The following is a 99,772-nucleotide window of genomic DNA, read 5'->3' on the forward strand; positions in this document are numbered from 1 at the left end:
GAGACCCGGAAAATCATGGGCGATGCATCGCTCAGCATCTCCCCGACCACGGTGCGCATTCCGGTATACGGAGGGCATGGCGAGTCTCTCAATATCGAGCTCAAGAGCGACTTCGACATCGAAGAAGTCAAGGCTCTGCTCGGCCGTTCCCCCGGTGTCGTCCTTCAGGACGATCCCTCGGCCCGCGTCTACCCCATGCCGCTGACGTCGTATGAAAAGGATGAGGTGTTTGTGGGAAGGATCCGGCCCGACTACTGGCACCCGAAAACCCTCAACCTATGGATCGTCGCCGACAACCTCCGGAAGGGTGCGGCTACGAACGCCGTGCAGATCGCCGAGGTGGTGGCGGCCGGAAAGCCTTAGGTCACGCCAGTACGAGGAGTGCTGTCATGATGGCGTTCAGTGCCGAGGGGGAGTGAAGGGTTTTCTGCGCCATTCCGCTGATGGAGACCGTCTGGGGCAGCGCCTGCGGCTGCAGCAGGCCATCGCTTTCCCGGCTGATGAGCTCCACCATTGCCCGGTCCGCCAAAGCGCCTCTCACCTGCACCGGGGTGCCGGGTGGAAGCGCGGCTTCCGACAGCGCCCTCAGGGCGAAATATGCGGTTTCATCCTGATTGTGCGCCCGGCGGTAGCTGAAATGGTGTATGGCACCGCAGGAGGCCGCCACGAGGAATACATGGGAGCCGGACAGTTCAAGAAGGACCGTTGGTCCTTCCTTCATCTTCGATAGTCCTACTGCAGTTTTCAGCGGAGTGCTGTTGCTTGAGATTGTATGCCGGGCGCTGAATGCATCGGCAATGCCTCTTGCCGGGGCCTCCGGCCAGAACATGAGCAGCTTTTTACCCTGCGCTCCCTCCGCACCCTCTTCAGCAAATGGCAGGATGTCGCAGCCGTATTGGCCGGGTTCGTCAAGAAAGTATGATGCTTCAAGGCGGCTGTACCCCCGGCACTCTTCATCAGTTGCGTCCAAGGGGAAATATGCGGGAAGTGGATGGTAGGTGTCGTGTGCGATGCAGAGAGAAAGAGGCTCGCCGGACCATCTGGCGGCATGTGCCGCTAGTTTTTTCAGTACCCGCTGACCTTTCGGGGAGGTGATGAGGGCGAAGCCGGCTGGAACGGTCCTGCACTCAGTGAGGATGAATCCGTCACCTCCGCTTGTTTTAAGCCGGACGATGCTGCTTTCAGCAGCATCGACTGCGCAGGCTACGATGCTTCTCGTCATTGGTCGATGCTCAGATGCTTTTTGAGGATTTCAAGTTTTTTCTTGCCGATACCCTTTACCTCAAGGAGCGTATCATAGGACTCGATGTGTCCATGGTGCTCCGTTCTGAAGTCGATGAGCCGCCCCGCCATAACCGGTCCGACACCCGGGATCTGCTGCAGTTCAGTGCTCGTGGCGCTTCTGAATGAAACGGTTCCCGTGAAGGGTTTCTTTTTCGCCCGGCCGGGCGCTGGTTCGAAACCGCCGGGGCTTTTCTCGAGGGCGATGCTTTCCCTCACCGCCTCATCCACACGGTCTTCATCGAGCCTTGCGAGCATGATCAGGCTGTCGGCCTCCGTGTCGCTGAAAACCGCTGCATCAGCCTTCCGGACGGCATCTGATTCCAGTTCTACGGCGTCCATGGTCCGGAGGATGCCTCCGAACACCAGAAACGCCAGAAGAGTCGAGACTGCGACGACTTCCGCTCTGGTCAGGCTCAACTTTTCTGAAAGTCGTTCGAACGGATTCATGCAGGAGGGGGATCTTACTTTTTAATCAAGATAAGAAATTGACGCTACTATCCTTTTTATTGGCATCGTTCAGAAGTGAAGGAGATGTTTACTGTTTCGGAGCGAGGGGATTGCTCTCCCGGCTGTCTCGATGGACATGCCATGCGGGTATGGCGGTGCGTCTCCGGGTTCTCTTTAGACAAGAGAGCGCAGGACGCGCGATGAAACGGCCGATAGGAGCTCATAGCTGATGGTGCCTGCCCGTGAGGCAAGTTCCTCCGCCCTCATTCCATCCCATCCGAAGAGCACGGCACGGTCGCCGACCCTGACATCGCTTTCGGCTCCGAGGTCGATCATGATCTGGTCCATCGTGACGGTGCCGATCTGCGGGTACGCGGTGCCGTTGATGCTGACGGTGGCTTTCCCTGACAGCGAGCGGTGGTAGCCGTCGGCGTACCCGGCCGCTATGGTGGCGATTTTTCTTGTGCCCGGCGCCTTCCAGGTACGGTTGTAGCTGATGGTGGTGCCGGCCGTGACGGTTTTCAGGAAAACGACTCTGGCTTCCACCTGCATGACCGGCTGCACCTCCAGCCGCTCCCGGGTATCGCTTGAGGGGTGGCAGCCGTAGAGGAGGATGCCGGGGCGGACCATGTCGAGCATTGCATCCGGTTCAGAGAGGATGGCGCCGCTGTTGGCTGCGTGTTTCAGGACCCGGCGGCCTGTCGCATGCTCGTACTCTCCGCTGAAAGCTCTGAATGCCTCGAGCTGCTTTCGGGTGAATGCCCTGTCGCCCGAACTGTCGGCGAAGTGGGTGTATATGCCCTTCAGCTCGACATGCGGGCAGTGCGGGAGTTCCTGCAGGACTCTGAGGGCTTCGGCAGGAGGGAGGCCGAGCCGTCCCATGCCGGTGTCAACCTTGAGATGGATGCCGATGGTGGTGCCGGTTCCCGATGCCGCAGCCTCGGCCGCCCGGAGGGTTGCCGGGTCGCAGACGGTCATCTCTATGCCGTGCTGCAGGTAGGATGGTATCTGGGAGGGAAGGGGGGATGCAAAAGAGAGGATGGCGGCCGGCCTCGGCAGCGAGCCGCCGGCCCTGAGCTCGATTGCTTCGTGGATGTTGGCAACCCCGAAATGCTCTATGCCTTCAGCCAGAAGAGCACGGGAAACCTCCCGTGCGCCGTGCCCGTAAGCGTTCGCCTTCACGACGGCCATAAGCGGAACTCCGGCCTTTTTGCTGATGAGCCGGGCATTCTCTTGCAGGTGCTGAAGCGAGATGAGGGCTTCAGCCATGGGTTCGGGTGCGTCGGGGTGCATAGGCGGGGCGTGGCACTTCGGTTTACTGGATTTGTTGCAAAGTATTAAAAATAATGCTGATTTTCAGCAGCGTCTGAGCGGGGCTGTTGGCGCCGGCTGACTGAACAAAGGAATAATTTGAGTACCTTGGAGCATGCAGCGGTGCTTTGCCGCTGAATCAAGACTGTTCGTTCAGAGGTTTTGTATATTTTTATCTGACTACCGGGAAGGGGCCTCTTTCCCTCCTGCAACCACTACTCTCGACAGCATGCCGATGCCGAACAACGATATCCTCGGACTCAAGACAGAGACCCCGATGGTGCTCCTTCGCCAGATGCCGCGCCAGATGCAGGCGAAGGTCATGGCGAAGCTCGAGTACATGAACCCCGCCTGCTCACACTACTACCGGGTGGCGGCGGCGGTGGTGCGCGATGCAGAGGAAAAGAATCTCATCCACCCCGGCATGACGCTTGTTGACTGGACCTACGGCAACAGCGGCATCGCCCTGGCTATGGCCGGTGCGAGCCGCGGTTACAAGCTGCTGCTGATTGCTCCCGACAAGATCTCACGCGAAAAACAGGAGGTGCTGCGGGCCCTTGGCGCCGAACTGGTCATTACCCCGTCGGATGCCCTGCCGGGCGAGGCGCGAAGCTGCATGAACGTGGCCGAAAGCCTGGTCAGGAACCTCCCGAACGCCTTTTTTGCCGGCATGTACGACCACCCTCTCAACTTCGAGGTGCATCGTGACTCCACCGGCCCTGAGATCTTCAGCCAGACGGACGGTTCAATCACCCACGTGTTTGTTCCACTCAGCTCCGCGGCCATGGCTTCGGGAATCGGGTCGTTCCTTAAATCAAAGGACCCGGCGATCCGCGTAATCGGGGTTGAGCCCGTTGGTTCGGTATTTGCCGGTCTTCTCAAGAACGGGGTGCCGGGCCCGGCCGCATTTTCTGAACTTGAGGAAATCGGAGCAGCAACGCCGCCTGCGTTCTGGGATCCTTCGCTTATCGACGAGGTCGTGCAGGTATCGGACGCAGACGCAATGAACTGTGGGCGCGAACTGCTCCGCTCCGAGGCGGTATTTGCCGGGAGCGCTTCCGGCGCTGTCATGTTGGCGGCTCTCAATGCGGCCTCCGGCCTTGGTCCCGATGCCACGGTTGTGGCGCTGCTCAGCGACTTCGGCGGTTACAGCCTCAGCAAGATGTACCGCGACGAGTGGATGCGGCAGCACGGATTCTATCGCAGGGAAAAATCCTCTCTTGAGCAGATTACGGCAGAAGACATCCTCCGCCTCAAGGCGCAGCGCGACCTGATCGTGGCCTATCCCGAAAACACCCTTGCAGAAGTGTTCGAGATGATGAAGCAGAACGATGTGTCGCAGCTGCCGATCGTTTCATACAATGCACCCATCGGCAGCATCAGTGAGAACCGCATCCTATCCATCCTCATCGAGAACGATGAGGCGATGAATTCGAAGGTCGTGGGGTTCATGGAGCCCCCCTTCCCGGTGTGCCAGCCGGACGCTGCTATTTCGGAGCTGTCGGAAAAACTCCAGCAGAATGCCTCGGGCGTGCTTATCAGTATGCTTGATGGGAAATTACAACTCCTTACGAAATCAGATCTTATAGACGCCTTGACCCATAAATGAGGGCGCGGGAAATTATCGGGTTGTTTTTTTGGCAGTATTTCCTTAACTAGGCAGTCCTGCAAAGTCCGGTTTCAGTCCGGCCCTGTCCGGCGCCTGATGCCATGTCAGTGACAGTACCAGCTATGGCAGATACTTCCTGCAGTTCACCCGAGGAACGCAATAACCGAGCAATATGTTTATGCAATGAAGGTCGAGTCCAGAAAAAGACAGTTCATATTGGACGGGAAGATCAAGCCCTGTTATTGTGACGGGTGCGGTCAGGTGACCGAGAAAGCTTTTGTCGGGGAGTGGATGCCGAGCGACAAACCGAGAGAGGACGATCTCCTGCTTCCGCCGACGGTAAAAAAAGAGCGGAGCGGGAAGAAGAAGATTGCCGAAACGCCGGTTCCAGCAGCAGAGAACCAGTACTGGATCCGCTGCATGCAGTGCAATCAGGTGCATCTTCTGCAGGAGTGGCAGATACAGATCGACCGTGAACTGAGCCCCGAGGAACTCAGTGCTGAGGATTGCCAGATTTATTCGCCGCACGGCATTTATGCTACCGGCGACGCGCTCTACCACCAGTCGCTTGACGAGGTGGGTGTGGTGCGGGAAAAACAGGCTACCGGAAGCGGTGCCTATGTGATTATTGTTGAATTCTGTAAGAGCGGAAGGAAGCAGCTCCTTGAAAACGTGCAGCTGACCCCTGCCAAGGAAAAGAGCTCCGACAGCATTACGGATTTAATCAAAACGAAATTACGACGGTAAACCCGTCTCTTGCAAGGGGGTGAATTTCATTGGTCAGTGTGCAGATGAACGATAATGAATCTATCGACAAGATGCTGAAGCGCTTCAAGAAGAAGTACGAACGCGCAGGTGTTTTGAAGGAGTTTCGCCAGAACGCATACTTTGTCAAACCTTCGGTTGACGGTCGTTTGAAACGGTCTCGCAGCAAGCGCAGAGCGCAGCGTGCGAACGAAGAACGCAACTCGTAATCGAGGCTTGTTGAAGTCAGCAATGCTCGCAGCAGCTCCTTTCGGGGGCTGCTTTTTTTTCGCCACTTACTTACCCGTTTGACTCATGAGCGTTTTCAAGGGCGAGGTCACCTCGCTTCCTCCTGACAAGTCGATTTCCCACCGCGCGGCCCTGATTGCCTCCCTTTCGGACGGTGAGACCGAAATCATGAACTTCTCGGCAGGATTCGACAATCAGTCGACCCTCGGCGTGCTCCAGGCCTGCGGCATACCGGTACGACAGGAAGAGGTGCCGGGGCCCTGGGGGGCAGCCGTTCGCCGGGTGGTAATCCAGTCGAAAGGGCTTTGGAGTTTCACCCCGCCCTCTGCACCGCTCCAGTGCAACAACTCGGGAAGCACCATGCGCATGTTCTCGGGCATTCTTGCCGGCCAGCCGTTCCAAAGCGAGCTGGTCGGTGATGCTTCACTCTTGAAGCGCCCCATGCGCCGGATAGCAGATCCCCTTATGCAGATGGGTGCCGGGGTGTCGCTCTCGCCGGTCGGTACGGCGCCGGTCGTCATCACCGGTACGAAAGACCTCCGCGCAATATCGTACCGCCTTCCGGTCGCTTCGGCACAGGTGAAGTCGCTGGTGGCATTCGCCGGTCTGCATGCCGAGGGTGAGACTCGCATCTACGAACCGCTGCTGTCGCGTGACCACACTGAACTGATGCTCGGCCTTGAACCACGAATTGAAAACAATGAGAGGGTCATTGTGGTTCCGGGGCGTCGGCAGTTAGATGCCCGGCCCTTCCAGATCCCGGCCGATCCCTCTGCTGCGTGTTTCATCGTCGCGCTCGGCCTTCTCGGCAGGGGTTCTGAAATCATGATCCGCGACGTCTGCCTGAACCCGACACGGGCGGCATTTCTCGATATCCTCATCCGTTCGGGTGCTGCCGTTACAATCGAAAACCGCAGGACGGTCGGTGGTGAATCCATCGGCGATATTCTGGTCGATGGCAGTCGGGACATGGAGCCGCTTGTCATCAGCGACCCGCAGGAGGTGGCCATTGCGATTGATGAACTTCCGATGCTCGGTGTGCTTTCCTCTTTTGCAACCGAGCGCTTCGAGCTTACAAACGCAGCAGAGCTTCGGACGAAAGAGAGTGACCGCATCGAGGCGCTCGCCATGAACCTGGAGCGGCTCGGGTTCGAGTGCCATCAGGAACCCGCGGGGCTCAGCGTGACGGGGCGGAGGGAGCGTCCTGCAGGACCGGTCGAGGTGGAGTGCTATGATGATCACCGCATCGCAATGAGTTTCGCCGTGGCCTCGAAAGCGTGCGGTGAAGATATCGTGCTGTCCGACCGGGAAGTGGCCGGCGTGTCCTTTCCTAACTTCTTCTCCCTGATCGACTCTCTGGAGGTTTAGGAGTTCAGTGTCCCCGGCCTCAGGAGGGGAGGCCGGTGAGGTGGGCGAAGAGTGCTTTGTTGAAGGCTTCGGGCTGCTCAAGGTTCGAGATATGGCCCGCTGCGGCTATGATTTCAAGTGTTGCTCCGGGTATGGCCCGGGCCATCGCTTTGGCGGTTTCGGGCGGGGTGAGGGTGTCGTGTTCTCCGCAGATCACCATCGTCGGGCAGTTGATGCGGCTCTGCATCGCCGTGCTGTCGCTACGCTGCATGATTGCCCGCATGGCGGAGGTGATGGCACTTGCCGGCTGAACAGCAATCATCTCGGCCGCCTCTTTCAGCAGCCTTTCGGGTGCTCCTTTCGTAAAATAGTTCGGCACCATCCGTTTCACTGCTTCCCCGGCTCCGTGTTTTTCGACTCCGGCAATGAAGTCGGCGCGTGCCGCAGCCGCTTCCGGTGCGTCCGCCTCGGGACGGGTGTCGGCGAGGACAAGGGAGCGGACCCTCTTTGGGTGCCGTTTCTGGAGCGCAAACGCCTGATAGCCTCCCATCGAGAGACCGAGAACGGTGGCTTCGCTTATGCTGAGACTGTCCATAAGCAGGACGAGTTCGTCTGCGTACTCATCAAAAGTCCATCCGCTCCGCTCCGGGGAGCCTTCTATGCCCCATGCATTCGGGGCCACTGCGAGGTATCCTTCCTTTTCCAGGGCCCGCAGCTGAGGGTGCCACATCGCCCCGGAAAGTGGAAAAGCGTGCAGAAGGAGCACGCTTTTCCTGGTATTTCCGTCGTTTTCCGTATTGACGCCGATCCAGCTCAGCATGTCTCAGTTCTCCCCGACTTTTGGATGACCCTTGATCTCGCGGATGATGCTGTTTGCCTCATCAAGAATCTTGCGGGCTTCCTGGCGTGCGGTGTCGATGATCTCCTGCGAGCGTTTCTTTGCGTCATTGCTGTAGAGTTCGCCCTCTTCATCCCCTTCATAGAGTTCCGAGGCTTTTTCAAGCGCGTGTTTCAGCTTTCCTGAGAGGATCTGCTGGGTTTCACTGCCCTTGTTGGGTGCGAAGAGAAGCCCCATGATGGTTCCGCCTGCTGCACCGAGGACTGCTCCAAAAAACATCCCTTTGTAGAATTTATCCTGCTGCTGTACCATGGCCTGATGGGTTATGAGGTGAACGTGGCTCTGTGTGTTGTTATTTAACTTGCAACAATATAAGGATTTTTGCCGTTCCCCTTCAGCGTGGCATCATCGCCATGATCTCCTCGCGTGCGGCAACGATGTAGCGGGTGAGGTCGGGGCGGCAGAGGAGGCGGAACTTTTTCGTGTATCGCTCGAAAGCAAGGATGAAGTCTGAGCTGAAGACCGACTCGTTGAGATCGTCGAAGCGGATATACTCTCCTTCAAGCTCGAGCGAGTAATGCACGTGCTCGGAGCGGGTGGGGTAAACGCGCAGTTCTCGAAGGTCGGCGTAGTCGAAGATGTCTTTTTTCGAGGGCGGGTCTATGAGCACCTCGTGGCCGGCAAGCGAGAGGTTGTGGCGTTCGTTCAGGAACCTGCATATCTGCTGCTCCATCTGGCGGCGGACGTCGCTGTCGCCGTTGTAGGCGAACCACCGTTCATCTGCTTCCCCAGACTCCTTGATGTAGGGCTGCACGGTGATGGCGCGCTTGTAGACCCTGCGCATGATGATGTCCTGAAGCAGAGCCTGCAGCGGGTGGCTCTTTCTGCCAAGCAGCTCGCGGAGTTCATGCAGTACCCGGTCGTCGGCGTTGCCATAGAAGAGTTCGCGGAGTGTTTGCGGTGCCATGAGCCCCAGGGATGCGATGTCCTGGAGCAGGCGGCGGAGCATGGCCGAGAGCGCACGGCTGGTATGGTGCCAGTAGACGTTGCGCATCATCATGTATTTGGCGAACATGAGGCTCTCGAGCGGAGCTATGCCTTTTTCGGTGATGGCGAACCGTTCGCGCAGGGGGTCGGGAACGAACGATTCAATCAGCCGCTCAATGTCGATGCTGCCGTACGGGATGTTGCAGTGATGCGCATCGCGCATCAGATAGTCCATCTTGTCGGGATCAAGCGTGCCGCTGATGAGCTTGCCGAACCGGTTGCCGGCCCCATCTTTGATCAGGGTGATAACGGCCTCTGGCGATACCTTCCAGTCTTCAAGGAGGATCTCGGCGATCGTCGGCATGCCGGGGTGCTCTTCGTGGATGAAGTGGCCGCAGAGGTCCTCGTGATGAGAAAACACCGGCTCGCCGTCGGCCACGGGGATCTGGTCCTCGATGATGTGGGCGTGCGGGTAATGGCCGATGTCGTGCAGGAGGCTTGCGGCCAGCAGCAGTCGGCAGTTGTGGTCGTCGAAATGGAACGTTTCTCCCTGCAGGCTGAGGGCCAGGGGGTTGGTCAGCATGCGCTGCAGGATCAGCTTCATCAGGTGGTAGACCCCGATGGAGTGCTCGAAACGGGTATGGGTGGCTCCCGGATAGACCTGCTGGGAGAACGAGAGCTGGCGGATGCCCTTCAGGCGGAGAAACGAGGGGTGCGAGATGATCTTTTTCAGTGGTCCCGAAAGGGGGATGTGCCCCCATATGGGAATGCGGATGAACCCGCCGTCGGATTGGAAAAGGAGATGTTCGGCAATCATGGGGTGCGGGGATGTTTCAGTACCGCTCAAGACTGAATTTTTCGCCGAGGTACATTCGTCTCACTTCCGGATGGTTGGCGATCTCTTCCGGAGTGCCGTGCATGAAGAGGCTTCCATCGAAGAGCAGGTAGGCGTGGTTCGTGATGGAGAGCGTTTCGTGCACATTGTGGTCGGTGATGAGGACGCCGATGTTGCGTTTCACCAGGCCTTCTACGATCTGCTGGATGTCCTCGACCGCGATCGGATCGACGCCGGCAAAGGGCTCGTCGAAGAGGATGAACTTCGGATCAAGCGCCAGGGCGCGGGCGATTTCCGTCCTGCGCCTCTCACCGCCGGAGAGCGCGTAGCCCATGCTTTTGCGGATGGCGGAAATGCCGAGGTCCTCGAGCATCATGTCGGTTTTTTCCTGCCGCTGCGATTTCGGCATGTCGGTGAACTCCAGCACGGCGAGTATGTTCTCTTCGACGGTCATGTTCCGGAAGACGGATGCCTCCTGCGGGAGGTAGCCGATCCCGAGCCGTGCACGTTTGTACATCGGCTCTTTTGTGATGTTTCGGCTGTCGAGGAACACGTCGCCCCGGTCGGGACGGACGAGGCCGACAATCATGTAGAATGTGGTTGTCTTGCCTGCGCCGTTCGGTCCGAGCAGCCCCACGATCTCGCCCTGGCTGACTGCGATGTTCGAGTCCCTGACGACCAGGTGCTTGTTGTAGGCTTTCTGCAGTCCGGTGCAGCTGAGGGTTGCGCTCATGGAATGGGATGTGTTGCTGTTGCCGGGTTCCCCCCGGGAATCCGCGTCATGGATCAATGTACAAATAAATCCCGCCTTTGTTCCGCTCTGCGGCCGCTTCAGCTGCCGCCGTATTTCATGTTGAACGACTCTTCACTCATGATGAGCAGGAGGACTCCCTCAATGAATCCGGCGATGGTGGGTATGCCGGTCCAGCAGAAGAGGATGTACATGATGCCCCAGCCGATGCTGCCGAGATAGAACTTGTGGATGCCGAGGCTGCCGAGAAAGAGTGCGAAGAGGGCAGCGGCGAGCCGGCTCCTGCCGTTCGGTGCAATCGCTCCGAGGCTTGAGGTGAATGGGGCCGGGGTCTGTCGAACGCCGCATTTCGGGCATATTTCAGCTTTCCGGTTGATCTGCGCTCCGCATTCGGTGCAGTATTTTTCGTCAGGTTGTATTGCCATCGTTCAGTGTGTGGTTCAATGGTTCAAGGCGCGTCAGCTCAGCAGAGCATGTTTGAATGAAAATACGGACTCGGGCGGCAAGGGGCAAGACTTTTCCCCAGAAGATTGTGTACTTTGGTAGTGGGCGCAGTTGGACGAACGGGCGCCGGTATTTTTCCAACCAGCAAGTTCCAAGAGGTTTATTATGGGCAAGGTGATGCCGTACAAAGGGGTATGGCCGGAGGTGCATGAAACGGTTTTCATGACTGACGGTTCGTATGTGATCGGGGATGTGAAGATCGGGGCGGATTCGAGCCTCTGGTTCAATGCGGTGGTACGCGGGGACGTCTGCCCCATCCGTATCGGGGAGCGCACGAGCGTGCAGGACAACGTGACGCTGCACGTGACCCATGATACCGGACCGCTTGAGATCGGAAGCAACGTCACCATCGGTCACGGTGCGACCCTGCATGCCTGTACGGTCGAGGACTATGTGCTGATCGGCATGGGTGCCACCCTGCTTGACGACTGCGTTGTGGAGCCCTGGTCAATCGTTGCTGCCGGGGCGCTCGTGCGCCAGGGGTTCCGGGTGCCTTCAGGGATGCTGGTCGCCGGCGTGCCTGCCAAGGTGATGCGCCCGATCACCGAGGAGGAGAGGCGGAACATCGAGGAGTCGCCCGAGAACTATGTGCGATACTCGGCCCACTACCGTGAGGGCAACGTGCTCGGACAGGCGATTGAGCGTTAGCGCATCAGGGGGCGTCCGGACTGCCGGAATTAGGGTGGTGTTTTCTTGGCTGATTTCGCTAAATTGAGCGGGGTGGCGGGACCGTCCCTCCAGGCGGGAAAGGCCTTTCCTTTTCCCCGATGACTCTTTTTAAAATGGTTTTTCTGAAACTCCCTGGACAACCCATGATGGAATATGATGTAGTGATTGTTGGAGGCGGCATCAGCGGCCTGAGCATGGCGTTTTATTGTGCGGAGGCCGGCATGCAGCCTCTTCTGCTTGAGCAGGGTTCCGAAGCGGGCGGCTCATTCGCTTCCCCCCGGTACGAGATCGGCAGGAAGTCGTTCTGGCTTGAGATGGGCGCACACACCTGCTACAGCTCCTACCAGAACCTGCTCGGCATCGTAGAAGCCTGCGGCATGATGGGGGAGATCACCCCCAGGGCGAAGGTGCCGTTCTCGCTCTTCATTGACGGCAAGGTGAAGTCCCTCGTTTCTTCGCTCCATATCGGCGAACTACTGGTCTCGGCACCGAACCTCTTCAAACTCAAAAAAGATGATCAGAGCGTCCGCTCCTACTATGAGAAAATCGTCGGTAAAAGGAACTACGACGAAGTGATCCGCCATTTCTTCAATGCGGTTCCCTCGCAGCCCACCGACGACTTTCCAGCCGATATGATGTTCAAGAGCCGCCCGAAACGCAAAGACGTACTGAAGAACTATACTTTCCGCGATGGCCTCCAGAGTGTCGCCCGGGCGATTGCCGGCCGGAAGGGCATCACCGTTGCCACGGACAGCGAAGTCACCCTTGTTCGCAATGAGGGCGGACGCTACCGGGTCACTACCGCGAGTGGAGCGGAATATGCTGCCGCGAGCCTTGTGCTGGCTACGCCGTCGGCTGTCTCCTCGAAGCTGCTTGAAGGAGTGGCTCCGGAGCTGTCGGGGCACCTTTCGGTCCTCAAAGCTGCTGAAGTCGACTCCATCGGCGTCATTGTCCGCAAGGACGTGGTGGCCCTCAAGCCGGTAGCCGCGCTGATTTCCCCCGACGACGTGTTCTATTCGGTTGTTTCTCGCGATACCGTACCGGACGATCATTTCAGGGGTTTCTCGTTCCATTTCAGGCCGGGCCTTCCTGAGAAGCAGAAGAAGACCCGCATCATGGAGGTGCTCGGCATTCCGATGGCCAAAATGGAGCATATCAACGTAAAGACGAACACGGTGCCTTCGCTCCGCCTCGGCCACCGCCAGTGGCTCGAAAAAACTGACTCCATGCTCAAAGACGTCAAAGGTCTCGGCCTGTCGGGAAACTATTTCGGTGGCATGGCCATCGAAGACTGCGTCAGCCGCTCAAAGAGCGAATTCGACCGGATGAAAGGATAGGCCTATGGATGGTGCTCTGAAGAGTTGGTCGGTTCTGCAGGGAGGAGGCTACCTCATGCCGGCCTTGCTGGCCCTTTCCGCCATTCTTCTCTATTTCGGGGCGAACACGGTTTTCGGGCGCGTTGTCCGTAAGGTCCGCCGCTCGGTCAAGGGGACGGGGCTGCCGGTTGAGCTGGTCGCCCCTCCGTTCCGACTGCTTGTCGAACTTGCCGGCATATCGCTTCTTCTCAAGTACCTGCCGTTGCCCGACGGGCTGTTTCCGGTGCTCCGCCACCTGCTTCTCATTCTCGCCATCATCTCCTCGGCATGGTTCATGATGCGCATGTTCGTGGTTCTCGAACGGTTCGTCATGCTCCACTACGAGTCGAAAACCCTTGAAAACAGCGCGGCAAGACGCAGGGTGGCAACCCATGCCAGCCTGGCCCGCAAGATTCTCAACGTGGTTCTGGTCGTTCTTGCCCTTTCCTCCGTCCTCATGACCTTCGACACGGTCCGCCAGGTCGGGGTCAGCATCCTTGCTTCTGCCGGCATCGCCGGTGTCATCATGGGTTTTGCCGCCCAGAAAAGCCTTGCCACCCTCATTGCCGGCGTGCAGATCGCCATCACACAACCTATAAGCATCGATGATGTGGTCGTTGTGGAGAAAGAGTGGGGAAAGATTGAGGAAATCACCCTTACCTACGTGGTTGTGAACATATGGGACCAGCGTCGTCTCATTGTCCCCATAACCCGCTTCATTGATCAGCCGTTCGAGAACTGGTCGAGGGTTTCTGCTGAACTGCTCGGAACGGTATTCTTTTATGTCGATTATGCCATCCCCATCGAGGATCTGCGTCGCCAGCTGGAGCGTATCGTCTCTTCCTCCCCGCTCTGGGACAAAAGGGTGGTGAGGATGCATGTGACGAACACGACAGACCGTTCGCTTGAGGTCCGTGCACTCATGAGTGCCAGAAATTCTTCGGATGCCTGGGAACTGCGCTGCCTCGTCCGCGAAGAGATGATCGGCTTCATCAGGGAGAACTACCCTGGAGGGCTGCCGAGAGTCCGCATGGAGATGGACCAGGCAGGCTCGACTGCCTTCGGGGGATAAAAAAATGTGATGTTTGCGCTTTTTTGGCTAGCTTCGCTTTTTGTCAGGAGCAGTGCCGGTGATTCCAGATGCTGAAGGCCGCGTAAGGGTTCTGATCATATTTTCAACATGACCGCAAGCGGTACAAAAAGGAGGACGCGACTATGGCACAGGCCAAAACAGGAGATAAAGTAAAAGTACATTATACCGGCACCCTCAGCGACGGTTCGGTGTTCGATACCTCTGCGGACCGTGATCCGCTGGAATTCACCGTTGGCGGCGGGCAGGTCATTGCGGGATTCGACAGCGCGGTGATCAATATGGCGCCGGGTGAGGTGAAGGTGCAGGTCATTCCGGTCGAGGAGGCATACGGGCCGCATAGCGTGGAACTGGTGACTGACGTGCAGCGTGATCGCTTCCCGCCGGACATGGAGCTTGAAATCGGCCAGCAGCTGCAGGTAGGGCTTGCCGATGGTCAGCAGGCGATTGTGATGATCGTGGACCTGAAAGAGGATGCGGTGACGCTTGATGCCAACCACCCGCTTGCAGGCCAGGAGCTTACCTTCGAGATCGAACTGGTCGAGATCCTCTAAGCTTCCCCTCCCTCTGGAGTCTCAACGCCGTTCTTCCAGCAGGTAGACGGCGTCGTGTTTCCGGACTTTTCGGCATTGCAGGGTGATGGTGTCGCCCTTGGACGCAGTGGGTGAGCCTTCCACGTCATTGGTGCGGAAGCTTTCAGGAGTGAAGGTTTCCACGCCGGTGACGGGGCCCTGTATCGAGAGTTTTCCCCCCGCCGTAAGCTTGCCTGCCTGGATCAGGATTTCAGCTACTCCCGCCTTTGGATAGTATTTCACCACCTTGCCGAGATAGGTTTTTCGTTCAAGTGCCTGCGACCCGTAGGACTTCGCCCAGGCGTCAAGCGGCCGGCCGAAGTAGAACCCGTCGGAAAATCCCCGGTTGTAGACCGTTCTGAGTTCCTGTTTGAGTCCGGCCGTGAGTGTGCTGTAGCGTGCTCTGAAACCAGGGCTGCTGCGATCACTGATGCAGCAGTCGAGCGCCCTGCGGTAAGCAGACGTCACAGTCTGAACGTATTCGGGGCTGCGGCTTCTGCCCTCGATCTTGAACGCCCCGATGCCGGCATCCATCAGCCGGTCGAGAAACTCTACGGCCGAGAGGTCCTTCGGGCTCATGACGTAGTCGCTGCCGAGTTCGAGGCTGACACCCTCTTCCGGGTCGGTGACGATATAGCTTCTTCTGCAGGGCTGTACGCATTCCCCCCGGTTCGCCGACCTGCCGAACAGCTCCTGCGATAGGAAGCAGCGGCCTGAGACGGCGACGCACATCGCCCCGTGCACGAAGCACTCGATCTTCAGCGGAAGCTGTTCCTCTTCGACCATGGCGGTAAGCCGTTGTACCTGCTGCAGGGTGAGCTCGCGGGCGGGGACGATCATGGTTGCGCCAAGTGCGGCAAAGTGCCGGATGGCGTTGGTATTGCTGATTGAAGCCTGTGTCGAGAGATGGAACGGCATGCTTTCTTTCCGGCAGGCGTCAATGACCGCCATGTCCCAGCAGATGACGGCATCGAGCCCTGCCGATTTCGCGGCGGCGACGTAGCTGTTGATCATCGGCAGCTCGCTGTCGTAGACCGTGGTATTCAGCGTGAGGTAGGCTCTGGCTCCATAGCTGTCGGCCAGCTTGCGGATGGCGGGGAAGTCTGTGGGCAGGAAGCTTTCGCTGCCGGCACGCATGTTGCAGCCCTCGGTGCCGAAATACACTGCATCCGCCCCCGCCTTCAAGGCGGCCTGCATTGCGGTGTGGCTGCCTGCCGGGGCAATCAGTTCCGGGTGCTTTTTTGTTGTGGTGTGGTCTCGGGCCATACTCTCCAGTGTCCTTCAGGGGTTCCGATACGTCGCCCGGATGGCGGCGCAGTATGGGATAATAGCGAATAAGGCGTACATTTTCATTTCGTGTGTTATAGTACCTGGAATTCCTCCAGGGACTCTCCGCCATCTTTTTTTTGATGCTCTTATGAACGATCGTCTGTTTGCCTTGCTGCTTTTTTCCGTCTCCCTCGGTCTTGCTGCTGCGGAACTGGCGCTTCTTGCCTCCGCCTTCCCCCCGGATTTCTCTGTTCTTGTGCTTGCCGTCGCCATTTCACTTGCCGGAATGCTGTTCTCGGTTCGTCTGCTGCTTGGAGCCCGCCATGCGGTGGAGTCCGTTTCAGCCCGCCGGAAGAGGGCGATGCAGGATCCGGTGATGCGCGAGCGGTTCGAGGGCTATGCTTCTGACGAGGAGTTCCTGGGCGGCGCCTGCCGATGCACTCAGAGCACATCCCCGGCTTCCTCCCGTCTCAATCTTGAGTCCTTCTCGCTTGACAGGGAGGGCTTTCAGGAGTATATCGGCCGGTCCATGGGCGGTTCGGGTGAAAATGAAGAGTGCGGCTTTTCCGTTGACCTCGACTGCGACGCACTCTCCCGCGGGGGCGGCACCATGCCCTCTGACTTTTCCCACGATCCCGCCTCGGTGATGGCTGGGCTCCAGAGGGCAGGGAGAAAGCCGTGAAGAACCGCACTGTGCCGGAAGTGAGCCGCGCTCTTCTCAAACGCCTCGCCCGGCTCCAGCAACGCAAATACCGTGATCGGGAAGGACTGTTTCTTGCCGAAGGGCTTCGAACGGTGCGCGAGCTGCTCGGGCAGATGACCGATCCTGATACCCTCGACTGTCTTGTCTGCACTTCTGAAGGGCTTGCTCTCTTTCCTGAGTCATCCCTCTACAGTGGAGCCCTCTTTCTTGCCTCAGAGGACGATTTTACCCGGGTTGCCGGCACCAGTTCCCCCCAGGGCGTGCTCGGTGTGTTCCGTCAGCCGGTATTTCCTTTTCCGCATGAACGCTCGTATCCCGGTCAGGCGATTCTCGTGGCGCTCGACGAACTGCAGGATCCCGGCAATGTCGGTACGATTCTCCGTACAGCTGCGTGGCTCGGGGCGGACGGACTGCTTGCGGGACCGGGAACGGTCGACTTTTACAACACTAAAACCGTTCGCTCATCAGCCGGCAGCCTGCTCGGCATGCCCCATACCCGTACAGGGAATCTCCCGGAGGCGCTCGGTCAGCTGCAGAAAGCGGGGTTCGCGGTCATCTGTTCATCACTTGACGGAGTGGATTTCAGGAGCGGGGGGGCGTGGCCGGAAAGGATCGTGCTCGTCATCGGCAACGAGGCCAACGGCGTGGGGCCCGGCGTGATCGCTCTGGCGGACCGTCTGGTGAAGATCCCTCACGGCAGGGGAGCGGCGAAGGTCGAGTCGCTCAATGCAGCCGTATCAGCGGCCATTCTTATGGAACGTATCCTGCTCTAGCTTTTAGGATGCCGTTCAATCCTATACCAGGAGGATCGGATAGTCCAGCACGCTGACGAGTTCCCGAATATCTTCCTTTGCCATCCGCATCTCATCACAGAGGACCACGAGCCCCGAGTCGAGCATGCGGATGAATCGCGCAATCGTTTTGGCATCCTCTCCCGCCAGGTGATGGAACTCCATTGCGTCCGCTCTTTCGGGCTCCTGCTCCCGTATCGACGTCTCCATTCTCCATGCTTCTTCGGGATCATTCTCGAGGATGAGGACGTGCAGCAGTGCTTCGGGCGGTGTCAGGAAAAGAGCAGCCTGCAGCGCCTTTTCAGCTCCTTCAGACCCATCGTAGAGTGCCAGGCATGGCTCCTCTGTTGCTGAGATTCCATGACGCATGATGAGCAGCGGTTTTTTGCCTTCAACGAGTGCCTTTTGTGCGGTTGAGCCCAGGCCCCTGCGGCAGGTGGGCGACTTGCCGCTTCTGCCGAGTACCAACAGGTCACTCTCCAGAGCTGCCGCCACCACTTCTTCGGGTACAAGACCCCGCCGGGTTATGAATGAATGGCGGAGCGTCGAATTTTCGATAGCGGCCAGGAGGGCTGACTCGGCTTTTTGTGCCTGCCTTCGCACGGCCCGTTCAAGTTCTGCGGGCTCGATTACCCGGGGTTCCTGATTGTAGGGGCGGATCTCACAGCTGAACGGAAGTTCTGCGAGACGGAACAGGTTGGAATCTTCAACGAAGATGCCCTGGATGTCGGCCTGCAAGCGTTCGGCCAGTTCCCTTGCGGCCTTGAGTGAAGCCATGCTATGCGGTGAGCAGTCTATGGCGACTGCAATACGGCGGATGATCATTTCACGCTTCGGGGGTTTCGGAGTTTGCGGAATACTGCCTGATTTTTTCGGCCATTCCTGCCAGTCGTGCAGCGATTTTCCCGTTTATGCTCTCAGGGGGCCACTGATTGTTTTCATCCTGCTTTCCGGCTGCCACTCCCGTGAGCAGCTCGATGCCCTCATCGACATGGGCTGCGGCATAGATCGAGAACCTCTCCTCCCTTACCGCCTCGACCACGTCCCTGCGGAGCATGAGGTTCAGGATGTTTGACTCCGGTATCAGCACCCCCTGCCTGCCGGTAAGGCCCCGGGCGTTGCAGAGGTCGAAAAAACCTTCAATTTTTTCATTGACGCCACCGATCGCCTGCAGTTCGCCGTACTGGTTGACGGAGCCGGTAACGGCGATCCACTGCCGGATTGGAACGTCGGACAGCGCTGAGAGGAGGGCGTAGAGCTCGGCCGATGAAGCGCTGTCACCCTCAACCCCCCCATAGGACTGTTCGAATACCAGCGATGCCGAGAGTGAGAGCGGCTGGGCCATGCCGAAGCGGGCGCCGAGAAATCCGGAGAGGATCATGACTCCCTTAGAATGAATCGGCCCGCCGAGCTCTGCTTCCCGTTCAATGTCGATCACTTCTCCTTTGCCGAGCCGGATCCGTGCAGTGATCCGGCCAGGATGGCCGAACAGCTCGCGTCCTGCCGGGTAGACGGCAAGTCCGTTGATCTGTCCGGTTTTGGCCGTGTCCGTATCGATGAGGATGGCGTTTTTGAGGGTAGCTTCCCTGATCTTTTCACTGATGCGCGATGCCCGCATCACCCGTGCTTCTACGGTACGGTCTACATCGTCGGCGTCGACAGTGCTACGGCCAGCCGACTCGGCATGGAAATCGGCTTCATGTACCAGGTCGCTGATCTCCTGCAGGCGGGTGGTCAGCTTTCTGCTGTCTCCGGCCAGCCGGCCGCCGTATTCCACTGTCCGGGCTACAGCCTCACGGCTGAAGTGGCGGAGACGGTTCTCTTTGGCCACCCTTGCGATAATGCGGGCATAGGAATGTTTGCCTTCAGGGTCCGCTTCCAGCTCGTCTTCAAAATCAGCCGCCACCTTGAAGAGTTCGCTGAAGTCAGGATCATAGGCGTTGAGCAGGTAGTACAGTCTGCGTTCCCCGAACAGGATGACCTTCAGGTCGAGCGGGATCGGCTCAGGTTCGAGGGATACGGTGCTGATGAGGCTGTAGAGCTGGCCGAGCGATTCGATGCGGATCTGGCGGGTCCTGAGCGCGTTTTTCAGTGCGTCCCAGGCAAACGGTTCCATGAGAAGTCGGCGGGCGTCAAGCAGCAGGTACCCGCCGTTGGCCCTGTGCAGGGCACCGGGCTTGATGAGGGTGAAGTCAGTGACGAGGGTACCCATCTGCGAGAGGTGCTCGATGTCGCCGACCAGATTCCGGCAGGCCGGCTTGTCTTCGTAGACGATTGGTGCTCCGGTGGTGCCGCCGTTATCAACCGCTACGTTGACGCGGTAGCGGTTGAACGTGCGGCTTTTCTTCGCGGGCTCGCCCGGCTCCTGTCCCTTTTCAAGGAACTGATAGAAGTTTTCGACGATATCGTTTTCGACGGCATCAAGGTAGAGGCCTATGTCGGGGAGCGTTTCGTACCGGTTTTTGAGTTCGTCGACAAGCGGCCGGACGGCAAAGTCGGCAATGGTGCGGTTCAGGCTGTCGATTTTTTCCTGTGTCTCGCGCTGCCACTTCGGCATCTGGGACATGACCGACTGCAGATCGGTTTTCAGTTTCCCGATTTTTTCCTCGATCTCCTCCCGCTTTTGTTCATCAAGCCGCATGAACTCGTCCGGCTTGAGCACCTCACCTTTCCTGATAGGTGCAAACGCAAACCCGGCCGGAGTGCGTATGAGGGCGATGCCCTCATCTGCTGCTTTTTTCTCGAGTTCGCCAATCGCTTCGGCCTGCCGCTCCTGTAACTGTTCGTGGATGGATTTTTCCTCAGCCTGGTACTCTTCGCTGCTGAAGGCTGCCGGGATGACGGTGAGAAGGGCTTCGACAAGGCGGTCCATGCTTCCTGACAGTTCCGGGGCTTTTCCCGGCGGAAGGCGGAGGGCTTTCGGATGGCGCGGCTTTTCGAAGTTGTAGACGTGGCACCAGTCATCGGGAACCGGCGCTTTAGGAGCGACGGTTTCAAGGTGGTGCATGAGTGCGGTCTGTTTGCCGGTACCGCTGGGCCCCAGGGCGAAGAGGTTGAACCCGTCATGGCGGATAGCCATCGAGAAGGCTATCGCGTCGAGGGCCCGTTTCTGTCCTGCGGCTTCTGTTCGGCCGTCAAGTTCCGCGGTGGTCTTAAAGGTGAAGTCCAGCGGGTCGCATTTCCTGCGAAGCTGTTCCGGGGGGATTTTTCCCTGCTGCTGCGTCATTTCCACTCCTGTTCCTGCCATCGGCGTCCGATGGCTTTCCCGTTTCCGGGTCAAGTGCCGGAACCTGCAGCTGGGGATCTGGTCATTCCGGATGGGTTCTCTTATACCCTTGCAATGTACGAAACTCTCAGCGTTATGGGAACTCTGGATTTCAGCGTTCCTCTGTGTCTGTTGGAAGCGTTGGGCGCAGGTGTATGGGTTCGGCTGCTTTTGGCCTTAACCGGAGGTTGAGCATTTCGACTCCGACTGAGAAGGCCATGGCGAAATAGATGTACCCCTTGGGGATCTCATATCCGGCGCCTTCGGCAAGGAGTGTCACCCCGACAAGGATGAGGAAACTCAACGCAAGCATTTTGATGGTCGGGTGGCGTTCGACGAAATCGCTGATGCTTTTTGCCGAAAGCATCATGACAAGTACAGCGATGACGATCGCTATGACCATCACCGGGAGGTCGCGCGCAAGTCCTACTGCGGTGATGACGGAGTCGAGTGAGAAGACGATGTCGAGGACTGCAATCTGCAGGAGGGTGAAGAGAAAGCTGCCTGCCGCCTGGCGGGTTCCGCCCTCTTCGCCTCCTTCAAGGCTCTGGTGGATTTCGTGAGTGCTTTTTGCGAGGAGGAAAAGTCCTCCGGCAAAAAGGATCAGATCGCGGCCTGAAAAGCCATGTCCTGCAAGGCTGAACAGTTCGCCGGTAAGGCGCATGACCATGCTGATGGAGAGCAGGAGGAGGATGCGGGTCACCATGGCAATGCCCAGCCCCATAACGCGTCCCCGCTGCCGCTGGTGCTCGGGAAGCCGCCCTGCCAGAATGGAGATGAAGATGATGTTGTCGATGCCGAGAACGATCTCAAGTACGGTCAGGGTTGCCAGTGCGACCCATGCTTCAGGTTGCAGTATCCAGTCCATCTGTTGTCGGTGTGGGTGAAGGGTTGATGCAGTTTGTTTCAGAATGTAGACAACATTTGCTTTCCTGCAATGGGGTGTTTTTTCGTTACTTTTATGTCGTTACTTTCTTTTGACCCCGTTCCATCAGCCTTCTTTCTTATGGGTGAAGCATTTCAACAGCCGGTTGTGCAGGCCCTGCGAACCGCTTTCGATTCGGGGCTGACCCGTCCCCGTGCCTGGCGCATCCGACAATTGGAGGCGCTCGGGCGGTTTCTACGTGAGCGGGAAGAGGATCTTGCCGCTGCGGTGCAGGCGGATGTCGGCAAGCCTCCTCCGGAGGTCTTCTTTACCGAGATTGCTTTTCTTCAGGGTGAAATCCGTTACGCCCTCCGCCACCTCGGAGCGTGGATGCGCCCGAAACGTGCAGCACTGCCCCTCCTCTATCAGCCTGCGGCAGCTTCATATACCTATGAGCCCCTTGGTGTGGTGCTTATCATCGGTGCCTGGAACTACCCGCTCCAGCTCGTTCTCTCTCCGCTCGTCAGCGCGATTGCCGCCGGCAACTGCGCTGTTCTCAAGCCCTCAGAGCATGCGCCCCGTACCTCCGCCTGCATTGCCGATGGAATCGGGTGCTACCTTGATGCTCAGGCGTTCCGGGTGGTCGAGGGCGGGCCGCGGGAGGTCCGGCAGCTGCTCCGGGAGCGCTTCGACCATGTGTTTTTTACGGGAAGCCGGGCTGGAGGCCGGGAGGTGATGCAGGCGGCAGCCATTCATCCCGCGTCGGTGACACTCGAACTCGGCGGTCGGTGTCCCTGTATTGTAGATTCCGGCATGCATATAAGGACGGTTGCACGCCGCATCGCATGGGCGAAGTTCCTCAATGCCGGACAGACCTGCATCGCACCGGATTATGTCCTGGTTCGCCGTGGCCTTGAGGGCATGCTTGCCGATGCGCTCCGGGAGGCTTTGGTGGCATTTTACGGGCCATCACCCGGCCGGAGTCCCAGATATGCTCGTGTGGTCGGTGACGACCGGCTCCTCCGGCTTGAGGAACGGTTCCCGGGCATTGTGGAGAGGGAGCATAGCGGAGGGCGAACTATTCCGCCAACAATACTGGAGGATGCAGGAGAGGAGCATGCCGGTGCAGGAGAAGAGATTTTTGGCCCTGTCCTGCCGCTTGTCCCATACAAGGTGATCGGGGACGCCATCGCCATGATCAGGAGCGGTCAGGAGCCCTTGGCCATCTATCTTTTCAGCACTGACCGCGAAGTGCAGCAGAGGGTGCTCGGCGAAACCCGGTCCGGTGGAGTCTGCATCAACGATCTGCTGTTCCAGGCCGCCGTGCCTTCTCTTCCCTTCGGCGGGGTCGGACGGAGCGGGTTCGGCGCTTATCATGGGCGGGCAGGGTTCGAGGAGTTTTCCACCCGGAGGAGCGTCATGAAACGCCCGATTGTTGCCGACATATGGCTTCGCTACCCGCCATACGGGAGCAGGAAGTTCCGATTCCTGCGTTGGTTGATCGGCTTTTTCCAGTGAGGTGGCAACGCCATCCGGCAGTAACTTCAAAGAGGGTTGAGAGATGATGAAAACGGAATCGACGGGACTTGCTTTTGGCGGCGGCGCGGTGCTCGGCGCTGCGCATGTGGGTGTCTTGAGGGCGTGTGATGAACTGGGCATAAAGATTGCCATGGTCAGCGGCACGAGCATCGGCTCGTTCATCGCCTCACTCCATGCGTTCGGCAAAACCTGGCAGGAGATCCGCGACGTCACCCTTGAGCTCGACTGGTTCGACCTGTCCGGTCTCGTGCTCTCGCAGTTCGGGCTGCTCTCGAATAAAAAGTTCGGAGGGATCGTCAATGACCTCCTCGGACAGAAAAACATAGAAGATGCACTGATTCCGCTTGCCATGATCGCTGCCGATGTATCAACCGGGCAGAAGGTGGTGCTTCGAAGCGGGGACGTGGCTGCCGGTGTCATGGCCAGCAGCTGCATTCCCGGGCTCTTTCGACCTGTGGAACTGAACGGCTCCATGCTTGTCGATGGCGTGCTTCTCGAAAATGTGCCGGTCTCACCCCTGATTGATCTCGGCGCCCGGCCGCTTATCTGCGTTGACCTGTTAGCCTGCCACGCTTTTACGAAGCCCGAGAGTATCGTCGGACTCCTCCTGAACTCCTTTTATACCGCTGTCACCAATACTGCGGCAATGCAGACCGGCATGGCCGATCTGTGTATCGCCCCCGATCTTGCGGCCTTCAACCTCATCAATACCACCCAGATTCCCGAAATCATTGAAGCGGGCTACAGTGGCGCCATGAAAGCGCTTTCTGTGTTCAAGGAAAACTCTGCCTTTTTGGTTTGACTCCTTGCCGAATTTGCTTTAACTTTTAAAGTGAGTTGTGCTGTCCCGGAGGAAAGACTCTCCGGCGGCATGGATGCATATCGGGTTGAAACGATGAAAAAAGGAGTGTGTACCATGAAGAGATATGTTGCGGGAACCCTTTTTGCTCTGCTGGCACTCGCTGGCTCGGGGTCGGTGGCTTCGGCTGCTACGCCGTATGCCACCGGCTCTCTGGGTCTTGCCATGCTGCAGGATTCGGACGTGGAGTTCGCCGGCGACCGGTCTTACAACACCGGCTACAGCTTGTCGGGCGCTTTAGGCCTCCGGAGCGGGGAGTACAGGATTGAGGGTGAACTGGGCTATCAGCAGAACGGCATCGAGAGTTTAGGTGATGATGTGTCCATTCTCAGCTTCTTCGGCAACGGCTACCTGGATTTCGAGATGGCCTCGTCGCCGTTCACTCCCTATCTGACAGCAGGTTTCGGGTTGGCATCGATTGATGACAGCAGCGGGCCGGGTTCAGTAGATGATACGGTGTTTGCCTGGCAGCTTGGGGCTGGCGTAGGGTACCGGTTTGCTGACAATATGCTGGTCGATGTCAGGTATCGCTATCTGGGCACCGGGGATCCGGAACTTGCCGGTGGACGTGAGTACAGCATCGATACCCATAACCTCATGGTCGGCCTGCGGGTCGAGTTCTGAGGCGGAGGGGAGTACCGTTCCCCCTTTTCATGAACGCTCTGACAGGGAACCATGCCATGCCGATCAGAAAACTCAGGGAGTTTCTAGACAGCCACGGGGTACGGTATTTTGCGGTGAGCCATTCTCCGGCATATACGGCGCAGGAGGTTGCAGCTTCAGCACATGTGCCCGGAAGGGAAATGGCCAAAACGGTTATCGTGCGGCTTGAGGGCAAGATGGCGATGGCGGTGCTTCCGGCTTCCCGCCAGCTTGATTTCGACCGGCTTCGAGAGGCTTCGGGCGTCGCCGATGTGTGTCTTGCCGGTGAGGCGGAGTTCGCCGGCCGTTTTCCCGAGTGCGAGCCCGGCGCAATGCCGCCGTTCGGCAATCTGTACGGCATGGATGTGTTTATGGATGAGGAGCTCGAGGACGATGATGAAATTGCCTTCAATGCAGGTACGCACCGGGAGCTCCTGCGCCTTTCCTATAGCGATTTCAGCCGTCTTGTGCGTCCTAAGGTTGCGGCTCTCAGCGCTGGAGGTGGTTGATTCCGACCATCAATGATGGTTTTTCTTGGGGGAAATGTTACCTTTGGGGCACGTCTGCTGATACTTCGGGGGCCATCTGCTACCCCTATCGGGCAGGCATGCGGCCGGGTGTACTCAAGAACTGGTTTCCTGTCATGAAGATTGCCTTATATGCCGGTACCTTTGTCAAGGACAAGGACGGAGCCGTCAAATCCATCTACCAGCTGGTTGCTTCATTCAGGAAAAACGGCCATGAAGTTGTAGTCTGGTCTCCTGACGTATCCCGTTCTGATGATCACGGCGGGGTTACGGTGCACGCTATGCCTTCCGTGCCGATTCCACTCTATCCAGACTACCGGCTCGGGTTCTTTTCGGCTGAAACCCGCCTCCAGCTCGACCGGTTTGTGCCTGACATCATTCATATTTCGACCCCCGATATCATCGGGCGGAAGTTTCTGCTCTACGCCCTGAAGCACCGGCTGCCGGTCGCCTCGGCCTACCATACCGATTTCCCTTCCTATCTCAACTACTACCGGCTGGGCTTTGCCGAAGGTGCCCTATGGAAATACCTCGCATGGTTCTACAATACGTGCGAAACCGTTCTTGCTCCTAATGAGATCGTCCGCAGGAACCTTCTCTCGCACGGGATCCGGGATGTCGGCATCTGGTCGCGTGGCATTGATCGCGGGCTGTTTCATCCCGGAAGACGTTCGGACGCATTGCGACGCACATGGGACGCAGAGGGACGTAAGGTTCTTGTGTTTGCGGGCCGGTTTGTCTGGTATAAGGATATTCGGGTTGTGATGGACCTTTACCGACGCTTCCAGGAAAACGGAGAGGGTGGCCGGGTCCGGTTTGTCATGATTGGTTCCGGACCCGAAGAGGACGAACTCAAGCGGGCGATGCCCGAGGCGGTATTTACCGGATACCTGACAGGTACGGCCCTGCCGGAAGCCTATGCCAGCGGCGATATCTTTCTTTTTCCATCGACGACCGAAGCGTTCTGCAACGTGTCCCTTGAGGCAATCTCATGCGGTCTGCCGGCCATAGTCTCGGACGAAGGGGGATGCCGCGATATCGTCGAACTATCGGGAGGGGGGCTTGTGGCACGTGCTGGTGATGTCGACAGCTTTTATCAGCAGTGCCTCGCTCTTCTTGACGACACCCGGCGTTTCCATGTGCAGCGAGACGCCGGACTTGCTTATGCGGCATCCCAATCCTGGGACGCCGTCAACGGAGCATTGATCGAACGATACCTGCAAATGACCTCCTGAGCACCTCGTGCCCTCACATGTTCCTTCTCCATTGGATTTTTTCTCCCCGTATAAACGCATATATTTCATATATAGATTGCGTACCTTTCAATAAAGGAAATTTCCCATCCCCTCTCCCTCATGGCTACAGGCAGGCCGTCATACAGTGACCTTGAGCGTCGGGTGGCGGAGCTTGAGCGCCATGCCGTAGAAAGCCGTGTTTTCGAGCAGGCTTCGCTTGACCGTCAGGCCCTGTTGAGGGACCAGAACATCAAGCTGGTCAGAAAATCGATCGAGCTATCCGATGTCAAGCGGCAACTGGAGCTGAAGAACCGGGAACTCGAGCTCTCCCGAAGCCAGGTCGAGGAGACAATGGCTTCTCTCCGCAGGAATGAAAACATCCTGAACTCCATTCTCGGTAACAGTCCGGATACCATTGTTTCAGTTGACAGTGCTCACCGCATCATCTACATGAACCGGCCTGTGCCCGGGTTCGATGCCGCTTTTCAGATGGGCGATTCGCTTTGCCTTCACCTGCATGGCCCAGGACAGGATGTTTTCTGCATGACGGTCGACCGGGTGTTTGCATCCGAACGGCCGCCCTCGATCGAATCCGAGTTCACCCTGCCCGATGGGGGAACGGCTGAGGTCGAGTGCCGGTTCGGACCCTGTCTCCAGGGCGGCGAGGTCGCGTCCGTGGTCATCATCATGTCGGATATTTCGCCGCGCAAACGTATGGAGCGTGACCTGAAACGCTCGTTTGGTGATCTTGAGCGTTTCAACCGGCTTATGGTCGGCCGTGAAATGCACGCCATAGAGTTGCAGAAGGAGCTTAAGAGGCTGAGCGGCAGGGTGGCCGATCTTTCTGGGGACGGGGTGCGGGTTGACGCCGGCCCCCCGCCCTCGCTCTTGAGCGCGGGTGAGGATACGGGATCGGACCGGAACTTCCAGCGCACCGTGCTGCTGAACCTCATCGATGAAGCCAACCAGACCCGGAACGAACTGCTCGAGGCGAACCGGCGGCTGGAGGAGTCGGTGCTTAGGACCCAGCTCATGGCCGAGGAGGCGCGTGAGGCGAATGCCGCAAAGGGGCAGTTTCTTGCCAATATGAGCCATGAAATCCGGACCCCCATGAACGGCGTCATCGGCATGGCCGATCTCCTGCTTGAAACCGATCTTGACCAGGAGCAGCAGAAGTATGTGCAGACTATCATTTCGAGCGGCCGGAACCTTCTGAAGATCATCAACGACATTCTGGACTTTTCCAAGATCGAGGCAGGGCGTCTTGAGCTGGAGCATGAGGAGTTCGAGCTTGCCGAACTGCTTGAAGATGTCGGCTGTATGCTGGGGCCCGAAGCGCAGGCAGCCGGACTGGAATTGACCCTCTCTATCGCCCCCGGTAGCACCTTGCGGCTGAAAGGTGATCCGCAACGGCTCCGCCAGGTGCTTGTGAACCTGCTCGGCAACGCCGTGAAGTTCACCAATGAGGGTGGAGAAGTGGTCCTGGAGTCGACCTTGCAGCAGGAGACCGAACGGTATGCGGTGGTACGCTTCTCGGTCCGGGATACCGGGATCGGCATCCCGCAGGAGCGGATTGATTCGATTTTCGAACCTTTTTCCCAGGTGGACGGTTCTTCTGTCCGCCGCTACGGGGGCACCGGTCTCGGCCTGTCCATATCCAACCATCTCGTTGGCCGGATGGGCGGACGCATCAATGTGCAGAGCGTTCTGGACCAAGGCTCGACCTTCTGGTTCGACATCGTTCTGGAAAAGCAGCCGGAGCAGCCCTCATCCGATCACGCGGTCGGCCACGGAGCATCGCCCGTCATTATTGCTGCGCACTCGAGCATTCTCGGGGATGCACTTTCTGCTTTCATCGAGTCCATCGGCCATCCATGCCTGCGGGCGGACGGGCCGGAGGATGTGCCCGGGATGCTCTCCCGGGAGACCGCCGGATCGATGCCGCTGGTTATGCTCGACATGCGCTGTTTCGGTCCAGAGGCGGAAGGGTTCAGTGATTTCCTGCCGGCACTTAAGGCATATGAAGGACTGCATGTGGTGCTGCTCGTTCCGATGGGGTGTAACGAAGAGATGAAAACCCTTGCCGGAGGGCTCTCCGCTGTTTTTCTGGAGAAGCCGGTCCGCCGGGTTGATCTTGCCGGAATCCTCAGGGACCATGTCCGGGTGGACGGGGATGCCGGTGCTCCGAAAGCCGAGCAGAAGGCAGTCCGCTCTGGTGCCTCCCAGCCCCGGTCTTCTCTATCGCCTCTCAACGTTCTTGTCGTTGAGGACAGCATGGTCAACCGCAATGTGGCGGTGTCCATGCTCAAAAAACTCGGCTATTCGCCGGACGTGGCGGTGAGCGGAACGGCAGCCCTCGAAGCCATGCGGCGCAAGGCATACGATCTCGTGTTCATGGACTGCCAGATGCCGGAGATGGATGGCTATGAGGCAACGCGGCATATCCGCGAAGATGACGGCCTGAAAGGGTCAAGGAGCGTGCCCGTTGTAGCGATGACTGCCAATGCGATGAAGGGGGACCGGGAAAAATGCATCAATGCGGGCATGGACGACTACATTGCCAAGCCTCTTCGCAAGTCTGATTTCCAGACCATCATGGATCGCTATTTCCCCGGCATGGACCGCCCTCTTTCGGAAGATGGTCGGGAGCAGCCCATGCCGGTTGAACAGGCGGCTGCCGACAGCGTGTTCATGGTCGACGAAGTTCTGCAGCGGCTTCAGCAGGACCGGGAGATCGTCCGCATCATCCTCAGTCAGTTCATCTCTTCTGCCGAAGAGGAACTGGCGGCAATCGCCGATGCGGCAGAGCGCAACGATATGGCGCGTTTCCGTCTCCTCCTCCATACACTGAAAGGCGCTGCGGCAACGGTTGGTGCTGTTGAGCTGAGCCGGAATGCCGCCGAACTCGAGGCGGCCGAGCGCTCAAAGGACCTTGAGACATTCGGGCGGCTGCTCGGGAATTTAAACGGGTGCTTCCAGCGTTTCAGGCAAAGGGCTTCGGTCTCCGGTTGGTATGATGCATGAACATGTTAAATGACTTTGTATGAAAATCGGGTTCATCGGTCTTGGTAAAATGGGATTCAACATGGCCTCACAGCTCCTCGAGCGAGGCCATGAACTGGTCGTGTTCGACCTGCTTCCCTCCGCAATGGCGCGCATCGGAGATGCGGGTGCGGAAGTTGCTGCTTCTCCTGCCGAACTCTGCGGGAGCCTGCCCTCTCCCCGCATTATCTGGATGATGGTTCCGGCAGGGGATCCTGTCGACAGCACCCTTGAGATGCTCGAGCCTTCGCTAGCGCCGGGCGACATACTCATCGACGGTGGCAACTCCCGGTATCTGGATTCAGAGGAACGGGCCTGCCGGCTTGCCATGAAGGGGATTCGTTTCCTTGATGCGGGAACCAGCGGCGGACTGGATGGTGCGCGCCACGGTGCCTGTTTGATGGTGGGAGGTGAGAAATCGGCATATGAGGCCGTCGAACCGATTCTCAAGGACCTTACGGTCGAGGGTGGCTATGGATATATGGGCCCTTCGGGTTCCGGGCACTTCGTGAAGATGGTGCACAACGGCATCGAGTACGGCATGATGCAGGCGATGGGGGAAGGGTTCGGGCTTCTTGATGCGAGCCGATATGGACTTGACCTCGAGGATGTGGCGCGGGTCTGGTCGCATGGATCGGTGATTCGCGGCTGGCTGATGGAGCTCGCCCGTGATGCGTTTTCAAGGGACGGATCCCTCAGTTACCTTGAGGGGAAGGTGGCGGATTCGGGAGAGGGCCGTTGGACGGTGGAGTCCGCCCTCCAGCATGAGGTATCCATTCCCGTCATTGCAGCATCGCTCTTCAGCCGCTACCGTTCCCGTAGCGACAACACGTTTTCAGACCGCGTTGTTGCTGCTCTCCGCCATGAATTCGGCGGGCACGGCTTCACTCCTCCACCTACCGCCGGGCAGTAATGGACAATTTTACCATAGTTATTTTCGGCGCAACCGGCGATTTGGCCCACAGAAAGCTCTTTCCGTCGGTGTTCGACCTCGCCCTGCACCGCCATCTCCCGGACGAGTACCGGGTGATAGGGTGTGGCCGCAGGGCGTTTTCTCATCAGGAGTTTCGCGATATGGTGCTTCGTGCGCTTCAGGACGCATCGGGAAGCGCCGGTTTCGATGACGAGGCTCTTTATCTGTTTCTCCGCCGCCTGTTTTATGTCCAGCTCGATATAGCTGAAAGTGATGGTTACCACCGGCTCTACCGGGAAATCATGGATGCGGCAGGCGAGAGCGGGGTATGCACCCATCTGCTCTACTATCTTGCCGTTTCACCGGGCCTGCTGCCTGTCATCGTCGGGAACCTTGCCGCTGCGGGCCTCGGAGGAAAGGACCTGCCGTGCCCCGGATGGCGGAAAATAGTTGTCGAAAAACCCTTCGGCAGCGATCTTCAAAGTGCCCGCCTGCTGAACGCTGCCGTCGGCGGGGTGTTCAATGAAGATCAGATATTCAGGATCGACCACTATCTCGGCAAGGAGACGGTGCAGAACATTCTGGTCTTCCGGTTCTCAAACGGCATTTTCGAGCCACTTTGGAACCGGCATTACATCGCCAGCGTCAGCATCACCATTGCCGAGGATTTCGGCATCCGCGGACGTGGCGCATTTTACGAGGAGGTCGGTCTCCTTCGCGACATCATCCAGAACCATGCACTGCAGCTGCTGGCAGCCGTTGCCATGGAGCCCCCTGTCGACCTCCAGTCCGACTCGGTGCGCGATGAGAAGAGTAAGGTGCTGCGTTCGATCCGTCGCCACACCCCTCTAGACGCCGGAAGTGCCATTGTACTCGGGCAGTATGATGGGTACCGGAACGAAAAAGACGTCAACCCGCACTCCACCGTTGAAACCTTTGCCGCACTCAGGTTTTTTGTCGACAACTGGCGGTGGCAGGGCGTTCCGTTTTATGTGAAAGCGGGCAAGAACCTGTCGGAAACGCGTACCCAGATTGTCATCACCTTCAAGTGCCCCCCGCAGAACTTTTTTGGTCCTGCCGACAGCTGCAGCTACACGGCCAATCAGGTCATCATGACCATCCAGCCGGAGGAGACGATCGCCCTTCGCTTCGGAACCAAGCGGCCGGGCGAGGCGGTGCTGACCGATCCGGTCTACATGAAGTTCGATTACCGCGATGCGTTTCCGGGCGAGGGGCTTACCGCATACCACCGGTTGCTGCTTGATGCCATTACCGGCGAGCGGATGAACTTCATCCGACAGGATAGCGTGGAGCACGCCTGGGAGGTGGTCGACGCCATCCGCCATTCGGTTGACGGCACTCCGCCTGCGCCCTACCCGGTCCATTCGGACGGCCCTGCCGATGCCTCCCGGATTTACGGCTGAGCCTTGAACCAGATGGCCTTTCCGTTTACCGGTCGGACCATCGAGGCCGGCAGCTCCGGCCGGCTGCCGCTGATGATTGATTCGGCAAGTTCCTCACGCTCGTCTGAAGGAACGAAAAAAAGCACTGTCCGGGCCTGGTTGAGCACCGGGAGCGTTAGGGTAAGGCGCGGGACCCTCGGCTCGAGAGCGGGCGGGGGGACCGCAATGACCCAATGGCTCTTTTCTTCAAGTGCCTCCGTATTGCCCGGAAAGAGCGATGCGATGTGCCCGTCGGGTCCCAGTCCGAGGAGCACCAGGTCGAACGTGGGCATCCCGCCATGGAGACCCCCCCCGGAGCCGGCAGGGGTCTTTCTGATACGTGCTTCATATGCCGCCGCCGCTTCATGGGCCACTTTTTCACCCTCCATCCTATACACCCTTAGCCCGCCGTTTTCCATCCCCCGGAAAAGGGTTTCCTCTGCCATCCGGTAATTGCTCCGGGGATCGTCGGGTGGTACAGAGCGCTCATCACCCCAGAAAAACAGGCACTCATGCCACGGCATGCCGATCGTGCCGTTTTCTTCGGTCGTGACCTTTGGGGGGGTAATGCCCTGGCGCAGGAAGATGTCGGCACCAATGCCTGTTCTCAAGAGGCGGTAGAGCGGCCGGGGGGAATTTCCGCCTGACAGGGCCATGGCAAAGAAACCGTGTTCCCTGACACATTGCCACGCTTCAAGAATGATGCATGCTGCGGCCTGTTCTGTCAGTTCCGGTAGAGTACCGGTGAAAATCTCCATTTGTTTATCCATAGGGCTCCGGGCGTTCATGTTGCTGTTTCCTTGAGCTCGCGGACCGTTTGGGCGATGTGGTTTGCAGTGAAGCCCAGCGCTTCCATAACAGCCTCCCCCGGTCCGGAAGCTCCGAACCGGTCAATGGCGATGATGCGTCCCCGGGGGCCGCTGAAGCGGTCCCACCCGAACGGGGAGGCCGCTTCGACGACGACACGGGTGGTGACCTTCGGCGGCAGCACCTGCTTCTGCCACGCTTCCGTCTGGCGGAGAAACAGCCCGCTTGAGGGCATGGAGACCACCCTGGTCGGGATGCTCTCTTTATCCAGCATTGCCTTTGCCTGAAGGGCGATGTGGACTTCGGATCCGGTTGCTATGATGATTGCCGCTTTTTGCGGGGACGGCTCATTCTTCCAGTCGGAAATGATGTAGCCTCCCTTTGCCACACGCTCCATGCAGTCGTCGTTATCCCTTTCCAGCAAGGGGAGTTTCTGACGGCTGAGGACCAGGGCGACGGGGCCTTTGCTCCGAAGCGCGAGAGCCCATGCCGCTTTCGTCTCGTTTGCGTCGGCAGGCCGGATGAGGGTGAGGTGCGGCATAGCCCTGAGCATGGCCAGCTGTTCGACCGGCTGGTGCGTCGGCCCGTCCTCTCCGAGGGCTATGCTGTCATGGGTGAAGATGAATACCACAGGGAGGCGCATGAGTGCCGCCAGACGGATGGCCGGCTTCATGTAATCGGCGAAGATGAGGAACGTTGCGCCGTAAGGACGGAGGATTCTTGAGAGCGCGATGCCGTTGAGGATTGCTCCCATGGCGTGTTCCCGGACTCCGAAATGGATGGTGGATCCGCCGGGGTTTTCGGCAGTGAAGCTCGCTGCTCCCTTGAGGAGTGTGCCGCAGGAGGGGCCGAGATCAGCTGAACCGCCGATGAGGAATGGAATTCTTTCCGTTATTGATTCCAGGCAGGCCTGCGATGCCTGACGGGTTGCCCTCTCCAGCGGGGGCGTGAATGAGGGAAGAGCACTCTGCCAGTCATCGGGGAGCTTCCCATTGAGCTGTTCACGGAGGCTATGGGCGTTTTCGGGGAATTGGAGGGCATAGCGGTCGAGCATGCTGTTCCATGTTTCTTCGAGGGCTTCGCCCCGTTCCCGAACAGGGCGGAAGTGTTCGCGGACTTCGGGGGGGACGTGGAACCGGGCTTCCGGCGGAAAGCCGAAGGCTGCTTTCAGAAGCATAGTCTCTTCCGGACCGAGCGGTTCGCCGTGCGCTTTTGCCGTGTCCTGCCGGTTGGGACTGCCGTAGCCGATGTGGGTCCGGACCCTGATGAAGCTGGGCTGACGGGTCTCTTTTCTGGCAAGCATCACCGCATCATGTATGGCGTTGGTGTCGTTGCCGTCCTCAACCTCCAGAACCTGCCAGCCGTAGGCCCGGTACCTGGATACGGTGTCCTCGGTGAAGGAGAGGGAGGTTGGTCCCTCTATCGATATTCCGTTGCTGTCGTACAGGCAGATCAGTTTGCCGAGCTGCAGGTGGGCGGCAACCGAAGCCGCTTCGCTGCCGATGCCTTCCATCATGTCCCCGTCGCTGCAGATGACGTAGGTATAGTGGTTGATGATCTCAAACCTGCCCCGGTTCAGGATGGCTGCAGCATGCCGTTCCGCAATGGCCATGCCGACGGCGGTTGCAATACCCTGCCCGAGTGGCCCCGTGGTGGTTTCCACTCCCGGCGTCAGGCCGTATTCGGGATGTCCCGGCGTGCGGCTTCCAAGCTGGCGGAATTGCTGCAGGTCCTCCATGGTGAGGTCATATCCCGATAGATGGAGCATTGCATAGAGGATTGCGGAGGCGTGCCCTGCGGAGAGGACGAACCGGTCCCGGTTAAGCCACGAGGGGTTCCGGGGATTGTGGTTCATGATGTGCCGGAAGAGTACGAAGAGCATCGGGGCTGCACCAAGCGGCATGCCGGGGTGGCCGGACTGCGCCCGCTCAACCATGTCGACGGCAAGTAATCGGGCGGTGTTGATTGACAGCTGGTCTGAAGGATCTCTTGCCATCACGGGTTCCGGCGGTTTGGGTATCTCCTCTTCATCGGCAATATACCAACCCGTCCGGCCAGCCGAAAGGTTTCATTGAGACGCGCCTGACTTTGCGGGCGGCGGAAGTGTTGCGTACCTTTCTGTACGGGTCCTCGAACGAAAGTACATGCATATGCCCCTCAACGACGGCTACGGCGTTCTTGCCGGAACGCTCGGCAACTGGTACTGCGACCACACAAGGGAGTCGGGGCAGTACTATCACTGCAACCTCAGGGTAAGGGCGAGGGGCCGGTATTTCCGCTGCCCGGTCGACCTTGACAGCAAGCACCTTCCGGACGGGCTGGAGTGGCGGGTCGTTGATCCCGTTCCCTCGTTTCCTGTTCCGCTGGAGCGACTGGCCGACGGGTGGCATGCGCTTGAATCCCGTCCCGGCACCGGGGCCGTTGATTACTACCGCAGCCCCGAGCTTCAGCCTCCTGCATCGGATGCTTCTTCGCCAGCCTGGATGTCGGGAACCGGTGCCAGGGCATTCAGGGACCTTGAGCCCCTGCTCCAGCAGTGCCGGAGGATTTTTGTATTTGGCGAGCCGTTCCGTCATGGCAGTGGAGTGCACAACATCCACCAGAACCAGGGCGACCCGCCGCATTCACGGTGGCGGAGGGAGAACGGCACCTGGCAGGACGGCGCCATATTCATCTTGCGCCATGATGGCACCTTCGCGGCATTTTTATGTAAATTCAAGACGCAGAAAGTTTTTTCTCCTTCAGAGCAGGATCTTTCTCATGGCGCAAGTGAAAACAGGAATACTCGACCGTTACGCAAGGACTGAAGAGGGACGCGTGGTGATAGACGTTTCGGCCCCGCGCGTGGAGGATCTCTATGCGGATTTCGACAAAAAAGCTCCGTATCACCGCAAGGATCTTGACGACGACCTTGTCGAATACCTTGCGGGCTGCGTGCAGGAAATCGGTCGCGCTGATTTCGTCATCCGGTTCGCCTTCGACCAGCAGCCTGAAGACGTTCTGATGGAAGAGGTGCGTTCGGGCGTCAACTTTTTTTTCATCTATCAGCGCGAACTTGAGCTGGCGGCCATACGAAAGATGCTGCAGGTATCCTTCATGCTGCTGTTGTCGGGTCTTGTGATGCTCGCTGCATCACTCTGGCTGCCCGGTCAGTTCGAGATTCCCGATGCGGGCGCCGCACCCTCGAGAATTCTTGTCGAAGGCCTCACGATTGCCGCATGGGTTGCTATATGGGAGGCATTGGTCCGCTTCCTGATGGACTGGACTCCGAAAATCCGTCGCGCCCGGCGATTCCGACGGATTGCCTCCGCACCGGTCGTCTTCACCCCTGCAAGGGATCCGGTGGACATCGCCGCCACCTCCCGGAGTCAGAGATAGATGTAAATTTTATATATATTGAATGTTTATTGTCATGCTTGAGCCCTTTCGGCATTGATGCCTTAGGGTTTTCCTCAATGTATAAGTGATGCGTATGGCCACGATGAGAACGGGCGCGTCCGGCGCCCTGCTTCTGGTATACATGCTTACCCTCTCTCTTGCGGCACCGGCTCTGGCGGCCGGCCCACCGCCGTCGCGCGCAGCCGATATCGCCGCCTTTGCCGCGGCTCCGGCCCTTCGCGCCGAGCTCAGCCCTGATCTTCTCGCAGCAGCGCTTTCCGGGTATTACCGCATGCTCGGGCAGGGGAAGATCCTTCGGGAGGGAGTCATGACTGTGATTGATTTCAACCGCCCGTCTGCTGAAAAACGACTGTTCGTTATCGACATACGGAACAGAAGCATCATCTATTCCTCCCTTGTGGCACATGGCAGCGGGAGCGGTGGCGCTACGGCCGACCGCTTTTCCAATGAGCCGGGATCATATCAGAGCAGTCTGGGATTTTTTACAACGGGTGATACCTATGCAGGCCGGCACGGTTATTCTCTCCGGCTTGAGGGTATGGAACAGGGCGTCAACGATAATGCCACGATGCGGAGCATTGTCATCCACGGAGCCGACTACGCCACCAGAGGATTTATATCGAAGTATGGGCGGCTCGGCCGGAGCCAGGGGTGTCCGGCGCTGCCTCCCGATAGTTCAAGGCCGGTGATTGATCTTATCAAAGGCGGAAGCTGCCTGTTCATTTATCACGACAGTGCGGGGTATGCTTTCTCGGCTCACCTGCCGGGTCCCGACAGCACGTCCTGAGGACACCTCAGTGACCAACCGGAGGGTTGCACATGCTTCTCTTGCTCCTGATCCTCTTCGCATTCAGTCCGGCCCCGCCGGCACCGGAGGCCGCACGGCCTCAGGATGATGTGCCGGCAGCCATCAGTCTCTGCATCGCAGGCCTTCAAAGAGCGCATCCCGCCCCGGATCCTCACCATACCTGCATCCGCCAGCTGTACGACCTGTATGCCCCAAGACAGTTTCGGCCTCTCTGGACGCAGCGCCGTTTCGTTGATGCCCTGCTTCGTGAAATTGACTCCGCCGGCGCCGACGGCCTTGATCCGGATGACTATCACCGCGAAGCCGTTTTCCGCCTGACGCATTCTCCGCCCTCGACTATGGAGGAACGGGTGCAGGCGGAGCTCCTTCTCTCTGACGCATTCCTCACCCTCGCCGCCCATCTCCGTTACGGCAAGGTCGATCCCCTGCGCCTTGATCCGAACTGGAACTTTCCTGGTTCAGGCGTCCGCTCAGCCATTGGCCTCAGGATGCCTCGTGCACCCGGCGAGGATGGACCTGCAGTACTCTTGCAGGATTTCCGTCCCCGTCATCCCAAGTATCATATGCTCCGCCGCGCGCTTGGCCGTTACCGCGCCATCGAGGCTTCGGGCGGCTGGCCGGTTGTACCGCCGGGCCCCGCCCTCACGCTCGGCATGAGAAGCCCGCGGGTACAGGCTCTTCGCCGTCGCCTTGCCATTGTCGGTGACCTTGAAAGCACCGCCACGGACACTTCGACGGTCTTTGACAGGGAACTCTCTCTCGGGGTACGCCGCTTCCAGAAGCGCCACGGCCTCAATGATGACGGGGTGCCGGGCACCGCGACCCTGAGCGCAATGAATGTGCCGGCTTCGGTGAGGGTCGAGGCGCTTCGCGTGAATCTTGAGCGCTACCGCTGGTTCCTCAACGACCTGGATTCGACCTATGTTCTGGTCAACATCGCCGGATTCAGTCTCCAGTATGTGGAAAAGGGAGACTTTCGCTGGGCCACGAGGGTGATTGTCGGCAGGCCATACCGGAAAACGCCTGTGTTCAAGGCCGATATGGTGTCTGTCGTGTTCAACCCCCGGTGGGTTGTTCCTCCAACCATCCTCGTCAAGGATGCGCTTCCCGCCATCCGGAAGGATCCCGGCTGGCTGAAGGCTAACAACATGTCGGTCATCGACAGCAAAGGCAGGACCGTTGATCCTGCATCGGTCGACTGGCACGCCCTTAAGGGGGCATCTTTCCCCTACCGCCTGCAGCAGGCCGCCGGGGATGAGGGCGCGCTTGGCAGGCTCAAGTTCCTTCTTCCGAACCCGCATATCGTCTACCTGCACGACACCCCCAAAAGAGAGCTCTTCAAGCAAAGCGCCAGGACATTCAGCTCCGGCTGCATCAGGGTGGAAAACCCGCGCCACCTGGCCCAACTGGTTCTCGCCGACAGCGTGAAGTGGAGTTCACGACAAATAGATTCACTTATCGACGCCGGCAGGACCCGGACCATAAGCCTCCCGAGACCCGTACCCGTCCTCATCCTTTACCTTACCGCGATGTCGGAGGGTGAGGTGGTGATGTTCCGTAATGATGTATACCGGCGGGACGCCGCCGTCCTCCAAGCCCTTCAGGCACCTCTTCCCCACTATAAAACGGAAAGCTGCGGCTTTTGATGCCATGTCATTCACTGTCGAAATCACCGTGCGGCGCGAGTTTTGCACCGCATCCAGCCCGGAAGATGTTTTCCGGCTTCTTGCCGATGTACCCCGTTCGGCATCCTATTTCCCCCAGGTCCTGCAGCTGGTTGATATCGGCGATAATGCATACCGGTGGGAAATGGAGAAAATCGGTGTTGGCGGCTACACGCTCCAGCAGACCATCTATGCTTCCCGGTACGCTTCCGACCCGGCGGCCCTCAGTGTTTTCTGGACTCCGGTGCCAGACGTCGGCAACGCTCTTGTGGAAGGACACTGGACCCTTACGCCTGCAGGCGGCGGAACTTCGGTCGCGCTGTACTCCAAAGGGCTCCTTACGGTCGAGCTGCCAGGTTTTCTCCAGCTTCTGCTCTCCCCGCTCGTTGCGATGGAGTTTGAGAGCCTCATCGGCCGCTACATCCAGAACCTTTCGGCAGCCCTCGGCCCGGAATGAAGAAACCGGATATGGGCTCCGGTTTCTTCATTGGTGTTCTCTTGGGCGGTCCCTGTGTCTATGGTTCGTAGGCGAGGTTGGGCGCAAGCCACTTCTCGGCGTCCTGCAGGCTGAGGCCTTTGCGCCCTGCATAGTCCTCCACCTGGTCCTTCTGGATTTTGCCGAGTACGAAGTAGCGGGCTTCGGGGTTGGCGAAGTAGAGTCCACTGACCGAAGCTGCGGGGTTCATCGCATAGGTCTCGGTGAGGGTGATGCCGGTGTTTGCTTCGGCATTCAGCAGCGCAAAGAGCTCTGCTTTTTCCGTGTGGTCGGGGCATGCGGGGTAGCCGGGTGCAGGGCGGATACCCTGATAGTTCTCGCTGATGAGGGATTCAGAGCCGAGGATCTCAGCGGGGGCGTAGCCCCAGAGTTCCCGGCGCACTTTTTCATGCAGCATTTCGGCGAAGGCTTCTGCGAGCCGGTCGGCGAGTGCCTGCAGGAGGATTGCGCTGTAGTCGTCATGTACCTCGCGGAATTGCTCGAGAATGGGTTTGATGCCGAGGCCGGTGGTTACGGCAAACCCTCCGATGTGATCTTTAAGGCCGCTCTCTTTGGGTGCCAGGAAATCTGCCAGGGCAAGGTTGGGTTCTCCTTCGGGTTTTTCCTGCTGCTGGCGCAGGGTGTGGATGGTGCCAAGGAGTGCCGTATGCGTTTCGTCGGTGTAGACTTCGATGTCGTCGCCGTTGCTTGAGGCAGGGAACAGCCCGGCAACTCCCCGTATTCCGAGCAGTTTTTCCTTTTCGATGCGCTCAAGCATGGCATTGGCGTCTGCAAAAAGCTTGGTTGCTTCAGTCCCGACCTTGGGATCGGAAAGGATTTCAGGGTAACGGCCGTGGAGCTCCCAGGTCTGGAAGAACGGCGTCCAGTCGATATAGGGACGGAGCGTTCCGGCAGTGACGTTTTCAAGTACGGTGATGCCGGGTTTTTGCGGCAGAGGCGGGATTGTTGCGTTCCAGTCGGTACGGAAGCTGTTCCGACGGGCATCCTCAATACCGAGGTACCGCTTTGCCGCGCCTCTCTCTATGTGCCCGCGGCGCATGGCTTCCTGTTCTTCCTTCAGTTTGGCAACATAGGCGTCTTTCAGCTGCGGGTTGAGGAGGCTGCCTGCGACGGGCACGCTGCGCGAGGCGTCGAGCACCTGGACAACGGGGCCGGAGTAGACCGGGGCGATTTTCACCGCAGTGTGGATTTTCGAGGTGGTGGCGCCGCCGAGGATAAGCGGGATTTTCATGCCGAGACGTTCCATTTCCCGTGCGACATGCACCATTTCGTCGAGAGACGGGGTGATGAGTCCGCTGAGGCCAATGATGTCAGCCTTTTCGCGCTCTGCAGCCTCGAGGATCTTTTCACAGGGCATCATGACCCCGATGTCGATAACCTCGTAGTTGTTGCAGGAGAGAACGACGGAGACGATGTTCTTGCCGATGTCGTGCACGTCGCCCTTGACAGTGGCGAGCAGGATCTTCGCTGCGGCTTTGGTGTCTTTGTTCCGGGCCTTCTCCTCTTCGATGAAGGGGATGAGCCATGCGACCGAGCGTTTCATGACGCGGGCGCTCTTGACTACCTGCGGGAGGAACATCTTGCCTTCTGCAAAGAGGTCGCCGATGGCGTTCATGCCGTCCATGAGCGGGCCTTCTATGACCTGCAGGGGGCTCAGGTAGAGCTTGCGCGCCTCTTCTGTATCCTCGTCGATGTACTCGACGATGCCTTTGATGAGGGCGTGACGGAGGCGTTCCACAACAGGCAGCGAACGCCACTCTGCGGCTTTTGCCTCAATTTTTTCTCCACCGTCCCGGATGGTTTCTGCAAAGCTTACGAGACGCTCGGTGGCCTCAGTGCGCCGGTTGAGGAGCACGTCTTCCACGCGGACCAGGAGTTCGGGGTCGATGTCTTCGTAGATGGCAAGCTGGCCGGCGTTGACGATGCCCATGTCGAGCCCTGCCTGGATGGCGTGGTAGAGAAATGCAGCGTGCATGGCTTCCCGCACCGGCTCGTTTCCACGGAAGGAGAATGAGACGTTGCTGATGCCGCCAGACACTTTTGCGTGCGGGAGGTTCTCCTTGATCCAGCGAACGCTTTCGATGAAGTCGAGGGCGTAGCTGTCGTGTTCTTCGATGCCGGTGGCGACGGTGAGTACGTTGGGGTCGAAAATGATGTCTTCGGGAGGGAACCCGACCTCCTCGGTGAGGATGCGGTAGGCACGCCCGCAGATCTCTTTCCTGCGTTCCAGGCTGTCGGCCTGACCTGCTTCGTCGAAGGCCATGACCACGGTTGCAGCACCGTATTCAAGGATTTTCGCGGCTCTTTGGCGGAAGGGTTCTTCACCCTCCTTGAGGCTGATGGAGTTGACGATGCTCTTTCCCTGGACGCACTGCAGTCCTTTTTCAATGACGGACCACTTCGAGCTGTCGATCATGACGGGAACCTTGGCGATTTCAGGTTCCGAAGCGATGAGGTTCAGGAACTCCTCCATCACGCGTTCGCTGTCGAGCATGCCTTCGTCGACATTGACGTCAATCACCTGCGCGCCGCTTTCGACCTGCTGGCGGGCTATCGAGAGGGCTTCGTCATAATTGCCCTCACGGATGAGGCGGGCGAATTTCTTCGAGCCGGTGACGTTGGTCCGCTCTCCGACATTTATGAATCCGGTGGTGGCGTTGACCCGGAGTGGCTCGAGGCCTGAGAGCTGGAGTTCATGCGACGCCGTCGGCCGTTTTCTCGGCTGGAGTTCATTCACGGCTTCGGCGATGGCCTTGATGTGGTCTGGCGTGGTGCCGCAGCAGCCGCCAACAATGTTTACGAAGCCGGACTCGGCGAAATCGGCGATCTGGGCAGCCATGTATTCGGGGGAGTCATCATACTCACCGAACTCATTCGGCAGGCCGGCGTTCGGATAGACGCTGACGAAGCTTTCAGCAACGGTGGAGATCGCCTCGATGAACGGGCGCATCTGTTTGGAGCCGAGTGCGCAGTTCAGTCCGACCGAGAGCAAGTCCGGCATGTGGGCGATGGAGATCCAGAAGGCTTCGGTGGTCTGGCCGGAAAGGGTTCGGCCGCTCTGGTCGACGACGGTGCCGGAGACCATGACGGGGACACGCTTATTGGTCCGGCTGAAGAACTCTTCTATGGCAAAGAGCGCAGCCTTGCAGTTGAGGGTATCGAAGACGGTTTCGACGAGCAGCACGTCCACTCCGCCTTCCATCAGCCCTTCAATCTGCTGGAGGTAGTTGTCGACCACGTCGCGGAAGCTGACGGCCCTGTAGCCGGGGTTGTTGACGTCGGGGGAAAGAGAGAGGGTCTTGTTAGTCGGGCCGATTGATCCGGCAACGAATCGCGGCTTTTCGGGGTCTCTTGCGGTGTAGGCGTCGGCTGCTTTCCTTGCCAGTCTCGATGCTTCAAGGTTGAGTTCCCTGATGAGGTCTTCGGTTCCGTAGTCGCCCTGCGAAATAGGGTTGGCGTTGAACGTGTTGGTTTCAATGATGTCGGAACCCGCTTCGAGAAAGTCGCAGTGGATCTCGTAAATGATATCGGGACGGGTCAGCACCAGAATGTCGTTGTTGCCGAGGAGCGGGTGGGTGTGACTCCTGAAGCGTTCCCCCCGGTAGTCGTTCTCGGTTAATTTATGGCGCTGGATCATAGTGCCCATGGCGCCGTCGAGGACGAGGATGCGCTCGTTGAGGAGATCTCTGAGTGTTGCCTTCATGCTGTATGCTGGATCCGGTTTTAAAAATGGGAATATACGGATAAGTCGGCAATTCCCTGTGCATGCCTGTGGCCTATGGAGGGTTTAAATCGTATATTGTTGATGACGGTAACCCCAAGCAACCTGCAAACATGCAACGCCCCATGCGTACCCTCACATTCAAGGCCATTGTGCCGATGCTTTTCATCCTGCAGCTGATGCTGCCTTTTTCCGCCCGCGCAGGCTTGCCCCTCGGCGGCTTCGGCTTTGAGGCGGGACCCCATATGTCGTGGTTTTCTTATGATGAGCCCGGAGTAATGGAAGAGTCGGGACTGATGTACGGCGTTTCGGGGGCCTGCTCTTACCGGGCCGACAATCTGCCGGCAGGCATAGACATGCTTCGCCTTGAGGCGATGATTGCCAGAGGTGAGGTGGACTACTCCTCTTCTGGTTCGGGGGATTTGAGCGGAATCGATGAGCGGATGTATGAGATCAGGCTGCTTGCCTCCAGGGATATTTTCAAAGGGCTGCGCTCAACCCTGTCCTGGTACACCGGCATCGCCTACCGCAGGCTGGATGACAGCAGCGGAGGAATGGTCTCTACGAGGGGTTACTGCGGCTACGACCGCCACAGCAACTACTGGTACAGCCCCATCGGCATGGAACTGGTTGCCAGGCAGGGTGCCGGCTGGTCGATCGGCGGCACCCTTGAGTATGATGCCTTCTGGGGCGGGAAGCAGGTGAGCGACTTGACCGATGCCAACAACGCTTCCTATACGTACTCCGCTGATCTTGAAAACAGCCAGTCGAGCGGGTACGGTTGGCGCGCGGCACTGATGTTCCGTCAGGAGCTCGGCTTCGGCGCCATGTCGTTCGGTCCGTTTTTCCGGTACTGGAACATCGACCGCTCCGACGTTGATACCATTGTCGTCACCGAGAACGGGGTACAACGGGTCACAGGGTTCGTGGAACCCGACAACAACTCATCCGAATACGGGATGGCGGTCTCTATCAGCTTTTAGCCGCCGTCCGCTTCTCGATCCATGAGCGTATGGTGGCGACCCCTTCACCCGATATCTGGTGCGCCACCGGGTATTCGTGGTAGCTGAGGTCGCTGACCCGCTCTTTGAGCCAGCGCTCGGATGCGCGTCCTTTTTCAATCGGCAGCACATCGTCATAAATGCCGTGCATCACCAGAAACGGCAGATCCCTGAGCCCTTCGGGGCCGCTTGCTTCAGGGAGGTTCGATTCGGGGAGCTGCCCCGAGAGGGCTATGACGCCGTGCAGGAGTTCCGGGCTCCTGAATGCTGTGAGATAGCTCATCACCGCCCCCTGGCTGAACCCCATCAACAACACTTTCCCTCCCGCCGGGCTGAACGTCTCGATCAGTTCCCGGGTGAATAAAATGAACCGGTCCAGTGCGAGCGCTGCGGCTGCATAGTCCACCGTGATGCCTGTCGGCGTGAACTCAATCGGAAACCAGCCGAACATGTCCATGTCGAGCATCACCGGCGCTCTCGGGCTGACATAGCGGCACGTTGCCGGGAGATCCGGGGCAAGCTGGATAAGGTCTTTTTCGTTGCTGCCGTAGCCGTGCAGCATGATGACGAGGGGGGCTGGTTCAGGGCCTCTGGGGTCGAGTTCAAGGGTGGTGAGTGAGCGTTGCTGTCGCTGGAGCATGGCTATTGAGGGTCGTGTTGCGGTTATGGGTGTAGTTCCATGGGCAGGGTGCCCTCTATGATGCCGCCGCCGAGCACTTCATCGCCGCGGTAGAAGACGGCTGCCTGGCCGGGGGTGAGGGCGCTTTTTGGTTCCTTGAACATTATTCTGGCTGTGACTCCGGCCGGACCCGGCTCCAGCGGGATTATGGTGCAGGGGGAGGCGGAGTCTCGGTACCTGATCTTTGCTGTGGCTTCCATCGGCATAGAGGGCGGATCAACCCCGATCCAGTTGAGGTGCCTGACTTCAACCGCAGTTGAGAGAAGTGCGCTTTTCGGACCGGTATGGACGATGTTGCCGATGGGGTCGATGGCTGTTACGTAGAGAGGCTCCCCGGTGGCGGTGCCGAGTCCCCTTCGCTGGCCGATGGTGTAGAACGGGTAGCCTTTGTGGTGGCCGATGACCCGCCCTGAAGGGTCGAGGATCTCCCCGCCCTCGACTCGCCGGCGAAGCCCCGGCACAGCGTTTTCCAGAAAACTGCAGTAGTCGTCGTCAGGTACGAAGCAGATCTCCTGGCTTTCTTTTTTTTCTGCAGCGGTGAGGCCGAAGGAACGGGCCATGTCGCGTACTTCCGGCTTTGTAAGGGCGCCGAGCGGCAGGAGCGTCCGTGAGAGCTCTTCCTGTGTAAGCATCCAGAGGAAGTAGCTCTGGTCTTTCTTCCGGTCAATGCCGGCAAAAAGCCTGTGCCGGCCGTCGATGAACGCTGTGCGGGCGTAATGGCCTGTGGCGACCATGTCCGCACCGAGCTGGGCGGCTCCTTCCAGAAGGCCTCTCCACTTGATGGTTTTGTTGCAGACCATGCAGGGGTTCGGGGTCCTTGCGGCAAGGTACTCGCGCTTGAAATAGTCGATCACCTTTTCCTGGAATCTCGCCGACAGGTTGAGGGTGAAGACGGGGATATGGAACTCCTCCCTGTTGGAAATCCTCATCGGTGAGGGCTCGAGAACAGGTGATTCATCCCCCTCATTCAGCACCTTGAGATGCAGTCCCAGAACCTCGTATCCCTCGCGGACGAGAAGGCATGCCGCGACCGAAGAGTCCACGCCACCGGAGAGGCCGACAATGACTTTTTTCTTCTTGCGTTCCATCGCTTCAGCTGATTTTGTAGCCGGGCCCGCCAACGCCTTCGGGAGGTGTCCAGGTGATGATCCCGTATGGGTCCGCTGCTTCGCAGGTCTTGCAGTGCAGGCAGTTGGATGCGTTGATCCGCAGTGCGCCTCCCCCATCGGTGAGTTCATAGACGCCGGCGGGACAGAACCTGGTGCAGGGGTTGCCGTACTCGTGGCGGCAGCGATCGAGGCAGATTGCGGCCATGTCTTCGGGGGATATCCTGAGGTGGCAGGGCTGGTTTTCCTCGTGCACGGTACCTGAACGGTAGATGGCATCGGCCTTGGTGAAGGTGAGTATGCCGTCGGCCGGATGCGCCTTTTCTGCCTTCTCAAGGGCGGCCATCTCTTTCCTCGATTCCAGGGCGGAATCTTGTGCTTTTTTTGTGCTTTCCCCTTTGCCTTCTAAGAGGGTTGCTCCGGGGAACTGCAGGCTGATGCCGGTCTGCAGCAGGCCATGGTAGAGTCCCCGATCGAAAGCCTGGCGGTAGTTTCGGGCAAGAACGAGTTCGTCATGTGCCCACGATGCACGGAACCGCTCCTCGTATCCGGCGAGTCGCCCGGCCGAGAAGTCATCTTGGCAGAGTGCTTCAAAGAGGGTTTCTGCTGCGAGCATTCCGGACTTCATGGCAAGGTGGATTCCCTTCAGACGGCGCATGTCGAGCATGCCGGCGGATTCGCCGACGAGGAGAAACCCCTCTCCGGATATCCTGCCCATGGCATCGTACCCGCCGGAGGTGATTGTCCGCGCCCCCGCTTCCAGGATGGTGCCGCCCTCGAGGAGGCTCCGGACAAACGGATGTTCCTTGAATCGCTGCAGGTTCAGGTGTGGGTCGGCGGCCGGGGCATGCCGTTCGACAGAGGTGACGAACCCGACCGAAAGTTCAGTATCGGAGAGGGCATAGATCCATCCGCCGCCGTAACGGCTGGACGGAAGGGGGTAGCCGAAGGTGTGACGCACCGTTCCCGCGCTTATTCTGCCGGAAGGGATCCGCCAGCACTCCTTCACGCCGGTCTCCTGGTTGCCTGCGGTACCCGGCGGGCGGAGGTTGAATATCCGGTCCAGTTCTGCCGTGAGAGATCCGCCGGCACCTTCGCCGATCACCGTGGCCCGGGCTTTGAGGACAAGGCCCGGTTCGTATGCGGGGCCGGGGGTTCCATTCTTATCGATCCCCTTGTCATCCGTCAACACCCCTATAAGGCGCCCATCTTCAACCACGGTGCCGACTGCCGCCGTGCCCTCAAACAGGTCGATGCCCTCTTCCTCTGCCAGTCCGGCCATCCACGCCCCGACACGGGAGAGCGAGCAGAGGGTGTTTGCATGGTTGCTGAGTGCATCGGGGATGCTTGGGAACCTTAGTTTCCGGTTTTTCGTGAGGTACCAGATGCCCTCTTCTGAAACGGCCGGGCCCGAAGGGAATCCGCGTTCCAGATAATCCGGCATGAACTCCCGGAGAGCTCTTGGGTCGAGGATAGCTCCTGACAGGAGGTGAGCTCCAGGGTAACGCCCCTTGTCGATGACGGCAATCGATGGCTCGAGCGGGTCAGGAGCCGTTGCATTGTGCTGTCGGAGCAGACGGCGAAGGTGGATTGCCGCAGTGAGGGTTGCCGGCCCGGCGCCGATGAAAAGGATGTCGAATTCGACTGTTTCAGGTTCGGTGTTCACGGGCGGAAGGGTTATGGAAGAGACTCAGAGGAGGATGCCTCCGAGGAGCAGCGATGCCACGCTGAAGTAGATGACGATGCCGGTCACGTCGACCAGAGTGGCGACGAACGGTGCAGAGGAGGTCGCAGGGTCGAGACCCCAGTGCTGCAGGAGCAGCGGAAGCATGGAGCCTGCAAGCGTGCCGAAGAGGACGATGCCGACGAGCGAGATGCCGACGGTCAGCGAGAGGAATACCCATTGCAGGGTCAGCTGGCCGAAGACCATGGCCCATACGATGACCCGGAATACTCCTATGAGTCCGAGCAGGCCGCCGAGCGCCATGCCGGAGATTATTTCTCGGCGCATAACGTTCCACCAGTCCCGGATGGTGATTTCGCCGAGCGCAAGGGAGCGGATGATCAGGGTTGCAGCCTGGGAGCCGGAGTTGCCGCCGCTGGAGATGATGAGCGGGATGAAGGTGGCAAGGACAATGGCTTTGGCCAGTTCCTCCTCGAAGAATGCCATTGCCGAAGCGGTAAGCATTTCACCGATGAAGAGGACGACGAGCCAGACCGCCCGCTTCTTGATGAGCTGCGGAATGGGAAGATCGATGTAGGGCTCTTCGAGGGCTTCGATACCGCCGAATTTCTGGATGTCTTCGGTCTCTTCCTCTTCTGCGACGTCAAGCATGTCATCGACCGTCACGATACCGATAAGGTAGCCGTTCGAGTCGACGACCGGAAGGGCGACGGTGTCGTACTTCTTGAAGGCGTCGAGTGCGTCCTTCTGGTCCTGGGTTGCCGTCAAGGTGACGATCTTGTCTTCGGAGACGATATCGCGGATCTTTTTCTCCGGGCTCGAGAGCAGGAGCTCACGGGCCATCAGTTCGCCTTTAAGCTTGCCGTGGTCATCGACGACATAGATGACGTTGAGGGTTTCGCTGTCGTGGCCGTACGTGCGGATGTATTCGAGGACCTGGTTGATGTTCCAGTCCTTCTTGACGGAGAGGTAGTCAGGCGACATGAGCCTGCCGACGCTGTCTTCGGCGTATGCAAGCAGGGTCTTTGCGATCTTGAACTCTTTGAATGAGAGCAGGCGGAGCAGCTCCTGCGTCACGTTGCCGGGCAGTTCCTCGAGCAGGGCCGTACGGTCATCGGCCGACATGCTGTTGAGGATGTGGGTGACATCCTTCTGGGTAAGGGCTTCGAGGAGGTTCTGCTGGGAGTCGAGATCGAGGTATTCGAATGTCTCGGTGGCGACATCCTTCGGAAGCAGGCGGAAGAGTATGGCCTGTTCGTTTTCGGGCAGGTCGCTGATCAGTTCGGCAAGGTCGACCGGCAGCCAGTCGTTGAATATCCGCTGCAGGGCGCTGAAGTTTCTGCGCTCGATCAGTTCCCTGATTTCTGGAAGGAGTGGGGTGCCGAGCATTCCGGAAGTCGTTTAGGGTGGATCCTGCCTTGCCAGCCGTCCCCTAATAAAGGACATTTTTTTACAACTTTCCAACATCGTCGTGCCATTTTGTCCCCCCTCAGGAGGGGCGCCCTTTCGAGACATGGGGATTGTCGGCAAGGTATTTTCTCCAGGGAAGTTCGCGACTCCTCGTAATCCCGACCCGGGTTGAAGTGCAAATCATCGAGGGTGGCGGCAACGGTGCGTCCAGCAAAAAGAACTCGTTGCCGAACAGGTCCCTGCCGCTGGAGCTCCTGTCGATGCCAAGGGCGCTGGTGAGCTTGGCCGGTCCGCTCATGAGGGCGGTCTCGACCGTCGTATTGCGGCGTTCCTGCATAGAGGGTATTCCTTCGAGCGGTTCCATTGCCCTGATGAGTACTGCTCCGGCAATGCCTTCGGGCTCGGTGACGATGTTCAGAAGATGGTGGCAACCGTAGGAAAAATAGACATACAGGGTACCGGGCGCCTCGAACATGACCCGGTTCCGCTCAGTCTTTTTCCTCCACGCATGGCAGGCTTCATCGTTATTGCCGAGATAGGCTTCGGTTTCGACGATCCGCCCCTTCAGGACGGTGCCTGAGGGCGTTATGCGCATGAAAACCTTCCCGAGCAGGCGCTCGGTGAGCACCAGGGTAGGAGCCGTAAAGAATTGTGTCCCGAGCCTCTCCATCACCAGCGAATAGAGTTTGTAAAAGATGTACTAAGTAGTATAATGTAGTATGTCACTCTTGAACTTCAACAGCAGCAGATTCCCCTTTCCAGATACATGGGCCGAGTAATTGCGATTGCAAACCAGAAGGGCGGGGTCGGTAAAACGACCACGGCCGTCAATATTGCGGCTTCCATTGCGATTTCCGAGTTCAGGACGCTGCTCATCGACATCGATCCTCAGGCCAATGCGACCTCGGGATTTGGTATCGACAATGGTGAGGAGATAGACAACACCTTCTATCAGGTGATGGTGAAGGGGGGGGAGATCAGGGATGCCGTCATGCGCTCCAGTCTGGAGTATCTCGATGTTCTGCCCTCGAACGTGAACCTCGTCGGCATGGAGGTGGAACTGGTGAATATGCGTGACCGCGAGTATGTGATGCAGAAGGCCTTGAAGGAGGTCAAGAACGACTACGACTACATCATCATCGACTGCCCTCCCTCACTCGGTCTCATCACCCTCAATGCCCTCACCGCGGCAGATTCAGTGCTCATCCCTGTCCAGGCGGAATATTACGCGCTTGAAGGCCTCGGCAAACTGCTCAACACGATCAGCATCGTGCGCAAGCATCTGAACCCGAAGCTCGACATCGAGGGTGTGCTTGTGACCATGTACGATGCCCGCCTCCGTCTTGCGACCCAGGTGGCTGAAGAGGTGAAGAAGTTTTTCAAGGACAAGGTATACCGTACCCACATCCGAAGAAACGTAAGGCTGTCCGAGGCTCCGAGCCATGGCATGCCGGCTCTCCTCTACGATGCCCAGAGCATAGGGTCGAAAGACTACCTGGACCTTGTCCGGGAGATGTTCGAACGGGACGGCAACATCAAAAAATTTAAAGTCCGGCAGCAGTAGCCGCCGGCGGACGGGTCAGGGGATATGGCGAAAAACGCATTGGGAAAGGGCCTGAAGGCGCTGATCCCGGAAGAGGGGTTCTCCAGGGCAGGACGGGACGAGGTCGATGTTCCCGTGCAGGAGGGGGTGATTGGCAGTCTGCCGGTCGAGAGCATCCACGCCAACCCGTTCCAGCCCCGCAAGGAGTTCGACGAGACGGCACTTGAGGAGCTCATGAACTCCATTCTGGAGAATGGCATCATCCAGCCGGTGACGGTGCAGCGGGACGGAGAGGGGTACCAGCTCATCAGCGGCGAACGGCGCCTGCGCGCAGTGCGCAAGGCCGGATACAAATTCATTCCCGCCTATATCATTGAGGCCCGAAGCGACTCCAGCAAGCTTGAGCTCGCCCTCATCGAGAACATCCAGCGTGAAGATCTCAACGCCATCGAAGTGGCGCTGGCACTTAAAAGTCTGACGACGAAGTGCAGCCTCACCCAGGACGAAGTAGCCAAGAAGGTCGGTAAGAACCGCTCTTCGGTCAGCAACTTCCTCCGCCTCCTGAAACTGCCGCTGCAGGTGCAGGACAGCATCCGTAACCGTGAAATTTCCTTCGGTCACGCCCGGGCCCTCATCAACCTGCCGGGTGAACAGCAGCAGCTGAGGGTATGGAAGCAGGTGATCGCCCACCAGCTCTCTGTCCGCCAGACTGAGGCCCTTGTGGCCCGGATGTTCCGCGAAGATGGCAGTGCCGATAAAAAGACGAAGCCGGAGCGCGAGCCGCATGTCGCGGAGCTCGAATCGCTCCTTCGCAACAAGCTGGCCACAAAGGTCCGCATCATTGAGAAAAAGGGCGGCAAGGGGGAGATCCACATCCAGTATTTTTCCGGCGACGATCTCGACCGGATTCTTGAAATCATGGGTGACGACTAAGCCTTCGGCAGTCATCACGAAACGCATAGATCAGTACGACAGCGTATGAAGTTCACTTTGGTAGGGAATGGACGGATGGGCAGGGAAGTTGCCGCCGTCATCAGCCGTTCAGGCGTTCATGAAACCGCGGCAGTCCTTGATGTTGACGCCCGGATCACCCCCGACTCTTTCCTTGGCAGTGATGCCATCATCGACTTCACCGTCCGCGGTGCATTTCTTCAGAACCTTGATGCCATGCTCGCCTCGGGTGTGCCGGTCGTGGCCGGAACCACCGGCTGGGACGATGTCCGTGCCGAGGTCGCTGCCCGGGTAAAGGCCGCCGGCGGCTCACTGCTATACTCCGCGAACTTCTCCCTCGGCGTAAACATTTTCCTTCGTACCGTTCGTGAGGCGGCACGCCTCATCGCCCCGTTCGCTCAGTTCGACATTGCTTTCAGCGAACAGCACCACACCGCCAAGGCTGATTTTCCGAGCGGAACGGCCATTGCCGCTGCAGAGCACATCCTTGCAGCAAACAGCCGGAAGAAAAGCATTGTGCGCCAGCTGTCCGATGGCAGGCCGATCCAGCCCGACGAGCTGCAGGTCGCAGCAATCCGGCTCGGCGGGGTCTTTGGCAAGCATACAGCCTTCATTGATTCAGAGGCGGACGAAATCACCATTTCCCACACCGCCAAGAGCCGCTCCGGCTTTGCATCCGGTGCCGTAGAGACCGCCGCCTGGCTGGCCGTGCGACATAGGACTGCTCCGGGTTTCTATACCATGGACGACTTCCTGAACGAAAGACTCGCATAAGCCACATGGTATTTCGTGAAAAACTTTTCGCCGTCATGCTTACGGCCTCCATCGTCGTCCTGACGACCACGGTTCCCTATCTGACGCTCGTCAACGTATTCCTGTTTGCGGGAATATTCATTGCCGGATCGGTTGCCCTCAACCGCAGCATCCTGCGTTTCCAGGTGCGTCTTCCCTATAATGAAGCCTTCATTCTCGCCTTCTTCGGTGGCGCGGTTGGCGGCATCCTCTCCGAAGCGGTATCATGGGTACTGATGGAGACACTTTCCTATCGCCCAGGGACTGAAAGCCTGTCGCTCGTCATCAGCTGGGTACTGGAAATGGCCCGTGACCGCCCGGAACTCAATCAGCAGGTGCAGGCGCTGCTTGAGGCCGAAAAGCTCGCCCTCGCTCCCCTTACGCTCTCCCTTACCGACATCCTTCAGAGCATGCTTTTCTCTGCAGCTTTCTATGCGCCGATTGCCGGATTCGGGGGGATGTGGGCCGTGTTTCGCCTCAAGCGCAAGGCAGCCCGCCGTTAGTGTCTTTTCCGCGGTACTCCGCAGCCATCAGCCTGTACCAGGCCCGATCCGTTTTTTCCGATCCCGGAAGCGTTGCCCACTGGCAAACCCTGAAAAACACCACCGGCGTTTTCAGCCGGCCGACCCGCTGATGCATTTCGCGGCGGAGGGTTTCGTCGTCAGGGGTGTTTCCGCCGGCTGTGCGTATGAATGCCGCAGGGCGCTCTCCGTATTCGGGGTCCCGCACGGGCGCGACTACGGCTTCAAGCACGCCACGTATCTCTGTCAGCGCCCTTTCCACCTCTTCGGGATGGATGTTTTCCCCGCCTGAGATGAACATACCGTCTTTTCTTCCAAGCACCCTTACCGTTCCGTCGGCGGCCAGACTGCCGATGTCGCCGGTATGGAACCATCCGTCCGGCTCCCCGACGGGGTCTATGGCGCCGTTTCTGAGGTAGCCTGTGCAGAGGCACTTTCCGCGGACCAGAAGTTCGCCGTCCGGTGCCTCGCAGACCTCCCTCCATTGAAGCACCCTTCCGCTGTCGGCTCGGTGCCCCGTCACCGGAGCGTCGGTGGTGGCAATCTGCGAGGCCATCTCAGTTGAGCCGTAGCTCAGGTAAATGGGGAGGCCTGCGGCTGCGGCTTCGTCGACGAGGCGGTCGGAAGAAGCGCTTCCTCCGAGGAGTACGGCCTTGATTCCGGCCGTCAGCTCCACACCGTTCTTCGGGTAGAGGAGCCGGTAAAGCTGCGTCGGAACAAGCGAGAGGTGCGAGATCGGGAACCGTTCGAGGGAGTCGGTGATGGATGCTCCCGGTCGGTCGATGGCAATGGAGCCGCCCGAGGCGAGTGAACGGAAGATGAGGGCGTAGCCGCCGACATGGAAGAGGGGGAGCGACAGGAGCCATGTGTCTCCGGGCTCGAACGGCAGGTTGCTGTTGGAACCGAGCGCATTGTACCAATGGTTCTTTAGCGAGTGTACCACGGCTTTTGCCCTGCCGGTGCTGGCAGAAGTGTGGATGATGGTGACGGGTCGGCCGGTCATGTCGTCGTCATTCAGCATCGCATTCCTGCGCTCCGGGATGAGGGCTGATGCTTCAGCGAGAAGTTCCAGGGAGTCGATCGCAGCGGTATCCGTGTCCGGAGGCAGGCAGCCCGGACCTGTGATGCATATGACCGGCTGCAGGTCCTGAAGCATCTGGCGGAGGCGTGCTTCAGGCAGCCGGTAGTTAAGAGGGGCTGCCACCATACCTCTTCGCAGGAGGGCAAGCAGGATGATGACCATCTCGGGTGTGTTCGGTGAGATGATTGCGACCCGCTGACCCTCCCGGATGCCCCTTTTCAGAAGCGCGGCGGCTATCCGTCCTGCGATGTCGCTGCACTCCCTGAATGAGCGGCTGCCTTCAGGCGTGAGAAGCATAGGCAGCGGGCCGAACCGGGTTGCGGCATCGGCCACCGGGTCCTGTGCAGGAGACCTCAGAGGGTCCATACCGAAGCGAGGCTGAGGTTCGTGGTCAGGACTTCCTGGGTGTCAAGGTACAGGCCTGCTGCGTCAAGCGATCCCCCTTCAGCGTGGAAGGGGATGGCCGGGAGGTCTCCCTGTAAATGGCGGAAGGTGTCCAGACCACAGGCTGCAGGCCTCGGGGAGGTTGCTGCGGCAAGCAGGGCATAGAAGCCGAGACTGATGCCGCTTTCAAAGGCAGAGCTGAAGACTGCCTGCATGTTGTGATCTGCCGCATAGCGAACCATGTTAAGAACGGCTGCGACGCCTCCGAGGCAGTTGGGCTTGAGCACCAGGGCTCCGATGCTCTCCGGGGGTAGTGCTCCGAGGAGTCCGGGGTTTTGCCAGAGGGTTTCATCAAGAGCGGCGCGGATGCCGGTTTTTGCATGGAATTCCGGAATATCGCGTGGCTGCTGGAGCGGTTCCTCGATGTAGGTGACGCTGTCTTTCGGCAGTGTGCGGGCGAAAGAGATTGCGTCGTCAAGCGGCATTGACTGGTTGGCGTCGAGCCGGAGTTCAATGTCCCCCCCGAACAGCCGGTGCAGGGCATGGACAGATGCGGCAGCTTCCTCGGCGTTCGCTTTTCCGACCTTGAGTTTGAACGCACGGTACCCTTCCCGGTAGCTGGCCTGTGCCCTCAGGAGGACGGCATCCGTCGATCCCATGAGGAGGGCGTTCAGCGGTACCCGGGGGAGCGCACTCTCCCTCGGTGCAGAAAACGGGTGCCGGCCGGTGATTGAAGCCTCAAGGTTCATGACAGCCATTTCCAGCCCCATGCGTACCGATGGAAACAGTCCTTCCGTCATGAGTGATGCGCCGTTTTCCCGGTGCATGGCGAGGGTTTCGATGATCTGGCGTTCTGCAGATTCCGTTGTCTCGCGGTGCAGCCCCGCGAGTGGGGCGATTTCGCCCCAGGCGCAGTGCTTCCCGTCTCCGGTCTTCAGGGCGAGCAGAACGCCATCGCGCTGCCGGAGGCATCGGCCTCTGAGGGTTACCGGCTCAGTGAAAGGAAGGGAGTACCGGTAGAGATAGGCATATGAGGCCGTCAAGGTCGTTTCGGGAAACGGCTGAAGTCGGGCTTGCGCTTTTCGACAAATGCGTTGCGTCCCTCCTGGCCTTCTTCGCTCATGTAGTAGAGGAGGGTGGCGTTGCCGGCCAGTTCCTGCAGGCCTGCCTGTCCGTCGCAGTCGGCGTTCAGCGAGGCCTTCAGGCAACGGATGGCCAGAGGCGAGTTCTGAAGGATCTCGCGGCACCACTGCACGGTTTCTTCTTCGAGTTTCTCAAGCGGGACCACTGTGTTGACGAGTCCCATGTCGAGCGCTTCCTGAGCAGTGTACTGACGGCAGAGGTACCAGATTTCACGGGCCTTTTTCTGCCCGACGAGGCGAGCCATGTAGCTGGCTCCCCAGCCGCCGTCGAAGGACCCTACACGCGGGCCGGTCTGACCGAACCGGGCGTTTTCTGCTGCAATGGTCAGGTCGCAGAGCATGTGCAGGACATGGCCGCCGCCGATTGCGTAGCCGGCGACCATGGCGATGACCGGTTTCGGGCAGGTGCGGATGTCACGCTGGAAATCAAGGACGTTCAGTTTGTTGACCCCTTTAGCATCGGCATAGCCGGCATTGCCGCGGATTTTCTGGTCACCTCCGGAGCAGAATGCAAGCTCACCCGCTCCAGTCAGGATGACTACGCCGACTGCTTCGTCGTTGCGCGCATCCTGAAGCGCTTCGATCATCTGCTCCACGGTCTGGGGGCGGAACGCATTGCGCCGTTCCGGGCGGTTTATGGTGATTTTGGCGATGCCTTCGGCTTTATGGTAGAGGATGTCGGAGAACTCCCCGCATTGGCTCCATGCTATGCTGCTCATTACGGCTCTCTGTCTTGCTGGTTGAAGAAATGCTGCAGGCGCTCAAGGAACCGTTCCCGTGCTTCGATGTGCAGCGTGTGGCCGCAACCGGGGAATGTTTCAAGGCGCGAGTGAGGGAACAAATTAACCATTTGACGGCCAATCTCAAGGTATTTGGGGTCTTTTTCCCCTGCCATGAACTGCACTGGCACGGGGCTTGCAGCCAGCTGATCCCAGAACGATGGCTGGTTGCCGGTGCCGAGCAGACGGAGTGAGCGGGCCAGGCTCCGGGGCGAACCTTTCCGGCGCAGTGTTTCCACCTCATGGAAGAGGGGATGGTTTTTCAGAGTGGAGAAAAGTGGCTGGCTGTACCAGAATTCCAGAAACCCCTCGAAGTTCCGCTCGATTTTGCGGGCGATTCCCCGGTCGCTTTTCCGCCTGGCCGCTCGTTCTTCTGCCGTCCGTAGCCCCGGTGAGGATGAGACGATCACTGCTCTTTTGAAGAGTTCTGGATGGCGAAGCAGGAGGGCGATGGCGATTCTTCCTCCCATCGAATAGCCTACGAGCAGGCCCGGCCGGGCGAGCAACGTTCGAAGGCCTTCGGCGAGGGTGTCGACAGTATGGAGAAAATATCCGTTTACGGTATCGTCTTCCGGATTCAGCTCATCCGGACCGTTGTCCCCAAATGCAGCCTCCCCGTGGCCCGGAAGGTCGACAAGGATGCAATGGAATCTCCCGGAGATGCCGGATGTGAAGGGCATCCAGTCGCTGCCGGAGCCGAGGAAGCCATGCAGGAAGACAATGGCGGGAAGCGACGGGTCGCCGATGGTGTTGAACCGGAGCGGAACGGGAATCGTGGTGGTGGTGGTGTCCATCGTGCAATATAATGATCCTCTGCCCCCCTCCATGATCCACTTGCGGGCTGAAGTGCCGGACGTTCAGCCTGCGGGTGTGACGGCATGCGCAGCCCGCCGCTGCCAGGGTCGGGGAGCATGACGTACGATGGCCGGGTCGAATACCCTGAAGTCCCGATCCACATGCAGGTCCGCAAGGGGTTTGAGGGAACGCACATGCTGGTGTTCGCGCTCGAGTACGCTCCAGCGATAGCCGTCTGTCGGCTCCTTGCAGCGCAGCATCTGGCTGAGTTTCGTGTCGTGATAGGTGAGGTCGATGAATACCCTGAGGTCCACTCCTTCCGTACGGATTGCGTACAGGCCGTCAATGATGAGCAGCTGGATTTTGCTGAAGTCGGTGAAGAGCTGGTCGACCTCTTCGGTGATGATGTCGATGCAGGGGATGGATACGCTTTTCCCTTTACGGAAGTCCTCGATGTTTCGGTGCAGCTGCTCCCAGTCGTATTCCTGAACCCCTACCAGTTCGAAGTTGCTTTGTATGCGGTGCTCCCGCCGCAGGAGCGGATGGACGTGGTAGTAGTTGTCGGTATGGAGGATCTTGACCCGTATGCCCCTGCCTTTGAGGAGGAGAGCAAGGGAGTGCGAGAGTTCGGACTTGCCTGCACCCGATTCTCCCGATATGGCTACAACGAACTTCTCTTCGGGCTGTTTTTTCCGGAGCAGTTCACTATCCAGCAACACCCGCTCAAGAATGGCGCCTGCCGCCGATTTGTGCTGATCGTTGATCAGCAGTACATCTCCCAACATGGCTAAAACTTCTTGGTTGCGCCGAGTTAGTGGGCATCCGTTTATGCCTGCATGAAAAGTTAACGCTTTTCTCCGGGAAGACACAAGAAAAACCGATTCAGGGGGCGGTGAAGGCAGCTTCAGCAAATGCGTTGAACCGGGCCTGCAGGGTACGGTGCTGTTCGACGTTTTCGCTGCGGGAAGAGGCAATCTCGATGATGGTGCTCCGGGGGGCTTCGCCGGCAGCGAGGAAACACTCCTCGAATTCGCGGTTGGTCCGGGGAGCGGCGTACAGGAGCCCGAACATCGCGGCGGCCGGCTGTGCCTGGAAGTGCTGCGGGGTGGCGAAGTGATCCTCGAAAATGTCATTGCAGGAGGCAACCGGGAGGAATGAGAATATGCCGCCTCCGTTGTTGTTGAGGAGCACGATACGCATCGGCCGGGATAGGGATCGAAGGAGCGAGAGGGCGTTGAGGTCGTGGAGGAAGGCGATGTCGCCGATAAGGAGCGTGACTTTCCTTCCGAGGCCTTCTGCGTACCCCGCTGCCGTTGAGATGATCCCGTCGATACCGCTTGCTCCACGGTTGAGCCCGCACGGCGGCCCGTCCGGCTGCAAAGCTGCGGCAAACGAGTCCAGTTCCCTGACCGACATGCTGTTGGATGTGAAGAGCGCCTCCCCGGGGGTAATGAGCTGCGAGATTTGTCGAGCGACCGAGATTTCGCTGAGCGGCAGGCTCGCTTCCGTGAGGGAGTCAAGCGCTCCGCTGCACTTCCGGAAGAACCCTTCGGCCGCTTCCTTGATCGGGGAGGGTTCGCTCCTGCAGCCCATGAGGCTTTCAGCGGCAGTTTGGAGAGAGGACTCAAGAGAGAGGTTCACCGGGAGATCGGGAGCGTATCGTTCCGGGTGCTCCCTGACGACTACATAATGCGCGGGCTTCCATGCTTTAAGGGCTGTCGATGGATGGCGGGCGATAAGCCGTCCCCCGAAATGCACGACGAGATCGGGACGGAACCGGTCGAGGAATGCCGGCGCAGCGAATGCCTGCTGCCATGCCCGGATGCCCTCCGTGAGGCGGAGGCCCGAGGAGAGGTCTGCGTAGAGTGGGATGCGGAGGTCGTCGGCAAGAGATGCGACAGCACGGGCGTCATCTGGAGAGGGCATGCTGCCTGCAATGAGGAGCGGCCTCCTGGCCGTGGAGAGCAGGTTGCGGATGGCCGAAATGGCGCGGGCGTCGGGCCGGCGTTCAGGATGAGCTGATGAAGTCCGGGGGCGTCCGTCGAGTTTCCATGCCTGGAGGGGCTCAAGCCAGGGGTGATGGCCTTCGAACGGTTCGGGTTCGAAGGGTTCCCTGAACGGCTGGTTCAGGTGGACGGGGCCCCGGGGTGCGCCGAGGCTTTTGGCGACGGCGTGTTCGACAGTCGAGAGCAGCGACTGAAGGGGTATTTCAGTTGATGGCTGCGGCAGCTGCATATGCCAGCGCGCGTAGCGTCCGAAGATGCCGTCCTGACGGATGGTCTGATTGGCTCCGCACTCCTGCAGGTCGAAAGGTCTGTCGGCCGATATCACGATCATCGGCATGAAATCTGCCGAAGCTTCGACAACGGCAGGGAAGTAGTTGGCCACTGCCGTGCCGGAGGTGCAGATGAGAACGGCAGGGCGGCCGGTCGCACGGGCGTGGCCAAGTGCGAAAAAGCCTGCGGAGCGCTCGTCCGGGAACATTTTCCAGCTCGCACGGGGGTTCCTCGCGACGGCGGCGGTGAGCGGGGTGGAGCGTGAGCCGGGTGAGATACAGAACATTGAGGCATTCTGGCGGATGAGCTCCTCGACGAGGACCGTGCTCCAGATCGTGGTGACCTGAGGATTGTTCATGCCTTCCCCTCTGTGATGGCCAGAAGGTCTCCGATCTTCTGCTCGACCTCGTTCCATTCCAGTTCGGGGTCGGATCCCCGGACGAGCCCTGCGCCTGAATAGAGCGAGGCGGTTGTGCCGTTGACAAGCGCCGAGCGGATGCCGACAGCGAACTCCGCCGCGTCCCTCATGATCCATCCGACCGGCCCGGCATACCAGCCGCGGCTGAAGGGTTCAAGCTCCATGATATGGCGCATGGCGTCTTCTTTCGGCACGCCGCCGACGGCCGGCGTCGGGTGCAGAATGGAGAGGACGTTCCCGTCATCCTTGCACTCGGGTTTCAGGACTGCCGAGCAGCGGGTGTAGAGGTGTGCGAGGCGGTTCAGCTGAAGCACCTGCACGTCATCCTCCATCTCGATCTGGCTGCATGCGGGGAGAAGCTCATTGTAGATCATGTCTTTGACGAACCGGTGCTCTCTGATGTCTTTTTCGGAGCCGAGGAGGGTCCGTGATGCGTACTCGTCGGTCATGGCAGCACTCTCTTTTGAACAGGTGCCGGCAAGGGCCTCGGTAAGAAGTCGGGATCCGTCCCGACGATAGAGGCGTTCAGGGGTGAAACTCAGGAATGCGCATCCCTCTTCAGGTTCGAAATAGAACCGGTATGTAGTGTTTCGCGGATAGGGGTGGCGGAGCAGGAAGAGCATCGGGTTGCAGGCTGAAGCGAACTCCAGCGTGGTTTTGCGGGCGAGCATGATTTTCTCGGTGCTGCCTTCTGCGAAAGTCGCAATGGCTTTTCTGCAGTTCCGTATCCATCCCTCCCGATCGGGGCTGCATGTACGGCCGGTCAGGGCAGGGAAACGCTCTTCGGTGTCGCCGGACTCGTTCTGGAGCGAGGCGATGAGGGCCCGGGCCTCATCTATTCTGGCGAGGGTTTCCGGGGGTGCGCCTGAATGGATGTGGCAGGTGAGTCTGCACTCGCCGTTTTCCAGGGAAAGCTCAAGTATCGGGAGAATGAAGGAAAACGCAGGAAAGTTCTTCCAGTCATGGTCCTGTTGTTCACGGCTGTTGAACGAGATTCCTCCGAAATACCTCGCGGCGCGGCTCTTTTCGGCCAATGCTTCACCGAGACGATTGAAGACGGAACTGTTCTGTTCTCTGCCGCTGAAGGTGAGGGCGTCGGCGATACCGATGCCGGCGGCGGCATAGTCCTGTTCCCGGTTTCTCCAGAAGATTCTGGGGCGGATGCTCTGGGCTGCGAGCCACCCGGCGGGGTCTAAGGGCTGCACCGGCTGGCGGAACATAAGAAGTGTACCAGGCGGATGGAGGGTGGCGGAGCCTTCGCCGCCATGCTGCTGGAGTGCTGTCTGGATGGCTTCGGCCGCCTGTGCTATGGGTAGGGGTGTCTCTCTCGGCGTGATGATGATATGGTGGTCACTCATAAGTATCAGTCGGCATTGTAGTGCCTGTTCACGGCTTTTGGCCGTCCGGCTTTCCCCCTTTCAGATGGCTTTGCAGAGAAACGGCAAGATAATTGTTTTTATCCAGAAGCCAGTCATAAATCTGACGGGCTTCTGCCATCCTGTCGAGATGTGTGAAGCATACGGCAAGGTTGTAGTGGGCTTCGGTGAAGGAGTGGCTGTTTGCAATCGCCGCCTCATAGGCCTCTGCAGCACGGCCGTAGTCTTTCAGCTGCATGAGTGCGTTGCCGAGGTCGTAGTTCCGCAACGAGTCCGTTGGCGCGCGATCAAGATGCTTCCGGAACCAGTCGCGAGCCTCACTGTAACGTTCCTGGTTGAAGCGGACCGCTCCGAGGGAGTGGTATGCCGCATCAAGCTCCGGATTGATCTTCAGGGCTCCGCTGTATGCCTCTGCTGCCTCGTCATAGCGCTTTGCGCGCGCAAAGGCGTTGGCAAGGTTCATGAGGGCTCCGGTGTCACCCGGATGCTGCCACACTTCCTGCTGGAGCGAGCGGATGTCATCATGCGGTTTCGTGCAGGATGAGAGGACGGGAAGCGCCAGAAGGCCGATGAAGATAAGGACCCTCTTGAACAGGGTGCGCGGCTGCGGCGTGGTTCGTTTCATGGGCCCTCTGGCTTGGTCGAAATGAGCCGGACCCCATTCTGTTTCAATCAACGTGCGGGGGAACGGTAAATAGCAAAATATACACACACGGCTGATCTTCTGCCAAGGAAAGATTTCGTGATGGTCCGCCGCCATTGTACCTTACCGGTAAAGGCAGAAACGAATTCACAGCGGTGCGGCATGAAGAAGGACGTGAGGGTAGAGGGTAGTTGGTTGCGGTGGTTGTGATCGGTTCGGTGAAGGATGCACTGATGGAGCTTGATGGCGTATCAGGTGCCGGGGCTACCTATCTGGAGAACGTGGTCCGGGTGGACTTCGATCCTGACATGATCAGCATTCAGGCCAATATGCCGGTCATCGGCAAACCGGGGCTCAGGGTCGTGCAGTGAGACCGCTTGCCGGCAGGGAAACAGGAACACATTTGACAGGGGAGAACAATCCAATGGCAGAGGAGAGATCGGACCGGCTGGCGGTGCTCATTGACGCCGACAATACCCAGCCTTCCATCATCGAAGGGCTTCTGGCTGAAATAGCCAAATTCGGCACTTCGAACGTCAAGCGCATCTATGGAGACTGGACTTCAACGGCCCTGAAAAGCTGGAAGGAGGTACTGCTCGAGTACTCGATCCAGCCCATCCAGCAGTTCGGCTATACGAAAGGCAAGAACTCGACCGACAGCGCCATGATCATCGACGCCATGGACCTGCTCTATACGGGGCGTTTCAACGGGTTCTGCATCGTTTCGAGCGACAGCGACTTCACCAAGCTTGCTGTCCGCATACGGGAAGCCGGCCTGACCGTCTATGGCTTCGGCGAGCAGAAGACCCCGGGACCCTTCGTTTCAGCCTGCGATAAGTTCATCTATACCGAGGTGCTTCGCGCCAAAATAAACGAGAACGAGCCGATAAAACGGAAGTCGGCGGCTGACCTCAAGCAGGACACCCGTCTCGTCCGCCTCCTGCGCAACGCAGTAGAGGCATCATCGGACGAGGCGGGCTGGGCCCATCTGGCGGCCACCGGAAGCAACATTGCCAAGCAGTCTCCGGAGTTCGATCCGCGCAACTACGGCTACGGAAAACTTGGAGAACTTATTGCCGCAACCCAACTGTTCGAGGTGGATGAACGCATCGGCGGGGACGGGCAGTCGAAATCAATCTATCTGCGCGATAGGCGGAAACGAAGCTGATGGAGGATGTCGGGGCGGAAATGAAAAAGGCCCCTCGGGTGGGGACCTTGTTTCCTTGCGGAGCTGACGGGGCTCGAACCCGCGACCTCCTGCGTGACAGGCAGGCGCTCTAACCAGACTGAGCTACAGCTCCGTGAAAGAGTTGTAAATGTAGGCAGTGGCCCTCTGAAATCCAAAAAGTATTTTCCTTTTTTTTCTGAGTATATTAACCGCCCGGGGACGGCCTCCTCCGGCTACTTTCAAGGACGTAACCAATCACGCAATGACCACTGTAAACCCTTCGGGCTCGCTGACAGTAACCGACAACCGTACGGGAAAAACCTATGACATCCCGGTGGAAAACGGTGCATTCAAGACGATGGATTTCCGTCAGATCAAGCTATCTGATGATGATTTCGGCCTTCTCGGCTACGATCCCGGATTCCTGAACACCGCGTCCTGCAAAAGTGCCATCACCTACATCGACGGCGATCGCGGCATCCTCCGATACCGGGGGTATCCGATCGAGCAGCTTGCCCAGCACAGCACGTTCCTCGAAACGGCCTATCTTCTCATCAAGGGGGAGCTGCCGGACAAGGAGCGCCTGGCTGTCTGGTCCTACAATATCCACCATCACACCATGACCCACGCCAACATCGTGAAGTTCATGGACGGGTTCCGCTACGATGCACATCCGATGGGTATCATGGTCGGTACCGTGGGTGCGCTATCCACATTCTACCCGGACGCCAAGAATATCATGAATGAGGACTCCCGCAAGCTTCAGGTGCGGCGTCTTATCGGCAAGATTCCGACGCTTGCAGCCATGAGCTTCCGCCACAGCATGGGCTTCCCCTATGTTCTGCCGGACAACGACTTGAGCTACCCCGGGAACTTCCTCTCTATGATGTTCAAGATGACGGAGCATAACTACAGACCGAATCCGGTGCTTGAGCGTGCGCTCGACGTGCTCTTCATCCTCCATGCCGACCATGAACAGAACTGCTCGACCAATGCGGTGCGGGCCGTCGGCAGCTCCGGCGTCGATCCCTACACAGCCGTTGCCGCCGGGTGCGCCGCCCTGTACGGCCCCAAGCACGGTGGCGCCAATGAGGCGGTTATCCGTATGCTGATGGAGATCGGTTCCATCGATAAGGTGCCTGAGTTCATCAAGTCGGTGAAGGCGGGTTCCGGACGGCTGATGGGGTTCGGTCACCGCGTTTACAAGAACTACGACCCAAGGGCGAAAATCATCAAGAAGATTGCCTTCGAGGTATTCGAGGAGACCGGCCGCAGCCCGCTGCTCGACATCGCGCTCGAGCTTGAGCGGATTGCACTCGAGGATGACTACTTCATTGCACGCAAGCTCTATCCGAACGTGGATTTCTATTCCGGCCTGATATACAAGGCGATGGGTTTCCCGCTCGACATGTTCCCCGTACTCTTTGCCATCGGCAGGATTCCCGGTTGGCTGTCGCAGTGGACCGAGCACGTCCAGGACAGCGACCAGAAGATTGCCCGTCCCCGTCAGCTCTATCTCGGTGAGGAAGTGCGCGACTGGATGCCGATAGAATCGCGTCCGAGGAACCGGATGGATGAAAAGAAGCTGGATATCTGCCGGCTGTAGGACCGGCGGGAAGTTTTTTTATTTATTACGAACGAGACTATACCCTTTTAATTATGTCGGTTAACAGAAAAGACGTCGATTACATTGCTGAACTTGCACGCCTCAGCTTCACTGATGAGGAGGCTTCAAGAATGACGGACGAGCTCAACAGCATCCTTCACTATGTCGAGAAGCTCGGCGAACTCGACACCGAAGGTGTGCTGCCGCTCAGCAATATCCATGACCAGAAGAACGTACTGCGCGACGATGTGGAGCGGCCCTCAATATCGAACGCCGAAGCGCTGCAGAACGCGCCCGATCGTCAGGACCGGTTCTTCAAGGTCCCGAAGGTGATCGGATAGGACGGCTGTGGTCGAGTTCCATGAAAAGAAGGGCAATGCGGTCTTCGGCGTGCGGGTGCAGCCCCGTTCCTCGAAGACCGCTGTTTCCGGTCCATATGGCAACGCCCTGAAGGTTACCCTGAAAGCAGCCCCTGTCGATGACGCTGCCAACCGCGAGTGCTGCCGCCTTTTCTCGAAACTATTCTCCATACCCGACTGCCGGGTATCGATTGTTTCCGGAGCTACGTCCCGAACGAAAAGCGTGATGCTTGAAGGGCTCTCGGCAGAAGAGGCCCGCAGCATCCTTCGAAACTCCTCCATCCCCGGACTATGAACGCCGTCATCCTCATTCCCGCCCGCCTCGATTCCAGCCGTCTTTCCCGCAAAATGCTCGCCGACCTTGAAGGTGAGCCGCTCATCGTGCGTACCTGGAGACAGGCCCTCCGCTCACGCCTCGCCTCACGGGTGGTCGTGGCTGCCGACAGCCCTGAAATCGCTGCGGTGCTTGAGCCCCTCGGAGCCGAAGTGGTGCTGACATCGCCAACGGCCTCCTGCGGCACCGAGCGGATCGCCGAGGCGGCCCGCAGCATTCAGGCCGATGTCTTCCTGAACCTTCAGGGTGATGAGCCGCTTATCAGCCCGGAGAACATCGACCTCGCCCTTCAGCCGTTTTTCGATGCTCCCATGGGCTCCGTCCTTCCTGACTGCACCACGCTGGTGTTCGCGCTCGGCCCCGATGACCGGGCCCAGATTGATGACCCGCATGTTGTGAAGGTGGTGATGGATAGTGAAGGCCACGCGCTGTACTTCTCCCGGAGCCCTATCCCGTATGTCCGGAACAGTTCCTCTTCCTTGAGGTTCTACCGTCATGTGGGGCTGTATGCATTCAAGGCCGATGTCCTTCAGCGCTTTGCTGCGATGCCGGTGTCGATGCTCGAGGCGGCCGAGTCGCTGGAGCAGCTGCGTCTGCTGGAAAACGGGTTCCGGATCCGTTGCGTAAACACAACCGTCGACAACCCCGGAGTGAACACTCTGGAAGATCTGGAGCTTGTGCGGAGCATCCTTCGCCGCGGCTCAAGGGCGTGAGCGCAGCTTTCCGGTAAGCGATGCCGGAATCGTACCGTCATGGAACCATATCTCCACGGCCTCGCCCTCTTTGAGCGAATGGCCGTCCGTAACCACTTTTCCCTCTTTCTGTACAAGGGCATAGCCACGCTTTAGGGTTTTGCGGTAATCAAGCAGGTTGAGGTGGCAGATGGCTGCCTCGTTGCGCTGCAGGGTATCGCGGTAGGTGCCCTGCAGGCTCCTTGCCATCCGTTCGCGCATTCCTTCTACCCGTTCTTCAAACTGCTGCAGCATGCTCAGCGGGCGGTTGAACGCGTAGCTGCCGCGGATGGAGTCGACCTCCCGTTCCGCCCCCTGGACTTTGGCCATGACCAGGCCTGCCTGGGTGGCTGAATGCGATGCAATATGGCGCAGCAGTTCAAGGCTGTCGGGGACGGCCAGTTCCGCAGCGATCGAAGGGGTGCCGGCTCGCAGGTCGGCCACCATGTCGGCGATGGTGATGTCGGTTTCATGGCCGATGGCGCTGATGACCGGGATGGCGGAGCAGTGGATTGCTTCGGCCACGCTCTCCTCGTTGAACGCCTGCAGGTCCTCCATGGATCCCCCGCCCCGGGCGATGATGATGACATCGGGCCGGTTCCGGGTCTCTCTATTGAACCATCCGATGGCTTCCCGGACCGACAGGGCGGCCTCCCGTCCCTGCACCTTGACCGGGTAGAGACGGAGTTTTGCCGAAGGGTACCGGCGTGAGAGCACGTTCTGCATGTCTTCAATCACGGCGCCGGTCGGCGAGGTGATGAGGCCGATGGTCTCGGGAAAACGGGGGGGCATCTTCTTGATTTCATCACTGAACCACCCGAGCCCGGCGAGTTTCCGGAGGAGTGCTGCAAATGCCAGCTGCAGGGCTCCCTCGCCCTCCTCGGTGAGTGAAGAACAGATGAGCTGGTAGCGGCCTGCCGGAGGGTAAAGCTCAAGCCGGCCTTCGGCAATGACGCTCATTCCATCCTCTATCGTGGTCTGTATGCGGGCAGCGGTATGTTTCCAGATGACGGCGGGAATCTGGGCCCCTTCGTCCTTGAGGGTGAAATAGATGTGCCCCGAACTGTGCTTCTTGCAGTTGGAGACCTCCCCCTTGACCCTTACGGCCGGGAATATGGATTCGAGTTCGCCTTTGATCCGCTTGGTCAGTTCGCTGACTGAAAGTGTTGTTTCCGCCATTGATTCCCCGGGGTGGATGGGTTCTGAAAATCGCTGTACAGGTAAGTAAGGAAAAAAAATGCATCGTGCGCGCTCTTTTCCTGCCTGCCATGCCTTCGGAAGGATTTGCTGTGTCTGCGGGGGGGCATTACGATGAATTCTGCCGGATACGCCTTTGAGGCTGTTGCCGGGACCAGATCCCCCGGACCATATCATTCGGACCTTTTTGAGGATAGAGCACCAACCGGTGCATGTGCATGTTTGTCGGGCAATGCCGAGCAGTGCGAATGTCGTTGTTTTTTCTCCTGAGGCCAAGTATATAGGTTGGTAGGCTGCGCCAGAGGGTCGGGGGCACCATCAGCTCCAGACTTGAGTGCAGTGGCGGGCTCTCTCATCGTGGCAGGAATCTTCAGTCTTCTGGCCGGAGTGGATGTCAAACGGGTATGTGTTATATTGGGTTTCATTTACGGCAATCACCCCATTTTCCCTATGGCTGCAACTGACTGCATAGAGCGCATCGCCGGCCTTCTCGCCCTTGACGAGGGCGCTGCAGGAAGCCTCCTCGCCCGTTTTTCCGCGGCGATGTCGGCCGAGCTTCTTGAGCGTGGCTCGGTGGCCATCAGGGGACTCGGCTCCTTCAGGATCAGCTACTCTCCTCCGCTCAGGGAGGCTTCAGAGAGCGGATGGGTCTACACCGCACCCTCGAACGCCGTTCTTCACAGCCGCCGGGCCGGTCGCGATCAGACCCGGGACCTGCTCCGGACCCGTCTGCAGATGGACGAGAGCAATCTGAAGCGGACGTCGAGGGCGATGCATAAGGCATTTTCGGGGGCGCTTGACCGCAATGAAGCCATCATCCTTCCGGGGTTCGGCCGCTTTACGGCAGAGGCTCATGGGCACGCTGTCTTCCGTCTTGAGCCCGGCCTTCTTCAAATCATCAACAGTGACTATCAGGATCTGCCTTCCATCGGGATGGCTACCCCGTTGAAGCAGAGGCGTTTTGCTTCCCTTGCCGGTGTCGCCGCTCTCGCTCTGGTCTGTTTTGCGGCGGGTTTTTTCACAGTCCGTTCCGCCATGGTTCCGGACCTGCCCCGTCTGCCGGCGGGCGTGTTCCCTCCTCAGGAGCAACAGCTGCCCGTGCCGCAGCCGGCTCCGGTTTCCGCAGTCGTTCCGGATGAAGTACTGCTTGATGAGGGGGAGTTCACCATTGTACTGGCCACCTTCACGCGGCGAATGACCGCCGAAAGGGAGCAGGTCCGGTTTGATTCGGCGGGTGTCAAGGCGGTGGTGTGGCCTGCACGCCAGGACGGTCGTGACTACTGGCGTCTCCGGACCGGCCGTTACCGGTTCCGGAGTGAAGCGGTCGAAGCAATGCGCGGCTTGCCGCAGCGGATTGCCGGTGGAGCATATATACAAAAGGTCATTAAACGGGTTGTCTCCCATGGAGAAAAAGAGCTGTAAGGCACTGCATCCGCAGTCGATGTGTCCCGCATTCGGGGGGCTGAGGGTCCTGACGAGGATCGATGGTTCCCAGGTCTGTCTTGCTGCCGACCAGGGGTGTTTGTACGGACTGACCTTCGTGTCGCAGTTTTACGCGGCCCGCAAGTCCATAATCTCCCCCGGGCTGATGAATGCAGAGATTTCCGGCGGCACGATGATTGATGACCTGCGCAGAACGGTCGAGGAGATCGCCCTGGACCCTTCGGTCCGGCTGATCCCTGTGGTCAGCACCTGCGTTGCAGAAACGGCCGGCATCGCCGAGGAGCTGCTGCCGCGTCGGGCGGGCAACGCAGAGGTGGTGCTTGTGCGGCTGCCGGCCTTCCAGATCCGTACCCATCCCGAAGCGAAGGACGTGACGGTTGCAACCCTGCTTGAGCGGTTCGGTGATTTCAAGGCCCCTAAGAAACCCCGTTCCGTCGCCCTCATCGGTGAAATATTCCCGCTTGACGCCATGACGGTCGGAAGCATCCTGCAGAAGATCGGGGTCAGTTCCGTCGTCACCCTGCCGGGCACGTCGATTGAGGATTACCGGGAGGCGGGCCAGGCCGAGGTTTTTGCCGTGCTTCATCCGTTTTATGAAAAGACGGCAGCCCTCACCCGTTCGAATGGCGGCAAGATTGTCGAGGGAAACCCGATCGGTGCCAATGCTACAGCGGGATGGATTACCCGCATCGGGCTTGCCCTCGGTCTCGACCCCGAAACCGTTGCCGCCGTTGCAGAGGAGGAGGCGGCTAAGGTTCGTGAGGTGATGGAGCGCTTCAAGGCACTTGAGGGGAGGGTAATCGTTGCCGGATACGAGGGTAATGAGCTTCCGGTCGTGCGCCTGCTGCTTGAGGCGGGGCTTGAGGTTCCCTACGCTTCGACCTCCATCGCCAAAACTCCGCTCTGTTTGGAGGACGACAGGGTGCTCTCGATGCTCGGCACCGAAATCAGGTACCGGAAGTTCCTTGAGGATGACATGCAGGCGGTGGAGGAATATGCTCCCGATCTTGTCATCGGCACCACCTCGCTCGACAGCTTTGCCAAAGAACGTGGAATTCCTGCCATCTACTATACCAACAACATCTCTGCCCGTCCTCTCTTTTTTGCTGCCGGAGCCGCCACGGTGCTCGGCATGTTGGACGGTCTGCTGAAGCGTAAAGACGCATGGCAGGTTATGCGGGAATACTTCGAGGGGACCCGGCAGGGGCTTGCATGAGACGGATAGATCCGTCCAGGAAACACCTGCTCCTTCTCCATCCGGCCTATCTCGGGGGCATCTTTTCCTTTCTTATCATCGTCTTTCTCGGCTCGACCATTTTCGAATACCGATACCGGCGGGCCGAGATTGAGCACATGATGCAGGAGGAGGCATCTCTCCTCATTCATGCACTGACGGTCGGTGCTGAAAACGCCGTTGAGGGCTACAATGGGAACCGTACGATTTTGACCGGCAGCCTCCTCGGAAGGCTTAGGCTGCTTGACCGGATTGACCGCCTGAAACCGCTCACATCCCGTACCCTTGCCGACATTGCAGGAACCGGCGGTATGTACCGGATCAACGTGTTCGACAGTACGGGCCGGCGCATTGCATGGAACGTCCCGCCAGACCATGCGCCCTCGCTTCATCACCGGGATCCGAAGCGGGAACTGGAGCCGATTCTGTCCGGCAGGGTCGACTCGCTCGTGCTTGGCATCAGGGAGAGTGTATCGGACCGGGGTCCCCGGCTCATCGCCGCCATCGCCAGAAGCCGGGGCGGCGCCATTGTCGGTAATGTCGATGCATCCGGGTTGCTTGAGCTTCGCCGAAGTATCGGGGCCGGGAGCCTGATACGGAAAATCGGTGCCGGCGAGGCGGGTATCGACTACATCATCTGGCAGGATACTACAGCGATTCTGGCAGCGACCCCAAACGTGTCGGGCGCCGATCCGCTGCTTGCCGATCCGGTGCTTGCTCTTGCCTTGAGGGCCCGGAAGCCGACAACTCGTATGACCGAATTTGACGGAAGAACGGTGTTCGAGGTCGTCAACCCTTTCTATTATCACGGCAAAAATGTGGGCCTGCTTCGCGTCGGGCTCAAAACCGACCATTTCAGCGCGGCCTTCGCCAAGCTCCGCAACCGGTTTTTCATGATGCTCGGGCTGCTCTTTTTCGGGGGACTTGCCCTGTTCAATCTGGTGATCACGAGGCGAGACAGGGCCCTTGCCGCCGGGGCCTATCAACGGGTAAGTACTTTTTCCTCGTCGATGCTCTCAAGCATGGCTGATGCGGTGCTGTCGGTTGACGGTGCGGGGATCCTCACCCTTCTGAACGCTGCTGGTGAGCGTCTGTTCGGGGTTAGGGCGGATGAGGTTCTGGGCAGACCTGCCGCATTGCTCTCGTTGGAGCTTGCATCGCTTTTTGCCGAGGCTGCTTCAGGTGAGTCTCTTTCGATGAAACGGGAGTTCCGCTACCGGGTCGGAGGGCGTGAGCATGTTCTTGAGGGAAGCTTCAGCAGACTCTCCGGGGGAGAGGGTTCTGCGGTTGGAGAGGGCATTGTTGTTGTGCTGCGTGACCTTACGGAGCACCATGCCATGCAGGAGCGTCTTGAGCGCCACGGGAAGCTTACCGCGATGGGGGAGCTGGCTTCAGGGGTCGCCCATGAAATCCGTAATCCGCTGAACGCCATCGGTCTCATCGCCCAGCGCCTTGACATTGAGTTCACCCCGAAGGAGGACGAAGCGGAGTTTCGTCACCTGCTCCGGACGGTTGTGTCCGAAGTGCATCGCCTTAACGCAATCATCCAACGGTTCCTTGGCTTCGCACGACCGCCTGCGCTTGAGTTGGTCCCGGCTGATCTGGCCGCATTTGTTGCCGACTATCGGGCGGTGCTCGAGGGGGAGGCATCGGACAAAGGGGTTGCCTTCAACCTTTACGGCGAGCCGGGGACCATTGCCATGATCGACAGGGAGCAGATGCGGCAGGTACTGCTCAACATCGTCCGCAACGCCGTGGAGGCCACACCCCGCGATGGCGCTGTGTCGGTTGCGGTGTCAAGAGATGCCGGGATGGCCGTAATTGATGTTGCCGATACCGGCAAAGGTACAACTCCGGACGAGCGCAAACAGATGTTCAACCTCTACTTTACGACGAAGGACGAAGGGACCGGCATGGGGCTGAGCATCGCGAGCCAGATTGTGCAGTCACACGGAGGGACGATCGTGGTGGAGGATCGCCCCGGGGGCGGAACCCTGTTCAGGATTCTCGTTCCGACGGCCCCTTTCTCGGCCGAAGTTTCCTGAAACTGCTACCCTTAATGCATAGAGAGAACAGCATGGGATATACGATTCTTGTCGTTGAAGACGAACGGGTGCAACTTGAAAGCGTTGCAGGATTTCTTCTGAAGCAGGGCTACAGGGTCCTGACTGCGGACCGTCCGGACAAGGCGCTGGTCATTGCAGGTGAAGAGGCGGTGGACCTTGTGCTGAGTGATTTCAGAATGCCGGGCATGAGCGGTGTGGAGCTGCTTGCCGGACTGAAGCAGCTTAATCCCGACATTCAGGTCATCATCATGACCGCATTCGGCAGTGTCGAATCGGCGACGGAGGCAATGAAGCTCGGCGCGATCGACTACATCACCAAGCCTGTCGACCTGCATCGGCTGATGGTTATGATCCGCAACACGCTCGAGCGGAGGCAGCTTGCCAGCGAGAACAGGCAGCTCCGGCGTGAACTGGCGGGAAGAACGGGGATGGCGGGCATCGTGTCGCAGTCGGCGGCCATGAACCGGGTGATGAGTATTGCTTCAAGGGCGGCATCAAGCAGCGCCGCGGTTCTCATTACCGGTGAAACGGGAACCGGCAAGGAGCTGGTTGCCCGGGCTCTTCACTACGGGGGAGAGCGGAGAGACGGACCGTTCATTGCCGTCAACTGCGCAGCTCTGCCCGAAACCCTTCTCGAAAGTGAACTGTTCGGCCATGAAAAAGGCGCTTTCAGCGGTGCTGACAGGCAGAGGAAAGGCCGGTTCGAAGCTGCTGAGGGAGGGACCCTTTTCATCGACGAGGTTGGCGACATACCCCAGCCGCTGCAGGTAAAGCTGCTCCGGGTGCTGCAGGAGAAGACTTATGAGCGGGTTGGCAGCTCGTTGTCCCGCAAGGCTGACGTGCGCATTGTGGCAGCCACCAACCGCGATCTCGAGGCGATGGCTGCAGACGGGACCTTTCGCAGCGACCTGTACTACCGCCTGAATGTGGTTCCCGTCAGGATCCCGCCGCTGAGGGAACGGCGGGAAGATATCGGTCCGCTCATAGATGTTTTTCTCGAACGCTTTTCGGCAGAAAACAGCAAGCCTTTATGCGGGTTATCGCGCGAGGCGCTGGACCTGCTCATGAAATACCCGTGGCCGGGCAATGTCCGTGAACTTGAAAACGTTATCCAGCAGGCTGTCGTGCTCTCCCGTGGAGATACCATATACATGGAGGAGTTGCCGATGAGGGTCCATGAGCCGAAGGCTGATGTCGCCTCCGCAGCTGATGGCGGGTTCACCCAGCGGGTCGAGGCGTTCGAGCGTGCGCTCATCCGCGAGGCGTTGAGGGATGGCGGCGAAGTACAGACCAAGGCGGCGGAGCTGCTCGGAATAAGCGAACGCCACCTTCGCTATAAACTGAAAAAGTACGGTATGAAACCCGGCTGACTCAGACCATGGTTCGACCATGCGGTCGAACGGGCGACGGCATGGTCGCTGCAGGCGGGGGACAGAGCAGCTCGGGGTTGGTGTGGTCTCCTTATTCCGCGTGCTTTTGCGGGCGAATGATGGCGAATGACGGCGAATGACGGCGCTGGCACGGATATTGATGGAATATGGGCGGACAGGGGGATTTCTTCTCCCTGCACGTGAACCAAAAAACATATGCTCCCATGAACAAAATCATCCGTTTTTCGCTCGTTGCCCTTGCCCTTGCGGCATTCCTGCCCTCCGGAAGCCTGCAGGCAAAGCAGTGGTTCGGAGAGAACCCCCTGAAGCAGGTGCTCGGAATCGGCTTCACCGATGCCGATCTTGACGGCTATAACGACAACGCTCCCGATGCCGACGGCGACGGCATCCCGAACGGTCAGGATCCGGATTATGTGGCTGTTCCCACCGGAACCCCGACGGCAGAGTGTGACGGTACCGGCAGGCTTCGCTGAACCATCCATCCGGAGCGGCAGCAACCCTGCTGCTCCGGTTTTTATTCCATTGCAGATGACTCTGCCACCATGAACGCACCGACAAAACATCTTCTGATTTTCATTCCGGCTCTCTGCTTGCTGCTTCTGCTCCCGGGTGCCTCTCCCTCCGGTTCCGCCGTGGCTGTACCTCCATTGCTCGCTGAAAGCAGCGGGGGTGGTGTCCGTCATGAGGGGCGCCTGCGCTTCAAGGACGAGGACGGGGACGGTATCAACGACCTCATCAGGGACAGCGACGGAGATGGCATTCCCGACGGTCGTGACGGGGATGGCAGCGGACCCGGAGACTGGCGGTTTCGGGAAGGGGGCCTGCAGGGGGATGGCCGCAGCATTGAGCGCCAGGGCAACGCGATGAGGACGGCTCCTTCGTCCGGTCGGCCGGCCGGAAGCGGCGGCGGCAGCAGAAAATGACCCGGTGATGATCATCTACCCCCTTTCGGCAACAGCAGCCCTGCTGTTTCTTGCGCTTTGTCCTTCAGGTGTTTTCGCTCTTGACCGGTGGGATGTTTCCGCATCCGTTTCAAGTAGTGTTGAAGAAAACATATCCCACACCGCTGGCGGTGAAGATGATATGGTCCAGACATTCTCGGCCGGCATCGCTCCGCACTGGAAGTGGCCGGGTTGGGAGAGTGAGCTTTTCTACGATGGCACGATGGTGGACTTTTCCCGTCACAGCGAAAGCTCCTATGCCGTCCACAAAGCCGGTGCTACCCTCTACTATTCTCCGACGTCCGCCATCCGGGTTCGTGGCGGCATGAATCTCGCTGTTCGGGAAGCCGGCGGTTCGACGGACATGTATGATTATACGGGGAGTGGTCTTTATTGTGACATGCAGTTTCCGCTCTCCCTTGACTGGACGGCCCGGGGCGGCCTCAGCCGCCAAACGAGGGACTACCGGATGATCAGCGATCTTGATAATAGGGAATCGCTTGCTTTCTTTGGTTTAGAGCACCGTTTTCAGGGCGGGGCTTCTCTCGGATTGAGTGCTGAGGCGGGTGCAAAGGACTATCTGGGCAGAGAGGGCCCCGAAGCATGTCAGCTCCGGACCTTCATACGCGTGTCTCTGCCGTTGGCTGAAGCGACCGGTCTTCGGCTGAGGCTGGTTGATCGGCTCAATTTCGGCGGTGATGCACTTGTTGCTGCAGGTATTGCCGAGGATGGCTACATGATCGAGGATCTTTATGATGATCCCTACAGCTACGAAAGTCTGGAGGCGGACGCCATGGTTTCGCAACTGTTGTCGGGCGGAGTGATGCTGCGCATCGGTTGCGCTGCGAAATGGAAATCTTATGATCGGGCTGTGCTGGATGCAGCGGGTGCTCCGCTTGCGGACCTGCGTGAGGATGCATGCCTGGAGGTGTCTATGGGGGCTGAGAAGACCCTCCGCCTCAACAGGCAGGGTACGCTTTTAAAGCTTTCTGCGGGGTGGTATGTGAACTGGAATGATTCGAATGACGCACTCTACCGATACCGGGCCTCATCGGCCGGAGTGGGGGCGGAGCTGGAGTTCTGACGGGGAGGGGGGAGTGGAGGTCTCAGACCTCCATGATCTCCTTTTCTTTCTGTGCAATCAGTTCGCTGATCTGTTTCTCGAAGCGGTGCAGAAGATCATCGGCTTCTTTCTTCCCGCGGTTGCGGTCATCTTCACTGATGGCCTTCTCTTTTTCGAGCTTTTCGATCTCCTGGATCATGTCGCGGCGATGGTTGCGCAGGGAGACTTTCGAATCCTCGCCGAACTTCCTTGTGAGCTTGACGAACTCTTTGCGGCGCTCTTCGGTGAGCGGGGGAATTGATACCCTGATGCTCTGCCCTTCAGCGGCGGGGTTCAGGCCGAGGTTGGCGTCGCGGATTGCTTTTTCTGCGGCAGAAACCATCGATTTGTCCCAGACCTGCACAAGGAGGGTGTGGATATCGGACACTCCGATGTTTCCGACCTGACGGAGCGGCATTGTCTGGCCGTAGGCTTCCACCTTCACCCTGTCGAGCAGGGCTGTTGTGGCCTTTCCGGTCCGGATCGAAGCGATTTCATGCTGAAACGCCTCGATGGTCTTTTTCATTTTCTGCTCGCTCTTCTGGCTTACCTCTTTGACGCTCATGGCTGCTGGGATGAGTTGGTGCGGGTTTGCTCAATAGCCGGGACCCGATTATTTTGCCTGTGCCTGGGCTGCTGTTGATTTGGCGAAACGCTTGTTGAAGCGGTCGACGCGTCCGGCGGTGTCGACGAGGGTCTGCTTGCCGGTGTAGAACGGGTGGCAGTTGCTGCAGATGTCGACCTTGATGGATGGCCGGGTGGAGCGGGTCTCGAACGAGTTGCCGCAGTTGGCGCACACAACGGTGACTTCAGTGTACTTCGGATGGATATCAGATTTCATGTCGGTCGTTGACTTTGTTTGTACTATACAATAAGGGTGCTAATATACAAGAATTCCATTCCAGTTCCAACCAAATTGCCATGGCGGAAAGTTCTCCCTTCTCTTCCCTGAAAGGGATGGGTCCGAAAAAAGTCGCAATCCTCCAGGACGCGGGTCTCAACTCGTTCGAGGACCTGTTCGAGCTGTTTCCCCGGAGATACCTTGACCGTCGGGCGATGACGCCCGTCAGGGCGCTCAGGGCGGGGGAGACAGCCACGGTGGTCGGAACCATTACTGCGGCCTCGGTTGATACAGGCCAGCGGGGGCGCTCCCGGTTCCGGGCGACCCTCTCCGATGGTTCGGGGACGCTGGAGTTGACCTGGTTCAGGGGCGTGCGTTATTTTGCACGTGCCGTTATCCCCGGCTCGGCGCTCGCGGTGCATGGCAAGGTCAGTTATTTCGGTGCGAAGCCGCAGATGCAGCATCCCGACTTTGACCGGCTCGGCAGCGACCGTCATGATGAGGGGGGGAGCGATTTTTCTCTCTATAATACCGGCCGTATCATTCCTCTCTATCCGACCACTGAGGCCATGAAGCTGTCGGGGCTCGGGTCCCGCCAGCTACGCTCCCTCATAGCCCAGGCGTTTGAGCTCCGTCCACCGGGCGCGAGGGAGAATCTCAGCCGGGCGCTGCTTGATTCGAACGGACTCATGCCGCTTTCCGAAGCGTATCGGGAGATCCATTTCCCATCCTCTCCGGAGCGCCTCGAGCTGGCAAAGCGTCGGATGAAATGGACCGAACTTTTCTACGCGCAGCTGCTCTTCGCACTCCGCCGCCATACGGCCCGCCATCTCCGCCAGGCACCTGTATTCACCCACTCCGGGGAGCATACCTCGCGGCTTTATGCATCCCTTCCCTACGAACTGACCGATGCGCAGAAAGCAGCAATACGGGAGATCTACCGGGACCTGCGGAGCGGAAGCCCAATGCAGCGCCTCCTGCAGGGTGACGTGGGCTCCGGGAAGACTGCCGTTGCCATGTTCGCCATGGCGCTGGCCGCCGACAACGGGCTTCAGTCGGTCTTTATGGCTCCGACTGAGATTCTCGCAGTGCAGCACTGGCTCGGCATGCGGCGTTTTTTCGAGCCGCTCGGCCTTGAGGTTGCGCTTTTCAGCGGCCGTCAGCCTAAAGGGTTGCGTGAGGAACTGCTCCTGCGGCTCCGCGAAGGGGAGGTGCATGTTGCTGTCGGGACCCATGCGCTCATTGAAGATTCGGTCCGATACCGCGAGCTCGGTCTTGTCATCATCGATGAACAGCACCGGTTCGGGGTTCTCCAGCGCAAGGCCCTGCAGGAAAAGGCCCGGAACCCCCATGTCCTGTTGATGACGGCTACACCCATTCCGAGAACCCTCACCATGGGCGTCTTCGGTGATCTCGACGTGTCGGTGATCCGCCAGATGCCGGCCGGCCGTCAGCCAGTGAAGACCATCGTCCGCCCCGATTCCGAGCAGGCGAAGGCCCACCAGTTCCTCCGCCGGGAAATCGCGGCCGGCCGTCAGGGCTACATTGTCTACCCGCTTGTGGAGGAGTCGGAGAAAATCGACCTGCAGGCTGCCGTGGAGAGTTTCGGGGAGCTTTCGGGCGCGGTATTCCCGGATCTCAGGCTCGGCCTCATCCACGGACAGATGAGCCCCGAGGAGAAAGATGGGGTCATGCAGCGATTCCGTTCCGGGGAACTTCATATCCTTGTCGGCACGACGGTCATCGAGGTCGGTCTCGACGTTCCGAACGCGACCGTCATGCTGGTCGAGCATGCTGAGCGCTTCGGGCTTGCCCAGCTCCATCAGCTCAGGGGCAGGGTCGGGCGTGGAGAACATCCTTCACACTGCATCCTTCTTTACCGGAAGCTCACCGAGGATGCCCGGGAGCGGCTTCAGGCAATGGAGTCGACCAACGACGGGTTTGTTATTTCCGAAATGGACGCACGGATCCGCGGTGCCGGCAACGTGCTCGGCAAAGAGCAGTCGGGGAGTCTCAGTGGATTAAAGATTGCGGACCTCAGCCTTGATTTTGATATCATGCAGTCTGCCCGCAGTGCGGCCTTCGCTCTTGTCGAAGCGGACAGCCGGCTTGAACGGCAGGAAAACGAGCCGATCCGGCGGTGGTATATGCAGCACTTCGCCGGTCGCCAGACCCTTGCCGATATCGGATAGGGCGAGGATACGGGATGGAATGCCATATTGAACGATACAACGCAACAGCGAGATGAACCCTGAAGAGACCGGCGGTACCCTTTCGGCAGCACTCCCGGCCTGCATGGTCGTCGAAGCGGCAGGCGCCTTCTATATGGCCGAAGCGCCGGACGGGACCCTCTACCGCTGCCGCACCATTCCCCTGACGAAAACCGAAAACGAAGGAACCTCCCTTGTCGCCGTCGGCGACATGGTGCTGCTCCGGCTCTCTCCGGGAGAGGGCGAAGTGCCGGAGGCCGTCATCGTCATGGTACTCCGGCGTCACAGTGCCCTCTGCAGGAAGCGGGATATCAGGAGGAACCGGAGCAAGGAGAAGGTGCAGGTCATTGCGGCCAACATTGATCAGCTCGTGGTTGTATCCTCCTCCTTTGATCCGCCGCCGAATCTCCGGCTCATCGACCGCTATCTTGCATTTGCAGAGTCCGAACAGCTCGAGCCGCTGATTGTCGTCAACAAGGCCGACCTTGATCCGATGGGCGATGCCGTCCGAAACATGGAGCTATACCGGGATCTCGGGTTCCGGGTTCTGCATCTGAGTGCGAAGAAGGGCGCCGGCATGGACCGGTTCCTCGCCGCCCTCGAGGGCAGGGTCTCGGCGTTCAGCGGCCATTCCGGAGTAGGGAAGTCGAGCCTCATAAACCGCATCCTCGGCCAGCAGCTGCTCACCACCTCGCGCACCAGCATCAGGACCGGCAAGGGGGTGCACACCACCAGCCGCTCAGTGATGCTGCGCATCCCCGGAGGAGGTCACGTCATCGATACGCCTGGCATCAGGGAGTTCAGTCTGTCGGGCATCAGCCGGGAAAACCTCCGGTTCTTATTCCGGGAGTTCCTTCCGCTCATGCCATCCTGCGCCTTTTCCTCCTGCTCCCACACCGTCGAGCCGGGATGCGCGGTTCGCAGTGCCGCTATGGCGGGGCTCCTGCACCTCTCCCGATACGAAAGCTACCTCGCCCTTTATGAAGGCCTTGAAGAAGGGGAGTGAAGAGAGGGGCTCTCAAGGGTTTCCCGATACCGCTGAAATCCTTACCTTTACAGTTCAACCAGTTTTTTGAGCCCTTGAATCGACAGCTACCCATGATCACCACCATCAATCCCGCTACGGAAGAACAGCTTGCATCCTATCCCGTAATGGATGCCCGGGAACTCTCGGCCCTCATCGCACTTGCCGATATCGATTACCGCAAGTGGCGGACTGTGGCGCCTCTGGAGCGCAGGGCAGCCATGTACCGTCTTGCCGCACTGCTTGAAGCTGAAAAGGAACAGCATGCGGAGATGATCAGCCGGGAGATGGGCAAGCCCCTTTCTCAGGCTGTGGCCGAAGTGAAGAAGTCGGCACTGGTCTGCAGCTACTATGCCGAGCATGCCGAACGGTTCCTGCAGCCGGAAGAGAGCGATCTTGACGGCATGCGGGGCATCGTGCGGTTTGATCCCATCGGTCTGGTGCTCGGTGTCATGCCCTGGAACTTTCCCTTCTGGCAGGTGTTCCGGTTTGCGGTGCCGGCCATCATGGCGGGCAACGGCATTCTCGTCAAGCATGCTCCCAACGTGACCGGCTCTTCGGTCGCCATGGAGTCATTGTTCCGGAGGGCTGGTTTCCCCGAGCATCTCTACCGCGCGGTACATATCGACCTCGAGGATGTCGACCGACTGACGGGTTTCATCATCGATCATCCGGCGGTGAGCGCAGTTTCGGTGACCGGCAGCACGGGTGCGGGGCGCGCCGTTGCCACCAAAGCAGGCCATGCACTGAAACGGAGCGTGCTGGAGCTTGGCGGAAGCGATCCCTACATCGTGCTCGACGATGCCGATGTCAGTGCGGCCGTCAACCACTGCGCCGCGGCCCGCTTGCTCAACAGCGGTCAGAGCTGCATTGCCGCAAAACGTTTCATCGTGCATGCTTCGGTAATGGGAGCGTTCGAGGATCAGCTTCTTGGGCGGATGCGTTCGGCTGTGATGGGTGATCCCTTTGATCCTGCAGTCGAAGTGGGGCCGATTGCCCGTCTGGATCTGCGCGATCAGCTGCACCTTCAGGTGGTGAGGAGTGTTGAGGGAGGAGCAAAACTGCTTTGTGGGGGTTCCGTCCCCGATCGGACAGGCTACTATTATCCTCCCACGGTGCTTTCAGGCGTCAAGGCCGGCATGGCCTGCTACAGCGAGGAGCTGTTCGGGCCGGTTGCAACCCTCATCGAGGCCAGCGACGACGACGAGGCTGTGCATATTGCCAATGATACACCCTTCGGTCTGGGCTCTGCGGTCTTCTCCCGGAACATCGAACGGGCCACGGCTATAGCTGCACGCCTGGATACGGGTAATTGTTTCATCAACGGGATGGTGAAGTCCGATCCCCGCCTTCCATTCGGCGGCGTGAAGCAGTCGGGGTACGGGCGCGAACTTGCCCGCTATGGCATCAGGGAATTCGTCAACGTCAAAAGCCTCTGCATCGCCTGAAGGTGCGGCTATGCCGCGGGCCTTCTTTCCGGCAGAAACCTGCCGTACGTCTGGAAAGAAGGCCCGCGGTACTCTTTTTTTCTCTTCCTGACTCCCTTACATGGTGATGGCGAGGTCTGACAGGTAGGTTTTGATCGACTGATGTTTGCCGAGGCCGAGTTTCTTGTGCATACGGTAGCGGATGCTCTCCATTCCTCTGGTCGAGATGCCGACCGAACGGGCGATTTCGCGCGTATCGTAGTTCAGCTTCACGAGCAGGCTGATGCGCAGTTCTCGCTGGTTCAGGTTCGCGTGCTTTTTCTGCAGCTTCGAGAGGAACACTGAATCGGCTTCGGTGAGCTCGATGTTCAGGCGCTTCTCAATGGTCTCGGTTTCAATCAGGCTCAGGCATGAGTCCGTCATCTGCCGTTTCTGCGTCGGGTCGATGTCCAGCGCATAAATCTGGTCGAGAAGATTGCGCAGTGAAGAGGTCTTTTCGGCTATTGCCGTCGACACCCTGGTCAGCTCCATGTCCTGGGTCGCAATCCTCGACTTCAGCTCGGCAATCTCCTTTTCGAAATCCCGGCTGGACTTCCTGTTCAGTTCCGTCTGTGCATTCATTTTGATAACCATGTGTGTGAGTCGTTGTTCCAGGTCTTGTTTAAGTTGATTCAGTTCCATCTCCTTTTCATTTTCCTTGGCTCGAAGGTCCGACTGCATTGCCTCCACCGCCTTGAAAAATGAATGGAACCGGTTGTCGGGTTGAGGTATGGGGATATGCTGATCAAGCATATTCATCCATGATATTCTTGCAATCGCTGCAAGAAATTCGTTTTTGGTCCGGGTGTGGATTTCAGTCGGTTCCGCTCCGTTCTTTTCGGGTTCCTTTGCTGTGGCTTTTGCTTCGGCCTCCAGGTAACTGCCGGCCGTCATGACGGAAATTCCTTCGGGTACTACGGCCGCAAACGACTCCACGATGATCCGGACGGCTTCGGGAATGTTGAAGAATACGATGCGGCTGAAACCGGGACTCCAGTTGAAAATGATGTCGGCAATCGACTGCTTGTAGTTGAGGGTGATGGATCCGACATGGCTGAGATCCCAGATCAGGCTGATTGGACTGTTTTCAAGGCCGCACTCCTCAACAGCTTCCTCAAGCATCCGGTTGTCCATGGTGTTCAGCGCGATATCGCCTTCTGCCTCAACCCATGTGTGCAGGACACTGCCCTTCACCCGGCGGATTTTCTTGACGTACCCTTCCTCTCGGTGGCGGCTCTCCCAGTGCTGTCGTCTTGTTGTTTTTTCGTCGCCTGCGGTCATGGTACTGCCTTGAGGGGTAAAATACTTCCCACGTTACTGCGGGTTGCTTGGTGTAATATTGGTCTTTTTTGAGATGATATACAACTTTTTTTGACGTTTTCTGATAAAAATACTGTTATTTGATGATCAATACGGCGTTGGAGTAAGTGTTTCTGCGTAATCGTTATGTGCGCCGGAATACGGCGCTTTTTTTCATGCAACCCCTTTCCCCATGTCCCTCGAGACGGGTTACACTTTCATTGTCAATCCTCATGCCGGCAGGCGGCGGGCTGCCGGTCGGGTTTCGGACCTCCGCCGGGCGGTAGGCGGACGGGCCGATACGGAAGTATTGTCGACGGCCTGTGCGGGCCACGCGGCCGAGCTTGCAGCAGAAGCGGCAAGTGGCGGTCGTGCTGTCATTTCCTGCGGTGGCGACGGTACGCTTCACGAGGTTCTGAACGCCGTTATGGGCACCGGCTCAGCGGTCGGGGTGCTGCCCTTCGGATCGGCCAACGATTTCCTCAAGACGTTCGGCCCCGATGTGGCCGGGGATCGAAGTCCCGAGTCACAGTTCGGTGCTGTGCGCACCCGGGTGGATGTCGGCAGGGTCGAGTTCAGCGGGGGGGAGATGCGTCATTTTCTAAACTCTCTCGGCATCGGCTTCACCGGCCGGATTGCCAGTGCCGTCAAGAGGGCTCCCTGGCTGAAGGGTGAGCTGGCGTATGCCTATGCGCTTTTTCGGGTGCTTATAGGTTATGCGCCGGTAAAAATGCATATTGAAATTACACTTCCGGACCGTCTGGTGGTGCTTGACGAGCGGGTGTTCGCCTTCTCGGTCGGCAACGGGAAAGTAGAGGGAGGGAAGTTCCAGATCGCCCCCGCAGCGGATCTTCGGGACGGTCTTCTTGATGTCTGCATCCTCCGGGCTGTCCCGAAATGGGAAATCCCCGGTCTCGTTCTGCAGTATCTCCGCGGCGTCCAGTCACAGGACCATCGTGTCCGCAGTTACCAGGCAGAGCGTATTGACGTGTCTCTCGACGGACCTGACGTGATGCACATGGATGGCGAGGTATACGAAGGCATCGACGGAAAGATTACGGTTGCAGTGGTTCCCGAAGGTCTGGAGATGCTTGCTCCAGGGAGGCATGGGTGAATGATGAGGAGAGTCCGGTGAAGCCAACAGTATCGATCGAGCTATCATGCAGGTCCTAGTATTTGAAGATGCGCTGGCCGAACGGCTGATGCCCCTTGCCGGGCTCAAGCCTGTTTACGGCCTTACGACAGGCTTTCGAACCCTGCGCGAAAAATTTGAACATTACGCTCCCGGGATCTCTTTCACCTTCCATATGCGCCGCCGACTGGCTCCATGGTACGCCATGGCGTATCCTTCAGCCCCGGTGAATCTCCTCATGGAGGACGACATCCTCCTTGTCAACGGCAGACTCGTCTGTGACGCTGTGACCGGCACCCTCATTGAAGCAGGTGCATTCACCCCCGGAACCGCCTCGATGCAGGACGACGAGCTGCTTTTTGCCCGCATCAGGCCGGGCCTCATCATGGAAACTGATGGATCCCTCCCGGACCTTATCGACACCAACCGGCTGGTTGAGGGGCTGAGGGTTGAGCGGGCAGGAGGGTTCAGACTTCTCTCGAACCTCTGGGATCCGGTCGCGTTGCACCCGGCCGAACTGCTCCGTGATGCCGAGTCACTGCCGCTTGGCCGCCTGGAAGGCGAGGTGCATCCTTCTGCAGTCATTACGGATTCTTCTGCAACCTGGGTCGCCCCGGGGGCAGTTGTCAGAGCTGGCGCAGTGCTTGATGCCGACGGAGGGTTTGTGGCCATAGGGCCGGGCGCCGTCGTGGAGCCGCTGGCGCTCGTTAGTCTGAACGTATACGCCGGTGCCGGATGTCGGGTGAAGGCTGCCGCGAGGGTATACAGCAACGTCTCCATTGGCACCGAATCGAAAGTCGGCGGCGAGGTCGAGGACTCCATTATCGAGCCGTTCGCCAACAAGCAGCATGACGGGTTCCTCGGCCACTCCTACATTTCCTCCTGGTGCAACCTCGGGGCCGGTACGATTACCTCGGACCTTAAAAACAACTATAGCTCTGTCCGGATCCTCTGCGGCGGGCGGGAAGAGTCGACCGGGCTCCGGTTTCTCGGCCTCTTGATGGCAGAGCACTGCCGCTCGTCAATCGGTACCCTCTTCAACACGGGGACCGTTGCGGGTTATGGCTGCAACATCTTCGGCGCCGGCTTTCCCCCGAAGGAGATCCCATCCTTCTCGTGGGGCGGAAGCGGCGGATTCATCCCCCATGAGGTCGATCGGGCCTTCGAGACAGCCAGAACGGCCATGGCGCGCCGGGCAGTTGCGGCAGGCCCCGAGTATGAGGCCATGTTCCGTTCCGCCGCCTCAGCGACGGGTCTCCATTCAGTATCCGTTTAACATCATAAGCACTGTTCTGCATGATCCTTGTCATTGACAACTACGATTCGTTCACCTACAATCTGGTACAGTACATCGGGGAAGCCGGTGCGGAAGTCTCTGTCTTCCGCAATGACGAGATCTCGGTGGAGGAGGCACTCGCCATGGCTCCCCGGGGAATTGTCATCTCTCCCGGCCCCGGCACGCCTGACGACGCAGGCATATCGGTTCCGCTCATCCACGCCGTGAAGGGCCGGATTCCGCTTTTCGGGGTCTGCCTCGGCCACCAGTCCATCGGCGCCGCCCTCGGCGGCAGGGTGGTCAGGGCCCGCGAGATAATGCACGGCAAGACCTCCGAGGTTTACCACGATGGCGAAGGGGTGTTCCGCAACGTCAGGAACCCCTTTACGGCCACCCGCTACCACTCGCTTATCGTCGAAAAGGAGAGTCTGGCGAAGGAACTGACCATTCGCGCATGGACTGAAGACGGTGTCATCATGGGGATGGACAGTACAGCCCTTCGTCTCTACGGTGTCCAGTTTCATCCCGAGTCGATCATGACCGGAGAGGGGATGAAGATCATCGGTAACTTCCTGGAACTTTCCCGCTGACACCATGGACCCGAACCAGCATCAGCCGCCTTCCGGCGGCAGAACCCCGTCTCCACTGCCTCCGCCGCTGCCCGCAAACGGCCACGAGGGGGATTTTATGGTCGATGGTTGGCGGGTATTCAAAATCATGGCGGAATTTGTAAGCGGCTTCGAGGTGATGGCGGATGCCGGGCCGGCCGTCAGCGTGTTCGGCTCAACCCGTGTTGCAGAGGGGAGCGGGGAGTACCTGCAGGCCCGCCGGATCGGCGGGCTGCTTGCCGAGGAGGGGTTGGCGGTGGTGACCGGCGGAGGGCCCGGCGTGATGGAGGCGGCCAATCGCGGGGCACAGGAAGCTGGCGGCAGTTCAATCGGTTTCAACATCAAGCTGCCGAACCAGCAGACCCCCAATTCTTACATCGATCCCGGTCGCCTCGTCGGGTTCCAGTACTTTTTTGTTCGCAAAGTCATGTTCCTGAAATACTCCCAGGCTTTTATCGCCCTGCCCGGGGGATTCGGGACGCTTGACGAGGTATCCGAAGCCATTACCTTGATTCAGACAGGAAAAAGTGCGAGATTTCCTGTTATATTGGTTGGGAAATCCTACTGGGATGGGCTCTATCGCTGGATATGCGATACGATGCTCCGTGATCACGGCTTCATTTCTCCGTCGGACCTCGGCTTCATATATCTCGTCGACACCCCGGAAGAGGTGCTTCCCATCATCAGGACCTTCTACCCGGAAGGCTATTCGCTGAATTTTTAGAGAGCCGCAGGCATTCCTTCAGTGTTGCATGCCGGCTGCTTTCAGCCATGTGACGAGGGCAGCCTCTTCGCTGGCGGTGAGCCTTGCCTCAGGGTTGAGTATGTAGTACATTTGCTGGTGCCCGCTACCTTTTCCGATCACCATAAGGATGGTGTTCTTCAGCGAGTCGCTCTGCAGAATCCGGGATTGGTCCCAGTCGGAAAAGTTCAGTGCATCGCGGCCGTTTCTGACGCTGTGAGCGATGAACCATGACAGAGGCGCCACATAGGCAGCCCTCGGCCAGCGGGTCCGGTAGGAGTGGCAGTCGTAACAGGCCTTTCCGAGAGCTTGAAGGATCGGGGCCGGGGCTCTTAGCGGCGAGGGTGGATCGGGGTTCAGCCGACCCAGCGGAATGAACTGCATCAGCATGAGGGCGAGCACAGCCCAGCCTGCGGCGGAACGGAGTGTTGGTCTCATGGTGGTGCGTTTTGCTGTTAGTTTTTGCATTCAACTCTTAGACTATCGTCATCGTGATATTTCCCTGTGAAAAAGCGGTCTGGTACAACCTGCCGCAGATCCGGGCCGATCTTGCAATAGAACTGGTAAAAACCGGTATGACCCAGTCGCAGGCCGCCAAGCTGCTTGGTGTGACTCCTGCGGCTGTGTCGCAGTACATCCATAGGAAACGCGGCCTGCAGGTGGTGAAAACCAAGGTTTATCGCCAGGAGATCAAGATTGCGGCCAAAAAGCTCCAGGAAGAGGTTGCGCCTGAAGAACTCCGATTCATGGTCTGCAAGTGCTGCCAGATTTTGAGCCGCGAGTCGGGTGAAGGCCAAGCCGCCTGCGGGCCCGAGTAGGGGCGCGGAGTTCTATAGCTCCAGAATGATGTGCGACTCGCTCGAGTGCCCCTGCAGCTGCTCTTTAAGGGTGCCGATGAGGCCCGTTCCATACTTGTTCAGGAAGTAACAGATGTTCACGAGACGCTCCTGCGGTCCGCCTTCGGGAAAGAGCGCTGTTTCCGCCTTCAGGATCTGCTCAAGGAGCTCCTCGTGTTTTCTCCGCCCCGCCTTCCATGTCTTCTGTTCGATGTTTTCCACAATCTTTTCCGCCTGCGCCTTCGAAGCTCCGAGCATCGGCTCGAGGGTTGAATCAATTTTCGACAGTGTCGGCAGGAGCTTGTCGAGTGTGCGCTGGATCTCCTCTCTTGCCTCCTGGAACATGGGTTCCAGCGACCGGTTTTCGGCGGTTGCGATCGCCTTCTTTTTTATTTCATCAAGATCACTGAACACCGCGGCATAAATCTGTTTGCGTGAAAACCCAGGCCTGCCCGTAACCTGCAGCATGCGGTCCATGATGCGGCTGATCCTAGGCTCAACGAGTGTGAAGCTACCTCTCGGGACAATAAACGGCATGGTGATGCCGAAGTGTTCGTAGTTCCTGCGGTACTGTGCCAGGTAGCTGATTTCTCCCGGGCCTGCCACGTAGGCGAAGGTCGGCAGCACCGTGTCCTGCACGATTGGACGGAGCACTACGTTGGGGCTGAACCGTTCGGGGTGATCGCTTACAAGCTCAAGCATCTGGTGCCGGGAGTATTGCTGGTTCTCTCCGGTGAGGGTGAAGATGTCGGGGGATGGATGCTCAATTTTCTGGCGCTGACCGTGCTGGTTCAGGTGGAAGAGGTTGACCGCCCGTGGTTTGGTCTGCGCCCCGTAGCCGAGCTCTTCGAGCGTCGAGCTCTGGGCGACCACGTTGTAGGAGCTGGCCGGCGCAGTTTCGAGCTCTCTTGTGAACACCCCTGCAGCCATGCGCTTGAAGGCAGGGTCGAAGCTTGAGAGCAGAATGAGGGGCTCCTCGGGCATGAGGCGCAACAGCATCGAAGCAAAGGCCCCTTCGAAGGTGTTGCCGGGGAAGTAGCACTCCCTGAGGATTGAGGCCACCTCCTCACGGTAGTCGGAGGGCGGGAGCATTTCGAGGAATTGTTCGACGGTATTCCGGATCGAAGGGTCGAGCGCGGTGCTGCCGACCATCTGGTCCGGAAGACGCCGGTTTGTCTCCGGCCGGAAATGGGTCAGCCCCCCACCCGGGGAGAAGATTGCCGTGTGGGCCGGCTCGTCATAGTCGTGATCTTCGCCTTCGAGCCAGAATACCGGCACGAAGTCATACTCGGGGAAGAGGGCTTTCTGGCGCAGGGCGAAGACCACGGCGCTGAGGGCTTTGTAGATGGTGTAAAGCGGTCCCGTGAAAAGGCCGAGCTGCTGACCGGTCACCACCGCCATGCAGCGCGGGGAACGTAGTTTTTCGATCTCGCGCTCCCGCACTTCACCACCACCGAACCGGCGGTTCTGTGTCTGCAGCATATCGACAAGACTGTCGCGCTGGAACCGGCGTGATGCGAGCAGCCCGAGCTGGCGGTAGTAGTCCGCTTCTTTTCTGTCGTCGAGGTGGAAGCAGCGTCCGAGCAGGCTGTCGCGCTGTGCCCCTTCCGAGGTATAGTCCCTGAAAAGCTTCGGAAACCCCTTTTTCGGGGTCAGTATGGTGTTGTAATCAAGAAGAAAGGTGTTCACCGGCCTATTTTTGCAGTTTCCATTGTTCAAGGGTACTTCTGAACCCGTGCCGGGTCAGGTCGCATGAGAGCGGGGTGAGGGTGACGAAGTTCCTGCGTACGGCGAACTCATCGCTTTCCATCCCTTCGTCGAGCAGCATGAGGGTGCCGTTGAGCCAGTAGTAGGGGTTGCCGTACATGTCGTTGCGTTCTATTGCGTCTTCCGACCATCGCGACCGTCCCTGTCCCGTAACACAGACGCCCTGAATGTCTGCTTCGGGGACGTTGGGGATGTTGACCGACAGGATGGTATCATCCGGCAGCCCCTCCTGCAGCACTTTGCGCGCCAGTTTCCGGGCGAACTTTCCTGCGTAGGTGAAGTCGGCGTGTTCGTAGGTTGTCAGCGAGAACGCAAGCGAGGTGACCCCCTGTATCGCCCCCTCAAGCGCCGCAGCAACGGTGCCGGAGTAGAGGGTACTCATGGCAGTGTTGCTGCCGTAGTTGATGCCCGATACAATCAGGTCCGGCTTTACTTTCATGATGTGGCTCAGGGCCACCTTGATGCAGTCGACCGGAGTGCCGGAGACGGTGTGACCGAAAAACCGGTTGTTGCGCCGGAACTCCCGGATGCGGAGCGGTACGCCGAGGGTCATGGCGTGGCTCATGCCGCTGTGCGGTTCGGCCGGTGCCACCACCGTCACATTGCCGAGCTTCTTCATCGATGCGGCAAGCACGTGAATCCCTTCCCCCTCGATGCCGTCATCGTTGCATACCAGTATTTCGGGGCGCCTGTCCTGTTTTTTCATGGTGTCCACCGGTTCAGAAGTCATGGCCGAGACTGAAGTAATAGACCGTATCGGCAAAGCGCAGGTTAGAGGATTCTTTGTCTTCGGCATTTCTCATGAACGAGAAGGCTTTGGATATGGTAAAGCGGGCCGGGCCGATGGGGGTCGCCCAGACAAGGCTCGTGCCGATGCCGTGTATGAGCTGTGCCAATGCGATATCTTCGCGGCGGTCCCATACATTGCCTGCGTTGTAGATCAACCGGAGCGAGGTTGGAAAGATGATGTCTCCGGGGGGGCTGTACTGCAGCTGCACGCCGGCGGCCGCTATGTTGTTGCCCGGCAGTGCGCTCTCCTTCAGGCCGATGAACCGCCGGCTGTAGGCCGTACCGGGGCCACCCAGGAAAAACTGTTCCGAAAGCGGTACATGGCCGTTGCTCACTCCGAACAGACCCGAAAGCTGCAGGGTGGTGCGCGGCGCAATGGGGATGTTCTCTTCATGGTTCCCGGAGATCTGCCAGAACAGCTCCTCGTTGTCGAGGGTCACGGGGGTGGCTGAATAGCGCAGGTTGCTGAGGCTTCCTGTTGTCGGAATGAGCGGGCTGTCGCGTGAGTCGATCGTCAGCTGGGTACCGAGGGTGACGAGCGCTGCCTTTCCGGTTTCGAGCGGCAAGCCGTTTTCTGTCTCGTTTTCCGAACGGACGCTCTGCAGTGTTGCGTCAACAATAAGCTTCCCGTTTTTCTTCAGGCGGGTGCCGAACGCCGTCGATATGCCATATCGTTCGATGTTGTAGCTGCCGGTCTGCTCCGACAGGTCGGCGAGGAACTCTTTGTCGAAGGTGATGCTGGAGTGGTTGAACCGGTGCTGGTCATAGAATGCGCGTGACGACATTGTCAGGTTTGTGGCGGCAATGCGCGGCATGTTGAACTCAAGGTTCACGACATTGTTTTTCGTTCCTGTCTTCAGCCAGCCGCCGAGCGAACTGGTCGATCCCCAGAGGTTTTCGTTGCGGTAGTCGAGCAGGAACTGCGCATTGCTGGTTTCATCGTAACGCAGGCCTATTCGGAGCACGGTGGCCGGCTTCTCGTCGAGCGTGAACTTGAGGAGCGCGCTCTGCAGGTGTTCATCGTCCGGGTCGGGCTGTTCTGCTGCTACCGACACCCGGCTGAACACTCCGGTCTCATAAAGGTTTTCGACCGATTCCTTCGCTTTGCCATACACAACGGCCCTCGATGTGTCGATCTTGATCTCACGCAGCACAGGGGTCGGGCCCGTGATGTTGCGGTCCTGCGAGACGACGATGGAGCCTGCTTTGCCGGAGGTGAGGGCGACTGAGAGAGTACCGCCGGAGAGCGAAGAGGGCTTGAGGTTGACGAGGATATAGCCCTTCTTCCGATATGTCCTTACAAGATTCTCGAGCGCCAGGGTGCCCGCCCGGTTGGTATAGACCCTTTCCATTACCGGTGAGAAGCAGGCGGCCTGCTCATCGAAAGAGAGTACGCCTGTCGGTCCGCCGCTGATGCGCACCTGGCGGATGGCGGGCAGGGGCACAAGGTGAAACGCTACCCGTTTCTTCCCGGTGTCTAGTTCTGCCCAAACTCTGGTAAAGAGGTCGGTTTCAAGCAGTTCACGGAGTGCAGCCCTTGTGTCTGTGGCGTTGCGCACGATGCCCGATACGATGCGGTAGTGTTCGATGTATTCCGGACTCTCCTCCGGGAACCGCACCTCTTTACGCCATCCCCTGATGGGGGACGGGGCGCTTTTCCTGCCGCCATCAGCGATGCTGCGCTTGATGGTGCCGGCCAGTACCTTTCCCTTCTGGTAGCCGACTTTGACGAGCCCGTCGATGTCCGAGAAGTCTGTCGCCATACGGCCTTCCAGATCGGGAGCAATGACGATGTCGGCCCGTTCGAGCTGTGCGGGGTATTGCAGCTTGGTAAGGATGGTCATTGCCTGGTCAGCAGCCTTCCAGGGCAGGTCGAGCTCACGGCCTGTGGCGTACATGCTGCCATGGGTGTCGACGGCGATTCTGTAGCCTGCATTGAATGCGTCGAGCTCGTCGACCGGCAGGTTGGCCACGAGCCCGCCGTCCACCAGTTCCTCTGAACCGCGGCGGATGGGGGAGAAGAGCACCGGTATGGTGCTGCTTGCCCGCATGGCTTCTGAGAGCGAGCCGGAGGAAAGGGTGACGCGGCGGCCCGTGACGAGGTCGGTCGTTACTGCCCTGAACTGGACGGGAAGCTCATTGAACTCGCCTGAGGCCGGGTAGAGGGCGTTGATTGCAAGGAGGTCGAGTGTCTCTGTCAGGGACTGCGCTGAATTGAGCGAGCGCGGAATGACAAGTTTCAGTTTGTCGAAGCGGATGGCGACGGTGGAGCGGTCGCGGACCCGCTGCTGCTCGAGAAAGACGTTTGAGCGGGAGTAATCGTCCTTGCCGATGGTGACGATAGACTGCCATGGCAGGCTGTGGGCGATGGCCTGCAGTTCCGAAGGGGTATAGCCGCAGCTGTAGAGGCCGCCGATTACGGCGCCCATGCTGGTTCCGGCGATATGGTCGATGGGTACCTGTTCCTCTTCAAGTGCCTTCAGAACGCCGATCTGCGATATGCCGTTGGCGCCGCCGCCCGACAGTGCAAGGCCCACGGTTTTCCTGAAGGGGCGCATTGCCGGTGTGAGGCTGTAGCGACGGGAGGGCATACTGAGGGTGTCGGGCCACACGGTGAGGGTCCGTCCTTCGGCACAGGATGGTCCCGGGCCGCCGGAGGCGAAGAGAGCAGCCGCCAGAGCGAGGGAAAGGAGGAGGGGTCTCAGGTTCAGCAAGTGGTGCGCTCCGGGTTCATCGGCTTCAGACCAGGGGATCGTGAAGGACGCGTTTGAGTTTGTCGTGCCGACAGTATATCTTGTATCCTAATGTATAACCTTTAGCCCTAATTGTAAAGATGGTCTGGTTCAAACGGGTAAAACCCTCCATACGCACCACTGACAGGCGCGACGTGCCCGAAGGGCTCTGGTCTAAATGTGAAGACTGCGGTGCCATGCTCCACCGCCGCCAGCTTGAGGAGAACCTCAACACCTGCAACGAGTGCGGCCATCATTTCCGTATCTCCCCCTACCGCTACTTCTCCATCCTGTTCGACAACGAAGAGTTCTCCGAGTTCGATGACTGCCTGCGCGCAGCCGACCCCCTCACCTTCGTTGATACCAAGAGGTACCCTGACCGTGTGCACGATACCATCGAGAAGAGCGGCAAGACGGAAGCCTGCCGCAACGCCTTCGGCAAAAGTGCCGGCGCCGACCTCGTCATATCGGCCATGGACTTCGGGTTCATCGGCGGCTCGATGGGTTCTGTTGTCGGCGAGAAGATTTCGCGCGCAGCCGACAAGGCGATCGAGCTCAACGCTCCGCTTATCGTCATCTCTCAGTCGGGAGGTGCGCGCATGATGGAGGGCGCATTCAGCCTCATGCAGATGGCAAAGACCGCCGCACGCCTCACCCGCCTCGGCGAGAACAGGCTCCCCTTCATATCCCTCATGACCGACCCCACCATGGGCGGCATAAGCGCATCCTTCGCCATGCTCGGTGACCTCAACATCAGCGAGCCCAAGGCCCTTATCGGGTTTGCCGGTCCGCGTGTCATCCGCGACACCATCAAGCGCGACCTTCCTGAAGGGTTCCAGCGCGCCGAGTTCCTGCAGGAACACGGGTTCGTGGATATGATCGTCCACCGTAAGGAGCTCAAGCAGCGCCTCGCAAAGACGCTTGCGATGATGCGCGTGGAGGGCTGAACAGGAGCTCCCCTGGAATGGCCATAAACCAGTTAGCCCCGTTCGGAGCATGTGTGCCGAACGGGGCTTTTCCGTTTTGGAGCGGATGATGGATGATGGACGACTGGTCTTACGGATTGGGGGCGTGCCGGGCGGTATGGAACACCGCAAGAACCAGTACCCTGTCAGCATCTGCCCTGTAGACGATAAGGTAGGGCAGGTCTGAAAAATAGAGCTCTCGTGTTCCGTAAATGCGACCGGGTTTTCCGCTGCCGGGGTAGTGTGCCAGCTGCTCCTTGGTCTTCGTTACCAGCTTGAGTACTGTTTGTAGTGCGGCGCGTTCGCTGTCCTGTTTGACTGTAGGCCTCCATTTCAGCAAGGCGCAGCAGCGCCCTTTCAGTCCACACTATCTGCAATGCGCCGCTCCAGTTTCTTGATAAGAGTGTCGCTGTCGATGTACCTGCCGGCTCTTGCGTCCTCAAGTCCCTCCTCGATGCATTTGAGCTGCCATTCATTCATGTCCAGGTACTGATGCTCGAGCTCGACCGTCTTTTCGTCATCTGTCATGCGGAAAGCGAATCGTGGCCGATGGCCGAGGGGATAGATGCAGTACCGGCAGCGATGCTTGCTTCTGCCGACTGGCAGCCGCTGAAGGTCTGATGTTTTTTTGCGACAACATCGCGCACTATCGTTATCTTCAAGGAAAGGAAGCCGATACGTGATGCTTCCGATAACCCAAGCAGTACGGTTATGAAAAAGAGTACCCCCGCCAGTATCCTCCAGCAGCACAGAGAACAGCATTTTCCCGGACAGCAGTCCCCCTTGTCCCTGGGGAACGATGCTGAACTGCTTTCGCGGTTCGGAAGCCATGCCTATGACAGCCTGTATGATGTGCTTGAACCCCTCTCCAGAATCAGTGATGACGACCGGCACGGGCCCGGGTCGATCGATACGGATTTCACTCCAGGTGGCGCAGGCCGCAGGGTCGACAGGGTCGCTCCCGAGGTATTGGCGTTCAGCCCGTCGGACGGCAGCCTGAATGTAGCCCTCGATGCGGATGTCGTCGTGACCTTCAGCGAGTCGGTTGCGGCCGGCAGTGGCCTGATAGAACTTCACGCCGGCTCGGCCACAGGGGAACTGCTCTATACTTTTGACGTATCCGATACCAGCCAGGTGTCGTTCGCAGGAAATGTCCTGACGGTCGACCCGTCGTTCGATCTCGATGCCGATATCCACTATTATCTCACCATCGGGTTCGGCGCAGTCACCGATTTGGCGGGCAACGCCTATGTCGGCACCTCATCATACGACTTCACCACGATCTCCCTGGCGGATGCCACCGCCCCGACGGTTACGGCGTTCAGTCCCGCCGACGGGAGCCTCGATGTGGAGACGGACGCAAACATCACCATCACCTTCAGCGAGGCGGTAAGCGCCGGCAGCGGGCTGATCGAGCTGCATGCAGATTCGCCGGCCGGTGAGCTGATATACGGATTCGACGTCACCGACGGCAGCCAGGTGTCGTTTGATGGGAATGTCCTGACGATCGATCCGTCGTTCGATCTCGATGCCGCCACCCATTATTATCTCGCGATCGGGGATGGTGCGGTAACCGATCTTGCCGGGAACAGCTACGTGGGGACCGATGCCTATGACTTCACGACGGGTTTCGATGCCCCGTCGTGGGATCCGGTATCCGGATACGGTATGGTCGACGCTGCAGCCGCCATCGAGCTTGCCACCGGAACGGCTCTCGCCGATGCGGACCTTTTCGGCGACGGCTATGGCGTATGGGACTGGGGGCTGAACCTGATCGATGCACCCGATGCGTGGCAGGCCGGCTATACCGGAGAAGGTATCGTCGTCGCTGTCATCGATACCGGCGTCAACTACTTCCACAGCGACCTGTACGACAACATCTGGATCAATACGCTTGAGATCGAGGGAAACGGGATCGATGACGACGGCAACGGGTATGTCGATGACATTTTCGGTTACGACTTCGTCAACGACGACGGATACGCCTTCGATGACAATGGCCACGGGACCCATGTCTCGGGGATCATCGCCGGCCTCTATGACGACATCGGTGTGACGGGGGTGGCCTACGATGCGTCCATAATGGCGGTGAAGGTGCTCGATGCGGAAGGAACCGGAACCTTCCTTGACGTCTCCTCAGGCATATACTATGCTGTGGACAACGGCGCAGATGTCATCAATCTTTCCCTTGGGGCGTATGATGCAGTCTCGCTCGATCTGGTGCTTGCGCTCGAGTACGCCTTCGACAGCGGCGTCATCGTCAGCATGGCCGCAGGAAACGATGGCCTTTCGAGCCCGACCTACCCGGCGGTTCTTGCGGAAACGGAGGGCGGAATAGCCGTGGGCGCGATCGACAGCGACGGATCGGTTGCGTACTTCAGCAACGATGCGGGAAGCGTCGATCCGTACGATTATGTCGTGGCGCCGGGCGTGAGCGTCTACAGTACCTACCTGGACGACTCCTACGCCATAATGAGCGGCACGTCGATGGCGACGCCGTACGTTTCCGGTGTCGCGGCACTGCTGCTTGATGCACAGGCCGACTTCGCTTCCGACTGGACTCTCGACCAGCTTGAGGAGATCATCTCCACCTCCGCCCAGTCCCTTGACTCGCTCATTGCGGCCGCGACCGGAGACCCGTCTGCCGAGTCGGACGATGCCCTCGCTTCCGCTCTCCCGGCAGACACCGCTCCCGAGGGGGTATTCACGACGGATGTGGTGCTCGAAGAGGTCTCGATGATGGGCATATCCTCATTCCTTGACGACCTGCCCGAGGTATACATGGCCTGAGGCTTGGCGCCATAGGCCTCGAGTTCTCCGCAAAGTCAACGGTGCGCCGGATTGCCCGCCAGTCAGGCGCATGGACTCCGTTGCACTCGATGCCATGGGCGGGCAGGGCGTGACGGCCGGTATGTGATGTGTTATATTGCCTTCCCGTCCGGCGTGATAATACTCTTCGTGCTCTCTTTGAAACGGCGTCATGAACATCCTCTTCATCCATCAGAACTTCCCTGCCCAGTTCAAGCATCTCGCTCCTGAGCTCGTCCGGCGCGGCCACGCGGTGACGGCGTTGACCATGAGGAAAACGGACGCCGCCGAATGGCAGGGGGTGAGGGTGGTGAACTACGCCATAACGAGGGGGATGGCCGAGAACGCGCATCCCTGGGTGAAGGATTTCGAGGTGAAGGCGATCCGGGGAGAGGCCTGCTTCCGCAGAGCCATGAAACTCAAAGCGGCTGGCTACACTCCTGACGTCATCGTCGCCCACCATGGCTGGGGCGAGAGCCTCTTCCTCAAGGAGGTGTGGCCGGAGGCGAAGCTCGGCATCTACTGCGAGTTCTACTACCGGGCGCACGGCGCCGACGTCGGTTTCGATCCCGAGTTCCCCCAGGCGGATCCCGAGGGTGCCGCCTGCCGGCTCAGGCTGAGGAACCTCAACAACATGCTGCACTTCGAAACGGCTGACGGGGCCATCAGTCCGACAGAGTGGCAGGCCGCCACCTTCCCGGAGCCGTTCCTCGAAAAGATCACCGTCGCCCATGACGGCATCGACACCGCCCGGCTTGCGCCGGATCCTGGAGTCACGCTCCGTCTCGGGAGCGGGCTTATGCTGACAAAGAAGGACGAGGTCGTAACCTTCGTCAACCGCAACCTCGAGCCTTACCGGGGCTACCATACCTTCATGCGTGCCCTGCCGGAGATCCTCAGGCGCCGGACAGGCGCCCGGGTGCTCATCGTCGGCGGCGACGGGGTCAGCTACGGGGCGAAGGCGCCCGACGGGAAAAGCTGGAAGCGGATCTTTATCGATGAGGTTCGCCCGAAGATCGGCGATGCGGACTGGCAGCGGGTCCATTTTCTCGGCAGGGTGCCCTATGCGGACTTCGTCAGGCTCCTGCAGCTCTCAACGCTCCATATCTACCTCACCTACCCCTTCGTGCTCTCATGGAGCCTGCTCGAGGCGATGAGCTGCGGCTGCGCCATCCTCGGCAGCGACACGGGGCCGCTCGTCGAGGCGATCCGCCATGACGAGACGGGTCGGCTCGTGGACTTTTTCGACCCGGGCCGGCTTGCCGAAGAGGCCTGCGCCCTTCTCGACAATCCGGACGCCCGCCGGCGCCTCGGTGAAAACGCCCGGCGCTTCGCCCGCGAGACCTACGATCTCAATCGCGTCTGCCTGCCGAAGCAGCTGGCGTGGGTCGAGGGGCTGGCGCCCCTCAGCTCCAGCCGAGCGCCGAGGCCGTGACGGGGAAGCGCTCGACGAAGATCTTCCTGATTTCGAGGGCGATGTCGCGGTGCTCCTTCTGGGTCGCCGGATCGGTGCGCACCTCAAGGTAGTGGATCCAGCTGCGGATCGAGCCTTTCATGTAGAGTTTCGTCTGGGTTGCGAGCGGCAGCATCGCACGGGCGCACTCCTTGGCTATTCCCTTCTCCAGCGCGGCCTCGTAGAGCGCCATGCTCTCCGTGGCCACCCTTTCCTGAGCCTCGTCGAACCATGCCACGGTCTCCGGCGGCAGGTCGTCGAGGGAGTTCTGGCGGTTCTTGCTGTCCTGCCGGCGCGGCGTGTAGCGCTCGATCGCCTGGGCCTTCGAATACCTCATGGAAAATTCCTGAAACGTGAAGCTCCTGTGTCTGAGGATTTGAGGGGAGATCGCCCGCGAGGTCACGATCTCGACCGTCATGTCCGCCATCTCGAAGATGCTCCAGTGCTTGTGTGCGATGCAGTAGGCAAGGAGCTTCTCATAGTCGGCGCTCTCCTGGTGCGGGCTCGATACCCTCGCACAGTAAGCCATGAGGCCTTCGGCGGTAAGGCTTTGGCCCTCTATGTTGATTTGCGGTGCAGTGAGGGCAATGAGACGTACCTGCATGTCGGGAACGGGTTTCGTTTGATGAATGCTTCGGGAAAATATATGCCAATCAGCGCACAATCGGTGCCATGCACCTTTTTTTTATGGCTTGGCTGGCCTGTTTCGATTGTTTAACTTACTTAACAAAATACAGTAATTGGTCATCTTAGGTGTTCGGCTGTAGCGTTAGTGCTGATTGCTCACCCTGATGATGGCATGCCTTTTTTGGTCGGCACTCCGTCAGTTCCGTGGCGCATCAACGCGCCACAGGTATCCTCAGAGGAAATATATCATGGAATCAATTGAAAGTGTTCAGTAAATGAAATTCATCGTTGTCAATGCGGCCTTTGCAGGCTGTATTTTTGCCTTGTTGTCAGCCCCCTCTTTAGGCGCAGATTCATCCCTCAAGCTTCATGGCGACGCAGATTTGACACTGCGAGAGATGATCGAACGGGCCGAACAGAACATAATCAAAGCAGATGAGCTGATAGAATCCCGCAGGGAGGCTGAGCGCAAGGCCCTGCGCGCTGCTGAGGTGCGAAAAGCTTGCGATCGTGCCGGCATCCTTGCCGAATCGGGTGACCTTGCCGGGGCGAAGGCCGAATGGAAGCGTGCACTGACGATCGTTCGCGATCCGGAGGCGAAGAGTCGCATCATCGAACAAGTTCGACAGGCTGAGGTGAAGACTGCTGCGCAGCGGGCGGAGCGGAAGTTGCGCATTGAGAGCCTGAATGCCGAAGGCACGGCGCTCTTCGAGCGCAGGCTTCTTGACGAGTCGCAGGCCCGTTTCCGTGAATCGCTCATCCTTGAGGCATCTAACCCCGAAGCGCGCCGCTACATAGAGAGTGTGATTCCTGCGATGCGCAATGAACTTCGTCTCCAGGCCGCCCGTGAGGAAGATGCCAAGGCAGCCATGGAAAAAGGCCGGTCTCTTTTTGCCGATGGTGATCTGAAGGGTTCGGTCGCCAAGTGGCGGGAGGCGCTGCGCATGACCTCCGATACTGAGCGTTCCGCTGTCATCAGCAGTGAGATCGGGCGTGCCGAAGAGAGGGGGGGAAGGGCTTCGAGTTGCGCTGCTGAGGGGGTTTCCCTCTTTCAGTCCGGTGACATTCAGGCTGCCGAAGCGATGTTTCGCGAAGCACTTGCGCTCGACCCGATGCAGCTGGTTGCCATGGATTACCTCGAGGTGAAGGTTCCTGCCAGAAAGGTTGAGCTGCATCGGCTTGCAGTGGCTGAAGCTGAGGCCAGAGCGGCTTTTGAAAAGGGCAACAGGTTCTTTGCCGAAGGTGATGCGGAGGGTGCCGGAACGGCATGGCGGGAGGCTGACGCTGCAACCCGCGACCCCGAACTGAAGGCTGCCGTTGCGGCGCAGTTTCGCAAAGCCGAGGAGCGGGCCGCCGCTGAACGAGCTGCGGCAGAAGCCCGGCTAGCGGCTCTCGTCCGTGATGGTGAAAGCCTTTTCCAAAGCGACCGTCTCGACGAAGCTGATGCTAAGTTCCGCAATGCGCTGGCGCTTGATCCATCCAACTGGTCTTCACACCAGCATGTCGACGTCAACATCCCGAAGCGGAGGCAGGAATTGGAGCGGCTTGCCCTCGTTGAAAAGAATGTCGCGGAGGTTGCCCTGCGTGGTGAGGGTTTCCTTAAGTCGGGAGACCTTGAAGGGGCGAAAGCCGCTTTTCTGGAAGCCGTAGTGATCGCCGAAAAACCCGAGAGCAAAGGCGCTATGATGGAGAAGGTCGCTCAGGTGACTGCAGCTCAGCAGCATAGGGCGACAGAACTCCAGACCCGCATCGTCGCCCTGGCATCGGAGGGCGAGGCGCTCTACAGGACGGACAGCCTTCAGGCATCGGAGGCGAAGTTCAAGGAACTGGTTGCTCTTGATGCATCGAACCTCATGGCGACAGGTTACCTGAATGATACCATTCCCGCCCGCAAAGCTGAGCTGGAACGTCGTGCTGTCGTTGCGAAGCAGGCACGGGCTGCCTATGAGAACGGCAGCAGGATTGCCGCAACCGGTGACCTCAAGGGAGCCCTTGACGCATGGAATGAAGCACTTGACATCGTTGAAGAAGCAGGGCTGGCCGCAGCAATCAACGCAGGCATCGCTGAGGCGAAGGACAAGATTGCCATAGCGCAGGGGCTTTGCGATGAGGGTGCTGTCCTTTTCAAGTTGGGCAGTCTCGACCGGTCAGCATCGAAGTACCAAGAGGCGCTTGCTATCGACCCCATGAACCTTGCTGCCATGGACTACCTTGAGGTAAGGCTTCCAGCCCATCGCGCAGAGCTCATGCGGCAGCGCAAGAACGCAGAACGAGAGGCTCGTATCGCCATACTTGTATCGGAGGGTGAGTCGCTTTTCAAGGCCGACAGTCTCGATGTATCGGCGGCGAAGTTCAAGGAACTGCTCGTTCTTGACGCGTCAAACAGTATGGCGACCCCTATGTGTTAACATAGATGTCGCGTCCAACAAGGAGGCGAACTATGGGTTACTCGCATGCCGTAAGGC

General features: G+C 58.9%; 94 protein-coding genes and 1 tRNA gene (1 of these 95 running past the window's edge). 54 read left to right on the forward strand and 41 right to left on the reverse strand.

What is annotated here, in order from left to right; translation table 11 throughout:
- Positions 1 to 363: the 3' portion of an aspartate-semialdehyde dehydrogenase gene (locus tag A3K90_RS09695; RefSeq protein WP_303682410.1), read on the forward strand. It extends 660 nt beyond the left edge of the window; only the last 363 of its 1,023 coding nucleotides appear in the window; its start codon lies beyond the left edge, outside the window; the stop codon is at positions 361 to 363.
- A gap of 1 nt (position 364) precedes the next feature.
- Here the strand turns inward: A3K90_RS09695 and A3K90_RS09700 are convergent, their stop codons facing one another.
- From A3K90_RS09700 to alr, 3 genes are all read right to left on the reverse strand, one after another.
- Positions 365 to 1,222, reverse strand: a complete 858-nt coding sequence (locus A3K90_RS09700) for a hypothetical protein (RefSeq protein WP_303682411.1) — start codon at positions 1,220 to 1,222, stop codon at positions 365 to 367.
- The gene (locus A3K90_RS09705; protein ID WP_303682412.1) at positions 1,219 to 1,701 is read right to left on the reverse strand and encodes a helix-hairpin-helix domain-containing protein; all 483 of its coding nucleotides are present in this window, start codon (positions 1,699 to 1,701) and stop codon (positions 1,219 to 1,221) included. The genes A3K90_RS09700 and A3K90_RS09705 overlap by 4 nt, the downstream gene beginning before the upstream one ends.
- Before the next feature lie 204 nt (positions 1,702 to 1,905).
- A complete protein-coding gene (alr, locus tag A3K90_RS09710) occupies positions 1,906 to 3,024 on the reverse strand; it encodes an alanine racemase (protein WP_303682413.1) in 1,119 nt (372 codons plus the stop codon).
- A gap of 253 nt (positions 3,025 to 3,277) precedes the next feature.
- Here alr and A3K90_RS09715 point away from each other — a divergent pair, with 253 nt between their 5' ends.
- The 4 genes from A3K90_RS09715 to aroA all read left to right on the forward strand — a co-directional run bounded on the left by A3K90_RS09715 (position 3,278) and on the right by aroA (position 7,012).
- Positions 3,278 to 4,651 (forward strand): pyridoxal-phosphate dependent enzyme, encoded by a 1,374-nt coding sequence (locus A3K90_RS09715; protein WP_303682501.1) that lies wholly within the window; start codon positions 3,278 to 3,280, stop codon positions 4,649 to 4,651.
- A 183-nt stretch (positions 4,652 to 4,834) separates the two neighbouring features.
- Positions 4,835 to 5,398 (forward strand): hypothetical protein, encoded by a 564-nt coding sequence (locus A3K90_RS09720; protein WP_303682414.1) that lies wholly within the window; start codon positions 4,835 to 4,837, stop codon positions 5,396 to 5,398.
- A gap of 29 nt (positions 5,399 to 5,427) precedes the next feature.
- Entirely contained in the window at positions 5,428 to 5,625 is a 198-nt protein-coding gene (gene rpsU, locus A3K90_RS09725; protein ID WP_011357046.1) for a 30S ribosomal protein S21, read from the forward strand.
- Positions 5,626 to 5,710: 85 nt separating this feature from the next.
- The gene (gene aroA, locus A3K90_RS09730; RefSeq protein ID WP_303682415.1) at positions 5,711 to 7,012 is read left to right on the forward strand and encodes a 3-phosphoshikimate 1-carboxyvinyltransferase; all 1,302 of its coding nucleotides are present in this window, start codon (positions 5,711 to 5,713) and stop codon (positions 7,010 to 7,012) included.
- 19 nt (positions 7,013 to 7,031) lie between these two features.
- Here aroA and A3K90_RS09735 read toward each other — a convergent pair whose 3' ends face one another.
- From A3K90_RS09735 to A3K90_RS09755, 5 genes are all read right to left on the reverse strand, one after another.
- Positions 7,032 to 7,811, reverse strand: coding sequence for an alpha/beta fold hydrolase (locus tag A3K90_RS09735; protein WP_303682416.1), 780 nt, complete (start codon positions 7,809 to 7,811; stop codon positions 7,032 to 7,034).
- A 3-nt stretch (positions 7,812 to 7,814) separates the two neighbouring features.
- Positions 7,815 to 8,141 (reverse strand): YtxH domain-containing protein, encoded by a 327-nt coding sequence (locus A3K90_RS09740; RefSeq protein WP_303682417.1) that lies wholly within the window; start codon positions 8,139 to 8,141, stop codon positions 7,815 to 7,817.
- An 82-nt stretch (positions 8,142 to 8,223) separates the two neighbouring features.
- Positions 8,224 to 9,633, reverse strand: coding sequence for an HD domain-containing protein (locus A3K90_RS09745; protein ID WP_303682418.1), 1,410 nt, complete (start codon positions 9,631 to 9,633; stop codon positions 8,224 to 8,226).
- Positions 9,634 to 9,649: 16 nt separating this feature from the next.
- Positions 9,650 to 10,384: an LPS export ABC transporter ATP-binding protein gene (gene lptB / locus A3K90_RS09750; protein WP_303682419.1), complete on the reverse strand. Its 735-nt coding sequence runs from the start codon at positions 10,382 to 10,384 to the stop codon at positions 9,650 to 9,652.
- 98 nt (positions 10,385 to 10,482) lie between these two features.
- Positions 10,483 to 10,827, reverse strand: a complete 345-nt coding sequence (locus tag A3K90_RS09755) for a TM2 domain-containing protein (protein ID WP_303682420.1) — start codon at positions 10,825 to 10,827, stop codon at positions 10,483 to 10,485.
- A gap of 184 nt (positions 10,828 to 11,011) precedes the next feature.
- Between A3K90_RS09755 and A3K90_RS09760 the strand changes: the two genes are divergently transcribed.
- The 4 genes from A3K90_RS09760 to A3K90_RS09775 all read left to right on the forward strand — a co-directional run bounded on the left by A3K90_RS09760 (position 11,012) and on the right by A3K90_RS09775 (position 14,574).
- Positions 11,012 to 11,554 carry a gamma carbonic anhydrase family protein gene (locus A3K90_RS09760; RefSeq protein ID WP_303682421.1) on the forward strand — a complete coding sequence of 181 codons (543 nt, stop codon included), beginning with the start codon at positions 11,012 to 11,014 and terminating at the stop codon, positions 11,552 to 11,554.
- A gap of 164 nt (positions 11,555 to 11,718) precedes the next feature.
- A complete protein-coding gene (locus A3K90_RS09765) occupies positions 11,719 to 12,912 on the forward strand; it encodes an NAD(P)/FAD-dependent oxidoreductase (protein ID WP_303682422.1) in 1,194 nt (397 codons plus the stop codon).
- Positions 12,913 to 12,916: 4 nt separating this feature from the next.
- Entirely contained in the window at positions 12,917 to 14,002 is a 1,086-nt protein-coding gene (locus A3K90_RS09770) for a mechanosensitive ion channel family protein (RefSeq protein ID WP_303682423.1), read from the forward strand.
- Between the two features lie 143 nt (positions 14,003 to 14,145).
- Complete coding sequence (locus A3K90_RS09775; protein ID WP_303682424.1) at positions 14,146 to 14,574, forward strand: peptidylprolyl isomerase; 429 nt, start codon at positions 14,146 to 14,148, stop codon at positions 14,572 to 14,574.
- A gap of 21 nt (positions 14,575 to 14,595) precedes the next feature.
- Here the strand turns inward: A3K90_RS09775 and A3K90_RS09780 are convergent, their stop codons facing one another.
- A complete protein-coding gene (locus tag A3K90_RS09780; RefSeq protein WP_303682425.1) occupies positions 14,596 to 15,858 on the reverse strand; it encodes a peptidase U32 family protein in 1,263 nt (420 codons plus the stop codon).
- A 151-nt stretch (positions 15,859 to 16,009) separates the two neighbouring features.
- Between A3K90_RS09780 and A3K90_RS09785 the strand changes: the two genes are divergently transcribed.
- Together A3K90_RS09785 and A3K90_RS09790 are read left to right on the forward strand one after the other, a co-directional pair.
- Complete coding sequence (locus A3K90_RS09785; protein ID WP_303682426.1) at positions 16,010 to 16,543, forward strand: hypothetical protein; 534 nt, start codon at positions 16,010 to 16,012, stop codon at positions 16,541 to 16,543.
- Positions 16,540 to 17,337, forward strand: coding sequence for an RNA methyltransferase (locus tag A3K90_RS09790; protein WP_303682427.1), 798 nt, complete (start codon positions 16,540 to 16,542; stop codon positions 17,335 to 17,337). The genes A3K90_RS09785 and A3K90_RS09790 overlap by 4 nt, the downstream gene beginning before the upstream one ends.
- Before the next feature lie 21 nt (positions 17,338 to 17,358).
- On the opposite strand, the gene A3K90_RS09795 is transcribed toward A3K90_RS09790, so the two are convergent.
- From A3K90_RS09795 to A3K90_RS09805, 3 genes are all read right to left on the reverse strand, one after another.
- Complete coding sequence (locus A3K90_RS09795) at positions 17,359 to 18,180, reverse strand: universal stress protein (protein ID WP_303682428.1); 822 nt, start codon at positions 18,178 to 18,180, stop codon at positions 17,359 to 17,361.
- A gap of 1 nt (position 18,181) precedes the next feature.
- Positions 18,182 to 20,581: a Lon protease family protein gene (locus tag A3K90_RS09800; RefSeq protein ID WP_303682429.1), complete on the reverse strand. Its 2,400-nt coding sequence runs from the start codon at positions 20,579 to 20,581 to the stop codon at positions 18,182 to 18,184.
- A gap of 151 nt (positions 20,582 to 20,732) precedes the next feature.
- A complete protein-coding gene (locus tag A3K90_RS09805) occupies positions 20,733 to 21,488 on the reverse strand; it encodes a TerC family protein (RefSeq protein WP_303682430.1) in 756 nt (251 codons plus the stop codon).
- 138 nt (positions 21,489 to 21,626) lie between these two features.
- Here A3K90_RS09805 and A3K90_RS09810 point away from each other — a divergent pair, with 138 nt between their 5' ends.
- From A3K90_RS09810 to zwf, 8 genes are all read left to right on the forward strand, one after another.
- The gene (locus tag A3K90_RS09810; protein ID WP_303682432.1) at positions 21,627 to 23,003 is read left to right on the forward strand and encodes an aldehyde dehydrogenase family protein; all 1,377 of its coding nucleotides are present in this window, start codon (positions 21,627 to 21,629) and stop codon (positions 23,001 to 23,003) included.
- Between the two features lie 43 nt (positions 23,004 to 23,046).
- Positions 23,047 to 23,826 carry a patatin-like phospholipase family protein gene (locus A3K90_RS09815; protein ID WP_303682433.1) on the forward strand — a complete coding sequence of 260 codons (780 nt, stop codon included), beginning with the start codon at positions 23,047 to 23,049 and terminating at the stop codon, positions 23,824 to 23,826.
- 114 nt (positions 23,827 to 23,940) lie between these two features.
- Positions 23,941 to 24,507 (forward strand): outer membrane protein, encoded by a 567-nt coding sequence (locus tag A3K90_RS09820; protein WP_303682434.1) that lies wholly within the window; start codon positions 23,941 to 23,943, stop codon positions 24,505 to 24,507.
- A gap of 56 nt (positions 24,508 to 24,563) precedes the next feature.
- The gene (locus A3K90_RS09825; protein ID WP_303682502.1) at positions 24,564 to 25,034 is read left to right on the forward strand and encodes an aminoacyl-tRNA deacylase; all 471 of its coding nucleotides are present in this window, start codon (positions 24,564 to 24,566) and stop codon (positions 25,032 to 25,034) included.
- 134 nt (positions 25,035 to 25,168) lie between these two features.
- Positions 25,169 to 26,287, forward strand: a complete 1,119-nt coding sequence (locus A3K90_RS09830; RefSeq protein WP_303682435.1) for a glycosyltransferase family 1 protein — start codon at positions 25,169 to 25,171, stop codon at positions 26,285 to 26,287.
- Between the two features lie 120 nt (positions 26,288 to 26,407).
- Positions 26,408 to 29,311, forward strand: coding sequence for an ATP-binding protein (locus A3K90_RS09835; RefSeq protein WP_303682436.1), 2,904 nt, complete (start codon positions 26,408 to 26,410; stop codon positions 29,309 to 29,311).
- 19 nt (positions 29,312 to 29,330) lie between these two features.
- The gene (gene gnd / locus A3K90_RS09840; protein ID WP_303682437.1) at positions 29,331 to 30,242 is read left to right on the forward strand and encodes a phosphogluconate dehydrogenase (NAD(+)-dependent, decarboxylating); all 912 of its coding nucleotides are present in this window, start codon (positions 29,331 to 29,333) and stop codon (positions 30,240 to 30,242) included.
- The gene (gene zwf, locus A3K90_RS09845) at positions 30,242 to 31,666 is read left to right on the forward strand and encodes a glucose-6-phosphate dehydrogenase (protein WP_303682438.1); all 1,425 of its coding nucleotides are present in this window, start codon (positions 30,242 to 30,244) and stop codon (positions 31,664 to 31,666) included. Before gnd ends, zwf begins: the two co-directional genes overlap by 1 nt.
- Here the strand turns inward: zwf and pgl are convergent.
- Positions 31,657 to 32,454: a 6-phosphogluconolactonase gene (pgl, locus tag A3K90_RS09850; protein WP_303682439.1), complete on the reverse strand. Its 798-nt coding sequence runs from the start codon at positions 32,452 to 32,454 to the stop codon at positions 31,657 to 31,659. The two genes, zwf and pgl, sit on opposite strands and share 10 nt — an antisense overlap.
- 14 nt (positions 32,455 to 32,468) lie before the next feature.
- Positions 32,469 to 34,487 carry a transketolase gene (gene tkt, locus A3K90_RS09855; protein WP_303682440.1) on the reverse strand — a complete coding sequence of 673 codons (2,019 nt, stop codon included), beginning with the start codon at positions 34,485 to 34,487 and terminating at the stop codon, positions 32,469 to 32,471.
- A 154-nt stretch (positions 34,488 to 34,641) separates the two neighbouring features.
- Between tkt and A3K90_RS09860 the strand changes: the two genes are divergently transcribed.
- The 5 genes from A3K90_RS09860 to A3K90_RS09880 all read left to right on the forward strand — a co-directional run bounded on the left by A3K90_RS09860 (position 34,642) and on the right by A3K90_RS09880 (position 38,819).
- A complete protein-coding gene (locus tag A3K90_RS09860) occupies positions 34,642 to 35,298 on the forward strand; it encodes a DUF2278 family protein (protein WP_303682441.1) in 657 nt (218 codons plus the stop codon).
- Positions 35,252 to 35,869 carry a hypothetical protein gene (locus A3K90_RS09865; RefSeq protein ID WP_303682442.1) on the forward strand — a complete coding sequence of 206 codons (618 nt, stop codon included), beginning with the start codon at positions 35,252 to 35,254 and terminating at the stop codon, positions 35,867 to 35,869. The genes A3K90_RS09860 and A3K90_RS09865 overlap by 47 nt, the downstream gene beginning before the upstream one ends.
- Positions 35,870 to 35,963: 94 nt before the next feature.
- A complete protein-coding gene (locus A3K90_RS09870; protein ID WP_303682443.1) occupies positions 35,964 to 36,677 on the forward strand; it encodes a murein L,D-transpeptidase catalytic domain family protein in 714 nt (237 codons plus the stop codon).
- Between the two features lie 32 nt (positions 36,678 to 36,709).
- Positions 36,710 to 38,344: a murein L,D-transpeptidase gene (locus tag A3K90_RS09875; protein WP_303682444.1), complete on the forward strand. Its 1,635-nt coding sequence runs from the start codon at positions 36,710 to 36,712 to the stop codon at positions 38,342 to 38,344.
- Positions 38,345 to 38,348: 4 nt separating this feature from the next.
- Complete coding sequence (locus tag A3K90_RS09880; RefSeq protein WP_303682445.1) at positions 38,349 to 38,819, forward strand: SRPBCC family protein; 471 nt, start codon at positions 38,349 to 38,351, stop codon at positions 38,817 to 38,819.
- A gap of 58 nt (positions 38,820 to 38,877) precedes the next feature.
- Here the strand turns inward: A3K90_RS09880 and metH are convergent, their stop codons facing one another.
- Positions 38,878 to 42,561: a methionine synthase gene (gene metH / locus A3K90_RS09885; protein ID WP_303682446.1), complete on the reverse strand. Its 3,684-nt coding sequence runs from the start codon at positions 42,559 to 42,561 to the stop codon at positions 38,878 to 38,880.
- 143 nt (positions 42,562 to 42,704) lie between these two features.
- On the opposite strand from metH, the gene A3K90_RS09890 reads away from it, so the two are divergent.
- Positions 42,705 to 43,562 carry a hypothetical protein gene (locus A3K90_RS09890; protein WP_303682447.1) on the forward strand — a complete coding sequence of 286 codons (858 nt, stop codon included), beginning with the start codon at positions 42,705 to 42,707 and terminating at the stop codon, positions 43,560 to 43,562.
- Here A3K90_RS09890 and A3K90_RS09895 read toward each other — a convergent pair.
- The 5 genes from A3K90_RS09895 to A3K90_RS09915 all read right to left on the reverse strand — a co-directional run bounded on the left by A3K90_RS09895 (position 43,552) and on the right by A3K90_RS09915 (position 49,129).
- Positions 43,552 to 44,220 (reverse strand): alpha/beta hydrolase, encoded by a 669-nt coding sequence (locus A3K90_RS09895; protein WP_303682448.1) that lies wholly within the window; start codon positions 44,218 to 44,220, stop codon positions 43,552 to 43,554. The genes A3K90_RS09890 and A3K90_RS09895 overlap by 11 nt on opposite strands.
- Positions 44,221 to 44,243: 23 nt before the next feature.
- Positions 44,244 to 45,347 (reverse strand): tRNA 2-thiouridine(34) synthase MnmA, encoded by a 1,104-nt coding sequence (mnmA, locus tag A3K90_RS09900; protein WP_303682449.1) that lies wholly within the window; start codon positions 45,345 to 45,347, stop codon positions 44,244 to 44,246.
- Positions 45,348 to 45,351: 4 nt separating this feature from the next.
- The gene (locus A3K90_RS09905; protein ID WP_303682450.1) at positions 45,352 to 47,031 is read right to left on the reverse strand and encodes an electron transfer flavoprotein-ubiquinone oxidoreductase; all 1,680 of its coding nucleotides are present in this window, start codon (positions 47,029 to 47,031) and stop codon (positions 45,352 to 45,354) included.
- Positions 47,032 to 47,055: 24 nt separating this feature from the next.
- Positions 47,056 to 48,438 (reverse strand): magnesium transporter, encoded by a 1,383-nt coding sequence (mgtE, locus tag A3K90_RS09910; RefSeq protein WP_303682451.1) that lies wholly within the window; start codon positions 48,436 to 48,438, stop codon positions 47,056 to 47,058.
- Between the two features lie 100 nt (positions 48,439 to 48,538).
- Positions 48,539 to 49,129: a DNA-3-methyladenine glycosylase gene (locus A3K90_RS09915; protein ID WP_303682503.1), complete on the reverse strand. Its 591-nt coding sequence runs from the start codon at positions 49,127 to 49,129 to the stop codon at positions 48,539 to 48,541.
- A 96-nt stretch (positions 49,130 to 49,225) separates the two neighbouring features.
- Here A3K90_RS09915 and A3K90_RS09920 point away from each other — a divergent pair, with 96 nt between their 5' ends.
- From A3K90_RS09920 to A3K90_RS09935, 4 genes are read left to right on the forward strand one after another with little or no spacing between them, the layout of a single operon-like run.
- Positions 49,226 to 50,023 (forward strand): ParA family protein, encoded by a 798-nt coding sequence (locus tag A3K90_RS09920; RefSeq protein WP_303682452.1) that lies wholly within the window; start codon positions 49,226 to 49,228, stop codon positions 50,021 to 50,023.
- A gap of 24 nt (positions 50,024 to 50,047) precedes the next feature.
- A complete protein-coding gene (locus tag A3K90_RS09925) occupies positions 50,048 to 50,935 on the forward strand; it encodes a ParB/RepB/Spo0J family partition protein (RefSeq protein ID WP_303682453.1) in 888 nt (295 codons plus the stop codon).
- 45 nt (positions 50,936 to 50,980) lie between these two features.
- On the forward strand, positions 50,981 to 51,727 hold the full coding sequence (gene dapB, locus A3K90_RS09930) for a 4-hydroxy-tetrahydrodipicolinate reductase (protein ID WP_303682454.1): 747 nt from the start codon (positions 50,981 to 50,983) through the stop codon (positions 51,725 to 51,727).
- A 5-nt stretch (positions 51,728 to 51,732) separates the two neighbouring features.
- Positions 51,733 to 52,248: a hypothetical protein gene (locus A3K90_RS09935; protein WP_303682455.1), complete on the forward strand. Its 516-nt coding sequence runs from the start codon at positions 51,733 to 51,735 to the stop codon at positions 52,246 to 52,248.
- On the opposite strand, the gene menE is transcribed toward A3K90_RS09935, so the two are convergent.
- The 8 genes from menE to A3K90_RS09975 form a co-directional block, all read right to left on the reverse strand.
- Positions 52,223 to 53,713: an o-succinylbenzoate--CoA ligase gene (gene menE, locus A3K90_RS09940; RefSeq protein WP_303682456.1), complete on the reverse strand. Its 1,491-nt coding sequence runs from the start codon at positions 53,711 to 53,713 to the stop codon at positions 52,223 to 52,225. The two genes, A3K90_RS09935 and menE, sit on opposite strands and share 26 nt — an antisense overlap.
- Positions 53,701 to 54,774, reverse strand: coding sequence for an o-succinylbenzoate synthase (menC, locus tag A3K90_RS09945; RefSeq protein ID WP_303682457.1), 1,074 nt, complete (start codon positions 54,772 to 54,774; stop codon positions 53,701 to 53,703). Before menC ends, menE begins: the two co-directional genes overlap by 13 nt.
- Complete coding sequence (menB, locus tag A3K90_RS09950; RefSeq protein WP_303682458.1) at positions 54,771 to 55,592, reverse strand: 1,4-dihydroxy-2-naphthoyl-CoA synthase; 822 nt, start codon at positions 55,590 to 55,592, stop codon at positions 54,771 to 54,773. Before menB ends, menC begins: the two co-directional genes overlap by 4 nt.
- Positions 55,592 to 56,446 (reverse strand): 2-succinyl-6-hydroxy-2,4-cyclohexadiene-1-carboxylate synthase, encoded by an 855-nt coding sequence (menH, locus tag A3K90_RS09955; protein ID WP_303682459.1) that lies wholly within the window; start codon positions 56,444 to 56,446, stop codon positions 55,592 to 55,594. The genes menB and menH overlap by 1 nt, the downstream gene beginning before the upstream one ends.
- Positions 56,447 to 56,509: 63 nt before the next feature.
- The gene (locus tag A3K90_RS09960) at positions 56,510 to 57,232 is read right to left on the reverse strand and encodes a uridine kinase (protein ID WP_303682460.1); all 723 of its coding nucleotides are present in this window, start codon (positions 57,230 to 57,232) and stop codon (positions 56,510 to 56,512) included.
- 97 nt (positions 57,233 to 57,329) lie between these two features.
- Positions 57,330 to 59,081: a 2-succinyl-5-enolpyruvyl-6-hydroxy-3-cyclohexene-1-carboxylic-acid synthase gene (menD, locus tag A3K90_RS09965; protein ID WP_303682461.1), complete on the reverse strand. Its 1,752-nt coding sequence runs from the start codon at positions 59,079 to 59,081 to the stop codon at positions 57,330 to 57,332.
- A complete protein-coding gene (locus A3K90_RS09970) occupies positions 59,078 to 60,499 on the reverse strand; it encodes an isochorismate synthase (RefSeq protein ID WP_303682462.1) in 1,422 nt (473 codons plus the stop codon). Before A3K90_RS09970 ends, menD begins: the two co-directional genes overlap by 4 nt.
- A 28-nt stretch (positions 60,500 to 60,527) precedes the next feature.
- Entirely contained in the window at positions 60,528 to 61,142 is a 615-nt protein-coding gene (locus A3K90_RS09975) for a tetratricopeptide repeat protein (RefSeq protein WP_303682463.1), read from the reverse strand.
- Positions 61,143 to 61,351: 209 nt separating this feature from the next.
- Between A3K90_RS09975 and A3K90_RS09980 the strand changes: the two genes are divergently transcribed.
- Positions 61,352 to 61,531, forward strand: a complete 180-nt coding sequence (locus tag A3K90_RS09980) for a copper chaperone (RefSeq protein ID WP_303682464.1) — start codon at positions 61,352 to 61,354, stop codon at positions 61,529 to 61,531.
- A gap of 53 nt (positions 61,532 to 61,584) precedes the next feature.
- The gene (locus A3K90_RS09985; RefSeq protein ID WP_303682465.1) at positions 61,585 to 62,328 is read left to right on the forward strand and encodes an NYN domain-containing protein; all 744 of its coding nucleotides are present in this window, start codon (positions 61,585 to 61,587) and stop codon (positions 62,326 to 62,328) included.
- A gap of 58 nt (positions 62,329 to 62,386) precedes the next feature.
- Here the strand turns inward: A3K90_RS09985 and A3K90_RS09990 are convergent.
- Positions 62,387 to 62,461, reverse strand: a tRNA-Asp gene (locus A3K90_RS09990).
- Positions 62,462 to 62,590: 129 nt separating this feature from the next.
- Here A3K90_RS09990 and A3K90_RS09995 point away from each other — a divergent pair.
- From A3K90_RS09995 to kdsB, 4 genes are read left to right on the forward strand one after another with little or no spacing between them, the layout of a single operon-like run.
- Positions 62,591 to 63,934 (forward strand): citrate synthase, encoded by a 1,344-nt coding sequence (locus A3K90_RS09995; protein WP_303682466.1) that lies wholly within the window; start codon positions 62,591 to 62,593, stop codon positions 63,932 to 63,934.
- A gap of 53 nt (positions 63,935 to 63,987) precedes the next feature.
- The gene (gene gatC / locus A3K90_RS10000; RefSeq protein ID WP_303682467.1) at positions 63,988 to 64,275 is read left to right on the forward strand and encodes an Asp-tRNA(Asn)/Glu-tRNA(Gln) amidotransferase subunit GatC; all 288 of its coding nucleotides are present in this window, start codon (positions 63,988 to 63,990) and stop codon (positions 64,273 to 64,275) included.
- A 7-nt stretch (positions 64,276 to 64,282) separates the two neighbouring features.
- Positions 64,283 to 64,588 carry a DUF167 domain-containing protein gene (locus tag A3K90_RS10005; RefSeq protein ID WP_303682468.1) on the forward strand — a complete coding sequence of 102 codons (306 nt, stop codon included), beginning with the start codon at positions 64,283 to 64,285 and terminating at the stop codon, positions 64,586 to 64,588.
- Positions 64,585 to 65,340 (forward strand): 3-deoxy-manno-octulosonate cytidylyltransferase, encoded by a 756-nt coding sequence (gene kdsB / locus A3K90_RS10010; protein ID WP_303682469.1) that lies wholly within the window; start codon positions 64,585 to 64,587, stop codon positions 65,338 to 65,340. The genes A3K90_RS10005 and kdsB overlap by 4 nt, the downstream gene beginning before the upstream one ends.
- Here kdsB and xseA read toward each other — a convergent pair.
- Positions 65,329 to 66,537, reverse strand: coding sequence for an exodeoxyribonuclease VII large subunit (gene xseA, locus A3K90_RS10015; protein ID WP_303682470.1), 1,209 nt, complete (start codon positions 66,535 to 66,537; stop codon positions 65,329 to 65,331). The genes kdsB and xseA overlap by 12 nt on opposite strands.
- A gap of 468 nt (positions 66,538 to 67,005) precedes the next feature.
- Here xseA and A3K90_RS10020 point away from each other — a divergent pair, with 468 nt between their 5' ends.
- The 7 genes from A3K90_RS10020 to A3K90_RS10050 all read left to right on the forward strand — a co-directional run bounded on the left by A3K90_RS10020 (position 67,006) and on the right by A3K90_RS10050 (position 74,714).
- Complete coding sequence (locus A3K90_RS10020; RefSeq protein WP_303682471.1) at positions 67,006 to 67,977, forward strand: SPOR domain-containing protein; 972 nt, start codon at positions 67,006 to 67,008, stop codon at positions 67,975 to 67,977.
- Positions 67,958 to 69,214 (forward strand): chlorophyllide a reductase subunit Y, encoded by a 1,257-nt coding sequence (gene bchY, locus A3K90_RS10025; protein ID WP_303682472.1) that lies wholly within the window; start codon positions 67,958 to 67,960, stop codon positions 69,212 to 69,214. Before A3K90_RS10020 ends, bchY begins: the two co-directional genes overlap by 20 nt.
- On the forward strand, positions 69,211 to 71,277 hold the full coding sequence (locus A3K90_RS10030; protein WP_303682473.1) for an ATP-binding protein: 2,067 nt from the start codon (positions 69,211 to 69,213) through the stop codon (positions 71,275 to 71,277). Before bchY ends, A3K90_RS10030 begins: the two co-directional genes overlap by 4 nt.
- 32 nt (positions 71,278 to 71,309) lie before the next feature.
- Positions 71,310 to 72,668 carry a sigma-54-dependent transcriptional regulator gene (locus A3K90_RS10035; protein WP_369690421.1) on the forward strand — a complete coding sequence of 453 codons (1,359 nt, stop codon included), beginning with the start codon at positions 71,310 to 71,312 and terminating at the stop codon, positions 72,666 to 72,668.
- Between the two features lie 224 nt (positions 72,669 to 72,892).
- A complete protein-coding gene (locus tag A3K90_RS10040; RefSeq protein ID WP_303682475.1) occupies positions 72,893 to 73,162 on the forward strand; it encodes a hypothetical protein in 270 nt (89 codons plus the stop codon).
- A gap of 69 nt (positions 73,163 to 73,231) precedes the next feature.
- Complete coding sequence (locus A3K90_RS10045) at positions 73,232 to 73,612, forward strand: hypothetical protein (protein WP_303682476.1); 381 nt, start codon at positions 73,232 to 73,234, stop codon at positions 73,610 to 73,612.
- Positions 73,613 to 73,619: 7 nt separating this feature from the next.
- On the forward strand, positions 73,620 to 74,714 hold the full coding sequence (locus tag A3K90_RS10050; RefSeq protein ID WP_303682477.1) for a hypothetical protein: 1,095 nt from the start codon (positions 73,620 to 73,622) through the stop codon (positions 74,712 to 74,714).
- Positions 74,715 to 74,736: 22 nt separating this feature from the next.
- On the opposite strand, the gene frr is transcribed toward A3K90_RS10050, so the two are convergent.
- Together frr and rpmE are read right to left on the reverse strand one after the other, a co-directional pair.
- On the reverse strand, positions 74,737 to 75,297 hold the full coding sequence (gene frr / locus A3K90_RS10055; RefSeq protein ID WP_303682478.1) for a ribosome recycling factor: 561 nt from the start codon (positions 75,295 to 75,297) through the stop codon (positions 74,737 to 74,739).
- A gap of 48 nt (positions 75,298 to 75,345) precedes the next feature.
- Positions 75,346 to 75,573, reverse strand: coding sequence for a 50S ribosomal protein L31 (rpmE, locus tag A3K90_RS10060; RefSeq protein ID WP_303682479.1), 228 nt, complete (start codon positions 75,571 to 75,573; stop codon positions 75,346 to 75,348).
- Between the two features lie 80 nt (positions 75,574 to 75,653).
- On the opposite strand from rpmE, the gene recG reads away from it, so the two are divergent.
- The 3 genes from recG (at position 75,654) to A3K90_RS10075 (ending at position 80,255) form a co-directional block, all read left to right on the forward strand.
- A complete protein-coding gene (recG, locus tag A3K90_RS10065; protein WP_303682480.1) occupies positions 75,654 to 77,765 on the forward strand; it encodes an ATP-dependent DNA helicase RecG in 2,112 nt (703 codons plus the stop codon).
- 52 nt (positions 77,766 to 77,817) lie between these two features.
- Positions 77,818 to 78,789, forward strand: a complete 972-nt coding sequence (gene rsgA / locus A3K90_RS10070; RefSeq protein WP_303682481.1) for a ribosome small subunit-dependent GTPase A — start codon at positions 77,818 to 77,820, stop codon at positions 78,787 to 78,789.
- A gap of 92 nt (positions 78,790 to 78,881) precedes the next feature.
- Positions 78,882 to 80,255 (forward strand): NAD-dependent succinate-semialdehyde dehydrogenase, encoded by a 1,374-nt coding sequence (locus tag A3K90_RS10075; protein ID WP_303682482.1) that lies wholly within the window; start codon positions 78,882 to 78,884, stop codon positions 80,253 to 80,255.
- A gap of 96 nt (positions 80,256 to 80,351) precedes the next feature.
- On the opposite strand, the gene A3K90_RS10080 is transcribed toward A3K90_RS10075, so the two are convergent.
- Positions 80,352 to 81,554 carry a transcriptional regulator gene (locus A3K90_RS10080; RefSeq protein ID WP_303682483.1) on the reverse strand — a complete coding sequence of 401 codons (1,203 nt, stop codon included), beginning with the start codon at positions 81,552 to 81,554 and terminating at the stop codon, positions 80,352 to 80,354.
- 211 nt (positions 81,555 to 81,765) lie between these two features.
- On the opposite strand from A3K90_RS10080, the gene A3K90_RS10085 reads away from it, so the two are divergent.
- From A3K90_RS10085 to A3K90_RS10100, 4 genes are read left to right on the forward strand one after another with little or no spacing between them, the layout of a single operon-like run.
- Entirely contained in the window at positions 81,766 to 82,686 is a 921-nt protein-coding gene (locus tag A3K90_RS10085) for a diacylglycerol kinase family protein (protein WP_303682484.1), read from the forward strand.
- Between the two features lie 46 nt (positions 82,687 to 82,732).
- Positions 82,733 to 83,980, forward strand: a complete 1,248-nt coding sequence (locus tag A3K90_RS10090; RefSeq protein WP_303682485.1) for a GlmU family protein — start codon at positions 82,733 to 82,735, stop codon at positions 83,978 to 83,980.
- Positions 83,981 to 84,000: 20 nt separating this feature from the next.
- Positions 84,001 to 84,570: an aminodeoxychorismate/anthranilate synthase component II gene (locus A3K90_RS10095; RefSeq protein WP_303682486.1), complete on the forward strand. Its 570-nt coding sequence runs from the start codon at positions 84,001 to 84,003 to the stop codon at positions 84,568 to 84,570.
- Positions 84,571 to 84,574: 4 nt separating this feature from the next.
- Positions 84,575 to 85,312, forward strand: coding sequence for a TIGR00730 family Rossman fold protein (locus tag A3K90_RS10100; RefSeq protein ID WP_303682487.1), 738 nt, complete (start codon positions 84,575 to 84,577; stop codon positions 85,310 to 85,312).
- An 18-nt stretch (positions 85,313 to 85,330) separates the two neighbouring features.
- Here the strand turns inward: A3K90_RS10100 and A3K90_RS10105 are convergent, their stop codons facing one another.
- On the reverse strand, positions 85,331 to 85,768 hold the full coding sequence (locus A3K90_RS10105) for a heme-binding domain-containing protein (protein WP_303682488.1): 438 nt from the start codon (positions 85,766 to 85,768) through the stop codon (positions 85,331 to 85,333).
- A gap of 53 nt (positions 85,769 to 85,821) precedes the next feature.
- Between A3K90_RS10105 and A3K90_RS10110 the strand changes: the two genes are divergently transcribed.
- Entirely contained in the window at positions 85,822 to 86,148 is a 327-nt protein-coding gene (locus A3K90_RS10110; RefSeq protein ID WP_303682489.1) for a transcriptional regulator, read from the forward strand.
- Positions 86,149 to 86,160: 12 nt separating this feature from the next.
- Here the strand turns inward: A3K90_RS10110 and bshC are convergent, their stop codons facing one another.
- The 3 genes from bshC to A3K90_RS10125 are packed head-to-tail and all read right to left on the reverse strand — an operon-like array spanning position 86,161 to position 91,436.
- The gene (gene bshC, locus A3K90_RS10115) at positions 86,161 to 87,855 is read right to left on the reverse strand and encodes a bacillithiol biosynthesis cysteine-adding enzyme BshC (protein ID WP_303682490.1); all 1,695 of its coding nucleotides are present in this window, start codon (positions 87,853 to 87,855) and stop codon (positions 86,161 to 86,163) included.
- A gap of 4 nt (positions 87,856 to 87,859) precedes the next feature.
- A complete protein-coding gene (gene surE / locus A3K90_RS10120; protein ID WP_303682491.1) occupies positions 87,860 to 88,639 on the reverse strand; it encodes a 5'/3'-nucleotidase SurE in 780 nt (259 codons plus the stop codon).
- A gap of 13 nt (positions 88,640 to 88,652) precedes the next feature.
- Positions 88,653 to 91,436, reverse strand: a complete 2,784-nt coding sequence (locus tag A3K90_RS10125; RefSeq protein WP_369690420.1) for a BamA/TamA family outer membrane protein — start codon at positions 91,434 to 91,436, stop codon at positions 88,653 to 88,655.
- Positions 91,437 to 91,555: 119 nt separating this feature from the next.
- Here A3K90_RS10125 and accD point away from each other — a divergent pair, with 119 nt between their 5' ends.
- Positions 91,556 to 92,401: an acetyl-CoA carboxylase, carboxyltransferase subunit beta gene (gene accD / locus A3K90_RS10130; RefSeq protein WP_303682492.1), complete on the forward strand. Its 846-nt coding sequence runs from the start codon at positions 91,556 to 91,558 to the stop codon at positions 92,399 to 92,401.
- Positions 92,402 to 92,510: 109 nt separating this feature from the next.
- Here the strand turns inward: accD and A3K90_RS10135 are convergent, their stop codons facing one another.
- From A3K90_RS10135 to A3K90_RS10145, 3 genes are read right to left on the reverse strand one after another with little or no spacing between them, the layout of a single operon-like run.
- Positions 92,511 to 92,759, reverse strand: a complete 249-nt coding sequence (locus tag A3K90_RS10135) for a type II toxin-antitoxin system RelE/ParE family toxin (protein ID WP_303682493.1) — start codon at positions 92,757 to 92,759, stop codon at positions 92,511 to 92,513.
- Positions 92,760 to 92,776: 17 nt separating this feature from the next.
- A complete protein-coding gene (locus A3K90_RS10140; RefSeq protein ID WP_303682494.1) occupies positions 92,777 to 92,947 on the reverse strand; it encodes a hypothetical protein in 171 nt (56 codons plus the stop codon).
- On the reverse strand, positions 92,944 to 93,081 hold the full coding sequence (locus A3K90_RS10145) for a hypothetical protein (protein WP_303682495.1): 138 nt from the start codon (positions 93,079 to 93,081) through the stop codon (positions 92,944 to 92,946). The genes A3K90_RS10140 and A3K90_RS10145 overlap by 4 nt, the downstream gene beginning before the upstream one ends.
- 49 nt (positions 93,082 to 93,130) lie before the next feature.
- On the opposite strand from A3K90_RS10145, the gene A3K90_RS10150 reads away from it, so the two are divergent.
- Positions 93,131 to 95,209: a S8 family serine peptidase gene (locus A3K90_RS10150; protein WP_303682496.1), complete on the forward strand. Its 2,079-nt coding sequence runs from the start codon at positions 93,131 to 93,133 to the stop codon at positions 95,207 to 95,209.
- Positions 95,210 to 95,399: 190 nt separating this feature from the next.
- Complete coding sequence (locus tag A3K90_RS10155) at positions 95,400 to 96,662, forward strand: glycosyltransferase family 4 protein (protein ID WP_303682497.1); 1,263 nt, start codon at positions 95,400 to 95,402, stop codon at positions 96,660 to 96,662.
- Here the strand turns inward: A3K90_RS10155 and thyX are convergent.
- Positions 96,634 to 97,284: an FAD-dependent thymidylate synthase gene (gene thyX / locus A3K90_RS10160; protein WP_041463733.1), complete on the reverse strand. Its 651-nt coding sequence runs from the start codon at positions 97,282 to 97,284 to the stop codon at positions 96,634 to 96,636. The genes A3K90_RS10155 and thyX overlap by 29 nt on opposite strands.
- A gap of 298 nt (positions 97,285 to 97,582) precedes the next feature.
- On the opposite strand from thyX, the gene A3K90_RS10165 reads away from it, so the two are divergent.
- Entirely contained in the window at positions 97,583 to 99,715 is a 2,133-nt protein-coding gene (locus A3K90_RS10165; RefSeq protein WP_303682498.1) for a hypothetical protein, read from the forward strand.
- Positions 99,716 to 99,772 lie beyond the last annotated feature (57 nt).

The organism is Pelodictyon luteolum, assembly GCF_001622165.1.
Lineage (GTDB): Bacteria > Bacteroidota > Chlorobiia > Chlorobiales > Chlorobiaceae > Chlorobium > Chlorobium luteolum_B.

Excerpts from the sequence above, each read along its gene's own strand:
- kdsB (WP_303682469.1), top strand. The coding sequence starts at position 64,585 with ATGAACGCCGTCATCCTCATTCCCGCCCGCCTCGATTCCAGCCGTCTT.
- A3K90_RS09960 (WP_303682460.1), bottom strand. The coding sequence starts at position 57,232 with ATGTTGGGAGATGTACTGCTGATCAACGATCAGCACAAATCGGCGGCA.
- A3K90_RS09780 (WP_303682425.1), bottom strand. The coding sequence starts at position 15,858 with ATGGCCCGAGACCACACCACAACAAAAAAGCACCCGGAACTGATTGCC.
- A3K90_RS09890 (WP_303682447.1), top strand. The coding sequence starts at position 42,705 with ATGCGTACCCTCACATTCAAGGCCATTGTGCCGATGCTTTTCATCCTG.
- tkt (WP_303682440.1), bottom strand. The coding sequence starts at position 34,487 with ATGGCAAGAGATCCTTCAGACCAGCTGTCAATCAACACCGCCCGATTA.
- A3K90_RS10085 (WP_303682484.1), top strand. The coding sequence starts at position 81,766 with ATGTCCCTCGAGACGGGTTACACTTTCATTGTCAATCCTCATGCCGGC.
- A3K90_RS09865 (WP_303682442.1), top strand. The coding sequence starts at position 35,252 with ATGGCGCAAGTGAAAACAGGAATACTCGACCGTTACGCAAGGACTGAA.
- A3K90_RS10105 (WP_303682488.1), bottom strand. The coding sequence starts at position 85,768 with ATGAGACCAACACTCCGTTCCGCCGCAGGCTGGGCTGTGCTCGCCCTC.
- thyX (WP_041463733.1), bottom strand. The coding sequence starts at position 97,284 with ATGCAGGTACGTCTCATTGCCCTCACTGCACCGCAAATCAACATAGAG.
- A3K90_RS09800 (WP_303682429.1), bottom strand. The coding sequence starts at position 20,581 with ATGACGCAGCAGCAGGGAAAAATCCCCCCGGAACAGCTTCGCAGGAAA.
- aroA (WP_303682415.1), top strand. The coding sequence starts at position 5,711 with ATGAGCGTTTTCAAGGGCGAGGTCACCTCGCTTCCTCCTGACAAGTCG.
- A3K90_RS09745 (WP_303682418.1), bottom strand. The coding sequence starts at position 9,633 with ATGATTGCCGAACATCTCCTTTTCCAATCCGACGGCGGGTTCATCCGC.
- menH (WP_303682459.1), bottom strand. The coding sequence starts at position 56,446 with ATGGACACCACCACCACCACGATTCCCGTTCCGCTCCGGTTCAACACC.
- menB (WP_303682458.1), bottom strand. The coding sequence starts at position 55,592 with ATGAGCAGCATAGCATGGAGCCAATGCGGGGAGTTCTCCGACATCCTC.
- gnd (WP_303682437.1), top strand. The coding sequence starts at position 29,331 with ATGAAAATCGGGTTCATCGGTCTTGGTAAAATGGGATTCAACATGGCC.
- A3K90_RS10045 (WP_303682476.1), top strand. The coding sequence starts at position 73,232 with ATGAACGCACCGACAAAACATCTTCTGATTTTCATTCCGGCTCTCTGC.
- A3K90_RS09720 (WP_303682414.1), top strand. The coding sequence starts at position 4,835 with ATGAAGGTCGAGTCCAGAAAAAGACAGTTCATATTGGACGGGAAGATC.
- A3K90_RS09815 (WP_303682433.1), top strand. The coding sequence starts at position 23,047 with ATGATGAAAACGGAATCGACGGGACTTGCTTTTGGCGGCGGCGCGGTG.
- A3K90_RS10090 (WP_303682485.1), top strand. The coding sequence starts at position 82,733 with ATGCAGGTCCTAGTATTTGAAGATGCGCTGGCCGAACGGCTGATGCCC.
- A3K90_RS09875 (WP_303682444.1), top strand. The coding sequence starts at position 36,710 with ATGCTTCTCTTGCTCCTGATCCTCTTCGCATTCAGTCCGGCCCCGCCG.
- A3K90_RS09740 (WP_303682417.1), bottom strand. The coding sequence starts at position 8,141 with ATGGTACAGCAGCAGGATAAATTCTACAAAGGGATGTTTTTTGGAGCA.
- dapB (WP_303682454.1), top strand. The coding sequence starts at position 50,981 with ATGAAGTTCACTTTGGTAGGGAATGGACGGATGGGCAGGGAAGTTGCC.
- A3K90_RS10140 (WP_303682494.1), bottom strand. The coding sequence starts at position 92,947 with ATGACAGATGACGAAAAGACGGTCGAGCTCGAGCATCAGTACCTGGAC.
- A3K90_RS09770 (WP_303682423.1), top strand. The coding sequence starts at position 12,917 with ATGGATGGTGCTCTGAAGAGTTGGTCGGTTCTGCAGGGAGGAGGCTAC.
- surE (WP_303682491.1), bottom strand. The coding sequence starts at position 88,639 with ATGAAAAAACAGGACAGGCGCCCCGAAATACTGGTATGCAACGATGAC.
- rsgA (WP_303682481.1), top strand. The coding sequence starts at position 77,818 with ATGAACCCTGAAGAGACCGGCGGTACCCTTTCGGCAGCACTCCCGGCC.
- A3K90_RS10050 (WP_303682477.1), top strand. The coding sequence starts at position 73,620 with ATGATCATCTACCCCCTTTCGGCAACAGCAGCCCTGCTGTTTCTTGCG.
- A3K90_RS09995 (WP_303682466.1), top strand. The coding sequence starts at position 62,591 with ATGACCACTGTAAACCCTTCGGGCTCGCTGACAGTAACCGACAACCGT.
- alr (WP_303682413.1), bottom strand. The coding sequence starts at position 3,024 with ATGCACCCCGACGCACCCGAACCCATGGCTGAAGCCCTCATCTCGCTT.
- A3K90_RS09920 (WP_303682452.1), top strand. The coding sequence starts at position 49,226 with ATGGGCCGAGTAATTGCGATTGCAAACCAGAAGGGCGGGGTCGGTAAA.
- A3K90_RS10150 (WP_303682496.1), top strand. The coding sequence starts at position 93,131 with ATGAAAAAGAGTACCCCCGCCAGTATCCTCCAGCAGCACAGAGAACAG.
- A3K90_RS09765 (WP_303682422.1), top strand. The coding sequence starts at position 11,719 with ATGATGGAATATGATGTAGTGATTGTTGGAGGCGGCATCAGCGGCCTG.
- xseA (WP_303682470.1), bottom strand. The coding sequence starts at position 66,537 with ATGGCGGAAACAACACTTTCAGTCAGCGAACTGACCAAGCGGATCAAA.
- A3K90_RS10095 (WP_303682486.1), top strand. The coding sequence starts at position 84,001 with ATGATCCTTGTCATTGACAACTACGATTCGTTCACCTACAATCTGGTA.
- rpmE (WP_303682479.1), bottom strand. The coding sequence starts at position 75,573 with ATGAAATCTGATATCCATCCGAAGTACACTGAAGTCACCGTTGTGTGC.
- A3K90_RS09775 (WP_303682424.1), top strand. The coding sequence starts at position 14,146 with ATGGCACAGGCCAAAACAGGAGATAAAGTAAAAGTACATTATACCGGC.
- metH (WP_303682446.1), bottom strand. The coding sequence starts at position 42,561 with ATGAAGGCAACACTCAGAGATCTCCTCAACGAGCGCATCCTCGTCCTC.
- A3K90_RS10035 (WP_369690421.1), top strand. The coding sequence starts at position 71,310 with ATGGGATATACGATTCTTGTCGTTGAAGACGAACGGGTGCAACTTGAA.
- A3K90_RS09785 (WP_303682426.1), top strand. The coding sequence starts at position 16,010 with ATGAACGATCGTCTGTTTGCCTTGCTGCTTTTTTCCGTCTCCCTCGGT.
- A3K90_RS10040 (WP_303682475.1), top strand. The coding sequence starts at position 72,893 with ATGAACAAAATCATCCGTTTTTCGCTCGTTGCCCTTGCCCTTGCGGCA.
- A3K90_RS10075 (WP_303682482.1), top strand. The coding sequence starts at position 78,882 with ATGATCACCACCATCAATCCCGCTACGGAAGAACAGCTTGCATCCTAT.
- menD (WP_303682461.1), bottom strand. The coding sequence starts at position 59,081 with ATGAACAATCCTCAGGTCACCACGATCTGGAGCACGGTCCTCGTCGAG.
- A3K90_RS10020 (WP_303682471.1), top strand. The coding sequence starts at position 67,006 with ATGGCTGCAACTGACTGCATAGAGCGCATCGCCGGCCTTCTCGCCCTT.
- A3K90_RS09795 (WP_303682428.1), bottom strand. The coding sequence starts at position 18,180 with ATGATCATCCGCCGTATTGCAGTCGCCATAGACTGCTCACCGCATAGC.
- lptB (WP_303682419.1), bottom strand. The coding sequence starts at position 10,384 with ATGAGCGCAACCCTCAGCTGCACCGGACTGCAGAAAGCCTACAACAAG.
- frr (WP_303682478.1), bottom strand. The coding sequence starts at position 75,297 with ATGAGCGTCAAAGAGGTAAGCCAGAAGAGCGAGCAGAAAATGAAAAAG.
- zwf (WP_303682438.1), top strand. The coding sequence starts at position 30,242 with ATGGACAATTTTACCATAGTTATTTTCGGCGCAACCGGCGATTTGGCC.
- pgl (WP_303682439.1), bottom strand. The coding sequence starts at position 32,454 with ATGGATAAACAAATGGAGATTTTCACCGGTACTCTACCGGAACTGACA.
- mnmA (WP_303682449.1), bottom strand. The coding sequence starts at position 45,347 with ATGGAACGCAAGAAGAAAAAAGTCATTGTCGGCCTCTCCGGTGGCGTG.
- accD (WP_303682492.1), top strand. The coding sequence starts at position 91,556 with ATGGTCTGGTTCAAACGGGTAAAACCCTCCATACGCACCACTGACAGG.
- A3K90_RS09715 (WP_303682501.1), top strand. The coding sequence starts at position 3,278 with ATGCCGAACAACGATATCCTCGGACTCAAGACAGAGACCCCGATGGTG.
- A3K90_RS09755 (WP_303682420.1), bottom strand. The coding sequence starts at position 10,827 with ATGGCAATACAACCTGACGAAAAATACTGCACCGAATGCGGAGCGCAG.
- bchY (WP_303682472.1), top strand. The coding sequence starts at position 67,958 with ATGGAGAAAAAGAGCTGTAAGGCACTGCATCCGCAGTCGATGTGTCCC.
- A3K90_RS09870 (WP_303682443.1), top strand. The coding sequence starts at position 35,964 with ATGGCCACGATGAGAACGGGCGCGTCCGGCGCCCTGCTTCTGGTATAC.
- A3K90_RS09825 (WP_303682502.1), top strand. The coding sequence starts at position 24,564 with ATGCCGATCAGAAAACTCAGGGAGTTTCTAGACAGCCACGGGGTACGG.
- A3K90_RS09895 (WP_303682448.1), bottom strand. The coding sequence starts at position 44,220 with ATGCTCCAGCGACAGCAACGCTCACTCACCACCCTTGAACTCGACCCC.
- A3K90_RS09970 (WP_303682462.1), bottom strand. The coding sequence starts at position 60,499 with ATGAGTGACCACCATATCATCATCACGCCGAGAGAGACACCCCTACCC.
- A3K90_RS09810 (WP_303682432.1), top strand. The coding sequence starts at position 21,627 with ATGGGTGAAGCATTTCAACAGCCGGTTGTGCAGGCCCTGCGAACCGCT.
- A3K90_RS10030 (WP_303682473.1), top strand. The coding sequence starts at position 69,211 with ATGAGACGGATAGATCCGTCCAGGAAACACCTGCTCCTTCTCCATCCG.
- A3K90_RS09835 (WP_303682436.1), top strand. The coding sequence starts at position 26,408 with ATGGCTACAGGCAGGCCGTCATACAGTGACCTTGAGCGTCGGGTGGCG.
- A3K90_RS09735 (WP_303682416.1), bottom strand. The coding sequence starts at position 7,811 with ATGCTGAGCTGGATCGGCGTCAATACGGAAAACGACGGAAATACCAGG.
- A3K90_RS10080 (WP_303682483.1), bottom strand. The coding sequence starts at position 81,554 with ATGACCGCAGGCGACGAAAAAACAACAAGACGACAGCACTGGGAGAGC.
- A3K90_RS09925 (WP_303682453.1), top strand. The coding sequence starts at position 50,048 with ATGGCGAAAAACGCATTGGGAAAGGGCCTGAAGGCGCTGATCCCGGAA.
- A3K90_RS10100 (WP_303682487.1), top strand. The coding sequence starts at position 84,575 with ATGGACCCGAACCAGCATCAGCCGCCTTCCGGCGGCAGAACCCCGTCT.
- A3K90_RS09760 (WP_303682421.1), top strand. The coding sequence starts at position 11,012 with ATGGGCAAGGTGATGCCGTACAAAGGGGTATGGCCGGAGGTGCATGAA.
- A3K90_RS09700 (WP_303682411.1), bottom strand. The coding sequence starts at position 1,222 with ATGACGAGAAGCATCGTAGCCTGCGCAGTCGATGCTGCTGAAAGCAGC.
- A3K90_RS09975 (WP_303682463.1), bottom strand. The coding sequence starts at position 61,142 with ATGAAACGAACCACGCCGCAGCCGCGCACCCTGTTCAAGAGGGTCCTT.
- A3K90_RS09860 (WP_303682441.1), top strand. The coding sequence starts at position 34,642 with ATGCCCCTCAACGACGGCTACGGCGTTCTTGCCGGAACGCTCGGCAAC.
- A3K90_RS09935 (WP_303682455.1), top strand. The coding sequence starts at position 51,733 with ATGGTATTTCGTGAAAAACTTTTCGCCGTCATGCTTACGGCCTCCATC.
- gatC (WP_303682467.1), top strand. The coding sequence starts at position 63,988 with ATGTCGGTTAACAGAAAAGACGTCGATTACATTGCTGAACTTGCACGC.
- A3K90_RS09830 (WP_303682435.1), top strand. The coding sequence starts at position 25,169 with ATGAAGATTGCCTTATATGCCGGTACCTTTGTCAAGGACAAGGACGGA.
- A3K90_RS09915 (WP_303682503.1), bottom strand. The coding sequence starts at position 49,129 with ATGGAGAGGCTCGGGACACAATTCTTTACGGCTCCTACCCTGGTGCTC.
- A3K90_RS09880 (WP_303682445.1), top strand. The coding sequence starts at position 38,349 with ATGTCATTCACTGTCGAAATCACCGTGCGGCGCGAGTTTTGCACCGCA.
- menE (WP_303682456.1), bottom strand. The coding sequence starts at position 53,713 with ATGGACCCTCTGAGGTCTCCTGCACAGGACCCGGTGGCCGATGCCGCA.
- A3K90_RS09985 (WP_303682465.1), top strand. The coding sequence starts at position 61,585 with ATGGCAGAGGAGAGATCGGACCGGCTGGCGGTGCTCATTGACGCCGAC.
- A3K90_RS10165 (WP_303682498.1), top strand. The coding sequence starts at position 97,583 with ATGAAATTCATCGTTGTCAATGCGGCCTTTGCAGGCTGTATTTTTGCC.
- A3K90_RS10155 (WP_303682497.1), top strand. The coding sequence starts at position 95,400 with ATGAACATCCTCTTCATCCATCAGAACTTCCCTGCCCAGTTCAAGCAT.
- A3K90_RS09820 (WP_303682434.1), top strand. The coding sequence starts at position 23,941 with ATGAAGAGATATGTTGCGGGAACCCTTTTTGCTCTGCTGGCACTCGCT.
- A3K90_RS09805 (WP_303682430.1), bottom strand. The coding sequence starts at position 21,488 with ATGGACTGGATACTGCAACCTGAAGCATGGGTCGCACTGGCAACCCTG.
- recG (WP_303682480.1), top strand. The coding sequence starts at position 75,654 with ATGGCGGAAAGTTCTCCCTTCTCTTCCCTGAAAGGGATGGGTCCGAAA.
- mgtE (WP_303682451.1), bottom strand. The coding sequence starts at position 48,438 with ATGCTCGGCACCCCACTCCTTCCAGAAATCAGGGAACTGATCGAGCGC.